The sequence below is a fragment of the Methanoregula sp. UBA64 genome, from assembly GCF_002502735.1.
Classification (GTDB): domain Archaea; phylum Halobacteriota; class Methanomicrobia; order Methanomicrobiales; family Methanospirillaceae; genus Methanoregula.
Map to the genome: position 1 here is coordinate 910528 of NZ_DAQC01000001.1, position 113006 is coordinate 1023533.

126 protein-coding genes and 5 tRNA genes (2 of these 131 only partly in view) are annotated in these 113006 nt (G+C 53.2%); 39 read left to right on the forward strand and 92 right to left on the reverse strand.

Annotation, left to right across the window (positions count from 1 at the left end; all coding sequences use genetic code 11):
• The 4 genes in view from BP758_RS04385 to BP758_RS04400 are tightly spaced (at most 40 nt apart) and all read right to left on the reverse strand, a layout consistent with a single transcriptional unit that may run on beyond the window.
• Nucleotides 1–759, reverse strand: partial view of an ABC transporter permease gene (locus BP758_RS04385; RefSeq protein WP_292369070.1) — the 5' portion only. The gene continues 435 nt to the left of window position 1, outside the view; only the first 759 of its 1194 coding nucleotides appear in the window; its start codon is at nt 757–759; the stop codon falls past the left edge of the window.
• Nucleotides 756–1664, reverse strand: a complete 909-nt coding sequence (locus tag BP758_RS04390; RefSeq protein WP_292369072.1) for an ABC transporter ATP-binding protein — start codon at nt 1662–1664, stop codon at nt 756–758. Before BP758_RS04390 ends, BP758_RS04385 begins: the two co-directional genes overlap by 4 nt.
• Nucleotides 1665–1704: 40 nt before the next feature.
• Nucleotides 1705–2568, reverse strand: coding sequence for a hypothetical protein (locus BP758_RS04395; RefSeq protein WP_292369074.1), 864 nt, complete (start codon nt 2566–2568; stop codon nt 1705–1707).
• 4 nt (nt 2569–2572) lie between these two features.
• Nucleotides 2573–3163 carry a pyruvate kinase alpha/beta domain-containing protein gene (locus BP758_RS04400; protein ID WP_292369076.1) on the reverse strand — a complete coding sequence of 197 codons (591 nt, stop codon included), beginning with the start codon at nt 3161–3163 and terminating at the stop codon, nt 2573–2575.
• Nucleotides 3164–3302: 139 nt separating this feature from the next.
• On the opposite strand from BP758_RS04400, the gene BP758_RS04405 reads away from it, so the two are divergent.
• Together BP758_RS04405 and BP758_RS04410 are read left to right on the forward strand one after the other, a co-directional pair.
• Nucleotides 3303–4472, forward strand: a complete 1170-nt coding sequence (locus tag BP758_RS04405) for a redox-regulated ATPase YchF (protein ID WP_292369078.1) — start codon at nt 3303–3305, stop codon at nt 4470–4472.
• Nucleotides 4473–4655: 183 nt separating this feature from the next.
• Nucleotides 4656–4976 carry a hypothetical protein gene (locus BP758_RS04410; RefSeq protein ID WP_292369080.1) on the forward strand — a complete coding sequence of 107 codons (321 nt, stop codon included), beginning with the start codon at nt 4656–4658 and terminating at the stop codon, nt 4974–4976.
• 155 nt (nt 4977–5131) lie between these two features.
• On the opposite strand, the gene BP758_RS04415 is transcribed toward BP758_RS04410, so the two are convergent.
• Nucleotides 5132–5605 carry a hypothetical protein gene (locus BP758_RS04415; RefSeq protein WP_292369082.1) on the reverse strand — a complete coding sequence of 158 codons (474 nt, stop codon included), beginning with the start codon at nt 5603–5605 and terminating at the stop codon, nt 5132–5134.
• Nucleotides 5606–5771: 166 nt separating this feature from the next.
• On the opposite strand from BP758_RS04415, the gene BP758_RS04420 reads away from it, so the two are divergent.
• A complete protein-coding gene (locus BP758_RS04420) occupies nt 5772–6569 on the forward strand; it encodes a metallophosphoesterase (RefSeq protein ID WP_292369084.1) in 798 nt (265 codons plus the stop codon).
• A 99-nt stretch (nt 6570–6668) separates the two neighbouring features.
• Nucleotides 6669–6866, forward strand: coding sequence for a hypothetical protein (locus tag BP758_RS04425; RefSeq protein WP_292369086.1), 198 nt, complete (start codon nt 6669–6671; stop codon nt 6864–6866).
• A 183-nt stretch (nt 6867–7049) separates the two neighbouring features.
• Here BP758_RS04425 and BP758_RS04430 read toward each other — a convergent pair whose 3' ends face one another.
• The 3 genes from BP758_RS04430 to larB all read right to left on the reverse strand — a co-directional run bounded on the left by BP758_RS04430 (nt 7050) and on the right by larB (nt 9701).
• Nucleotides 7050–8336 carry a hypothetical protein gene (locus BP758_RS04430; protein ID WP_292369088.1) on the reverse strand — a complete coding sequence of 429 codons (1287 nt, stop codon included), beginning with the start codon at nt 8334–8336 and terminating at the stop codon, nt 7050–7052.
• Between the two features lie 82 nt (nt 8337–8418).
• On the reverse strand, nt 8419–8928 hold the full coding sequence (locus BP758_RS04435; RefSeq protein WP_292369090.1) for a nicotinamide-nucleotide adenylyltransferase: 510 nt from the start codon (nt 8926–8928) through the stop codon (nt 8419–8421).
• Nucleotides 8925–9701 (reverse strand): nickel pincer cofactor biosynthesis protein LarB, encoded by a 777-nt coding sequence (gene larB, locus BP758_RS04440; RefSeq protein WP_292369092.1) that lies wholly within the window; start codon nt 9699–9701, stop codon nt 8925–8927. The genes BP758_RS04435 and larB overlap by 4 nt, the downstream gene beginning before the upstream one ends.
• 50 nt (nt 9702–9751) lie before the next feature.
• On the opposite strand from larB, the gene BP758_RS04445 reads away from it, so the two are divergent.
• From BP758_RS04445 to BP758_RS04460, 4 genes are read left to right on the forward strand one after another with little or no spacing between them, the layout of a single operon-like run.
• Complete coding sequence (locus BP758_RS04445) at nt 9752–10075, forward strand: ABC transporter permease (RefSeq protein WP_292369094.1); 324 nt, start codon at nt 9752–9754, stop codon at nt 10073–10075.
• Between the two features lie 40 nt (nt 10076–10115).
• Entirely contained in the window at nt 10116–11348 is a 1233-nt protein-coding gene (hisS, locus tag BP758_RS04450) for a histidine--tRNA ligase (RefSeq protein ID WP_292369096.1), read from the forward strand.
• Entirely contained in the window at nt 11335–13137 is a 1803-nt protein-coding gene (locus tag BP758_RS04455; protein ID WP_292369098.1) for a DNA topoisomerase VI subunit B, read from the forward strand. The genes hisS and BP758_RS04455 overlap by 14 nt, the downstream gene beginning before the upstream one ends.
• On the forward strand, nt 13130–14218 hold the full coding sequence (locus BP758_RS04460; protein WP_292369100.1) for a DNA topoisomerase IV subunit A: 1089 nt from the start codon (nt 13130–13132) through the stop codon (nt 14216–14218). The genes BP758_RS04455 and BP758_RS04460 overlap by 8 nt, the downstream gene beginning before the upstream one ends.
• Nucleotides 14219–14222: 4 nt before the next feature.
• Here the strand turns inward: BP758_RS04460 and BP758_RS04465 are convergent, their stop codons facing one another.
• The 10 genes from BP758_RS04465 to gmd all read right to left on the reverse strand — a co-directional run bounded on the left by BP758_RS04465 (nt 14223) and on the right by gmd (nt 23715).
• Nucleotides 14223–15146: an NAD-dependent epimerase/dehydratase family protein gene (locus tag BP758_RS04465; protein WP_292369119.1), complete on the reverse strand. Its 924-nt coding sequence runs from the start codon at nt 15144–15146 to the stop codon at nt 14223–14225.
• The gene (locus tag BP758_RS04470; protein ID WP_292369121.1) at nt 15143–15847 is read right to left on the reverse strand and encodes a sugar phosphate nucleotidyltransferase; all 705 of its coding nucleotides are present in this window, start codon (nt 15845–15847) and stop codon (nt 15143–15145) included. Before BP758_RS04470 ends, BP758_RS04465 begins: the two co-directional genes overlap by 4 nt.
• A gap of 8 nt (nt 15848–15855) precedes the next feature.
• On the reverse strand, nt 15856–16845 hold the full coding sequence (locus tag BP758_RS04475; protein WP_292369123.1) for an SDR family NAD(P)-dependent oxidoreductase: 990 nt from the start codon (nt 16843–16845) through the stop codon (nt 15856–15858).
• Entirely contained in the window at nt 16842–17936 is a 1095-nt protein-coding gene (locus tag BP758_RS04480) for a glycosyltransferase family 4 protein (protein WP_292369126.1), read from the reverse strand. Before BP758_RS04480 ends, BP758_RS04475 begins: the two co-directional genes overlap by 4 nt.
• 15 nt (nt 17937–17951) lie before the next feature.
• Entirely contained in the window at nt 17952–18968 is a 1017-nt protein-coding gene (locus tag BP758_RS04485) for a glycosyltransferase family 2 protein (RefSeq protein WP_349680497.1), read from the reverse strand.
• 61 nt (nt 18969–19029) lie between these two features.
• Nucleotides 19030–19983 (reverse strand): NAD-dependent epimerase/dehydratase family protein, encoded by a 954-nt coding sequence (locus BP758_RS04490; protein ID WP_292369128.1) that lies wholly within the window; start codon nt 19981–19983, stop codon nt 19030–19032.
• A 14-nt stretch (nt 19984–19997) separates the two neighbouring features.
• Nucleotides 19998–20447: a dTDP-4-dehydrorhamnose 3,5-epimerase family protein gene (locus BP758_RS04495; protein ID WP_292369130.1), complete on the reverse strand. Its 450-nt coding sequence runs from the start codon at nt 20445–20447 to the stop codon at nt 19998–20000.
• Nucleotides 20444–21511 carry a CDP-glucose 4,6-dehydratase gene (gene rfbG / locus BP758_RS04500; protein WP_292369131.1) on the reverse strand — a complete coding sequence of 356 codons (1068 nt, stop codon included), beginning with the start codon at nt 21509–21511 and terminating at the stop codon, nt 20444–20446. Before rfbG ends, BP758_RS04495 begins: the two co-directional genes overlap by 4 nt.
• A complete protein-coding gene (gene rfbF / locus BP758_RS04505) occupies nt 21508–22290 on the reverse strand; it encodes a glucose-1-phosphate cytidylyltransferase (RefSeq protein ID WP_292369133.1) in 783 nt (260 codons plus the stop codon). The genes rfbG and rfbF overlap by 4 nt, the downstream gene beginning before the upstream one ends.
• Before the next feature lie 375 nt (nt 22291–22665).
• On the reverse strand, nt 22666–23715 hold the full coding sequence (gene gmd, locus BP758_RS04510; RefSeq protein ID WP_292369135.1) for a GDP-mannose 4,6-dehydratase: 1050 nt from the start codon (nt 23713–23715) through the stop codon (nt 22666–22668).
• Between the two features lie 266 nt (nt 23716–23981).
• Here gmd and BP758_RS04515 point away from each other — a divergent pair, with 266 nt between their 5' ends.
• Nucleotides 23982–25235 carry a class I SAM-dependent methyltransferase gene (locus BP758_RS04515; RefSeq protein ID WP_292369138.1) on the forward strand — a complete coding sequence of 418 codons (1254 nt, stop codon included), beginning with the start codon at nt 23982–23984 and terminating at the stop codon, nt 25233–25235.
• A 31-nt stretch (nt 25236–25266) separates the two neighbouring features.
• Entirely contained in the window at nt 25267–26211 is a 945-nt protein-coding gene (locus BP758_RS04520; protein WP_292369140.1) for a GDP-mannose 4,6-dehydratase, read from the forward strand.
• Nucleotides 26212–26270: 59 nt separating this feature from the next.
• Here the strand turns inward: BP758_RS04520 and BP758_RS04525 are convergent, their stop codons facing one another.
• Entirely contained in the window at nt 26271–27419 is a 1149-nt protein-coding gene (locus BP758_RS04525) for a glycosyltransferase family 4 protein (protein WP_292369142.1), read from the reverse strand.
• 300 nt (nt 27420–27719) lie between these two features.
• Entirely contained in the window at nt 27720–28526 is an 807-nt protein-coding gene (locus BP758_RS04530; protein ID WP_292369144.1) for a methyltransferase domain-containing protein, read from the reverse strand.
• Between the two features lie 724 nt (nt 28527–29250).
• Between BP758_RS04530 and BP758_RS12345 the strand changes: the two genes are divergently transcribed.
• Nucleotides 29251–29520, forward strand: a complete 270-nt coding sequence (locus BP758_RS12345; protein ID WP_394339193.1) for a hypothetical protein — start codon at nt 29251–29253, stop codon at nt 29518–29520.
• Between the two features lie 15 nt (nt 29521–29535).
• Here BP758_RS12345 and BP758_RS04540 read toward each other — a convergent pair whose 3' ends face one another.
• From BP758_RS04540 to BP758_RS04675, 28 genes are all read right to left on the reverse strand, one after another.
• Entirely contained in the window at nt 29536–30747 is a 1212-nt protein-coding gene (locus tag BP758_RS04540) for a hypothetical protein (protein WP_292369148.1), read from the reverse strand.
• A 20-nt stretch (nt 30748–30767) separates the two neighbouring features.
• Entirely contained in the window at nt 30768–31799 is a 1032-nt protein-coding gene (locus BP758_RS04545; RefSeq protein WP_292369150.1) for a UDP-N-acetylglucosamine 4,6-dehydratase family protein, read from the reverse strand.
• Nucleotides 31800–32927 carry a DegT/DnrJ/EryC1/StrS family aminotransferase gene (locus tag BP758_RS04550; protein ID WP_292369152.1) on the reverse strand — a complete coding sequence of 376 codons (1128 nt, stop codon included), beginning with the start codon at nt 32925–32927 and terminating at the stop codon, nt 31800–31802.
• Nucleotides 32924–33379: an acyltransferase gene (locus BP758_RS04555; protein ID WP_292369154.1), complete on the reverse strand. Its 456-nt coding sequence runs from the start codon at nt 33377–33379 to the stop codon at nt 32924–32926. The genes BP758_RS04550 and BP758_RS04555 overlap by 4 nt, the downstream gene beginning before the upstream one ends.
• Nucleotides 33380–33455: 76 nt before the next feature.
• Nucleotides 33456–34595 (reverse strand): UDP-N-acetylglucosamine 2-epimerase, encoded by a 1140-nt coding sequence (gene neuC, locus BP758_RS04560; RefSeq protein WP_292369157.1) that lies wholly within the window; start codon nt 34593–34595, stop codon nt 33456–33458.
• A complete protein-coding gene (gene neuB, locus BP758_RS04565; protein WP_292369158.1) occupies nt 34592–35668 on the reverse strand; it encodes an N-acetylneuraminate synthase in 1077 nt (358 codons plus the stop codon). Before neuB ends, neuC begins: the two co-directional genes overlap by 4 nt.
• On the reverse strand, nt 35656–36435 hold the full coding sequence (locus BP758_RS04570; RefSeq protein WP_292369159.1) for an oxidoreductase: 780 nt from the start codon (nt 36433–36435) through the stop codon (nt 35656–35658). The genes neuB and BP758_RS04570 overlap by 13 nt, the downstream gene beginning before the upstream one ends.
• Before the next feature lie 14 nt (nt 36436–36449).
• Nucleotides 36450–37760 carry an aminotransferase class III-fold pyridoxal phosphate-dependent enzyme gene (locus BP758_RS04575; protein ID WP_292369162.1) on the reverse strand — a complete coding sequence of 437 codons (1311 nt, stop codon included), beginning with the start codon at nt 37758–37760 and terminating at the stop codon, nt 36450–36452.
• Entirely contained in the window at nt 37757–38737 is a 981-nt protein-coding gene (locus BP758_RS04580) for a Gfo/Idh/MocA family protein (RefSeq protein WP_292369164.1), read from the reverse strand. The genes BP758_RS04575 and BP758_RS04580 overlap by 4 nt, the downstream gene beginning before the upstream one ends.
• Nucleotides 38734–39450 (reverse strand): cytidylyltransferase domain-containing protein, encoded by a 717-nt coding sequence (locus BP758_RS04585; RefSeq protein WP_292369167.1) that lies wholly within the window; start codon nt 39448–39450, stop codon nt 38734–38736. Before BP758_RS04585 ends, BP758_RS04580 begins: the two co-directional genes overlap by 4 nt.
• Before the next feature lie 85 nt (nt 39451–39535).
• The gene (locus tag BP758_RS04590) at nt 39536–41362 is read right to left on the reverse strand and encodes an ABC transporter ATP-binding protein (RefSeq protein ID WP_292369169.1); all 1827 of its coding nucleotides are present in this window, start codon (nt 41360–41362) and stop codon (nt 39536–39538) included.
• Between the two features lie 140 nt (nt 41363–41502).
• Entirely contained in the window at nt 41503–42147 is a 645-nt protein-coding gene (fsa, locus tag BP758_RS04595) for a fructose-6-phosphate aldolase (protein ID WP_292369171.1), read from the reverse strand.
• Between the two features lie 37 nt (nt 42148–42184).
• Entirely contained in the window at nt 42185–42766 is a 582-nt protein-coding gene (gmhB, locus tag BP758_RS04600; RefSeq protein ID WP_292369173.1) for a D-glycero-beta-D-manno-heptose 1,7-bisphosphate 7-phosphatase, read from the reverse strand.
• 124 nt (nt 42767–42890) lie between these two features.
• Nucleotides 42891–44183, reverse strand: a complete 1293-nt coding sequence (locus tag BP758_RS04605) for a TIGR04372 family glycosyltransferase (RefSeq protein ID WP_292369176.1) — start codon at nt 44181–44183, stop codon at nt 42891–42893.
• Between the two features lie 157 nt (nt 44184–44340).
• Complete coding sequence (locus tag BP758_RS04610; protein ID WP_349680498.1) at nt 44341–45492, reverse strand: class I SAM-dependent methyltransferase; 1152 nt, start codon at nt 45490–45492, stop codon at nt 44341–44343.
• Nucleotides 45489–46397 carry a sugar nucleotide-binding protein gene (locus BP758_RS04615; RefSeq protein WP_292369181.1) on the reverse strand — a complete coding sequence of 303 codons (909 nt, stop codon included), beginning with the start codon at nt 46395–46397 and terminating at the stop codon, nt 45489–45491. The genes BP758_RS04610 and BP758_RS04615 overlap by 4 nt, the downstream gene beginning before the upstream one ends.
• Entirely contained in the window at nt 46376–47053 is a 678-nt protein-coding gene (locus BP758_RS04620) for a class I SAM-dependent methyltransferase (RefSeq protein WP_292369183.1), read from the reverse strand. The genes BP758_RS04615 and BP758_RS04620 overlap by 22 nt, the downstream gene beginning before the upstream one ends.
• Before the next feature lie 156 nt (nt 47054–47209).
• Nucleotides 47210–48274, reverse strand: a complete 1065-nt coding sequence (locus BP758_RS04625) for a zinc-binding dehydrogenase (RefSeq protein ID WP_292369185.1) — start codon at nt 48272–48274, stop codon at nt 47210–47212.
• The gene (locus tag BP758_RS04630; protein WP_292369187.1) at nt 48271–48936 is read right to left on the reverse strand and encodes a class I SAM-dependent methyltransferase; all 666 of its coding nucleotides are present in this window, start codon (nt 48934–48936) and stop codon (nt 48271–48273) included. Before BP758_RS04630 ends, BP758_RS04625 begins: the two co-directional genes overlap by 4 nt.
• Before the next feature lie 182 nt (nt 48937–49118).
• Nucleotides 49119–50174 (reverse strand): phosphotransferase, encoded by a 1056-nt coding sequence (locus tag BP758_RS04635; RefSeq protein WP_292369189.1) that lies wholly within the window; start codon nt 50172–50174, stop codon nt 49119–49121.
• On the reverse strand, nt 50146–50802 hold the full coding sequence (locus BP758_RS04640) for a hypothetical protein (RefSeq protein ID WP_292369191.1): 657 nt from the start codon (nt 50800–50802) through the stop codon (nt 50146–50148). Before BP758_RS04640 ends, BP758_RS04635 begins: the two co-directional genes overlap by 29 nt.
• A 29-nt stretch (nt 50803–50831) precedes the next feature.
• Nucleotides 50832–51776, reverse strand: a complete 945-nt coding sequence (locus BP758_RS04645; protein ID WP_292369192.1) for a transketolase family protein — start codon at nt 51774–51776, stop codon at nt 50832–50834.
• Nucleotides 51773–52612 carry a transketolase gene (locus BP758_RS04650; protein WP_292369194.1) on the reverse strand — a complete coding sequence of 280 codons (840 nt, stop codon included), beginning with the start codon at nt 52610–52612 and terminating at the stop codon, nt 51773–51775. Before BP758_RS04650 ends, BP758_RS04645 begins: the two co-directional genes overlap by 4 nt.
• Nucleotides 52613–52628: 16 nt before the next feature.
• Nucleotides 52629–53681, reverse strand: a complete 1053-nt coding sequence (locus BP758_RS04655; protein ID WP_292369196.1) for a radical SAM protein — start codon at nt 53679–53681, stop codon at nt 52629–52631.
• Between the two features lie 65 nt (nt 53682–53746).
• Complete coding sequence (locus tag BP758_RS04660; RefSeq protein WP_292369197.1) at nt 53747–54331, reverse strand: SIS domain-containing protein; 585 nt, start codon at nt 54329–54331, stop codon at nt 53747–53749.
• A gap of 8 nt (nt 54332–54339) precedes the next feature.
• A complete protein-coding gene (locus BP758_RS04665; RefSeq protein ID WP_292369199.1) occupies nt 54340–55878 on the reverse strand; it encodes a PfkB family carbohydrate kinase in 1539 nt (512 codons plus the stop codon).
• Nucleotides 55875–56876 (reverse strand): SDR family oxidoreductase, encoded by a 1002-nt coding sequence (locus tag BP758_RS04670; RefSeq protein ID WP_292369202.1) that lies wholly within the window; start codon nt 56874–56876, stop codon nt 55875–55877. Before BP758_RS04670 ends, BP758_RS04665 begins: the two co-directional genes overlap by 4 nt.
• Before the next feature lie 1588 nt (nt 56877–58464).
• Nucleotides 58465–58537: transfer RNA gene (locus BP758_RS04675), tRNA-Thr, on the reverse strand.
• 115 nt (nt 58538–58652) lie between these two features.
• Between BP758_RS04675 and mmp10 the strand changes: the two genes are divergently transcribed.
• Nucleotides 58653–59879, forward strand: a complete 1227-nt coding sequence (mmp10, locus tag BP758_RS04680) for a methyl coenzyme M reductase-arginine methyltransferase Mmp10 (protein ID WP_292369204.1) — start codon at nt 58653–58655, stop codon at nt 59877–59879.
• A gap of 198 nt (nt 59880–60077) precedes the next feature.
• On the opposite strand, the gene BP758_RS04685 is transcribed toward mmp10, so the two are convergent.
• The 15 genes from BP758_RS04685 to BP758_RS04755 form a co-directional block, all read right to left on the reverse strand.
• The gene (locus tag BP758_RS04685) at nt 60078–60581 is read right to left on the reverse strand and encodes a DUF350 domain-containing protein (RefSeq protein WP_292369206.1); all 504 of its coding nucleotides are present in this window, start codon (nt 60579–60581) and stop codon (nt 60078–60080) included.
• 165 nt (nt 60582–60746) lie between these two features.
• Nucleotides 60747–60870, reverse strand: a tRNA-Met gene (locus BP758_RS04690).
• An 81-nt stretch (nt 60871–60951) separates the two neighbouring features.
• The gene (locus tag BP758_RS04695; protein ID WP_292369208.1) at nt 60952–62430 is read right to left on the reverse strand and encodes an acetyl-CoA carboxylase biotin carboxylase subunit; all 1479 of its coding nucleotides are present in this window, start codon (nt 62428–62430) and stop codon (nt 60952–60954) included.
• Nucleotides 62427–64175: a sodium-extruding oxaloacetate decarboxylase subunit alpha gene (gene oadA / locus BP758_RS04700; protein ID WP_292369210.1), complete on the reverse strand. Its 1749-nt coding sequence runs from the start codon at nt 64173–64175 to the stop codon at nt 62427–62429. Before oadA ends, BP758_RS04695 begins: the two co-directional genes overlap by 4 nt.
• Before the next feature lie 46 nt (nt 64176–64221).
• The gene (locus BP758_RS04705; protein WP_292369212.1) at nt 64222–64875 is read right to left on the reverse strand and encodes a hypothetical protein; all 654 of its coding nucleotides are present in this window, start codon (nt 64873–64875) and stop codon (nt 64222–64224) included.
• Nucleotides 64857–65555 (reverse strand): ATP-binding cassette domain-containing protein, encoded by a 699-nt coding sequence (locus BP758_RS04710; protein ID WP_292369214.1) that lies wholly within the window; start codon nt 65553–65555, stop codon nt 64857–64859. Before BP758_RS04710 ends, BP758_RS04705 begins: the two co-directional genes overlap by 19 nt.
• Nucleotides 65552–66223, reverse strand: a complete 672-nt coding sequence (locus tag BP758_RS04715; RefSeq protein ID WP_292369217.1) for an energy-coupling factor ABC transporter ATP-binding protein — start codon at nt 66221–66223, stop codon at nt 65552–65554. Before BP758_RS04715 ends, BP758_RS04710 begins: the two co-directional genes overlap by 4 nt.
• The gene (locus tag BP758_RS04720) at nt 66220–66729 is read right to left on the reverse strand and encodes a biotin transporter BioY (protein ID WP_292369219.1); all 510 of its coding nucleotides are present in this window, start codon (nt 66727–66729) and stop codon (nt 66220–66222) included. The genes BP758_RS04715 and BP758_RS04720 overlap by 4 nt, the downstream gene beginning before the upstream one ends.
• 46 nt (nt 66730–66775) lie before the next feature.
• Entirely contained in the window at nt 66776–67774 is a 999-nt protein-coding gene (locus BP758_RS04725) for a biotin--[acetyl-CoA-carboxylase] ligase (protein WP_292369971.1), read from the reverse strand.
• Complete coding sequence (locus BP758_RS04730) at nt 67761–68183, reverse strand: DUF2111 domain-containing protein (RefSeq protein ID WP_292369221.1); 423 nt, start codon at nt 68181–68183, stop codon at nt 67761–67763. The genes BP758_RS04725 and BP758_RS04730 overlap by 14 nt, the downstream gene beginning before the upstream one ends.
• 36 nt (nt 68184–68219) lie before the next feature.
• Nucleotides 68220–68795, reverse strand: a complete 576-nt coding sequence (locus BP758_RS04735) for a hypothetical protein (protein ID WP_292369223.1) — start codon at nt 68793–68795, stop codon at nt 68220–68222.
• Nucleotides 68792–70225 (reverse strand): RtcB family protein, encoded by a 1434-nt coding sequence (locus BP758_RS04740; protein ID WP_292369225.1) that lies wholly within the window; start codon nt 70223–70225, stop codon nt 68792–68794. The genes BP758_RS04735 and BP758_RS04740 overlap by 4 nt, the downstream gene beginning before the upstream one ends.
• A gap of 12 nt (nt 70226–70237) precedes the next feature.
• Nucleotides 70238–70645, reverse strand: a complete 408-nt coding sequence (locus BP758_RS04745; protein ID WP_292369227.1) for an archease — start codon at nt 70643–70645, stop codon at nt 70238–70240.
• Nucleotides 70635–70943, reverse strand: coding sequence for a hypothetical protein (locus BP758_RS04750; RefSeq protein ID WP_292369228.1), 309 nt, complete (start codon nt 70941–70943; stop codon nt 70635–70637). The genes BP758_RS04745 and BP758_RS04750 overlap by 11 nt, the downstream gene beginning before the upstream one ends.
• A gap of 65 nt (nt 70944–71008) precedes the next feature.
• Complete coding sequence (locus BP758_RS04755) at nt 71009–71317, reverse strand: DUF2551 domain-containing protein (RefSeq protein WP_292369230.1); 309 nt, start codon at nt 71315–71317, stop codon at nt 71009–71011.
• A 208-nt stretch (nt 71318–71525) separates the two neighbouring features.
• On the opposite strand from BP758_RS04755, the gene BP758_RS04760 reads away from it, so the two are divergent.
• Genes BP758_RS04760 through BP758_RS04785 form a run of 6 tightly spaced genes read left to right on the forward strand, consistent with a single transcriptional unit; the run spans nt 71526 to nt 75965 of the window.
• The gene (locus BP758_RS04760; RefSeq protein WP_292369232.1) at nt 71526–72380 is read left to right on the forward strand and encodes a protein translocase subunit SecF; all 855 of its coding nucleotides are present in this window, start codon (nt 71526–71528) and stop codon (nt 72378–72380) included.
• On the forward strand, nt 72377–73831 hold the full coding sequence (locus tag BP758_RS04765; RefSeq protein WP_292369234.1) for a preprotein translocase subunit SecD: 1455 nt from the start codon (nt 72377–72379) through the stop codon (nt 73829–73831). The genes BP758_RS04760 and BP758_RS04765 overlap by 4 nt, the downstream gene beginning before the upstream one ends.
• 55 nt (nt 73832–73886) lie before the next feature.
• Nucleotides 73887–74159, forward strand: coding sequence for a thioredoxin (trxA, locus tag BP758_RS04770; RefSeq protein WP_292369236.1), 273 nt, complete (start codon nt 73887–73889; stop codon nt 74157–74159).
• Nucleotides 74160–74810: an NADPH-dependent F420 reductase gene (gene npdG, locus BP758_RS04775; RefSeq protein WP_292369238.1), complete on the forward strand. Its 651-nt coding sequence runs from the start codon at nt 74160–74162 to the stop codon at nt 74808–74810.
• The gene (locus BP758_RS04780) at nt 74788–75435 is read left to right on the forward strand and encodes an endonuclease III domain-containing protein (protein ID WP_292369240.1); all 648 of its coding nucleotides are present in this window, start codon (nt 74788–74790) and stop codon (nt 75433–75435) included. The genes npdG and BP758_RS04780 overlap by 23 nt, the downstream gene beginning before the upstream one ends.
• Nucleotides 75408–75965 (forward strand): aldolase, encoded by a 558-nt coding sequence (locus BP758_RS04785; RefSeq protein WP_292369242.1) that lies wholly within the window; start codon nt 75408–75410, stop codon nt 75963–75965. The genes BP758_RS04780 and BP758_RS04785 overlap by 28 nt, the downstream gene beginning before the upstream one ends.
• A gap of 39 nt (nt 75966–76004) precedes the next feature.
• Here BP758_RS04785 and aglJ read toward each other — a convergent pair whose 3' ends face one another.
• Complete coding sequence (gene aglJ / locus BP758_RS04790) at nt 76005–76925, reverse strand: S-layer glycoprotein N-glycosyltransferase AglJ (protein ID WP_292369244.1); 921 nt, start codon at nt 76923–76925, stop codon at nt 76005–76007.
• 38 nt (nt 76926–76963) lie between these two features.
• On the opposite strand from aglJ, the gene BP758_RS04795 reads away from it, so the two are divergent.
• Both BP758_RS04795 and BP758_RS04800 read left to right on the forward strand, forming a co-directional pair.
• Entirely contained in the window at nt 76964–77542 is a 579-nt protein-coding gene (locus BP758_RS04795; protein WP_292369246.1) for a DUF99 family protein, read from the forward strand.
• A gap of 63 nt (nt 77543–77605) precedes the next feature.
• Nucleotides 77606–77800, forward strand: coding sequence for a rubredoxin (locus tag BP758_RS04800; RefSeq protein WP_292369248.1), 195 nt, complete (start codon nt 77606–77608; stop codon nt 77798–77800).
• A gap of 19 nt (nt 77801–77819) precedes the next feature.
• Here BP758_RS04800 and BP758_RS04805 read toward each other — a convergent pair whose 3' ends face one another.
• A complete protein-coding gene (locus tag BP758_RS04805) occupies nt 77820–78332 on the reverse strand; it encodes a hypothetical protein (RefSeq protein ID WP_292369250.1) in 513 nt (170 codons plus the stop codon).
• Between the two features lie 133 nt (nt 78333–78465).
• Between BP758_RS04805 and BP758_RS04810 the strand changes: the two genes are divergently transcribed.
• Entirely contained in the window at nt 78466–78879 is a 414-nt protein-coding gene (locus BP758_RS04810) for a TerB family tellurite resistance protein (RefSeq protein WP_292369252.1), read from the forward strand.
• A gap of 19 nt (nt 78880–78898) precedes the next feature.
• On the opposite strand, the gene BP758_RS04815 is transcribed toward BP758_RS04810, so the two are convergent.
• Nucleotides 78899–80341, reverse strand: a complete 1443-nt coding sequence (locus BP758_RS04815; RefSeq protein WP_292369254.1) for an MFS transporter — start codon at nt 80339–80341, stop codon at nt 78899–78901.
• Nucleotides 80342–80493: 152 nt separating this feature from the next.
• Here BP758_RS04815 and BP758_RS04820 point away from each other — a divergent pair, with 152 nt between their 5' ends.
• On the forward strand, nt 80494–80718 hold the full coding sequence (locus BP758_RS04820) for a ferredoxin (RefSeq protein WP_292369256.1): 225 nt from the start codon (nt 80494–80496) through the stop codon (nt 80716–80718).
• A gap of 136 nt (nt 80719–80854) precedes the next feature.
• Here BP758_RS04820 and BP758_RS04825 read toward each other — a convergent pair whose 3' ends face one another.
• The 3 genes from BP758_RS04825 to BP758_RS04835 all read right to left on the reverse strand — a co-directional run bounded on the left by BP758_RS04825 (nt 80855) and on the right by BP758_RS04835 (nt 82335).
• Entirely contained in the window at nt 80855–81487 is a 633-nt protein-coding gene (locus tag BP758_RS04825) for a PH domain-containing protein (protein ID WP_292369257.1), read from the reverse strand.
• Nucleotides 81488–82140: 653 nt separating this feature from the next.
• A tRNA-Asp gene (locus BP758_RS04830) sits at nt 82141–82213 on the reverse strand.
• A 15-nt stretch (nt 82214–82228) separates the two neighbouring features.
• A tRNA-Tyr gene (locus BP758_RS04835) sits at nt 82229–82335 on the reverse strand.
• A gap of 155 nt (nt 82336–82490) precedes the next feature.
• Here BP758_RS04835 and BP758_RS04840 point away from each other — a divergent pair.
• A complete protein-coding gene (locus BP758_RS04840) occupies nt 82491–84008 on the forward strand; it encodes a 2-isopropylmalate synthase (RefSeq protein WP_292369259.1) in 1518 nt (505 codons plus the stop codon).
• A 106-nt stretch (nt 84009–84114) separates the two neighbouring features.
• On the opposite strand, the gene BP758_RS04845 is transcribed toward BP758_RS04840, so the two are convergent.
• From BP758_RS04845 to BP758_RS04900, 12 genes are all read right to left on the reverse strand, one after another.
• Nucleotides 84115–84477, reverse strand: a complete 363-nt coding sequence (locus BP758_RS04845) for a prefoldin subunit beta (RefSeq protein WP_292369261.1) — start codon at nt 84475–84477, stop codon at nt 84115–84117.
• A 98-nt stretch (nt 84478–84575) separates the two neighbouring features.
• Nucleotides 84576–84824, reverse strand: coding sequence for a KEOPS complex subunit Pcc1 (locus BP758_RS04850; RefSeq protein WP_292369264.1), 249 nt, complete (start codon nt 84822–84824; stop codon nt 84576–84578).
• Nucleotides 84825–84889: 65 nt separating this feature from the next.
• Entirely contained in the window at nt 84890–85024 is a 135-nt protein-coding gene (locus BP758_RS04855) for a DNA-directed RNA polymerase subunit P (RefSeq protein ID WP_012107386.1), read from the reverse strand.
• A gap of 21 nt (nt 85025–85045) precedes the next feature.
• Nucleotides 85046–85369 carry a 50S ribosomal protein L37ae gene (locus BP758_RS04860; RefSeq protein ID WP_292369266.1) on the reverse strand — a complete coding sequence of 108 codons (324 nt, stop codon included), beginning with the start codon at nt 85367–85369 and terminating at the stop codon, nt 85046–85048.
• 44 nt (nt 85370–85413) lie between these two features.
• Nucleotides 85414–86118: a ribosome assembly factor SBDS gene (locus BP758_RS04865; RefSeq protein ID WP_292369269.1), complete on the reverse strand. Its 705-nt coding sequence runs from the start codon at nt 86116–86118 to the stop codon at nt 85414–85416.
• Between the two features lie 6 nt (nt 86119–86124).
• Entirely contained in the window at nt 86125–86847 is a 723-nt protein-coding gene (gene psmA, locus BP758_RS04870) for an archaeal proteasome endopeptidase complex subunit alpha (RefSeq protein WP_292369271.1), read from the reverse strand.
• Nucleotides 86819–87400 (reverse strand): Rpp14/Pop5 family protein, encoded by a 582-nt coding sequence (locus BP758_RS04875; protein WP_292369273.1) that lies wholly within the window; start codon nt 87398–87400, stop codon nt 86819–86821. Before BP758_RS04875 ends, psmA begins: the two co-directional genes overlap by 29 nt.
• Nucleotides 87401–87402: 2 nt before the next feature.
• Nucleotides 87403–88044 carry an RNase P subunit p30 family protein gene (locus BP758_RS04880; protein WP_292369275.1) on the reverse strand — a complete coding sequence of 214 codons (642 nt, stop codon included), beginning with the start codon at nt 88042–88044 and terminating at the stop codon, nt 87403–87405.
• A gap of 31 nt (nt 88045–88075) precedes the next feature.
• Nucleotides 88076–88666: a 50S ribosomal protein L15e gene (locus BP758_RS04885; RefSeq protein ID WP_292369278.1), complete on the reverse strand. Its 591-nt coding sequence runs from the start codon at nt 88664–88666 to the stop codon at nt 88076–88078.
• A gap of 169 nt (nt 88667–88835) precedes the next feature.
• Nucleotides 88836–89297, reverse strand: a complete 462-nt coding sequence (locus BP758_RS04890) for a hypothetical protein (RefSeq protein WP_292369280.1) — start codon at nt 89295–89297, stop codon at nt 88836–88838.
• 420 nt (nt 89298–89717) lie between these two features.
• Nucleotides 89718–90185 carry a cyclic pyranopterin monophosphate synthase MoaC gene (gene moaC / locus BP758_RS04895; protein WP_292369281.1) on the reverse strand — a complete coding sequence of 156 codons (468 nt, stop codon included), beginning with the start codon at nt 90183–90185 and terminating at the stop codon, nt 89718–89720.
• Nucleotides 90185–91627, reverse strand: a complete 1443-nt coding sequence (locus tag BP758_RS04900) for an NAD(P)H-hydrate dehydratase (protein ID WP_292369283.1) — start codon at nt 91625–91627, stop codon at nt 90185–90187. The genes moaC and BP758_RS04900 overlap by 1 nt, the downstream gene beginning before the upstream one ends.
• A gap of 27 nt (nt 91628–91654) precedes the next feature.
• Here BP758_RS04900 and BP758_RS04905 point away from each other — a divergent pair, with 27 nt between their 5' ends.
• Genes BP758_RS04905 through BP758_RS04920 form a run of 4 tightly spaced genes read left to right on the forward strand, consistent with a single transcriptional unit; the run spans nt 91655 to nt 94541 of the window.
• Nucleotides 91655–93055 (forward strand): single-stranded-DNA-specific exonuclease RecJ, encoded by a 1401-nt coding sequence (locus BP758_RS04905; protein WP_292369285.1) that lies wholly within the window; start codon nt 91655–91657, stop codon nt 93053–93055.
• Complete coding sequence (locus BP758_RS04910; RefSeq protein WP_292369287.1) at nt 93000–93554, forward strand: PUA domain-containing protein; 555 nt, start codon at nt 93000–93002, stop codon at nt 93552–93554. The genes BP758_RS04905 and BP758_RS04910 overlap by 56 nt, the downstream gene beginning before the upstream one ends.
• Nucleotides 93478–93819 (forward strand): nascent polypeptide-associated complex protein, encoded by a 342-nt coding sequence (locus tag BP758_RS04915; protein ID WP_292369288.1) that lies wholly within the window; start codon nt 93478–93480, stop codon nt 93817–93819. The genes BP758_RS04910 and BP758_RS04915 overlap by 77 nt, the downstream gene beginning before the upstream one ends.
• On the forward strand, nt 93816–94541 hold the full coding sequence (locus tag BP758_RS04920; protein WP_292369290.1) for a protein-L-isoaspartate carboxylmethyltransferase: 726 nt from the start codon (nt 93816–93818) through the stop codon (nt 94539–94541). The genes BP758_RS04915 and BP758_RS04920 overlap by 4 nt, the downstream gene beginning before the upstream one ends.
• Before the next feature lie 107 nt (nt 94542–94648).
• Here the strand turns inward: BP758_RS04920 and BP758_RS04925 are convergent, their stop codons facing one another.
• From BP758_RS04925 to thsA, 3 genes are all read right to left on the reverse strand, one after another.
• A complete protein-coding gene (locus tag BP758_RS04925; RefSeq protein WP_292369292.1) occupies nt 94649–94999 on the reverse strand; it encodes a type II toxin-antitoxin system PemK/MazF family toxin in 351 nt (116 codons plus the stop codon).
• Nucleotides 94992–95207, reverse strand: a complete 216-nt coding sequence (locus tag BP758_RS04930; protein ID WP_292369294.1) for an AbrB/MazE/SpoVT family DNA-binding domain-containing protein — start codon at nt 95205–95207, stop codon at nt 94992–94994. The genes BP758_RS04925 and BP758_RS04930 overlap by 8 nt, the downstream gene beginning before the upstream one ends.
• A gap of 147 nt (nt 95208–95354) precedes the next feature.
• A complete protein-coding gene (gene thsA, locus BP758_RS04935; RefSeq protein ID WP_292369296.1) occupies nt 95355–96938 on the reverse strand; it encodes a thermosome subunit alpha in 1584 nt (527 codons plus the stop codon).
• Nucleotides 96939–97250: 312 nt separating this feature from the next.
• Here thsA and BP758_RS04940 point away from each other — a divergent pair, with 312 nt between their 5' ends.
• Nucleotides 97251–98090: a hypothetical protein gene (locus tag BP758_RS04940; RefSeq protein WP_292369298.1), complete on the forward strand. Its 840-nt coding sequence runs from the start codon at nt 97251–97253 to the stop codon at nt 98088–98090.
• Nucleotides 98091–98097: 7 nt separating this feature from the next.
• On the opposite strand, the gene BP758_RS04945 is transcribed toward BP758_RS04940, so the two are convergent.
• Nucleotides 98098–98445, reverse strand: coding sequence for a hypothetical protein (locus BP758_RS04945; RefSeq protein WP_292369300.1), 348 nt, complete (start codon nt 98443–98445; stop codon nt 98098–98100).
• On the opposite strand from BP758_RS04945, the gene BP758_RS04950 reads away from it, so the two are divergent.
• Nucleotides 98438–98581 (forward strand): hypothetical protein, encoded by a 144-nt coding sequence (locus tag BP758_RS04950; protein WP_292369302.1) that lies wholly within the window; start codon nt 98438–98440, stop codon nt 98579–98581. The genes BP758_RS04945 and BP758_RS04950 overlap by 8 nt on opposite strands.
• A 33-nt stretch (nt 98582–98614) precedes the next feature.
• On the opposite strand, the gene BP758_RS04955 is transcribed toward BP758_RS04950, so the two are convergent.
• Nucleotides 98615–100234: a hypothetical protein gene (locus tag BP758_RS04955; protein WP_292369304.1), complete on the reverse strand. Its 1620-nt coding sequence runs from the start codon at nt 100232–100234 to the stop codon at nt 98615–98617.
• Between the two features lie 184 nt (nt 100235–100418).
• Here BP758_RS04955 and BP758_RS04960 point away from each other — a divergent pair, with 184 nt between their 5' ends.
• The 3 genes from BP758_RS04960 (at nt 100419) to pyrI (ending at nt 102248) form a co-directional block, all read left to right on the forward strand.
• Nucleotides 100419–100574 carry a hypothetical protein gene (locus tag BP758_RS04960; RefSeq protein ID WP_292369306.1) on the forward strand — a complete coding sequence of 52 codons (156 nt, stop codon included), beginning with the start codon at nt 100419–100421 and terminating at the stop codon, nt 100572–100574.
• Between the two features lie 277 nt (nt 100575–100851).
• Nucleotides 100852–101754 (forward strand): aspartate carbamoyltransferase, encoded by a 903-nt coding sequence (pyrB, locus tag BP758_RS04965; RefSeq protein ID WP_292369307.1) that lies wholly within the window; start codon nt 100852–100854, stop codon nt 101752–101754.
• A complete protein-coding gene (pyrI, locus tag BP758_RS04970; RefSeq protein ID WP_292369309.1) occupies nt 101751–102248 on the forward strand; it encodes an aspartate carbamoyltransferase regulatory subunit in 498 nt (165 codons plus the stop codon). The genes pyrB and pyrI overlap by 4 nt, the downstream gene beginning before the upstream one ends.
• A gap of 48 nt (nt 102249–102296) precedes the next feature.
• Here pyrI and BP758_RS04975 read toward each other — a convergent pair whose 3' ends face one another.
• Nucleotides 102297–102788, reverse strand: coding sequence for a phosphopantetheine adenylyltransferase (locus tag BP758_RS04975; protein WP_292369311.1), 492 nt, complete (start codon nt 102786–102788; stop codon nt 102297–102299).
• Between the two features lie 36 nt (nt 102789–102824).
• Here BP758_RS04975 and BP758_RS04980 point away from each other — a divergent pair, with 36 nt between their 5' ends.
• Genes BP758_RS04980 through BP758_RS04995 form a run of 4 tightly spaced genes read left to right on the forward strand, consistent with a single transcriptional unit; the run spans nt 102825 to nt 106366 of the window.
• Nucleotides 102825–103313, forward strand: coding sequence for a gamma carbonic anhydrase family protein (locus BP758_RS04980; protein WP_292369312.1), 489 nt, complete (start codon nt 102825–102827; stop codon nt 103311–103313).
• The gene (locus BP758_RS04985; RefSeq protein ID WP_292369314.1) at nt 103306–104598 is read left to right on the forward strand and encodes a CoB--CoM heterodisulfide reductase iron-sulfur subunit A family protein; all 1293 of its coding nucleotides are present in this window, start codon (nt 103306–103308) and stop codon (nt 104596–104598) included. Before BP758_RS04980 ends, BP758_RS04985 begins: the two co-directional genes overlap by 8 nt.
• On the forward strand, nt 104595–105638 hold the full coding sequence (gene mtnA, locus BP758_RS04990; RefSeq protein WP_292369317.1) for an S-methyl-5-thioribose-1-phosphate isomerase: 1044 nt from the start codon (nt 104595–104597) through the stop codon (nt 105636–105638). The genes BP758_RS04985 and mtnA overlap by 4 nt, the downstream gene beginning before the upstream one ends.
• A 26-nt stretch (nt 105639–105664) precedes the next feature.
• On the forward strand, nt 105665–106366 hold the full coding sequence (locus BP758_RS04995) for a DUF116 domain-containing protein (protein ID WP_292369318.1): 702 nt from the start codon (nt 105665–105667) through the stop codon (nt 106364–106366).
• On the opposite strand, the gene BP758_RS05000 is transcribed toward BP758_RS04995, so the two are convergent.
• The 4 genes from BP758_RS05000 to BP758_RS05015 form a co-directional block, all read right to left on the reverse strand.
• Nucleotides 106331–106744 carry a polymer-forming cytoskeletal protein gene (locus BP758_RS05000; protein ID WP_292369320.1) on the reverse strand — a complete coding sequence of 138 codons (414 nt, stop codon included), beginning with the start codon at nt 106742–106744 and terminating at the stop codon, nt 106331–106333. The two genes, BP758_RS04995 and BP758_RS05000, sit on opposite strands and share 36 nt — an antisense overlap.
• A 64-nt stretch (nt 106745–106808) precedes the next feature.
• Nucleotides 106809–107648 (reverse strand): geranylgeranylglycerol-phosphate geranylgeranyltransferase, encoded by an 840-nt coding sequence (locus BP758_RS05005; RefSeq protein ID WP_292369321.1) that lies wholly within the window; start codon nt 107646–107648, stop codon nt 106809–106811.
• A gap of 105 nt (nt 107649–107753) precedes the next feature.
• Nucleotides 107754–108332 carry a hypothetical protein gene (locus tag BP758_RS05010; protein WP_292369322.1) on the reverse strand — a complete coding sequence of 193 codons (579 nt, stop codon included), beginning with the start codon at nt 108330–108332 and terminating at the stop codon, nt 107754–107756.
• A 136-nt stretch (nt 108333–108468) separates the two neighbouring features.
• Nucleotides 108469–108543: transfer RNA gene (locus BP758_RS05015), tRNA-Arg, on the reverse strand.
• 64 nt (nt 108544–108607) lie between these two features.
• On the opposite strand from BP758_RS05015, the gene BP758_RS05020 reads away from it, so the two are divergent.
• The 3 genes from BP758_RS05020 to BP758_RS05030 all read left to right on the forward strand — a co-directional run bounded on the left by BP758_RS05020 (nt 108608) and on the right by BP758_RS05030 (nt 112316).
• Entirely contained in the window at nt 108608–109723 is a 1116-nt protein-coding gene (locus BP758_RS05020) for a tRNA (guanine(26)-N(2))-dimethyltransferase (RefSeq protein WP_292369324.1), read from the forward strand.
• 245 nt (nt 109724–109968) lie between these two features.
• Nucleotides 109969–111042, forward strand: coding sequence for an FIST signal transduction protein (locus tag BP758_RS05025; RefSeq protein WP_292369973.1), 1074 nt, complete (start codon nt 109969–109971; stop codon nt 111040–111042).
• Nucleotides 111043–111050: 8 nt separating this feature from the next.
• The gene (locus BP758_RS05030; RefSeq protein WP_292369326.1) at nt 111051–112316 is read left to right on the forward strand and encodes a sensor histidine kinase; all 1266 of its coding nucleotides are present in this window, start codon (nt 111051–111053) and stop codon (nt 112314–112316) included.
• A 36-nt stretch (nt 112317–112352) separates the two neighbouring features.
• Here BP758_RS05030 and BP758_RS05035 read toward each other — a convergent pair whose 3' ends face one another.
• On the reverse strand, nt 112353–113006 hold the 3' portion of the coding sequence (locus tag BP758_RS05035) for an OBG GTPase family GTP-binding protein (protein WP_292369328.1). 462 nt of this gene lie beyond the right edge of the window; only the last 654 of its 1116 coding nucleotides appear in the window; the start codon falls outside the window, past its right edge — the gene reads right to left on this strand; it ends in the stop codon at nt 112353–112355.

Genomic DNA, 113006 nt, shown 5'->3' on the forward strand with positions numbered 1-113006 from the left:
GATCGTGGCAAGGGGCGTTGCCGCGACAATGAGGAGTGCGATTGCTATCCAGACCCCCATCTGGAGCAGGCTCACCGCCGCATACCCGAGGATCTTTCCTGCGAGCAGATCTTCGGCCGAGCAGTACGAGAGCAGGAACTCCCCGCGCCGGCTCTCCTTCTCTTCCCCGATTCCCTGCATCAGGTAGCCGGACGAGGTCAAAATCCCGAGCGCAAGAACCATGGTCATCGCAAACGGCAGGATGAAGCCGGCGAGTTCCTGGCTTCCTTTGGGATTGCCGGACTCATCGAGCACGATCACGGACGGGGTGGCTGGGGTGAGAACGGCCTGCGCAGCTTCCTCGGATACGTTCTCGTGCCGCAGGACATTCTTTGCCAGGAATTCCTGCACAGCAGTATTCGAACCGGCCGATCCCATCAGCGACGCGTCCATGGTGTAGACCGAGAGCGTCCCGTTGTGGAGGTAATCGGCCGGGATGACCACGAGCGTGTGGATCTGCCCGGCAACGAGCGCTGCCTTACCGGCCGCGAGATCCGCGTACGGGACATAGCCCGGCGAGGGCTCGACAAACCCAGTCCCGTCCACATAGCCGGTTGTCTGGTTTGCCATGGCCGACCCTATGCCGGCGCCCGTATAGAGCGAGAGCCCCATGATGACGAGGATCAGGAGCGGCAGCCCGAGCGTCCCGAGAATGAACCCCTTGCGCCGGACGGTTTTTACGAATTCGAACTTTGCAACCACGAGCGCTTTTTTGGTCATTTCCCTGCCACCTCTAAAAAGATCTCGTTCATCGAACGCTGTTTGATCTCGAACTTTTTGACGGTGACCTGCGCGGCAAGGGTCTTAAGGAGGGCCTGCGTGTCGGCGTCTTTTGCCACCACGATCTCCGCGGCATTGCCGGAGTCGCTGATGCTGGTGATGTTATCGAGCTGCGGGAGCGTTCCCTCGTACCGCAGTTCGATCGAGAGCCCGAACTCCTGCCGGATCTCGTCGAGTTTCCCGTAGAGAACGACTTTCCCGGCATTGAGCATGAGGATACGGTCGCACATCCGCTCGACTTCGTCCATCTGGTGCGTGCTCATGATGATGGTCGTGCCTTTCGCACGCAGGTCGAGCAGGATATCTTTTAAGACCTTCATGTTCAGGGGGTCGAGTCCCGAGAACGGTTCGTCGAGGATGAGCACGGCCGGCTCGTGGATGACCGCGAGGATGAACTGGAGCCGGCGGTGCATGCCCTTGCTTAAATCCTGGATCTTTTTGTCCTTGTAATCGGCAAGCGTCAGCCGGGCAAGCCATGCGTCCGCCTTCTTGTCGATCCCTTCGACATGCTTGAGGCTCGCGAAATACCGGATACACTCTAACACGCCGATCTCCTTATCGAGCGTCCCCTCTTCGGGCAGGTACCCGATGGCGTCCTTAATGTCGTCCGAAAAGGTCCGGCCAAAGAGCGCGATCGTGCCGGTGTCGGGCCGGAAGATATCGAGGATCGTCCGGATGAGCGTGGTCTTCCCGGCGCCGTTTGGGCCAAGGAGGCCAAAGACCTCCCCACGCTTGACATCGAACGTCACCGCGTCGAGCACGGTTTTTGTGTCGAAGACCTTGGTCACATGGTCGATCTGTAATATAGCGGCCCCGTTTTGTGGGCCCGGGGAAAGTTTTGTCATGCGTGCTCCGTTTTGTTTTATCTCCGTTGTCTTCATCGCATCAGTATTTGTACCAGCGGCCCTTGCTGTCGTACTCGCCGGTTGTCTGCTGGATCGCCACCGGGCTCCCGATGAGCTTCCGGTAGAAGCAGGCCTTGTAGGCCAGAAGGACCGGGACAAGGACTATCATACTCGCGAAGATAACCGCGGCCGTGATCCACATCCCGTCGGTGCCGATCATGGCAATAAGGTTGTGCGGCGTCATCATTCCGGCAAGCTGGGTCTCATTGTAGCCCGGGCTGCTGTAATAGGTGACAAGCGGCTGGAGCTTCTCCAACAGGAGACCTTCCCAGATGATGGCAAAGACGAACAGGTCGGCAAATGCAAAGATGCAGCAGACGATAAAAAAGCCGAGCACCTCCCACGAATGGCTGGCCGCCACCAGGATGCTGCGCCGGAGCGAGGCAAAGACTTTGGCGTCCTCGAAAACCGCTGCGGTGTCGCAGAAGAAGGTTAAAAACAGCGTCGGGATCATAACAAAGATTGCAAGCAGCCCGGCCGCTTCGTAATCCGTCCCGCTGCCGGTTGCTGCCACCGTTACGATCATGATCAGAATAAAGACGAGCAGCAGCGCAAAGCCCACGACAAGCCAGGGGAGCAGGATTTTGAAATAGTACTGGAGCCCGCCGCGGAGGAGCGTGCCGGCATCCCCCGCGTTCTTTTTTACCAGCGCAAACGTGCCGGCAACAAAGAGCAGCATAACGAGCGCGACGATAAGGACCAGACGCAGGGCAAAGAATGCGCCGGAGATATTATAGAGGATCCAGAGGAGGGCCGCGAGCAGTCCTGCCACAATGCCCGGGATCCAGAGGACCGGGGTACGGCCCACCAGAGTAAGGGCCTCTTTGAATTCTGCAAAAACCATGGTTTTACCGGTCCCTGGGCATGGCGACGATTTCGCGCACCTGGAGATCGAAGAAACTGGCGGTATAGGCCGGGCGGATTACGCAGACCGTGTCCGCGCCGGTTGCCGTCCCGCCGACCGCGATCACTTCCTCATCGATCCGGACCGCACCCTGGTCGGCGGCAATCAGCACGCACTCGACTGCGACCTTGAGGCCGACTGCGACCACCCGGCGCAGCGCTTCTGCAATCACCTCGGTCCGCGAAGAACCGCCCAGTTTTGGCGACCGGGAGATGGCGCGTTCGAGCCCCGAGAGCGCGTGGGTGCCGGTCACGATCACGACACCCTTTTTCTTAAGTTCCTCTGCGGTCCGGGCGTCGAACTCCCAGACGCCGGGTTTGGAAAAGCCCATCACGTGGGTGACCACGACAAGGGAGATGCCGCTTCCCTTCATGGTATCGAAAAAGACCTTTGCCGTCTCCCCGGAACTGCTCGCAACAACAATCTTTTTGATGTTGAGCTCCTTTGCCCGCTCCACGGCAAAGCGCGCCGCGTCCTTGGTATTCGCGGGGCCCGGCGTATCGAAATAATAGCAGGTTTTTGCAGTAAAAGTCATGGAGTACCTTTTAATAAACAGCCATGAAAAACTTTGTCAGATTTTAAAAAAGGGAAAGCCGACAGGCGTACGTGCGCCACCGGCACAACAAAATAAAAAATAAGCCCGCGTTTTGCGGGCTCCCATGTGAGGAAATACCATGATCACCCTTGCACTTGCAGGCAAACCAAACTGCGGAAAATCCACCTTTTTCAAGGCGGCAACCATGGCGAACGCTGAGATCGCCAACTACCCGTTCACGACCATCAACCCCAACTTCGGTGTTGCCTATGTGAGGACAACCTGCCCTTGTAAGGGCCTCGACCTTACCTGCACCCACTGCGTTGACGGGGTCCGCTTCGTTGCGGTCAACCTTATCGATGTGGCAGGGCTTGTTCCCGACGCGCACAAGGGCAAGGGTCTGGGGAACCAGTTCCTCGATAACCTCCGGCAGGCCGACGCGATCCTGCACGTGATCGATGCGAGCGGCGGGACCGACAGCGAGGGGAACCCGGTCGGCGCCGGCAATCACGACCCGGCAGAGGACGTGAAGTTCCTTACCTACGAGATGACGATGTGGGTGTACGGGATCCTCGACAAGCACTGGTCCCGGCTCTCGCGCCAGGCCTCGGTCAAGACGTTCTCGATCCACCAGGGCATTGCGGAAGTCTTAACGGGCCTCGGGATCACTTCGGATGAAGTGCGCGAGCTGGAACTTTTGCTCAAACTCGATCTTTCCCACGCGCAGATGGAAGAACTCGTGCCGTTCTGCGCGGAGATCGTAAAGATCTCAAAGCCGATGCTGGTGGTGGGAAACAAGATCGATGAGACGCCCGAAGCCCTGCGGGAGAAACTTGCCGTAGAGAAAGTAGCGTTTGCGAGCGCAGCATCGGAGCTTGCGCTCCGGAATGCCGCAGCGGCAAAAGTGATAAAATACCTGCCGGGCGACAAGCAGTTCTCGGTTGCCGAAGGCGTCACGCTCTCTGCTCCGCAGAAAGCAGGCCTGGTAAAGATCGCCGAGATCATGAAGAAGAATAACGGGACCGGCATCCAGGACGCCATCAACCGGGCGGTCTTCGAGCTGCTCGACCGGATTGTCGTATACCCGGTGGAAGACGAGAACAAATTCTGCAACAAGCAGGGCGACGTGCTGCCGGATGCTTTTTTGATGAAGCGCGGATCCACGCCCCACGATCTCGCATTCCAGGTACACACAGATATCGGCAAGGGGTTCCTGTATGCAATCGATGCCCGCACGAAAATGCGGATCAAGGAGACCCATGTCCTCAAGGACGGGGACATCATAAAAATCGTGAGTGCCGCGAAGTAGGCGGCGCCGGGCCCCGCTGTGTGACGCCTGTCATACCGTTGTCTGACATCCGCGCCGCTCCTGCGGGAAATTTACCCTTTTTTTCGTGATTTGAGGCAGGATTTCGCCCGGTTTGCCACAACCTTTATAACATGCCGCAGAGTATAGGGGAAATATCCAAGAGACAGGAGAGGAGGTGAATCCATGGGCGGAGAGATCTACCAGGCACAGGTGATCAGGAACTTCTTTGACACCATCACCGGCACAGACAGGAACCTGACACGCATCTACATGTGTGTCATGAGCCTTGCAAAGCTCCGCATGGAGTCCCCGGAAAAGATGGCCTCCCTGCTCGACCAGTTAAAGAAGAGCAAGATCAAAAAGGAGCTCTCGGTCGACCTGCTTGACTATGTCTGCGATGCGGCAAACGAACTCGAGCTTGCGAGCGTGCAGACAGCATTCGGTGTCAAGGATATCAAGGATATGGCGCAGGACTTCAATGCGGTCAGCCTTGACAGCCTGTAATCTTCTTTTTTTTTTTAATTTTTTGATGTGGTTCCGGATTACGGACGATCCGTGCCGGCCGTTTCCAGAAATTCCAGAGTTTTTTTCCGGAACGCGGGTACCAAAAAAGAGAGGCGGATGGTCAGGTGCTCCGATCCGCTGTAAAAAAAGATCCGTTACTGGATCCCGAGTGCTTTTTTGTAGATCTCCAGAATGGTGATGATGTACTTCCGGTGCTCTTCGAGTGCCTGTTCGTCATCGGGCGATGCGATGACGGCAATGGCATAGACAAGGATCAGCGCATTGTCGAGATCCAGGGTTTCGGGGTCCTGCGTGCTGTCATTGTACAGGTTTATGGCAAGGAACGGATAATCGGAGGGAGTAAACCGTTCGGGAGTTTCCGGTTTTACCTGCGAGTTTTCGAGCGCCTCTGCATAGGCGCTGATGATCCGGACCGCGGTTTTTACCGTTCCCATCCCTTCGCCATCGCTCATATTGCCAAGCGCAGTAGCACACTCCCGCCGGGCTTTGGGGTAGAGCTCGAACTTGTAGGCAAAAAATGCCGCTGCAATCGTATGTGCAGTCTTTTCCGGGAGCCGGCCAAAGACCGGCTGTATCCGCCCGATATAGTCATTCAGGTATTTTTCCATGGCGATCGTTTCCTCTCGGGTATTTTCCCGGCCGGCACCGGCCTTCGTATGTACTAGTCTTTTTGTGGAAATACTAAAATGAACGTATCCTTCCCGTACCTGCATCCCAAAAGGGGATAGATAGAACCCGGGCCATCACGGGTATATATGAACAGAAACGATCAATATGAATCCACTGGCTATGGGCACCGTAATCTTTTCTGACGTGCATGCCGATGCCGATGCAGTCGGGATGTTTGCAGCATATCTCCGGGCCCCGGCATTTGCCGGCCGGTTTGGGCCGGTCGATACGGTAGTCAACCTCGGGGATATCCTGCACCGGGGCAATAACCCGGAGCGTGCGCTTGCGATCATACGCAACCTCGGGAAGGATTTTTCCCTTGTCTCGGTGCTCGGCAATCACGACCATGCATTCTTAAACGATATCCCGGTCTCGGGAAGCGATGAGGAGAGCACGCGCAGGCATAACGAGCTGCACGGATCCCCGCTTCTCGATATTTTTTCCGGCATGCCGATGGACCGGGCCGAGAACGGGATCCTCTATGTCCACGGGGGTCCGCTCGATCTCGGCACCCAGACGCTCCGGCTCAAGTGCTGGCAGCGGCTCTCCCACGAGCCCGGCGATTCTTTTACCGGCTACCACTACACCCCACAGATGGCATTCGACGCGCTGGAGAAGCGCGGCCTTACCCATATGGTCTGCGGTCACCAGCATACCCATATCTGCTGCCAGAAGACACCCTCCGGGATCCGCGAGCACATTCTCCGGTTCGTGCGCGAAGACGACAAAAACAGTCCGGGCGGCTGGATCGAGACCGCAGAAGTACCGCTCGATACCCCGACACTCTTCCGGTTGGGCGGCTGCCACGGGGAACTGCCGGAGTTTGCGTACCTGTCCGGCACGGCATTCACGTATATCCGGATGCCGGTTGCCCCGGGATCCGATCGCGATCCCGGACAGTGAATTTTTCCGGAATGCTTTTTAAGAATGATCGGATCAATTTAAGAAGATCTTCCGGTTTTTAAAGAAATATTTATATAATGTTACCACACAGTGGTAATTATGCCTCGTGCAGGCGAGGGACGATCGGTTCGGATTGATCCCGAGGTGTATGAGGCTTTGCTCGTGCTCAAGCGCGGCAACCTGACCTTCAGCGATGTCATCGCACAAATGCTCCACGAATGCTATGGGTGGTCGGATGCCTTCCCGCCCACCCAGAGCGAACTCGCGGATTTCATGGGAACGGAGAAGAGACCATGAGTGTGTGGCGGAATTTCTAAAATAAAAAATTCCGGGTTCCTTCCCGACAGCCCACTGCGTTTTTTCCGGGACGCAGGCGACGGCATCCCCTAAAAAAGGTAAACAGTAGTATTGCACTGACAAAAGACTTGTTCACAAAAACATTGTTGCCGGAGAACGACCTAGGAAAAAAATGTCCTACCCTCAGACAGGGTCGGCCGGCACAAATTGCACCGTCTCCCCCGCCATCTCCTCCATCTTTTTTACGAGCATCTCCTCAAGTCGCGGGAGCGATGCGTCCAGATCCGATCTCCATGCACGGACCTCCGATACCTGCTGCTCCTCGCGGGTCCGCATTGCCTCGAGCTGTTCTTTTTCGCGCCCGAGCGCCTGGAGGCGTGAGAGCACCGGGTGGGAGAGGAGCCCTTCCTCTGCTACCCGGGAGTCCTTTTCGAGAGAATAGTACCGTGCACACAGCTGCGAGACCTCCCCGGCATACTTCGCCGGTTCGGCAAAGACCGTGCGCTCCTCCCGGTTTTTAAGGACAATCTCGCTGTCAGCTACCATCTTTTCGACCACGGGGCATGCAGCCGCAAGGGTTGCAGTGCAGGGTTCGGCCGCGGCAACCTCGTGATCGGAAAGAAGCTCCATCGCGTCGCGGATGACATGCACCTCTTTTGCAAGATGTTTCTTTGCCGCGATCTTCTCTGCTTTCCTGAAAACATGCGACATGGTCATGGTAAGCGAGGTGTACCGCCGCAGGCACTCTTCGCGCTCCCGGGCAAGGCCTGCCAGTTTCCCGCGCTCTTCATCGAGCGTTGCAAGCGACGGGTCGGCCTGGAGCCGGGCGGTTTCCTGTACAATCTCATCCAGCCGTGACGAGATTTCTGCGATACGGGCAAGGTACCGCTCCTCTTTTTCAAACGAATGGGCACGATCCTTTTTCGCATCCGCAAGTGCCGTATGGGCCGCACGCGCAGCTCCGATCCGATCGGCCTGCTTTTTGTACTTCCCGAGCGCTTTTGTCATCGCATTGATCTCGTGGCCCACGGCATCGATACCGGCCTTTGTCGCTTTCATCTCTTCCGGGAATGCGACCTGCAGGTATCTCCCCTGCCCGCGGACCGCATTTAAGCAGCCCTTGACATTCTCCACTGCTCCTGCATAGAATGCCTCGGGGTCGTTGTCCGGCAGCTCCTTTGCAAGGGACGTGTTCATGGCCTTAATGAAAAGCGGAAGGGAATTTTTGGTGATGCTTTTGATCCGCGGGTGCGTCTCCGGGTTCTGGTCTGCCCCGGAGATCGTATTGACCGTGAGCTGGAGACTTGCCGAGGCATTCTTTATCGAGCGCATGGGCTCCTCAACTTCACACGAGAGGATCTCCTTTACCTGCCGCTCCTTTTCATCGAGAAACGCGGGCACGTCCTCAAACGCGAGGCTCACTTTTTTTTCCGGCGCGGAGCCGATAAGGGTCTTTAAAAAGTCAAACATTGGTCACTCCGTGACATTTCCCCTGCAGGGAAGAGGATCTGGTGTACCACCTTTGTTGCTGAACGGTCAAATGGTTCGTGGTTCATGAATCATCGCGCGCGATCTGGCGGAGCCGCTCCACACCGTCGATCTCGCTGATCACGCTCGCCACGGCAGGGGGCACGAGATCCTCCCACGGTTCCCCCGCAAGCATCCGGCGCCGGATCTCGGTGCCGCTGTGCCGGTCGCGCTCGTACATGGCCGGCGACTGCACATCCACGTTCGCCTCGCGGAAGAGCCGGACCACGAGCGGATTCGAGGAATAGCAGGTATCAAACGGCGGCGTCATCGACCGGACGTGAGCTGCCCAGAGCGCGTTTCTCTGCACATCCTCGATCGGGATCACATAATACGGGCACCCGAGTGTCGTGAGCGCCCGCGTGATCATCAGCACCCGTTCACCTGAGGTAAACGGGTTTTCCAGCGTGTGGGAGAGCTGGGCGCTCCCGACACCGATGATGATCTCGTCGCATGTCCGGGCGAGTTCCGTAAGAACCGCCTGGTGCCCGTTATGGTAAGGCTGGAACCTGCCCACGTAAAACCCGCGCTTCATTTGTTCTTTCCCCCGTTTGCAATCCGCGCCGCAAACGCGCCCGCCGTAAACCCGGCATCGATGTTGACGACCGCAATGACCGAGCAGGACTGGAGCATGCTCGCAAGGGCCGCCCGCCCTTCTCCCATGTACCCGTATCCGGTGCTGACCGGGACACCGAGCACCGGTTTGTCCACGAGACCCGCAACCACTGCAGGAAGCGTTCCTTCTCTCCCGGCACAGACAACAAAAACATCTGCATCAAGGAGCGGCTTGAGCGCGGGAAAAAGCCGGTGGATGCCGGCCGCCCCGACATCGTACGCGATCCGGACCGTGCAGCCCATCTCTTCTGCAATGATCTTTGCTTCCTCCGCGACACGGATATCCGATGTCCCGGCCGTGATAACCGCCACGATCCCCCCGTTCTTTTCCGGTGCGGCACCGGTCGAGAGGAGGATGACCCGGGCAGGATCCCGGTACTCGACCGAGATTTTCGTTCCTTTGCACCGGGCCTGGACCGCGGATACCTGCTCAGGTGTTACGCGCGTGACCACGCAGCGGCCGGCCGCCTCTGCATGCCGGGCGGCAATCTCCGCAAGATGCGCCGGCTCCTTTCCTTCCGCAAGCACGACTTCGGGCATCCCGCAGCGGACGGCACGGCCGAGATCGAGACAGGCAAAGTCACCGACCCGCTCTAACCGGAGCCCTTCGATCTCCTGCGCTGCCTCATCGAGCGGGAGCTCGCCGTTTTTGTACCGTTCAAGGACGGCAGAAAGAACCGGGTTCGCGTGCATAATGTAATAATACAGATATGGGGACGCGTAGTATAAGTTAGTTCATTGCCATGTCGTACCTGCTCTATGTAGCATTTTTCGGTGCAGCGGTCGTGATCTTCCTCTGGCTGCGCGATGCGCGGATATTTTTCCGGACCGGCCTTGCCGGTTACCGGAAAGCGGCGTACTGGGGCGTCCTCTACGGAGCGCTCGGCACGTTCGGCGTCCTCTGTACGCTTGCCGGGGAAAGTATCGAGATCTTCGGCCTTGCCATCATCCTTGCAGCGCTCTACCTGCAGGGACGGATGGAACGGGAGAAGATCTTTACCGGAAAAGAACCGGCACTCGACCGGGCGCTCGGCAGTGCAAAGCGCTCTTTGCCGGATAAAAAATAATGGCACGGCAGGAAATACACACATAAAGGATTTACCAGGCATGATCCAGAAACCACGAGGCACACGGGATTTCCTTCCCGAAGAGATGGAAGCGCGGCGCAGCACCGAAGCAAAGATGCGGGAGGCGGTGCGCCGGTTCGGGTACCGGGAGGTCTGCACTCCCGAGTTCGAGGATCTCGAACTCTTCACACTCCGGTCCGGCGAGGGGATCATGCAGGAGATGTACGTCTTCGAAGACAAGGGTGGCAGGAAGCTTGCCCTGCGCCCGGAGATCACGGCCGCCGTGATCCGGATGTACATCAACGAGGCAAAAGTCGCGCCAAAACCGCTGCGCTGGTGTTATTTTGCCGACTGTTTCCGGTACGAGCGCCCGCAGAAAGGGCGGTACCGGCAGTTCTGGCAGTTCGGCGCCGAACTGATCGGGGCCGATACCGCGATGGCCGATGCGGAAGTGATCATGCTTGCCGCAGAAGCGCTCAACGCAACCGGGGTCACGTGGGACCTCAAGGTCGGCCACCTCGCGTTTATGAAAAATCTCTTAAAAGATCTCGAACCCACAGCCCAGCGCCGGGTGATGGCTCATCTCGACAAGAAGGATTTCGAGGGCCTTAAGGGAACGCTGGCAGCGATGGAGAAAGCCGATCTGGGCGAGTCACTGACCGCGCTCGTGGAGTGCCGTACGCTTGCCGAGGCTTTCGAGATTGCCGGGACTATCCCCGAGAAAGAGCGCGTGGAGCAGATGGCCGGGATCCTCGACGAGTCCGGGATCGCGTACTCGTTCAACTTCGGGATCGCCCGGGGGCTTGACTATTACACCGGCATGGTCTTTGAGGGGTTTGCCCACAACCTAGGCGCGGAGAACCAGATTGTTGGCGGCGGGGCATACCGGCTCGCGCACCTGTTCGGCGGGGACGATGTGGCCTCCTGCGGGTTTGCCATCGGGTTTGACCGGGTCATGGTCTCGCTTGGCGACGCCGCGCCGGCAAAGGACACCATTGCAGCAATTATCTGTACGGAGGAGGGCCGCAGCTTTGCGCTCGCGGTAGCCCGACAGTTCCGGGCAGCCGGGATCCGGGCGGAGATGGACCTGATGGGCCGGGGGCTTGGCGCACAGCTGGCCCATGCAGCAAAGTCCGCGGACTATGCAGTTGTTATCGGGAAACGGGAGGCCGAGGCCGGGCAGGTGACCCTAAAAGACCTCCACTCGGGAGAACAGAAGACCCTTGACCCGGCCGCGGCAGTAGCCGAGGTGAAGGCACATGGTGCTCGCTGAGGAACTCGCCAAACAGCAGCGCAGCATCAGCGTAGCGGAATTTTTCGAGAAGAACAAGCACCTGCTGGGCTTTGACTCGCCCACGCGTGGCGTTATTACCACGATCAAGGAAGCGGTGGATAACGCGCTCGATGCCTGCGAGGAAGCGCAGGTGCTGCCCGACATCTACATCAGCATCAAGAAGACCGGGCCGGAAGTATTCCGGATCATCGTCGAGGATAACGGTCCGGGCATTGTCCCCGCGCAGGTGCCGTTTGTCTTTGGGAAACTGCTGTACGGCTCACGGTTCCACCAGATCCGGCAGACCCGGGGCCAGCAGGGGATCGGGATCTCCGCCGCCGTGCTCTATGCGCAGCTGACAAGCGGCCTTCCTGCCGTTGTCATCTCCCGCACCGGGGCAAAGGAGCCGGCACACAGGTTCGAGATCCTCATAAAGATCGAGACCAACGAACCTGACATCATCTCGGAGCAGCCGTTCGAATGGGACCGGATCCACGGCACCCGGGTCCAGATCGAGTTCAAGAGCACGATGTCGGCGAAAAAGAAGCTGCTCGAATACCTCAGGTACACTTCGGTCGTGAACCCCCATGCACGGTTCCGGGTGGAGCTGGACGACGAGGCGTTCACTTTTGAGCGCGTGAGCCAGGAGGTGATCGCGTGCCCGGTGGCGATCCAGCCCCACCCGCACGGGATCGAGTTCGGGCAGCTCAAACGGATGGCCGCGGCAAGCGAGGAGAAACTTATAGATTTTCTCGTAAACGGTTTTTCCCGGGTGGGTAAAAAGACCGCGCAGGAGATGTGCGACAAGGCCGGCCTCAAGCCGGCGCTGAAAGTAAAGGGACTTGGCACGGAGGAGCTCAAAAACCTGCTCGCTGCCATGCAGTCCGTTGCCGTGCCCGCCCCGCCGACCACGCAGTGCCTCTCGCCCATTGGCGAGGATTTAATCCGGCGCGGTCTTGACAAGGAGTTCCAGATGGACTTTGTCGCGGCACGCACACGGCCGAGCTCGGTATACTCCGGCCACCCGTTCGTGGTCGAGGCAGCGATCGGGTACGGCGGGAAACTGCCGCCCGAGGGAAACGCAACGATCCTCCGGTTTGCCAACCGGGTCCCGCTCATGTACCAGCAGGGCGCCTGCGCTGTTACGGAATGTGTTTCAAACGTCAACTGGAAATCGTACAACATCTCCCAGCAGGGGCTTCCTCTGGGGCCGGTGCTGATCCTTGTCCACGTCGCGTCCACAAACGTACCCTTCACGAGCGAGAGCAAGGATGCGATTGCGAGCATCCCGGAGATCGAAAAGGAGATCGTGCTCGCGCTCCAGGACCTGGGCCGGGAGCTCAAGACCTTCCTCTCGCGCAGGGACCGGAACAAGCTTGCCGAGGACCGGGCACGCGCGGTCTGCGCGGTAATCCCCGAGATCGCGGCCAAAGTGAGCGAGATCGTGGAAAAGCCGCTCGTGGACACAACGCCCATCGAAGGCCGGCTCATGCACAAGCTGATCGCAAAGAAGTGGACAACCGCCGGGAGCGTGACCATCGAAGTGAACAACTACACGAGCAGCGATGTCGAGATCTCGGTGTATGATATCTCCACGGACAATGCGGCCGGCGCAGACATGCCGCCGGCATTTTCTACCGAAATGGACGGGCAGTTCACGAAGGTCTGGAAGATGGCAATACCGAAACACACGGTCTGGCGCGTCACGTATCCCGGGAAAGGCGGCGGGATGCTCGATATCCGCGGGATAGAGGACAACAAGAAGATGGTGGTGGATCTCGATGTCTAAAGAGGAACTCGATGCACGGTCGATGAAGGCGCTCATGACAATCGCCTCGGCCTGGTACGACCAGATGACGGCCGGGGAGATCCCGTCCATCTCGCTTCCCACCCGTACAAAATACAATATTGAGTACGACGATGCAAGCGAGGTCTGGAAGTACGGCGACAAGGAGAGCCTGCGGACGGCGGCAACCGCAAAGAGCGCGACGCATCTCTTAAAGATGGCCTATGTGATCGGTTTTGTCAAGCAGCAGCTCATCGAGAACCGGTCTTCGACCTTAAGAGAAATGTATTACATCTCGGAGGGCTGGAAGCGCGCGAAGTTTGGCGCGCAGGACGAGAGCAACTTCCTTGTGGAAGACCTCGAGATCATCTCCGATGTGCCGCGCGAAGGCTTCCACCTCCGGCCCGAAGAGAACGGGGCCTCCATCTACGGCCCGATGCGGATCCGGGAGCCGACCCGCAGGGGCCTCAAACTGATCCATTGCCAGGACGATGTGGGATCGGCCGGGTATTCCATCCCGAACAATGTGGAGAACCTTGAGCTGGTCGATCATGATGCGAAATTTGTCATTGCCATGGAAACCGGTGGTATGTACGACCGGCTGATCGAGAACGGGTTCGATGAGGAGCACAACGCGATCCTCCTCCACCTCAAGGGCCAGCCGGCCCGGTCAACGCGCAGGCTGCTCAACCGGATAAGCCAGACCTGGAACCTGCCAATCCTCGTTTTTACCGATGGAGACCCATGGTCGTACCGGATCTACGCATCAGTTGCGTACGGTGCCATCAAGAGCGCGCATATGTCCGAGATCCTCGCAACTCCGAAGGCACAGTTCCTGGGGTTGCAGCCCAGCGATATCCGGGACTACAACCTGCCATCGGACAAGTTGTCCGATAAGGATGTCGAGGCTTTGAATGCCGAACTTACCGACCCCCGGTTTGCAACGGAATACTGGAAGAAGCAGATCAATTTACAGTTAGAACTGGGACTCAAGTCAGAACAGCAGGCGTTTGCGGCCCGGGGGCTGGACTTTGTCACGAAGAAGTATTTGCCGGCGAGGTTGACGGAGATGGGAGTTATCTGATTTTTTATCTCTTTTTATTTCGTTCATAATCCAGCATATCCCGCAAGGTCTCTTTAAGGGAGATCTCAGGTTTCCAGCCGGTTAATGAAGTAATCCGGGAATTATCGCTCTGCTGGGTTGGGATCGTAACTTTTTGCTGATCATCAGATAACCGGATCGTATAATGTTCGCCGGTGATTTCCTCAACAATTTCAATTATTTCAGATATACGGTACGCTTTTCCCGATCCGAAATTGAAAGGTTTTCCCACACAATCACTGCGGAAACCCGGATGGGAGATCAGTGCCCAGTAGCCGCGGACCACATCGCGAACATCGATGAGATCCCGTTCTGTTGAAATTTCCAGAAGGTCAAGGGTGTTCTTTTCTTTTTGTTCAATCTCAACAACCTGTTTTATAATTCTGCCACAAAGGAAATTATCCGACTGGTCCGGCCCGGCAAGGTTGAAAGGACGGGCAACCGATATTGCTGCAAATCCTGATGAATTATACTGCAGGGAGAGTTCTTCCTGTGCCACCTTACTTTTCCCATAATCATTGACCGGTCGCAATAGAGTGGTTTCAGGGATAGGGGCATTCCCGGCGTTTCCGTAGACGGCTGATGAACTGACAACTAGGATCCTGCAGGCCGGGTTTACGGTTATGGCCGCGTCAAGCAGATTTTTTGTCCCGGTAACATTTGCTGCATATAATGCATCCGAAGACCCCCGGGTCAGGCCGGCCAAGTGAATTATTGCATCTGGACGATGTTCCTCAAATGCATCACGCAGGGATGGGGGATCGAGCAGATCACCTGTAACATAGGATCTTTTTCCCAGCCCGAAAGTCTGCCGCCGTATCATACCGGTTGGTTCAATACTATGCGCTCCAAGGAATTCCATCATCCGGGTGCCCGTGAACCCGGCAGCTCCGGTGACAAGAACTCTCATGGAAGGAACCGGTGACGGTACTTTTCGAACTCCTCAATTGACCGGGCATAATCATCCGGCCTGCCGATGTCCAGCCAGTAACCGGAATGGGGGAAACTGTACACTGCTTCCTTTTTTGCGGTAAGGGCATACATCAGCTGGTCAAAGCCAAATGGTTCTCCATCCGGTACATAATCGAGCACTTTCTTTGAGAAGATATAGACACCCATACTGACATCAAAATGGAATGTCGGTTTTTCCCGGAATGCAACGATCCTCTGGTCAGTGTCCCGTTCAAGCACGCCAAAATCAATGTGTACATCCCGCTGGTAAGTTGCAACGGTAGCAATCGCATTCTTCTGTTTATGACTGGCGATGAGGTCGCGGTAATTAATATCAGTCAGGATATCCCCGTTCATGACAAGGAAAGTATCGTCAAGATCCTCGATTAGCCGGAGCGGACCTATGGTACCAAGAGGCGTATCTTCGTGAACATACGCAATGTCAAGACCAAGAGATTTGTTGCTGTCGAGGTATGCGTGAATTAATTCATGCAGGTAACCGGTGCTTATGGTGACCTGGTCAAATCCACAGCGTTTGAGCTGCCGAAGAATCACTTCAAGGATGGGGTAATCCCCAATGGGCATAAGAGGCTTGGGAAGCACCGTGGTATATGGCATGAGCCGACGGCCTTTTCCTCCTGCTAAAATAATCGCCTGCATAGATTCACCTAAACTGTATATACCCCGGTTTTATACGAGGATATGTGTTCTTTCATCCAGCTGATTGTCAGGTCAAGACCCTCTTCAAGGGAATATGACGGGTTCCATCCTGCGAGTTCGTTTGCCAGATGGTTATCGCATAAAAGTTGCATCACCTCGCTCTTTTCTGGTCGGATCCGTTTCTCTTCGCAGATTATCTTTGCCTCCGGGTTTACTTTCCCGATAATAATATCTGCAAGTTCACCGATTGTTACGCCACGTCCGGATCCGGTATTTACCGTCCTGCCGAGAGTTTTTTGGCTCTCTGCAAGATTTATAAATCCCGAAACGGTATCCGCCACATAGGTCAAGTCTCGTACCGGGGTCAGTGAACCAAGCTTGATCCGGTTCGTGGTGAGGGCCTGGGTGATGATGGTAGGGATCACGGCCCGTGTTGACTGGCGGGGACCAAATGTATTAAACGGCCGTATGGTTGTTACCGGCAGTCCGAACGATAAATAAAAAGATTCGGCAATCTTGTCAGCACCGATCTTGCTCGCGGAATATGGTGACTGCCCCTGAAGGGGATGCTTCTCATCGATGGGGGTGTATTGTGCAGTCCCGTATACTTCGCTTGTAGATGTCGTAACAATACGGCGGGTCCCTTCATCCAAGCATGCCTGCATCACATTGAGTGTGCCTTTGATGTTCGTATTGACATACGACTCTGGTGCGACATATGAATAGGGGATGCCAATAAGCGCAGCGAGATGGAATACAAACTCTTTTCCCGCCACAGCCTTTTTTACGAATTGTGCATCGGTAATATCACCGGCAATGACGTTCAAATGAGGTGTTGAATCGGTATACCTCCCTTCCAGCATTCCCCAGTCGTTCCGGGCATTATAATGCACAAATGCCGTAACGTCCGCACCTCGACGCAGCAGTTCATCGACAAGGTGACTGCCGATAAAACCCCCGGCGCCGGTCACGAGCACCGGCCTGTCCTGCCATTTCATGATCTGTCCTGACTATATGTTTTAATGAGCGCCAGATAATCTTTCTCTGCCTGGGCCATCAGGGTCTTCCACTGGCCGTTTCTGATAACAGCGTCACGGGCCGCAGAACCCATGAGTGAACGGAGCACCGGATCGGTTGCAAACAAAAGGAGTGCTTCCGCCACCGCCTCCGGAGAACTAGGTGGGATCAGGAGCCCGGTCTTTCCGGTTTCCACCCATTCCGGTATCCCTCCCACCGATGTAGCTATGCAGGGAAGGCCGCTTGCCATGGCCTCAAGCAGGGAGACCGGGGTCCCGTCAGAAACGGAGGTAGTAATGAAGATGTCTGCCCGACGGTAATCATTCGGGACATCAAGATAATCGGTTTTTCCCATGAATGTCACGACCCCCGATAACCCAAGGGAGGTGACTTCTTCCCGAACGGATTGCTCAAGCGGACCGTCTCCCTTGAGTGTGAGCCGGAGAGCCGGATTTTTCTGGAATGCAAGGGCAAATCCCCGAACAAGGGTCGCATTGTCATATACCGGGAAATATCCCCGGTTAGAGAAGACCTCGATACGCCGGATCGCATCCGGTTTTGTATTTTGGGGCGGTGAGAAGATGCCTGTGTCAATGCCAAAGGGGAGGTACCGGACCTTTTGTCCCGGGATGGCAAAATCCTCTATGATATGTTCCCGGATATTCTTCGAGATTGCATACACAAGATCGGCATCCTCCATTACCCTCTTTGTATACCATGCAATCAGCCGGCTCTTCTTTGGCAGGATCAGGATGTCATCACCCCAGGCCGAAACAACCGATGGGCACCGCCCCAAGCCAGGCAGGTGGAAACCGTACTTGGCGATGAAATGGGCGTGGATAAGATCGGGATGGAGCTGCCGCACCAGCCGCTTGACCGCAAGGTGGCGCGGGATGAAGGAAAGGTAGAGATTGTCCCAGCGGGAGGTGAGAACATATTCCGTAACACCGGGGATCGTGCGGTTCATCGGATTGTAGGTGACGAGGTGAACACCATGCCCCCGCTCCGCGAAATACTCAGCCCAGCGCTGGGTATGGATGCTGCGGCCATCGGCAATGAGGAGGAGAATCATGGTATGCGGCTCCTTTCAGTATCCCATTCTCCGGGAAAAGAGAAGTCTCCTGACCAGCCAACGGGTAGGCGACCATGCCAGCAGAAGTCCTGCCGGCAGAATCACAGCGAGATCACGTCCTTTTCCGAACCACTGGCGGATCGAACCGGGCCGTTCCATAGTCCAGCATGCAATAGAGAATCCGGTGAAGATCGATGGCCGAAAGCCAGGCATGGCATCTCCTCGCGTGAAGCCGGCAAAGATGCAGTCATGGATAAAACGCCGCTGTGCTGCAAGAAGATCTCCGGCAAACAACTCTGACTCCTTCCCGAGGTCGATAGCAATCTGGACAAACAGCCTCAGCATGTCCATGTATCCCTGCGGCGATGAGAAAAGGAACCGAAATGTCTCGGAGTGTTCGCCCTGCCGGTAAAAAAGGCATGCCCCGCTCACGAACCCGATATCATGCATCCGTGCAATCTTCAGCCACTGGTAATAATCCGATGAATAGGGGTACTCCATGCTGAACGGCCCCACTTCTCGGTACACGTCACAGCGGACCATGACCGACGGGCACACAATGAACGAGCGTGCAGCAAGGAGGCGTCGGAATCCCTCCGGTGCGGGGTATACCCTGTCAGTCTCGCTGCCGGAAATCTCTTTCTCAAATGAATCGCCGATAATACGCGAACCTGTTGTTGTCAGGACTACCGTGGGATGTTCGGCAAAGAACGCAACACATCGCGCAGTGAATCCCGGATCGATGTAGTCATCTGAGTGCAGGATATGCAGGTAGGTGCCGGTGGCCAGCTCGATACAGCGGTTGCAGTTCCCGAACAGCCCCAGATTCCGCTCATTTTTTACATACCGAAGCCGTTCATCGGCAAAGGCTGCCACAACGGCAGGGGTATCATCACGGGAATCGTTGTCAACAACAATCACCTCGATGTTACGGTAGGTCTGAGAAAGGGCACTCTCTATTGCCTTTCCGATCATTCCGGCACGGTTATAGGTCGGGATACAGATAGAAACCAGAGGATTTTCAGGCATCATGCGGTTCCTGGAGTCAATGCTTTCCCGGTGCGATCCAATACGGATGTTTTATGTTCTTGCATCATCGTTGTTCGTTTTGGTAATGCTTCTTAAACCAGACAACGGTCCTTTGGAGCCCTTCGTCAAGTCCGGTTGCCGGAGCCCAGTGAAGCCCGGACCGTGCCTTTGCAATATCTGCGGAGTTGTACCAGACCTCGTTTGTCCGGTGGGCCACAGATCCCCAAGGAAGATCGACAGCGGAACCAATTTTCTCTTGGATCTTTTCCACCACGGAACGGATGGATGCAGGCTGACCGGTTCCGATATTGAAGATGGGATGCTTCTCCTTAAAGGGGCAGGATCTCAGGACGGCCACATAGGCGCTGATAATATCATCCACGAATACAAAATCCCATTCCTGTTTCCCGGAGGTCAGGTTAGGTGATGTGTTCTTCAAGAGGGATCCAATGACATACGGAATCAACCGGCGCTCGTGATCGCCGGGCCCGTAGGGAGGGAATACGCGGAGGGTCACGCTGGGGAGGCTGAAAGTATCTGCATAAAACCCGCACGCCTCTTCAGCTTGGACCTTGGTGAGGGCGTACAGATTCTGCGGTCTGATGAGATCGCTTTCCTTCAGACGCTGCTTCTTTTGTTCGTACACTGCACACGAGCTGGTGTTCACAAAGAGCTGAACACCTCCCGTCTCTTTTGCAGCCTCCAGGAGGTTGAGTGTCCCCTTCACGTTCGTATCCGCCATCACACCGACCTCATCGGCATGATGCATCACAGCATAATACGTGACCAAGTGGATAACGGCATCCGGCCTGAATGCCGCGATAGCGGTTCTGACTTCCCCATAATTCCGGATATCCCCCGGGAAATATGAGACCCCGTCTTGAGGTAGAGATCGTGAGGTTGGCGATGCCTGCCTCACCAGCGCCCCGACCACATACCCTTCCGACACCAGCCGGCGCACGAGGTGCCTCCCGATAAAGCCCGTTACCCCGGTAACAAAAACCTTCTGTATCGGCATGAAACAACCCCGGCTCACCCGTGGCGGATTTCCCAGTTGTAGGCAATCTTCTTGTCAAAGGGGCTCATCCGCTCAATCTCGTCGGGATCGTGGGGTATCGAGGAGCAGTTCGCTACGATCGACGGCGTTACTCCCACACCCTTAAACCCGTTCCACACTAGGGGAGGGATCCGGACAAGGCAGTAGTTATCGGGACCAATGAAAATCTCCTGGATCTCTCCTTTTGTCCGGCTTGATTCCCGGTCGTCATAGAGAACCAGCTTGATGGCGCCGAACGGCACCGCGTAATTCAGGGTCATCTTCCTGTGGAGGTGCCACCCCTTGATGACACCGGGATATATACACGAGAAATAGATCTCGCCAAATCCAATGAAATCCGGATCGTCATTACGCATCATGTGCATGATCTTGCCGCGCTCATCGGGGATTTGCCGAAGCGGTTTTACCAAAACACCTTCAATCATGGTGAACTCTCCATATACTCAATGATCTGCCGACGGGTGAGGGCCACCGCGTCCGTTCCCTCTTTCACCGACTTGTACCATTGTGCTGTCCGTTCGACGGTCTTTGCAAAATTCCATCGGGGATACCAGCCAAGGGCATGGTGCGCCTTGTCACAGTTCAGGTGCAGAAGGCCCGCTTCCGGCGGATCGCTCTCATTTCTGGCAATTTTAATCCCGCCGGATCCCCACACGCTGATCAGTGCCCGGGCAACCTCCTCCACAGTATGGATTTCCCTGCTGTCCGGCCCGAAATTATAAGAGCCACGAAACTGCGCCGGGTCTTCGTACAACCGCGATGCAAGGAGGAGATAACCGGAGAGCGGTTCCAGCACATGCTGCCACGGCCGGGTGGCTTGGGGATTCCTGAGCACGATCGGCTTTCCTGACTGAAGCGCCCGGATGCAATCCGGGACAATGCGATCTGTGGACCAGTCCCCGCCACCGATCACGTTCCCTGCCCTGACACTAGCCGCCCCAAACTGAGGCCGGCCGGCAAAGAATGAGTCCTGATATGCAGAGTACACGATCTCTGCCGCCGCTTTCGACGCACTATATGGATCTTTACCTCCCAATTCGTCACTCTCACGGTATCCCCAGCACCACTCCTTGTTCCGGTAACATTTGTCAGAAGTGATAGTGACAAGAACCTTTACCGAAGGGGTGAATCTCACCGCTTCCAGGACATTGACGGTTCCCCCTATATTGGTGTCCATGGTGAGTTTTGGTTCCCGGAAGGATTTCCGGACCAATGGCTGGGCAGCAAGGTGAAAGATAAATTCCGGCCGAGTCGTTTCCATGAATTCCCGAACTTGCGAGTAATCACGGATCTCCCCATCGGTGTGATGGATATGCCGTGCAAGGCCCAGAACATTGAAATGATCGCAGTCTCTCTCGGGGGGGTGGGAGAACCCATGCACATTCGCGCCGAGATAGTGTAGCCAGTATGCCAGCCAGGAACCCTTGAAACCGGTATCCCCGGTAACCAGCACGCGTTTGTTTCTGAAGATCCCAAGGGGGGGGGTCACCAGATCACCCAAGGAGCGTTCTTCTCTTCATAGACCTGGTTGAGGAGCTTGTACTCCCGCAAGGTATCCATCGGCTGCCAGAACCCGTCGTGCTTGAAGACCATCATCTCATTGTCGCGCACCAGATTCCGAAGCGGTTGCTGTTCGAAGACAGTATCTTCCCTGTCGTCAATATAGTCAAAGATCTCCTGGCGGCAGACAAAGAATCCTCCAGATATTCTTCCTCCGGTGGTTTGAGGTTTTTCATTGAATTCTGTCACAAGCCCCTTATCAGTACATTGGAGTTCTCCAAATCTTCCCGGAGGCCTCACACCCGTGACAGTCAGGATCTTTCCATGGGAATTATGGAATGCGATCAGTTTCCCAATATCGATGTCGCCGACTCCGTCCCCATAGGTCAGCATGAAATTCTCCTCATCCTGGAAGTATTTCTTTACCCGTTTGATCCGTGCACCGGTCATGGCATGCTGGCCGGTTTCCGCAAGCGTCACCGTCCAGGTCTCTGCTGCCTGATCGGTATGGTACTGGACGGGTGTTTTTCCACTCAAGTCAATAGTGAAATCAGTCGTATGCGCCCGGTAATTTGCAAAAAAATCCCGAATGGTGTCTCCCTTGTATCCCAGACAGAGCACGAACCGGTCATGGCCCCAGACTGCATAGTATTTCATAATATGCCAGAGAATGGGATATTCACCGATCGGGATCATCGGCTTTGGAATATTGTCCGCTACATCGCGAATCCGGGTTCCGTATCCGCCGCATAAGATGCCTACTTTCATGATGTAACCCCCGGGATTTTCGAGCCGGTTCTTATATACCGTTTATTTACGTTTTTAATTGTAAATAATTCTGCTTCTGAAGAAATGAGTTACATTGGGGGGAAAAAAACTTGTGCAGTAAGATCATTTATCGTTCATAATCATTACATTTCATCTATTGATATAATACCAGAGTTAAATAGGTTGGCGAAAGTGTATCTAATGCTGCCAGACGGTTAATAAATCAGATTTACCCTATCTGGAAGAGATATCTTATAAATCAGACTTCTTTTTTTAGGGCACTGTATGATCCAGATCCTGATGAGCGGGTCAGTTTTATTACGCAAACATTTCGGCATATGAGAATTTGTCGATAAAGTAAGAGGGGTGATCTGATCAATCTGCAGTCCAGAATTTGTTAGGATACTTTTTCTCGAGGATTTGATCACCATCTCCCAAAGGCTCCAGTCCTGCCGCTCGCATATCGGCATCCACCATTATTTTAACAAGATCATTGAATTTGATCTTCGGTTTCCAGTTGAGTCTCTTTTCAGATTTCCTTGGATCTGCTATGAGTACTTCCACTTCCGTTGGACGGAAATACGCCGGATCAATTTTAACATAGTGCTCAACATCCAGATCAACATAGGCGAACGCCCGTTCAAGGAATTCCCTCACGGAATGCGATTCTCCTGTTCCGATAACGAAATCATCTGCACTTTCTTGCTGGAGTATCCTCCACATCGCCTCGACATATTCAGGTGCATATCCCCAGTCCCTTTTTGCATCAAGATTTCCCAGATACAGGAACTGATCTTTTTTCATGATCAGCCTAACGATACTGTAGGTAATCTTTCTGGTAACAAATGTCTCCCCTCTCCGGGGCGATTCATGATTGAACAGGATCCCATTTGCGGCAAATAGATTATATCCCTCGCGATAATTTTTTACCATCCAGTATGCATAGAGCTTGGCACACGCGTAAGGGCTTCTTGGCGCGAATGCAGTACTCTCCTCTTGAGGAGGAGGCGAGGATCCAAACATTTCGCTGGATGAGGCCTGATAGATTTTTATTTTCTGGTTGCTTCTCCGTGCACTTTCCAGAAGACGAGTCACTCCCAACGCGGTGGTATTTGCTGTATATTCTGGCATATCGAAACTGACTCTGACATGACTTTGGGCTCCCAGATTGTACACTTCATCCGGCTTGATATTATACAAAATATAGGACATAGCTTCTGCATCGGAAAGATCCCCATAATGGAGGAAAAGGCGAGCTTGGGGGTCTCTGGGATCAACATATAAATGCTCAAGACGTTGTCGATTGAAGGACGATGATCTACGGATGATCCCATGCACTTCATAGCCTTTATCCAGCAGGAAATCGGCAAGATATGATCCATCCTGCCCGGTAATTCCGGTAATCAATGCTTTTTTTATTGACATTATATTTCACTTCTCTCATCGTGCATTAAAACGATCTCTTGTATACTGAAAAACAACAGACATCCTCACCCGGGAATTTCAACTCTTCAGAATTGATTTGTTTTTTAACTGATATAATTTTGGGAACTCGCCGGCGTATTATCTGGGGCATAGTGCATTAGTTGGAGGCATTTTCGATTATTGAGCAATGTCAGAAAATTTGGCTTTGATTTATTACATCTGGCATCGCATACTGTTAATCAAATGAGGAAAATTTTGGTGAGAGAATGGATATCCGCGAGATAAAAAAATGCCGCATCTGCGGAAATGATCAGATCGTTACGGTATTAGATTTAGGCAATCAAGCGTTATCCGGAAGATTTCCCGGAGAGGATGACCCGGATCCTCCCCGCGCACCACTGGTTCTGATCAGATGTGACAACTCGAAGAATCCGGGAGCATGCGGGCTTGTCCAGTTGAAGCACTCGGTTCCTCCCCTTGAGATGTATACCTGTGGGTACGGATATAGGTCCGGTATCAACAAGACCATGCGCGATCATCTCGCGGAACTTACCAGAAAATCGCAGACAATAACCCGCTTGGAAAAACAGGATATTGTTTTGGATATCGGTAGCAATGACGGGACGCTGCTGAAAAGTTATTCAATGGAAGATATTCGCCGGATCGGAATCGATCCCGGCGGAGAACAATACAAGAAATACTATCCTCAAGAAATACAGTTGATCTGCGATTTTTTCTCAGCGGCCAAATTTAACTCAGTATATCCCCACGAAAAGGCAAAGATCATTACATCTGTTGCAATGTTCTATGATCTTGAAAAGCCAATGGAATTTGTCGAAAATATCCAGCAAATCCTGCATAAAGACGGAATTTGGATTCTTGAACAGAGTTATCTACCCACCATGCTCAAGATGAATTCTTTCGATACCATCTGCCATGAACATCTGGAATATTACGCTTTCTACCAGATAGACTGGATGCTCCGTCGAAATAATCTCAAAGCGGTCGATATTGAATTCAATGCCATCAATGGAGGAAGTTTCAGGGTATATGTCACCCATGCAGACTCCAAAATCCCCCGAAATGAAGCGGCCCTAGATCGAGTCATAAAAATGGAGCGGGCACTAAAACTAAATTGTGAAATACCGTATCGGGATTTCTGTACTCGTGTCGAAAAGGTAAAGATGGATCTGAATACATTTCTGCGTACTGAAAAAACTAAAGGAAAAACGATCTTCGTCTACGGGGCATCAACAAAAGGAAATGTACTTCTTCAATATTTCAATCTTGATTCAAAAATTATCACAGCAGCTGCGGAACGCAATCCTGAAAAATGGGGTTGTCGAACACCCGGGACCGGAATCCCTATCATATCAGAAGCAGAGGCAAGAAAACAAAAACCGGATTATTTTTTACCACTCCCGTGGCATTTCAAAAAGGAATTTATCGAGAGAGAGGGCCAGTTTATAAAGGACGGAGGGAAATTCATATTTCCTCTGCCGGACGTAGAGATCGTCTGATATCCGGATTATCCATCGGAGGTACAGGCAGATGCCGCGAGCAATTATCGTAGGTGTAACCGGGCAGGATGGTACTTACCTTTTCCGTTATCTTAATGAACGACACTACGAAATTTTCGGGTTCGGTCGCACCAGGATAATGACAAACCGTGACGATTGGAAAAACCAAGCACATGATATCACAAGTTTTCAGGAGATCTCCAATCTTATCCAGAGAATACAGCCCGATGAGATATATCACTTGGCTGCTTTTCACCAGTCATCCGAAGACCCGGTTATTAACAACGAGACTCTCTTTCAGCATAGTTATGAGGTTAATGTCCTCTCCCTCTTTCATGTTCTTGAAGCACTCAGACTTTTTTCTCCCGATACGCATCTGTTTTATGCTGCGTCCTCTCATATCTTCGGAAGACCTGCCTCGGAACCACAGGACGAGACAACCCCCTTTAATCCCTTGGGGATTTACGCAGTAACGAAGGTTTCAGGATTACATTTATGCCGGATGTACCGGACACTGTATCATATTCATGCATCAACAGGTATTCTCTATAACCACGAATCTCCGATCAGAAGCGAGCAGTTCGTTTCCCAGAAAATTGCAAAGGCTGCAATATTATGCAAACATGATCCACACCACCGGCTTATTCTTGGAGATCTCTCCGTTGAAGTGGATTGGGGTTATGCACCGGATTATGTCGATGCGATGCACCGTATAACAACTCACCAGAAACCTGACGATTTTATTATAGCTACGGGAAAGAAGAGCCGTGTTGAAGACTTTGTAAAAATTGCATTTGAATATCTTGGACTGGACTGGCATGAATACGTTACAGAAAAGAGGGAGATCATCACAAAACCGGCAGTTGCGCTTGTCGGGAATCCGGAAAAACTGGAGCGGCTGACGGGGTGGAAGAGGACAGTGTCGTTCCCAGAAATGGTACGTCTCCTTGTCGAATCCGCACAGAACGATCTGTAAAAGCAGATCTGCGGCAGAGGGATCTGCCTGAAGGAGTCGGATTATATTTTTATATCCCTTCACTCGTTAAAACCATTATTCTGACGGATACCTAATCCAATCTCTCGGTGGAGTTTTCTTATCTGATCCACAGTTCTCCTGATATCGTACTCCTTTGCTCGTTCGGGGGCAGTCCTATGAATATGGTCACGTAAAGAGATATTCTTGAGTCCCTCAACAACCGCTGACGCCAGCTGGTCCGGATTTGCCGGTTCGACAAGAAGAACTGCGTCCCTGTCCCTGACGAACCGAGAGATGCCACCTACATCCGTACATACAATGATATTCCCCATGGCCAGATTCTCAAACACGGATAAACCGAACATTTCAGCCACCCAGGGAATAACCACAAGATCACATTCGGATTGACATTTAATCAGAGCTGGAAAATCGGCACCATCAAGGTATTGTATCCTATCCGAAACACCAAGTTCACCGGAACATTTCATCATAACTGACTTATATCCCTCCGCATCAGACCCTGAAAAAATGACCTCTGCATCAATTTCTGAAAGGATTTTTGGCAGGGCTTCAACCAGGTAAATCCATCCTTTCTCAGCGATCAGCCGGCCCGGACAGAATATCCGGAAGGGTTTGTGGGTTTCGATATTCGTACGAAGAGGAAAATCCTCAATATGAATCCCATTGAGAACGAGGGAGACCTGAGAATTCCTAATCGACCGGCAGATATCCGCAACTTCCGGAGTAACCGCAATGACGTGATCAGCTGACCGGATCGATTTTTTTTCAAGAAATTCCGCGGGCAGTACCATAAACAGGTACCTGGCAATACCTTTCAGTGTGAAATGAAGTTTACAATACTCTTTTCCACTATCGGTTATCATCAGGGTATGGCAGTGAACGATGACCGGGATATCCGGATACATTCGTTTCAGGAGGAACGGATACCATAATGACGGTTCCGTTTGCTGGACGTGGATGATGTCCACATTGCCACAGGGAATCGTTTTCAGAAATGAGACCGCCCTGAAAAAATTGAGAATATGTTTGATAACGGGAAGATTATTTCTTTCCACGTCCATGTTGGCAGGGTGATAAACCGTAACAACATCCCCCCGTTCCTGCAATCCGCGTGAGAGGGATTCGGTAAAGATCTCGATACCCCCCATATGCGGGGGATATACCGGAGTTACCATGGCGATTTTCATAGCATCTCATCCTCATGTCTGAGGTAAATCAACCGGCATTTGACTTTGTTTCATGCTTTTTCCATTAATTATCACAAGATGAGGGACCTTGGAGATAGAGATCGGCATGCATAAAATGCACTAGCAGATTTCTTGATATCAGAGGCACTGCATACCGGCCATTTCGTACGGGCCGAATGTATTCCGTTCGTTTTCGGAAGGTTTCACGTACTTTATTACCCCATGCATTTTCAATTGTCCCTGAACTCTATGTAATCGGCACACTAATCATTTTCATTTCAGCAACATGACATTGCCGATTTAATCATTCGGGACAATCGTATATTTTTCTCGTGGAGGTTCCGGTAATTCATCTCTTGAAATCCCGCAATACAACTCGCCCTCTTCATTGATCATGATCGGGAGGCCATCAATCACCGGATATTTCCGCCCACATCCAGGTTCACGGCAGATCAACCACTTGTTTTTATACAGATCCAATTTTCCCGGATCAGGACTGTTTTGCCGGAACTTTCCTGATACACAGTGTGGACATCGTATATGTGAAAATACCGTTTCGCCGGTTTCACACAGACATTTATTGGCTGGAATCAACGGCTTTATCACTCTTAATTCAAAATCCAACGATAACAGGACATTGCAAAGATAATAACTCATTGCTTTCATGATCCGTTTAGAATGAATAAACTTCTGTACCTGGGGGTTATATAGGCGGTCAACATGAACGACTTCAAATCGTGCTTTTGTATAGTAATTTCGTCCCGGGCGACTCCCATAAAAGTCAAAGCTCTCCTCGGTAAAAGCCTTGACATGCGTAGGATCCATCGCGGTATAGATACTATTCCAGTTCACAACCCGGATAAAAATTTTTGCATCTGGGCGGGCAATTCTATGGATCTCTTCCATAGTTTTTATTGTATTCGGAAGATGTTCGATGACATCGACAAGATGGATTTCGTCAAATGTATTATCTGCAAAAGGGTAAATCAGTTCAAAGAAATTCGCTACGACATCCACTCCTTTCATAGGAACGATATCAACACCCAATGCACCGTTTACTTTATTAGGGCCGCATCCAAGATCGAGTATTCTTTTTTCGGAATTCACGAATATCACCTTATCAAAAATACTCCTATGTATTGTTCAAGAATGGTCGGGATGATAACCCGCACATCATTTGTAGTAATTTTGCTGCCCCTCTTTTAATAGATATTTGTGCTCTGTAGAAACCCTATTTTCACAGAAGTAAAACAGTGACTAAACGATCTCAGGTTCATTTCCTCCTTATTTGGTTATGTTCAGTAACCGTAAGGTGGCAGAATAGTGTCGGCAAACCTGTATATCAAGTTTGTTGAAGTGTCCTCCGGATTGCTCCGTGATTCCCGCATTCCCCTTTTCTCATCGAAATTCTTGAAGAGGACATATCCCCAGCACCAGTCACTCATTCTTCTTCACCTAAAGGAGTACCTGTCAGAAGATTTCCGGGATACCGTAGAATTCACTGAAATCATGGACGTACTTCGTGAAAAGATCCATCTCGAGGAGGCCTCCCATTTCACGATAATCCACAAATTCTGTCAACGGATTCGATCATCGACATATACACGGTTTCTCAACCAACAGCTGAAAATGTTTTATGACGGAGGTGAGTGATACCCCCACTATCGAGTCATTCGGATTTACTTGCTCATACGCCAGTCACTATTATCCCTGGAGAACCGGTAAAATCAGGAAATGATTCCTGAAAATTTTAATCTCATTTGACACGGATTAACAGATCATAACCGGCCTGAAGATCTCCCAACATCCGGTCTATGATATCCCTCATGCCGTGAAATTCCTCAAACAATATCGCAGATATAGAAACTCTGATCTCTATATCATGGACAAAGGATATGACTCTGAAGAGAGCCATGAATTAATCCAGGATACGCTCAACTCCTGCTCACTCATCCCAGTCAGAAACAGAAAACGCAAACGAATCTCCGGTTACTATCGAAGACGGCTTGCTCTATTGTTCGCTGATGACAAATATCATCTTGTCTCTTTTGAGGAATTTTACAGTGCCAATAATTTACTCATTTTTTTAAATAGGAAATAATTTCTTATGAGAAAGTCATATCAATTTTTTTATATACAAAATAAATATTTCCCATACTGGAAGTTCTGGGGTTCCTTTCATTTTAATATAGTTTGATCGATATTTATCATAGGCAGTCAAATCGCTATTAAGAAGTGACTTCCTCGACAAATGTTCAATATGATCAAGATTAACTGGAGTGCAATGTAATTCCGAAGCGATCCCCCCGATATAAATACCCGGGATATATTTGCCTGCATCCATCTTCTGCAGTTTGTCCATAGTGACAAATATGATCGGTTTTTGGTAAAGGATTGCAAAGTTCAGCGCAGTACTCATATGTGTTATAACATATTGTGAATCTCTGACAAGTTGTACTGTATTTCCTTTAATTATGGGTCTCCCCTCAAAATAGTCCGGAAGTTCGTCGTAGTGTGATCGAGGGTGTGCCGCAATGGTGATTTTACAGTTCAATTCATGTTCAAGACGCGAAAAAAAAGCGCAGATTTTCGGGTAGTACTCTTCTGGTGTGATCGGATATTCTATGCCCATATAGTTAAAATCTGGATGAAACGGTAAATAATCATCAAGAAAAACACCCTTTAGGATATCATCGCGCAAATTTTGTTTATTTTCCATAAGAAAACGATCATAATCTAAAGCATGTGCCCACAGAAAGTGCGTATTTTTATCAACAGGGTACAATTTTACAGTTCGCGTTTTCTCTCCACCGGTTAAAATCACTACGTCAGCGGCATTGATCCCAAATAACGAGTAATGCTTAAGTAATATCTTTCTCCAAACGTGGTGGACAACATCCCTTGGATGAAGACAGAGGACTCTTTTAATCAATCTCTTGAGTGTGTGCGCTCCTGTCGTATCTTTTAATTTTAAGGGATTTGGAAACGATACTGTCTGCGAGACACAATATTTTATGTTTTTCCGAGATAATTCACGGTAAATAAAATAAGTATTGGTATCATAGGCTATCCAGCAAATCACCATAGTTGTGTTTTCGAGACCGGATATTGCTTTAATAACATCACTCCTATTGCAAAAGGACCGAATTTTAATAAGATTAAGTTCCTTCGGAAGTATCTCCTTTGCCCGAGCACTCGTATGTAGAATTTCTAATATATCCCATACTTCGACATCGAGTCGATTTTTTAAAAAAAACGCAATCCCAAGCCGGTCGTAATCCCATGAACTGAATGGATTTTCAGTTATAATGATTATTTTATGTATCATATTCTGTACGGATTCTTGGTTTATTCATCAAATGAAGTAATCAATCTCCGAATATCCCTCTTTGTAATCAGCTTCACATTCTCTGACGAGAACGAATCCACTACTGCGGATCTAAACCCATGGGGGACTTTTGTGGAGGGGGAATATTCAGAATAAACAACCTGCTTTGGCACGATAATATACATATCATCGTTTTCGAAGACGCTGGTTGTTTCATCTGCGGTCATCAGCACTTCATCAATCTTCTCTCCACATCGCATCCCCACAATTGAAATCGCAATATTCTTGGGATTCAGACCATATCGAGGCGCAAGTACATCCCTCATCACTTCCGCAAGATCCATGATGCGAAGAACGGGCATCTTCAGGATAAATATCTCATCACCCGTAGAACACATTCCTGCAGTGAGTATCAGGCGGGCTGCTGAGGGAATATCCATAAAAAATCGTCTCATATCTGGATGGGTGAGAGTAATCGGCCCTCCCTTTCGAATTTGCTTAATAAAAAGAGGAATTACGGATCCTCGGGAATTCAGGACGTTTCCAAACCGCACACATGAAAAGATTGTTTTCTTTTTACCTCGGTAACTGTTTGCAGAAATCGTCAGACGCTCAGCCAGCAATTTGGTTGCACCCATTACATTTGAGGGATTAACTGCTTTGTCTGTACTGATTGTGATTACCTTTTGGACGCATTGGGCAAGTGCTGCATCCAGAACATTCTGCGTTCCAATAATATTTGTTTTCACTGCATCAAATGGATTAAATTCACACAAGGGTACGTGTTTGAGCGCAGCTGCATGGAAAACGATGTCCACACCGTCCATTGCCATCATCAGCCGCTCCTTGTCCCTGATATCACCAATAAAGGATCGAATCTTTTCAGACGCCAGATCCTGTTCAAGATCGAAAAGACCGGTCTCATTGTTATCGAAAACTCTGATACTATGCACGTCATATTTGAGAAGTTCACGGACAAGGAAATTCCCGATAGATCCTGCACCACCCGTTACGAGGACGGTTTTTCCGTTGTAGTACTCCTTCAGGTCCATTCATGCAGCTCCATAAAACTCTGAAATCCCTTCAACGACTGTTGAAATATCTTCTTCCGGCATACCGGGATATATCGGTAAACTCAAAATCTCGTTTGCGACATTCTCCGTGACCGGTAAGATTGCGGTATAATTGAGGGCCTGACGATAATAACTTGTCTGGTGTACAGGTGAGAAATAAATTTTTGACATAATTCCTTTCTTTTTAAGAGATTCCATTAGTTCATTACGCTTGGGGACCCTGATCGAGAATAATTGAAACACATGCCGGTAATGTTCTGGAACGACCATCAGCCGGACCTCCTGGCACTTCTTCTGGAAAAGAGCAGTGTACAACTCTGCAATATGAATGCGCATCCGGATTATTTCTTCTGCTTTCCGCAGCTGGGCAAGCCCGAGAGAGGCCAGGATGTTGGATAGTCTGAAGTTGTAACCAAGGGTGATATAATCCATCGATTCTGATGAGGAGAAATAGTCTGCGGTATCCAAGCGTCCATGCGATCGGATCAGTTTAAGTCTCTCATAAATATCGCGCGAATCTGTAATCAGTGCACCACCCTCACCGGTTGTGATGATCTTGTTCTGGCAGAAACTGACCATAGCAGAATCCCCAAATGATCCCACCCGTTTTCCTCCGATCGATGCCCCAAATGCCTCAGCGGCATCTTCTATCAGGATAAGGTCATGATCATCTGCGATCTCCCTCAGCTCTCTGATCCTGCAAGGACAGCCTCCGTAATGGATGGGAAGAATCGCTTTGGTTTTCGGAGTGATGGCATTTACCACGCTCTCAGGATCCAGTCCGAGTGTGGTCTCTTCAATATCAGCAAATACCGGCCGGGCTCCGACAAATTTTGGCGCATTTGCCGTTGCGATAAACGTGAATGATGGGACGATCACCTCGTCTCCATTACCAATACCATGCGCGAGAAGGACTGCATGAAGCGCAGATGTTCCGGAGTTAAACGTCAGACAATATTGTGTCCCCAGATATTCCGCAAGTCCCTGCTCAAACTGAGTAACGTTTGGTCCCACCGCCCAGTTCATTCCGGAGCGTATTGCGGTCTCAACGGTCTTGGTATCATCCGTATCCCAGTACATTTTGAAAAGGGGTATCTTCCAGGTCATTCAGATGACTCCTTTTGTTGGATTTCAATAATTTCATCACCGCGTAATGTTCGCACAACTTTGGCAGGGACACCGTACGCGAGAACGCCATCCGGGATATTATGATTTACAAAACTGAAGGCTCCGATAATCGATCCTTCTCCCACAGTTACTCCCGGCATAATTACCGAATGCGTACCGATGCGGCACCCCTTCTTCAACCGGACTTCTCCTTTTTTATTATCAATTGTTGAAACAGAATAGACAGAACAATGTGATCCGATCTGGACAAAATCTTCAATTATGACACCCTGTTCCGCATTAACATATGAAAACGCTCCGATATCGGTTTTATAACCAAGATGAAAATTTTTCGTGTGTTTTACTATCCATTGGTATTTTGTTGGGTCTCCATCTTTGATCTCCGGGGGCTCCCAATTTTTAAACAGCATAATCAACAACACTCCTCCCATTGAGATTGATCATACCCGGAGAAATTTTTGTTTTTGTTATCATGTTCATTCTCCCTGTAGATTCACTTTTTCCGGGTTAGTTCGATTTGACCAAGAGCGCTTCATTAATATTTATTTCAGAAAGAATCTTGCTGATTCTTTTTGATGCATTTCCATCGCCATAGGGATTCTTGCAGGATTTGACTTTCTGCCTGAATGCAAAATCATGCAAGGCACTATCAATGCTCGCACATATGCTCTTTCGATCATTTCCGGCATCTATGACATTATCCGCCCGTTCCCGGCCTCTCTGGCGGGTACCGATATTTACCACAGGAACACCAAACGAAGGCGCCTCGATAATCGCACTGCTGGAATTGCCCACAAGAACACTCACCTGCTTGAGCAAACTGATATAATCCCTGTGAGGGAGGTTGGGGAATATGTGTATATGTGATAATTTATCATATTCTCCGATCACGTTAATCATTGCTCTCCCTCCGGCATCTGCATTGGGGTAAATTATAATCGTCTGATAGTGTAATGAAACAACAGCCTCTATTGTCTCCCTTATCTGGTCTGGAGCTTTGTCCGACTCAAGAGTGACCGGATGTTGAATAACAAGAATGACCGGTTCTGAAAAATCAATTTGGTATTTCTGTGCAAGCTCATCACAGTTCATGAGCGGTTCGTGTAAAATTTGATCCAAGCCTGGGGCACCAACTACAAAAATCCGAGATACATCCTCACCCATTCCAATTATCCGGTCCATGCTTTTCTCAGTAGCAACAAAGTGGATCTGTGCAAGTTTCGTTATCGCATGTCGGGCATAGTCATCGACAGTCGAGGTAACCTCCCCCCCATGGATATGGGCTACAGGAATGTTCAAATAAACACCGGCAATAGCTCCGGCAAGCATTTCTCCCCTGTCACCAAGTATCAGTATAATATCTGGTTGGAGACGATGGATCATCGGTACAAGATCCTGAAGGAATTCCCCAATAAAGAGAGCCATTGATTCTTTGGTATCGTTTCTGTAACGAATGTCAATGGGATGGTACCTGAATCCATCCTTTTCGATCTCCTCAACGGTATTACCGAATTCATCCATCATGTGCATACCTGTAACAACAATGTCCAAAGACAGCTTTGGATGGTTGTGAATGCTGCGGAGCACTGATCGCATTAATCCATAATCTGCACGAGTCCCACTTATATAGAGGATCTTCCGCTTCATTCTATCATGTCCCAGTTGATGACCTGGTCTTTTTGAATCGGTGACAGTGTTTTCCTTTGAAGGAGTGATTCCCAGTATTTGGGCTCTATTCCTGTACCAGGCCTCTTTATTATAAGATCACTTTCTTTGAGAAATGATCCCGAAGCGATATCCTGGCGGGCAACAATACTCCTTCGGGCAACTCTTCTTATTAATTCCTCTTCTTCATTTGGCTTTTTGTAACCATTGCCCAGAGCACTTTCTACTTCACATATCGTCTCTACCATTGCCCGTAATTCATCTGGTTCAAGCGAGGCTTTATGATCCGGCCCCGGCATGGATTTATCCAAAGTGAAATGTTTTTCCAAGACGCATGCCCCCATGGCAACTGCGGCGATGGGAATCACGATTCCCAAGGTGTGATCTGAATAGCCGACAGGCACCTGAAATGCACACTGCAACGTTTGGATTGCACGGAGGTTTACTGAAGGCAGTGCTGCAGGATAGCTGGTGGTACAATGTAGGAGAATAACATCGTGAACTCCCTGTTTTTTTAAGTAGTGAAATGCCGCCTCAACTTCACCAAGTGTAGCCATTCCCGTGGACAGAATAACCGGTTTCTTTTTTCCTGCAATTTTTTTTAACAACGGGAAATTGGTAATTTCACCGGAAGAAATCTTATACGCGGGTACCTCGGTTCGATCAAGGAGATCAACACTTTCCTCATCGAAAGGGGTTGATAAAAAAAGGATTTTTTGCTCTTTTGCATAAGCGGATAGTTCCTGAAAAACGTTGTCAGGGAGTTCGAATTTTTTCAACATCTCGTATTGCGATTCCTCTGAACCGGATGTATTTTTTTGATACCCGGCTTTTTCCGCAGTGCAGGTAACAAGGTTCTCTGCATGGTATGTCTGGAACTTTACCGCATCAGCACCTGCAGCCGCTGCCTTCTCAATGAGTTGTTTTGCGAGAGTTGGATCTCCGTTATGATTGACACCGGCCTCGGCAATAATAAATACCGGTTCCCCATCTCCGATAAACCGGTTGCCGATTTTGATTTTTTTGTTATTTGACTTGATACTTATGCCGTCCATCCCCCGTCAACAATGATATTTTGTCCGGTTATATATTTGGATTGGTCGCTCAACAAAAATAACAGAACACCGGTAATATCATCAGCTCGGGCCATGCGCCCGCCATAGAAAACATTTGATGAATATTTCTGTATAAACGATGAGGGCTGGCGATCTTCAATCCCGCCTGGAGAGATCGCGTTCACCCGGATATTGTACTTACCGAGATAGGAAGCAAGATATTTGGTTAGATTGATAATTCCCCCTTTAATCGCAGCATATTCTACCGGCATGGTCATTGATGTTCCATCATATACTTCGAACCGAGGCGCAGCAAGACCGTAAATAGATGCCATATTGATGATATTTCCTGATTTCTGGGCCATCATTTCCCGTGCAATCCATTTTGTTATATTGAAATAGCCACCCATGTGCATACACACATTCTCGCAAAAATCCTCATAGGTAACATCCTCAAAGACCCTGCCGTAGTTCTTGTTCCGGGGGTAAGCGTTATTGACCAGCGTGGAGATTGTGCCATATTCTTCCTTGCAATGCCCGATCAGATTTTGTACATCGGCACTATTCATAATATCGCAATGTTGGTAACTGACCCGGGCATTCCTTGTTGTTTTTATAATCTCATGTGCAGTTTGTGAACCTGCCTCATCATTAATGTCAGCTATGACAAGAGAGTACCCTGCTTCTGCACATACCTGGGAAAATGATTTTCCCAGAAGTCCCAAACCACCGGTAATTATTACAACATTTTCTTTTGAACGATCCATCTGAAACCACCTCCTTATGTCAGGCGCTTGAATCCTTCGTGTGCAACTGGGCCCGTGAGGAGGGAGGAGAGATTTCCTTTTTCGGTCCCATTACGAATTATCTCGAATACCTCACCTACGTTTGTAAGGTATTCCTCAACATGCCGTGAGGAATGACCATAGGACACATAGACCGCTTTTGAAGCAAGGAATCCCCGTTTTACCATCTCTTGCGTGAATAATGTATGCATCACCTGGCTGTTGTCAGCTTCAAAATGAAACGTAGTAAGCGGAGGAATTCCCATGACTTCAAGGGGGAGGGAATATTCGTGTGAAAGTGCTTCCCATCCACGACTGATTTCTTTTCCGACAGAGATGAGATGATCAGGGACTTTTTTATCCCTGCATTTATTGATGGTGGCAATGGATGCGGCAAGTCCGATGCCCTCCGTCCAGTAGGTACTGCTGATGAAGCTTTCCTGAGCACTCTCCATAACCTCTTTCTTTCCAACTACTGCCGCCATAGAATAGCCATTACTCATGGCTTTGCCGTAAACGGCAATATCCGGAGTTACCTTGTAGAGCGCATGGACTCCCCCGACGTTCATCCGCCAGCCGGAGGTAACCTCATCAAAAATTAACACAGCCCCGATCTCATCTGCGATTTTACGAACCCCGGCAAGAAATCCCGGTTCAGGTTCGTGATGACGGAGAGGTTCCATTACGATCACTCCGACATCGTGCTTCTCTACAATATTTTCGAGTTCGCCCAGCATATTATAATTAAAGGGCAGTGCGGTTCCTTTCAGGCCGCGTGGCACACCCGTGGGTTCCAGCCCTGGAAGCAGCTGTCCGTCAAGATTTTTATTATCCGCAAGGTTTGCCGCAAGATACCAGTCATGCCATCCATGATAGCCACAAAACGCGACAATATCTTTACCTGTGTGGGCACGGGCGATCCGGACCGCTACTGCCATTGCCTCCCCCCCGGTCTTGGTATATCGGACCATCCCCGCCCAAGGATGTAGTTTCAGGAGTAATTCAGCAAGATCCACTTCTTCAGGACAGTTCAGGGTCGATATCGACCCTTTGTCCACCGTGGCATGTACCGCGGCATTGACATCGTCATCCGCGTAACCAAGGATACAGGCACCCACACCCATGATGGACATATCGATATATTTTTTCCCGTCAAGATCCCAGACTTCAACACCTTTTGCTTTTGAATAATAGGACGGCCACAGATCGGGTAAAAACATCTCAGATCGTTTTGATAATAATTGCGTTCCTCCGGGAATAACCCTCTTGGCTTTATCCCATAACACTGCACCGCGATTTCTGATCATATTTTACCTTCGGCACGATTGAGAATTTTCAAAACGGCGATATCTTTGTCAAGCGAATTAGGGTAGGTCGTTTTATCCCGCACACGATTAATAAATGATTTCAGTTCTTCCACATACATATCATCAATGATATTTTTATTGTATCCCGCAATGGATATCCCTTCGGGATGCTGATAGGAGACCCATCGGAGATTGTTTGCGTCATAGATTTTAATCTGATGCTCGTTCCAGTTCCAGAGGATCTGGGCATTTTCGAGATTGAGTATAAGTGAGCGTGTTGCGAAACGTGCTACAACATCCACTGTCAGCGCTCCAAAAAAGGTGCCAAAATCCATGCCGATCACATACGTATCATCGATATCGGCACCGACATCCAGGGTCTTGCCAAAGAACCCACTGACTTTTTGGGGAAACCCCATCAGATCAACAATCCATGTCAGTTCAAAAGGAACGATCTCCCGACCGCCACCAGTCTCCCTGTTTGAAACATAATAATCGGTCACCCTTTCCCAAGGGTGCCAATCAGGAAGATACTGGCCGGAATGATAACTGAAATTGGTAATTTTGCCAAATTCTCCCGATTGAAGGATTCGTTTGATATCTTTTATTGCCGGGTGAAAGAGCATAGTGCAGGATGGCGCAATAAATACCCCTGCCTTTTTTGCCAGAACATTGAGTTCCTCAAGTCCTTCGATATTGACGCTTGCTTCTACAAACGCTGGTATCCCGCAGATTATCGCCAAGCGGATATATTCTGCATGTTTGTCCGGAGGAACAGAGATGATCAGGCAATCAAACCTCCCGAGACTTTTTTCTTCGAGATTCCCGATTACAGGTATATTATAGTGATCATGTGCCTCTTTCCGTCGGTCCTCCCGAATATCAAAACCCGTTATGTAATCCCCGAAACCAAGCGCTTTTAAGCAACGGATCCGCCGTTTTCCCATCGATCCAAGACCAATAATTAGAAAATTCACTTTCCTGCCTCCTTCACCGAATTTTTCATAATTGCCTCAACACAATAAAAATCATAAATGTCGTCAATCTCGTAATTCTGCCATCGCGCGATTTTATACGCAAGCGTCTTATTCTGATAGAATGTTTTCCATTGACGGTACGCCGGCACGGATGACATATAGATGACACCATAAGGGAAAAAAATCTCCGGTAATTGTTGTCGCTGGAAAAAAACTTGCTCACTTTTAAGGAGGGGAACAATACAGTTATTTTCGACAGTCTTCATGATATAGGGATTCTCGAGATGTACTTCCCCCACACTGACGAGGGATGAGATGTCTGGAGAATGCCGGAGAAATGACTCGATGGCATTGTCAATATCCCTATTTTCCCTTAAAGGGGAGGTTGGTTCTAGCAGGACAATAATATCAAAGGATTCCCCCGCCTTTTCAAAAACATCAAGCGCGTGGATAACTGCATCGCTCGTTGGGGAATTGTCTTGAGCAAACTCTTTCGGACGCAAGAACGGGATATCTGCACCAGCATCCCTGGCAACAGAGGCAATTTCAGGATCATCAGTACTGACAAAAACCCGGTCAATATATTCACTCAACAGTGCCTGCTCAATTGTCCAAACGATCAATGGTTTTCCAAGCAGTAATTTAATATTTTTTTGGGGGATTCCTTTACTGCCTCCCCGTGCAGGGATAATGGCTAGGATTTTGGATTTCATAACGGGTCACGGATATTTTTAGTTATAGCCGCGATCATTGGACGGCATACATCAGATTATCAATTAAGTATAATACATTCGGTTTTCACAGATATGAGGTTTCTGCCAAGGGATTGCCGGATTGTCTTTCCTGACCGAGATACAACTGGTAATACTCCATTTTCAGTTCCATCAGAAAGTCATGCGTCCCGCTTTCAACAATCCGGCCCCCCTTCATAACATGAATAATATCCGAATCTTTGATTGTGGATAGTCGGTGTGCAATAGTAATTACCGTCATATTTTCCGAGAGTTTCTGGACAGAATCAATAATCTTCTTTTCGGAGATATTATCTAGTGAGCTGGTTGCTTCGTCAAGGAGCAGGATGTCGGGATGACGAAGGATAATTCGGGCTATAGCAATCCTCTGTCTCTGCCCTCCCGAAAGTTTGATCCCCTGATCCCCGATGATCGTATCATAACCGTGATCAGTGTTCATGATGAACTCATGCGCATCGGCAAGTTTGGCCGCATCGATAATTTCCTGATCACTCCGTTCCAGCCCAAACCGAATGTTCTCTTTGATGGTATCATGATAAATGAATGTTTCCTGACCAATGTAGCCAAGACATTTCAGGTATTCAGAGCGATCGAACTCCATTATAGGAATCCCATCAACGAAAATCCCTCCCCGGTCTGGCGTGTATAGGAGTGCTAAAAGATTTGCGGTTGTTGTCTTCCCGGATCCCGAATTACCAACGATCGCCACTTTTTTGTTTTTTCCGATATCAAATGAGAGATCATGAATGACATCCCGGGTAGCTTTGGGATACCTGAATGAAACATTCCTGAATTCAATCGTATCCCTGAATGAAAAAGACCTTTTTTCCTCACACAAGTTCTCCGAAGCGGGTTTACCATTATCCGCCGTCAGTTCCGTATATACCAGCGCAAGTGCCGGCAGGGACTGGACAATCGATGATAAATTTGTCTGAGCCAGATTAAGGCTGGGAATTAAGCGGTAAAGGGCAAGCATAAGGGTCCCGAAAATTCCGATATATCCGATGAAATCGCCCGCAGTAACAAAATAGAGACCAATGGCACCAAGAGATATTATGGAAAACATTATGAAATCGTTGATTACCGGGGGAATTTTATTGAGGGTATCCACATTCGTATAGGTTTTTAGGAGTTTCTGCATAGCAGCATCATATTTTTTCTTGAACAATCCCATCGAATCTGTGATAAATATTGTTTTAATTCCGGTGATCAGCTCCTGATAAACAACAGATTTTTCCATAAACGTTTTTGTCAGCTCAGAACTATTCCTATAAACCCGTGTAAACAAAATTTTTCTCACTAATAAGGCATAGATCCCACCTGCAATTATCAATCCGATGGTAAGCCAGAATGAGAGATAAAAAATAAAGAGCAAGTATAAAAATGCCATCAATGAATTTTTCGCAAAATCGATCAATGCACCGATTGCATTATTTGCATCAGTCACGGCACCCTGACCAATATAAATTAAATCGCCCTGTTTTTTTCCGGCGAAATAGCTGTACGGATTATTTGTGATTTTTTCAAATATACGACGATCCAAGGAATCACGGACGGATGCAATGACATATGCCCCATGATAGGTTACGAGAGCATAAAACGCGGCAATGATAACGGATATTAGGATTAACAATATCGCGGCTGCGATAAAAGGGGTGAATGATGACGGCAACAGGGCTGCATAAAATGAATCCAGAAGTTTTGGAGTGTTCTGGACTCCAAGCCCATAGTTAATGATCGGGTAGACTAGAGAGACCCTGAATACTTCAAGCCCACTCAGCACGATCACTGCCAGAAGGTATACTGCAAGGGTCTTCTTGAATGGCCTGAAGAGGAACCATAAAATTTTCAAAGAGTCTCTGATGGTTGACAATACTATCCCCTTGTCTCACTTGATAATGGTAATGATTCTTTGTGGTAAAACACCGATTCTTCCTATAAGGCAGTCAAATACATGCCAAGGGGGTTATCCGGTCATTCTGGAAGGATGACTTATGACATAAATGCAATCCATTATGCCTTACATTTTTCCCAGTCCCGCAAAAACTGTTCGAGTCCTTTATCAGTCAGGTTATGCCGGGACATCATCTCGAGCACTGATGGAGGAATTGTCGCGATATGCGATCCTGCTTTTGCTGCGGACAGTACATGCATGGGATGACGGATGCTTGCAGTAATGATCTGTGTAGGGTAGTTGTGACGGTTCATGATCTCGACAGAATCCCGGACTACCTCCATGCCGTTATGACCAATATCATCGAGACGACCCACAAAAATGCTCACATAGGTTGCCCCGCAGTTTGCAGCCAGCAGTGCCTGGTTTGCTGAAAACACCAGCGTTACGTTTGTCTTGATACCAATTTGCTCCAAGCGTTTTGTTGCTTTCAGACCTTCCATGGTCATGGGGATCTTGATCACAACATTCGGGGAGATCACAGCGAGAGCCCGAGCTTCCTCCACCATCATATCGGCTTCAAGATTGATTACTTCAGCACTTATCGGGCCATTTACCAAGGTGGATATTTCCCGGATCAGTTCCTCAAACGAATAACCCGTTTTAGATTTTGCGATGAGGGATGGATTGGTTGTGACACCATCGACAAGAAAACTGAATTTTCGGATCATTTCAATTTCAGCAGTATCAAGAAATATCTTCATGAAAGCCCACATGTATTATCTGTAGTTTTGACCACTTCTATCTTTTCGTTTTAAGAATAAAATTTTCAACTGCATCGAGCAGATCGGTCGCGACATAATCAACCGTGTTGTCTTGGTTATTTACATATTCCTGGTACCCATGACCAGTCATGACCAAACTCGTCCGACAACCGACCTGGCGCCCGGCTTCAACGTCGCTCCACTTGTCACCAACAAGGAAAGATGCAGAAAAATCTATCCCGAATTTCATTCCCGCTTCAAGAAGCAGGCCAGGTTTTGGTTTTCGGCATTCACATTCAATGCGGTATTTCTGTACAACCGCATCAGGATGATGTGGGCAGTAATAGATTGCATCGATACGGGCATTGTCGTTCCCGAGCCTTCTCATCATCTCATTGTTGAAATTCCGGATATCGGCCTCTTCGTACATCCCTTTTGCCACACCGGACTGATTGGTGACCACGATTACCATGAACCCTGCATCGTTGAGCATCTTAATAGCAATTCCGCTGCCTTTGATCACTATGAGCTGGTCGATGCGATGGGCATAGTGGGGGGGATCCTGATTGATAACCCCGTCGCGATCAAGAAAGACGGCGGTATGTATTTCCCTGCTCATGAAGCTTCATTCAAGTACTTTACGATAGTTCCTAATGAATGCAACGTAGTGTCCAAGATTTCTAGAATAACCACCAATTGTAGATCCTGTTTTTAGAGAGAGACTAAAGAAGTGGAATTCAAGGTTATTTTAAGAAATCATCACCCTTTGACCGAAGCCAGACTGTTCCTACCCGGGATCTTGGCTCAGTCCATCCATGACATTTGGGGAAATCGGGATGTTCTTTGAGGATCTTCCAAAATCGATTATGCCGCCTTATATCATCACTAATATCTACCCAATCACCATGAAGGCGTTGCCACTGCTCTTGGACTGCTAACAATATCTCCTCTGCGGATAGATCGATAACCCGGATACCAATACACTCATAATATTCAGCATGATTGGAGGTCGTGAAGTACTCACTGCAAGTTAGGGGAATTCCGGTTGCCTTCCAGACTAATGTCTTGGGCAGGTGCATCGTCAGGGCCCACTGTGAAGATATCCACAGGGGAAGAAGATTCAGGAATAAAATGGGCCTACAATAAATATCGCTTACTGTATCTATTCCCGCACCTGTACTGACACAGAGATCACAATGGGCAAAAAGCCATATATCCAAAAAATCTGATTTTTCCGAGTGAAATGCATAATCGACAATGCGAGGATGTTTGCTGGGAATCGGTTTGCTCATCACTTTTCCCATCCGAAAGACCCATGCACCCTGATCCGCAAGCCACTCCGCAGCGGGAACATATGTAGCAATATCAGAATCTCGGTAATTAAGATGATTCCATCCGTATCCGGACAACGGATTATAGGCACCATTATTTCCTTGTGTAGGATCTGTATTCGGGTATGTGAAATCTAAATAACTATTGTCTCTAACGAGCAGGCAGATTATCGGCTCCCCTTCACGCCAACCTTGCCGGCTCAACCAAGCACGGGCCTGTGCATCTTCTCGGGGAAGAAAACCGAGTCTGGCACGGATTTTCTCCTGCCACCCCCGATCATCGGAAGTGGTGATCTGTGCCAGATCGGCAGGCTGAAGATAATGCCGATCTCCACCAGGCAGTAATCTGTTCCAAAAATCCAGAGGTCGAACCCATGCGGAAACAGAGAAGTTACGTGTGACAATCTGCGCCCAGAACACATTGCTTATCGGTTTATCAAACCAGTATAAATCCAAAGCTCCTTCAGATTGCCGCTGACATATTCCACCCACCTCTATGATGAAGGTACCTATGCGGCTAGCACTGATAGGTCCAAAACGGATCAGACGCCATGGACGAAGGCCGCGGACCAAAAGAACTGCGGGTATGGCCCAGAAGCCGCAAATAATAACTCCCCCATAGGTCAGCAGGGCATGGATTTTCGAAAACAATACCGGCCGACCCCCAGAGCGCATTTCAAAGATATGTCGATCCAGTGTTTTCATAAAAACCTCCGGGCGACTTTGAGCTCATCGCATTTCTGAACGAAAAACTGTGGCATCTTGCATTCACTGTTAATTCTATAGTGTATTTAGACATCTCTTCATGCTGAAATTCCTAAAGTTTCTTCAATAACCGGGATGTTTTCGCTAAACATTGAGTTCAATCACTAAATGAAAAAGCTAACTCCAGCGCCCCATTCTGTTTTTCCAAGCGTTCTTTTAGGTCACGAGCTTGGGGTGGACAAAACGGGAGGAATATCAGACTGTCTGAAGGTGCACTAGTGAGATCGTAAACCGGCCGACCAAGGTATATCTTTCCAATTCTGTTTACATCTTCATCGATAAAAAAGTGTACACTCTCCGGAAGCTCAGAGAACAGCCATGTTGCGGCAATCGAAGTCCCAAATATACCGAATTTTCGGGTCTCAGCGTAGACACGTGCATCGCGAATGTTGGACTCAAGAAAATCAATACACCTTGAAACGATCTCACTGGAATCTTGGACAATCGATATATGATATTTCTGTGTCAAGTGGCTCCCCTTTCTCGCAACTACCGTGATTTCCTTTGTTACGCATGTTGTAGAAGAAAAGATCACCTCGAAACCCGAACGGAGAAGTAAAGATTGTAACGCAGCGTTGCCGAAGTGAGTGCAATGATCCGCAATCAACAGATCATAAGGGTTTTTTTCAAAATTTGGTACTTCAATAATTAGGATACCGTCATGGGCAAGAAGAGTGAGGATCTTCTCGAGGTATTTTCCCGGATGGATAATATGTTCCAGAACATGAATCATCGTGATACAATTGAACGTCTCCTTAATGACATCCGGCTGGCTGTTTACATACATCGTCCGCACATGGGGAATCGTCTCAACCTCTCTCTGATATTTGTCGTTCAATTCGATCCCAAACAACATCCATTCCGGGTATTTTTCACCAAACCGGCGAAGCAGTGCGCCATTACCACAGCCGATATCTAGGAGCTTCCCAGTTGCCGGGATCTTCACGAACCGACTTACACACTCCAAAATACGGGAAGATCGAGAACTGGCGTTTCCTGACACCATATCAAAGACCTCCTGTTCAGTTCCAGCACCCTGGAAGTAAATGGAATATGCATTATATATCGATTCTATCTCCCCATGCCAAGCCAGATCGGTTAGTTTTTGGACACAACCACATGAATGACATAATATGAGGGAACCCCCCGGTGGCCAAGGCTTACTATCCGAAGTAACACGATGAAACCGGGTGTATTTCTCAAATAATTCGAGATGGGAATTCCCGCAGATATGACATGTATCAGTCATGGAAAAAACACTCTGTCAATAGAGGCTAATGCATTTGGTATCCGAATTGCCAGTTTTTTTTCAATGTCCGATGCATCAAGAGCGGTATACGCCGGATTGTGTTCGAGAAAAACACCAAAATCTTCGGTTTTTCTTGGCCTAACGAGATCTGACGTCGCATGCATACGATCGGCAATGTGATGGGCTGCATCCGCGTATGAAATGTCTAGGGGTGCAGATATATGATGTATACCCCTTATCCTTTTATCGGCAATCTTGTAGAGGCATTCCACCGCGAGAGGTGCAGGAACCGGTGCCATCCTGTAATCTGAAAACGGATGAATTACCTGATGCAACCCCAGTGCATCCATCCATTCCCGGATCAGGGGGAGACGCGGATATATAATCTTGGTGAATCGAACGATTGCAAGATCCCCCTCCAAAGCAAGTAGACTCTTCTCCGCTTCTGCTTTCTGCCTGCCATATTCCGTTTTCGGGGATACTGGGTCTCCCGGCCTCCGTAGCGGAATCGAACCGTCAAAAACCTGATTGGTTGATGGGAAAATAACAAAGATCCCATTTTGCATACAAAGACTTGCAATTTTTACCGTATTTTGCACATTCACGAGTGCACTTTGAATCGGATTTATACGACATTGTTCTAGTGATGTCACTGCTGCACATATGTAAGCTACGGATACACTGGCCGGGGGGGTCCAGGAATCATCAATATCTTCGGATAAATCAAGGAATATCTTGTCAGTGTTACAGGCCTCTTTCTTTCGGGTACTCCCAATAACAGGTTCCTTGTGTAAATTGAGATATGCCGTTACTAATTTACCTAATGCACTATCTGCACCAATAATGAGAGCGGAACCGGTCGGTGTCATTTCAGGAATTCTGTTCACACTTTTTTCCCACAGCATATCGCCAAAAGATAATGAGCCATCGGATAAAAACCGGTATGTACTACTTCATCGTTCATGGAAAATAGGAACACATTATGGAAATATCCTGACAACAGCTTCCTCAATTCCTTGTGATCTTTGCAATTGACATGACCTTCTCGGCTGGGAGGTGATGCATATTTCTGCGATTCGAGTGAAGGAGTCCCGATAATGAGAATACCATTACTAGAAATGGCCGAGATAATATGCTGTAAAAAGAGATGTTCCTTCTCTTTTGGGATATGTTCTAGAACATCCAGCGAGTAAGCGGCATCGTAGTTTCCCGGGGGGGTATCTTCCGTGGGATCAAGAACCATACAAGCATATTTCCACCGGGGATCCATGTTCTCCTGAGCATCGCTGATAAAAACTGGATCAAAATCGATCAGAGTTAATTTGCCCACCTCTTGGGCAATAAGCCGGCTTCCGAATCCGTCAGCACATCCAATCTCAAGGACATTCTGTTTACCAGAGAGCATCTTTGCCACGAATTTATAACGTGATAATAAAAAAACGAGCCGTTTGGGATCATCATGCCAGACCTGATTACTCATAAGACCAAACCGTGAGAACCCAAATGTATTTTTTAGATCGAAACAGACCTGGTATTGTGACTCTTTTGGTTTCTTTTCCATGATGACCAACCTATTGAAGATTTACCTCTTCGGACCGTTTTTTGTTTTTATATAATGCTATCTGCTGAAATAATGCTCGTTATTACGATCCGTATATAGTGCTTCATGAGGATATACGGAATTTCTTAGTGAGGTTCCTAATCCATGATGATCCGATCACTCCATCGAGATCAAAATCCGCCCTGAAGTACCGCTTCGCATCAACTGAATTGCGTCATTGATCTTATCCAATGTAAATTCATGGGTGATTAGCCCATCCAGATTCAGGATTCCCGCATCGACTAGACGGACATATCGTGGGATATCAATATGAGGGATACAGCTGCCGCCGTAACTACCTTTCAGAACCTTGTTGAAGTGGATCGGGAGCGTGTATATTGATACGTTGTCACCCTTCCGCGGAACTCCCACGAGGATTGTCCTGCCATCCGGGTGCGTCAGATCATATGCTTGCTCGATCACCCTTGAATTCCCTGTAGTATCTATAACTACATCTGGCCCGTTAGAACCAGTAACCGTTTTAATTTGATCAATGAGTGCTGGCGTTTTTGTTGAGTTGAAACAATAATCGGCTCCCTTCTGTCGTGCCATTTCTAGTTTGTGGTCGATAAGATCTATACCAATGATAGGATGTGCCGAGACCATTTTAGCGGCTTGAATAATGTTCAGACCTACGCCACCAACACCATAAACCACGACAGACTGCCCGATCTTGACTTGAGCATCGTTATTGATCACACCGAGAGCTGTTGTTACAGCACAGCCAAAGAGGGGGGCCAGTCTCATGTCAAAATCATCAGGGATTTGTGTAATTCGGTTTTCCGACACTACCGCATATTCATTAAATGTCGTAACCCATCCGGCATTCAACGGTTTCCCGTTCCAAAGGTATTTTGGCGTTGCTGATTCGATCCCATTGCTCTTCCTCCAGTGAAGCACCACGTGATCTCCCGATTTAACCGTAGTTACACCGGGTCCTGTTTCAAGAACAATTCCCGAACCTTCATGTCCCAGAAGGTGGGGAAGAAATTTGTCTTGACCTTTTGCGGCAGTAATTTCGTTGATCTGGGCTCCGCAGATCCCACTATAGACAATTTTCACCAGAACCTGCCCACAGATAAGTGCTTCTGGTAGCTGCACTTCATCAACAATCAAGGGTTTGTTGGTCTCAGCCAGTATAGCCGCTTTCATCCGTGAAATTTGCATGATCTTACCTTTCATTCGAAATAGATAAACTCATAATCGCCTGTATACCCGAACTCTTTGTAGATCCAGATCCATTCCTCCAGATCGAAGAGGGACTCGGCGGTCAATGCCCAACACTCAAGATTAAACATCTCGAGTTCATTCCGATAACTTTCCACCATAATATACTTATTCTTTCCCACCCGTTCGATCTCGCATAGTGCAGTTTTAAGTTCAAAAATATTGAGGTTATGGAGGCAGGCAAGCGAGATCACGAGATCGAACTCTTTATCCTTGAAGGGATATGGATCCTGTGCCCGGTGTTTGAAGAGACCACCTTTAAAATCCTGATGGCAGTGCTCCATCCCGTACTCAGATATATCGAATCCTTGGATTTTTAAACCGGGAATCAGGAGTTGCAGTTCATACAGAAGGAAGCTTTTTCCACACCCCACATCGAGAATCTTATCCCCCTCCCGAAGATGATATCGCTTGATCAACTGTTCCGCAACCGGCCTCCAGTATCCCGGGCGATATGTGTAACCTCCATAGCCAAAGCGCCGGTCCCCATCCCAATATTCATAGCCATACTCTTTTGCCTTTTGCATGCAGCGAACTTTATCATCCACCATGCGGGCCAGATAGTCCCGTTTTGTTTTTTTATGCAACGGGGTAACGAAATTTAATAATTCTCCCATATTAGTCACTTTTCACTTGCTTCAGTATTATTTTGCCTTATTAGTGAATAAGATAACCGAGAGATAACTCGCGGGATATATTTCAATCCAATGAGGATCTAGGTATATCCTCGGGCAAGAAACGAGTGATTTCTCACAATAAACCCGCCTAACGACAACGAGATTATCCATCCACCACAATCCTAGTCAATTGTGGATAATAATCCCCTCGCTTTATTAAGTTGTTTTTCTTTTATTGCATCGATATCCGGATCGTTTTTCGCAAACATCCTCCGGGCCCTCCCTAGGGGGAGGAACTCATTAAGGATTATACAGCACCATTTGAGAATATAAGCCGGCATAAGTATCCTTATCCTATGGCGGTGATATTCTGGATTGTCCATCCGCCTTAGCACACGATCTGAAAAAGAGGGGAGATAGGAATGAGGGATAGGTACCTCTGGCTGACAAAAAAAATCACAGATCATCTTTACCGGGTCATCAAGACCCGCATATTCAAAATCAATGAAAAAAACTGTGCCGGATTCAGAGAGGATTGCATTATGAAACCCGAAATCCGATGGGGAAATAATAATATCTCGGTCCGATAAGCGTTCTTTTGATCCATGCGACCTCAATATTTCCTGTTCGTGAATATGTGTTTGGATGTATTTCCACCGTGGAGAAATTTCCTGCCTGACAAAGTCTATAGCTTCCCGATCCACCGATGATTCAGCATCTATCTGCAACAGACTCATGATCCTCCTATTCACGCACTCTAAGTGATCCTGCAGGCAGAAACAAGCTTCTGCGGCAGGTTGGAGATATTTCCCTTTGCCAGTATTATCTCTCCTATTAATCGCTTCGAAGAAAGATAATGCTTGATCGATATAATCCGGATGAAGTCCATTTGTAAGAATCCTACTACCAGAGATATACTGATAAATGGCGATTCCTTGATCATGATCGCAAATGACCGGCTTAGGCACACAGGATATACCGACTTTTGCAGCATACTCAAGAAATGTCCATTCTGCCCGACATCGGTCTCGGGGATCGGCAGCATGTTGGAAATACTGCTTCATGATATATTCCGGTGTCCCCTCCCGTTCCAAGATGAATACCTTGTTGTTGCCCCCCCCACTCTGCGGGCGAACCACAAAATAATCCGGGTCACTTATGATGCCGGATAACAGTTTCTGCGTAACTGATCCTATACAGTCTTTCGGATTATTCATAATGCCTCTCAATAATTCCATGTACCTGATCCCAGGTTCTTGATGTAACATAGCGAGGGTCTAGTTCACTCGTTCTGTCTGGATCGTAAAGGATTCTAAAAATCTCGCTGGATAAATCTGGGTGAAGGAGTACATCAGGAAGATCATCAATCATTATATCACAACCCAGCTGGTTTATACGACATACCTTTCTGAGTCGCGTCTCTTCAAAGAACACGCCTTTTACCACCCCCTGTATATCTGGGCCATAGATACCCTTCTTTTCAAGCCAGTTCGATGCAGCGGTATGAAGATTGAATCTCTCACCGGTAATCGAGTTATAGGTTTTGTGGCTGATGATAAAAACATCCCAACCTTTTTCATGGCATGTGTGAATAAACGGGAAAAAACCCTCCATTACTTTTGCTTTCTGGATATACTCCCCGTACACAAGCCCCTGAATCCGAGTCCAGTAATCTTCCTTCCCAAGTCCAATGAGATACTCTCGGACTTTTTTTTTACTGCAACTCGAATTTCCCGATATCACCCCAAGCGACACCCCCGCTTCAAAAAATAGGTTACCATACTGAATGATGGTGTTGTCAAAGTCAATGCCAATGACGAGACCAGCATCTGCTGTTTTCGGAGATAATTTCATCGATTCATCCATGAATAGGGCGACTGCACGGCAATCATAATTCAATGCATTTTCTCGATGATTTGACGATAGTGTGCGGAGACGGTTTTAGCAATCTTTTCTGGAGAAAGTCCATATACATCCCGTGCAGTTTTCTGGTGGATTGCATGATACAGGAATTCATCCGGTGTCCCTATCCTCAAAAGATGGCATTTTGATGGAGATGACTGATCACTGATCCATTCGGCCACAGCGGCTCCCAATCCCCCGATGAGACTGTGCTCTTCGACAGTTACAACAAGTGAATAGTCAGAGAATATCTCCTCAAGAAGTTCGGTATCCAGCGGCTTGATCGTATGGAAACTGACAACACGGGGGTTAAAACCGGCTTCACTGAGCTGCTTGGCAGCAATAATCACATCAGGCATGATAGTACCGGTTCCGAGAATGCAGATCTCCGTCCCGTCTTTAACGGTAATTCCTTTACCAATAACAAAATTCGGGACACACTCATGAATTACCGGTTCGTTCTTCTTGCCGATGCGAATATAAACAGGACCATTGTGCTGAAGGGAGACCCGAATCGCGGCCCGTGTCTCAACAGCATCTGCAGGACAGATGACCGTCATGTTGGGGAGGGAGCGTGTGATCGATAGATCTTCGCAGATATAGTGGGTTGGACCGAGAGGTGAATAAGTTAGGCCTCCCCCAAGACCTATGATTACGACCGGAAGATTCTGGAATGCTAAATCAACACGAATCTGTTCAAAAGGACGCCCCACATCGAATGCAGAAAAGGTATAGACCACAGGCCGCAGACCACTCATCGCAAGTCCTGCAGCCACACTAATCATATTGGATTCGGCAATTCCGCAGTTGAAAAAACGCTCTGGGTATAGTTCTTTGAATCGATCAAACAAATGATTGCCGATATCAGCCATCAAAAGGACAATACGGGGATCCGCACCGGCGAGGGCAGTAACTTCAGAAGAAAAGTTATCCCTCATAATACATCCAGCTCCCGATGTGCCGCCATGACTTCCTCTGCGGTGGGGATACGATAATGCCAGTTGTTGTCATCTTCCATGAAAGATACACCCTTCCCCTTGATGGTGTGGGCGATAATCACCACGGGACGCTGATCAGGGGAATCAAGAATAGAGCGGAAGAGTGACAACATTGCACCGATATTGTGCCCATCAACTTCATAGGCTGCCCACCCAAAGGTGGAAAACTTTAGGCTAAGCGGGGAGAGGTTCATGATTTCGTTGCTACGACCACAAGCCTGCCATTTGTTATAATCGATTATGGCAATTAACTTTCCCAAGGGATGTACCGGCGCAAACAACGCCGCTTCCCATACAGATCCCTCTTCACATTCCCCATCGCTCATAAGAATAAAGGTTCTATAAGATTTATCGTTAATTCGTGCAGCAAGTGCCATGCCACAGGCAATTCCCAGCCCATGCCCAAGCGATCCTGTGGTTGCATCAATGCCAGGAAGATTCTTCCAAATCGGGTGTTCGGTGAAACGGCTTTGATCTTTATTAAAGGTGTCTATTTGCTCGCGAGGATAGTATCCTCGGTGCGCAAGAACCGTATATAGTGCAAGAGCTGCATGTCCTTTGCTTAGGATAAAACGATCCCTCTCTAGCCAATCGGGATCATCTGGGCGGATCGACATGACCCCGAAATATAATGACACCAAGATATCAACGCATGAAAGGCATCCTCCCAAGTGCATGGCTTCGGATTTATGGGATGTCTCTATAATCTCTGCACGTATTATTCTCGATACTTGGGCTAGCGCCTCTCGATCCGGAATCACCACTATATTGGTCATAGCGTAACTATACAGGTTAGATAAAGTTCACATGTGGATGTGGATTCTTCAACTGCCAGAGGTATCGGTTTATTGCATCGAGCCTACAACCGTCACGGCAATGTTCTATTCTATTTTTTGTCAGTTTCTGTAAAATATGTTTCCTCCGTTTCCCCTTCCAGATATCAATAAATGATTCGGTATTCAGGTTTCCGTACCGGAATTCCGGATTGCTATGGAACAGATTGCAGGGAATGACTGAACCATCTGCCTCAATCAGTGTGTAAAACGGCAAGCCGTAGCACTCATGATACATACGTTTCATCATCAACCTCTGGGTAGTTTCAGAACGGAATATTACCTGGAAGTCACTATTTTCATATGGTCGAACTATATCCTCGATGCTCTGGTAACGGTCATACTCTATAGAGTAGCGGTTCTTACTCAACGGATGTTGGGAATATGGCTTAATCTGGACGTTGTCAACACCTATTTCCCTGAATACTTCGATAAATGGCACAAGGTCATCAAAATTATCCGGGATCATCAGAAACTGCACGCCGATGACAACGGATAAATTATTCTTCTTTTTAATTGCCACGGCATCGCGAATATTTGTCAGGATCTTCGCAAAATCGTTCGATCCACCACGATGAATTTTTTTATGGGTGGCTGAAGTACCTGCATCAACACTGAATCGTACCCATGAAAGTGAAGCCAGCGATTTTTCCAGTTTTTCCTTGTCGAACAAAACCCCATTCGTAGCAAGGGCAACATCGAGCCCCTGGAGTTTTGCATACGTCATGAGGTCACAGATATCTCGGTGCAGCGTCGGTTCACCATCACCCGCAAACATCACCGATTTTATCCCGCACTTTGCCATTTCCTGAAGGGCACGTCTCATCACACCGGTATCAATGTCCTGATGATGCTTTTCAAACCAATCAAGTGCACAAAAGACGCACCTGTGATTACACCGGTTCGTAACACCAATCTCTATGTAAATAGGGAAACAATCACCTGTTCTCAGCCACTCAGCAACTCTTTCAGGGTGATATATTAATTTATGACTGTCGACTTCGACTTTCATTATATCTCCGCAAAGAAAATTTTCCCGACATTAAACGGCTTGGACATGATTTCCAAATTCAAATATTATTCGCTCTTCGACATTTGATCCGAGATATAATGGGCAAGGACGGAATGCGCCAGTTCCACATACCCGTATTCTGTAGAAGGAACGTACATGTTGAGATCACCCAAACTGCGGAGCGGGTTATCCATAAGAAATCCCGAAATGGTGACGATTGGATTACATCCTTTTTCCCGTGCGGTTGCTACCGCACTGATAATATTCTGTGATCGGCCCGAACTGCTGATGGCTATGAGCATATCCCCTTTATCTCCCCACAGATCAACAAGTTCCCGGTATGCCGCCGCATAACAGATGTCATTCGAGAGTGCAGTCAGGAGGGGAGGGTCTGTGAATACCATGGCACGGATCTTCGTTGCTTTGCAGAGATCATTCTGAAGATGACTAGCTATAGCAGCGCTCCCGCCATTGCCGATGATCATTGCCTTCTTTTTTTCCGCTTTCATTTTCTGCAAGTGGGCAACAACTACAGACAAACCTTCATCGGTGTTCAGAACCTGACCTCCACAATCCGTTATGATAACACGGTTTAAGAATCTCTGTAACTCGTCCGTATAGTGAGGGAAGGGAATCATCGTTTTAGTCAACGGCTGTTCTATTTGAGCAGTGTCGATAAATATTTTTTGAAGGCGACATTATCAATAGAACTGCGATGCCCAACGGTCGAGACTGCAATCGAAGCTGACGCGTTGCCGATAAATCCGGTAATCTCCGTAGGAGCATTCTGAACAGCACACAACGAGGATATGGCTATCAAGGCATCCCCAGAACCGATACGATCAACGACTTTCATTGCAAATGCCGGGACACTAATAATTTTTGGATTATTGTTTCCTCCATGAAAACAAAGACAACCTTGTTTGCCTTGGGTAACAATTATAAGGGTACATGATAGTTTACCCGCGACATTTTTTATCATATCAATTATCGTCCCCGGATTGTTTCGTTCTTCTAACCGGATCTCAAGATCATTGAGGCAGACAAAGTCAGCTGATGGATATTTCGAGATCACATTGAATCCGCGGTTGCCAGAATTGGCCTGGGTGTTCACTGCAAGGTACTTTGCCTTGTCAGCGATCAGACGGGCTGTAGATTGCGAGATAAAACCATGCCCGAAATCGACGACAAGCACGAGATCGTAGCTACCGATACGGGATAGGATGAGGTCATTGAGGGATGACTGTTGAGCAGTACTCATATCCAGTTGGTTGATCCGGTGAACTTCGAACAGTTTTTGAATGGTCGCAGATTCCAAGACAAAACGCTGCTTGACGATTGTGGGCGAATTTTCCTTGTAAAAAAAGACGGGGTTCACGTTAGCGGCAAGATGCTCACGGATGAATGTTTCTTCAGTCTCGAACTGCCCGACCATGGAGATAAGATCAACACTGTCGCAGAAGTTTGCAAGATTATTTGCAACAGCCAGAATGCCACCGGCAAACCGTTCCCGGGAAAGGTAGCGCACACCAATTGCAGGATCTTTTGTCGCCACCCCAATCATGTCACAATAATTGTATTCATCGAGAATGGCCTCTCCAATGACCAGTACTTTGAGTTTCCTCGCCTTTTCAAGATAGGATATTATCCTACCTTCCCCATACTGCTGCGCCAGAATTCGGAAAAACTTCTGGGTTTCCTCCGGGAAATCGGAAGCGAACTGATTGATAAGTTTAGAGGAGCTAAATACAATATCCTCCGTAAATAGTATGGATCCCCCGACTTCATGGACAGCTTGCTCCTCATCCATGATTTTGCCGGTAAGATCGTTTATTGCTGTTTTGTATTCGGATCCCTTGGCATAAATATCTGGTTTCAGCAGCCGGATGGTTTCGACAGCCGTGGGCCATTCATTCAGTGCAACAAAATCAACAACACCGAGGGCAGCGATCGCCTCGCAACGTAACTGCTCACCGAATGCCGGACGGTTCGGTCCCTTATTGACAAACCGGTCGGGGGTAACAGTAACCACGAGAATATCACCGGCAGCTTTCGCACTCTTGAAATACTTAATATGCCCGATATGGAGGAGATCGAATACACCATGGCACAGGACAACTTTCCGGTCCTTCCGCAGGGAATCAATGTGCCGGGCCAGATCCCGAACGGAAAAAATTTTAGAGTCTCCTGCATTCATTGAATATTACCCCGGCCAAGATGGGCAAACCAATCTTTCGTTGCAACGGCAATAGTCTTCTCTTCCCAGACTGGTGCATCGCGCCACATTTCGATGTTTTTCAGCATCTCTTGAACACCATGATCAAATGGGACTTCGGGGGACCACGCAAGAGCTTGCCGGATCTTCGTAATATCAGCGTAAGTACAGTCAGGTTCTCCAGGACGTTTGGGAATATGCACAACCTCCCCGCCAAGAAGTCCTACAAGACACTTCACAGAATATGTTCCACCGGATCCGACATTATAGATCTCTCCTTGTTTATCCGACTCCGCTGCCCGGATGAACGCATCGACAACATCTGTCACATAGGTAAAGTCCCGCGTTTGCGTACCATCCCCTACAACAGTGAATGGTTTCCCAGCGAGTTTCTGAGCCAAGAAGACTCCGAATACTGCGCCATATGCACCGGTAGTCCGCGATCGGGGGCCATAAACGTTAGAGAGGCGGAGGGAGATACAGGGAAGACCGTAGATCTTATTCCAATGCAACACATACTGCTCACCCAGATTTTTTGTCAGGGCATAAGGATACATTGGGCTGATTGGAGCAGTTTCCGGTGTGGGAAATACTGTCGGCAGACCATAACATGAATAAGATGCCGCATAAACAAACTTCTTGACGCCGGCCTTCCGCGCGGCTTCGAGTACTGTTATTGTGCCGTTCACATTAGCATTATGGTACCGGAGTGGCTCTTGAATCGAGGGGACGATATCGGCAAGGGCTGCGAGATGGAAGACAAATGTCGAACCTTTAACTGCCTTTTCTACGGAGAGTACGTCAGTCACATCGATCTTTTCAAAAGTTAGATGAGAGGATTGTTCAAAATCTCTTATGTTGACCATACGCCCAGTTGCAAGGTTATCGATAATGAGGACCTCATACCCCTTATTGAGCAATCTTTCTGCAAGATGACTTCCAATAAAACCGGCTCCACCAGTAACAACAACTTTTTTCATGATTGTCTTTCCGCACCCATAATAAAGAGGCATATACCTGATCCTATCCTCTGATTCTGATTATTCCGGCCCGGTTGTCCGGTGTACTATATCTCCATGACGGTAGATGAATGATCAATGGCTCTAGCAAACTGTTGACGATATTTTGATTTTGTTCCATTAATCTTTTTTGCAGGAATGTTATTCTGCATTGTCAGACTATTCCTCAAATGTTTCGGATTAATTATAAGCCGGTATGTTAACGGCTCTTTCAATTTATTTCAATGTTCGGGAAATTTTTCTAAATAGTTCCACAACAGCCAAAGATTGGCTATCGTTTTAACATTTTTATATACTCTTAAAAATCAGAGGCGTCTCATTTTTGGTTCTTTTCGGCGTTTGGACCATGATTGCCCGCAGTTCTTGTCGAGTGAATAATCAGGTGACGAGCGACATGCCATGTGGCAAGGTGGTATGTAGGGAAAGTGCAACTAGATTGAAAGACAGAAAAAATTACACGGTTGATTATTATCAACGATCCTGAAATAAGTGCTCTGTAGAAAACCTTCACGACAACAAATTGAAGAATCTGTGGAAGTTGCAGACAATCAATTTGCCGGCGATTTCTTTTCTCTAAATCCGGAATATTCTGGCTTTGAGATCGCTTCCAACTTTCTTTTCAAGATAGAGAACTTTGTTTTGACCATTTATCGTTTACTGTATTTGTGATTGTGAGATTTGAGAACCATTATTTTTCGATAGATGCCATCAACGATCTCGGTGTTCCAGACCGTAGAGGAATAATCGAATCGGGACATAGGTCTTCCATAATAAGCCGGTGAAGATCATTGGAGTCATAACATCGGCCAATTGCATAGCATTAAGATGGCTTGATGTTATGACACTGTTTGAGAAGTATCATGGCATAATAGTATCATGAATTCGGCATGTCGATGCCATAAATCCAATAATGACCTGAAAGTCTGTATCTACGGTGATCGATATTTTAGGAACTGTTTTCGGAGTTCCTAGCACTTTCAGAAAAATAATGACGATAATACTCTCTAGTGAACCCTGACGCATTAATGGCAGTTATGGAAATATTCTCGTCTGCGGTATAGAACCGGTTCACCGTTTTTCTGAAAGTGAACCTAAGATATATGGATTGAATCCGACAGAGAAAATTTTGTAATGTAGTAAAATAGGGAACATTTGTAAGACCCAGATACACACGGATCTTTTCCCTAGCCCCTACAACCTCGACAAATTCACGGTAATGCTGGTTGCGTTAATCCTTGAATAAGAACAGAACGAGAATCTGGCTATTAGAATAGATCATCTTCGAATATTTGCAGGAATACGGCAATGTTCTCTTTGAATACAATACCGACTGCGCTATTTGGATAAACCTGATATTCCGGCTCCTCCTCTTCTTATGTGTCTCCTTCTATTTAACCTCACATCAATGGAAGAAGATACTGGTCCTTAGATCTTTCGGTCACCGGGTATAGCCGTTTGGTGGGGGATTTCTACAGAGCAGAAATACGTGAATACTTGCAGGGAATAATTTTAGGAGAAAATTAGAATAATCTAATGCGAAAAAACGAGAAGCCCCAGCCGTGATTTGAACACGGGACCTGCTGATTACAAGTCAGCCGCTCTGCCAGCTAAGCCACTGAGGCGCCATATACAATACGCATTTACGGATAAAAAAGATGGTGCTGGGACTCCCCGACGGCATCCGATCATATCCAAACACATTATACCCGCGTGGACAAAAGTACCTTTGAACTACCAATGGCGCAGCTGACCGTAGATATCGGCGGGAGGGCAGGCGCAGACTGCCGGGGCTTCTGCGAATACTGCTACTTCAAGCATGTGAAATCCACCCGCGCATTCGGCTGCCGTTATTGCCTTCCCTTCAAAGTCGGTTGCGATTACTGTACCCGGGGTGTTCGGGAAGAATATTCCGGCTTTAAGGAGCTCAGGACCATCGCTGACGAAACACTCGCTGCCCTCAATGCAAAGATGGGCGACCTCGACCGGATCACAATCAGCGGCGGCGGCGACCCCAGCTGCTACCCTCAGTTTGCCGATCTTATCGAGCTGCTCGGTTCAACAGAGGTCCCGCTCCATATCGGGTACACCAGCGGTAAAGGCTGGGACGATCCAAAGATTGGCGATCTTCTCATTGACAACGGCCTTTCCGAATGCTCATTTACCGTCTTTGCATCCGATCCGGCACTGCGCAAAAAATGGATGCACGACCCGACACCGGAGGCATCGCTTGCAGTGCTCGAACGGCTCTGCGGCGGAGCCGATCTCTATGCAGCCGCGGTCATCGTTCCCGGGATAAACGATGGGGAAGTCCTCGAAGACACCTGCACATGGCTCGAAGAGCGCGGTGCAAAGGGCCTTATCCTCATGAGGTTTGCAAATGCCACCGATCAGGGCCTTATCCTTGAAAATGGACCGATTAAAAAGGGCCAGACGGTTCAGACTGTTGAATCCTTCCGGGACATGGTGACCGATCTTTCCCATCGGTTCAAGATGAAGATCTCCGGCACCCCCCTCTGGGACCCGGAGATTGGATCGCCGTTTGCCATCCTGCACGAGCCGGCACTCCTCAAAAAACTCCCCCGGGTCCAGCACCGCGCATCGGTTATCACGGGATCGGTTGCCGCGCCCTTCATCGATGAGATCCTTAGGGCACGCGGTGCCAGGGTCCCGGTTGTCCCGGTAAAAAAGGAGATTGCGTGTCTCATCACGATGGACGATCTGGAGAGGCTGGATCCGTCATCCCTCGAAAAAACGGTCGTTATTCCGGGACGGGCATTTGTCCACGAGGTAAAATCACAGGAATTTCTCTCCCGGGACGGGACTGTGAGGGAAGTTGTCCGCGGACCGGACCAGCTTACCGCAGATGCCGAAACCAGCATGGGAATGACCAGAAACGAAGTCCTGGAAATGGAGATGGACGGATTTTCTGCGTTAATCCAGCAAATCAATCTGTACGGGAAATAATTTTAACCGGTATCCGATCGGATGCAGGTTACCGGACAATTCCTGTTTTTCATTACGATGACCTGTCTGTAAGAGCACACGCACCATTATCGGGGCAGCTGCCCGGCCATACAGATACAAACTCCCTCTTTACCAGATGAACCCGGTATGGGAAATTGTCGTTAAAAAAAAGAAAAATGGATAGATAGGTTTAACGATTCAGGCCAGTGCTGTCGTGATACCGACAATACCGGACTGGATGATCAGGGCAACTGCGATGATAACGCCGGCCATTTCGAGCGCGACGGCAACGTTACCCTTCTTGAGTTCCTCAAATTCCTCAACGCCCTTTGTGAGCTTGTCGAGGATGTTTAATGCAAGGTAGATTGCACCGATGGCAAGGAGGACACCGAGAACGAGCTGGATAATTGCAACGGTAATTGCAATCAGGCCGTCAACGGACGTTAACCCGAGTGCTGATGCCTTGCCGATCCCGACAGAGATCCCGGCAACACCGGACTGGACGACAACAGCGATCGCGATAAAGATCGCAGCAACGATAATACCGAACGCTACATTGCCCTTTGCAAGTTCCTTCTGCTCATCAACATCTTTGGTGATCTTCCCAAAGACCGAGAATCCGATATACAGTGCGACCACTGCAAGGATTACTGCAATGATCAACTGGATAATGCCAACAGCTGCATTTACAAGAATCATCATGTCACCTCATGTTTTAGTATCCTTGTGCGTTGAACGAACACATAAAGATATCCCCGTGTGCCGGTCAATCGCCCGATAAATCGGCGATTAAACCGTATTCCGGGTAAGCATTCTCTTTTAACCAGACAATTGTCAGATTAAAAAGCAAAAAAACTACGATCGATATGCTGCGAGTGGGTTACGATCCCACGATCTCCAGATATCCCAAGGTTCTTTGGCACAAGGCAAATCCCTTTTACCCAATCAAACCCTATGAGTCTGGCGCCCTAACCAGCTAGGCCACCGCAGCACAAAAGTGCATAATTACAACGCCGTAAAAACTTTTAAAGGTTCTGATAGAGGGGATTTTTGTTCTTTTCCCCATTCCCCATCAACATTTTTTCTGCTGGAGATAAATGTTGACTGCGGCAGTAATCGCAGCGACTTTGTTTCCATTGGGAGTGAATGAACCGGCAAGTGTCTGCATCCGCGCTTCTTCATCGAGTTTATACTGTTCAAGGGTCTTTACGATGTGCTCTTCCTGCAGGAAGTGCGTATGCGTATTGCCTTCGATGAACTGCTGATTGTTCATGATTGCATAATGGAGCGGGAGCGTTGTCTTGATCCCGAGGATGATATACTCCGAGATCGCGCGGCGCATTCTCATAATCGCTTCGCGCCGGGTGCTGTCCCATGCGCAGAGTTTTGCGATCATCGAATCGTAATTGGGCGGGATCGTGTACCCCATATGGATGCCGCTGTCAACACGGATCCCGGGCCCACCCGGTGAGCGGTACCGAAGGATACGACCCGGGTCCGCGGCGAAATTATTCAGGGGGTCCTCGGCATTGATCCGGCATTCGATCGCGTGACCCCGGATCGAAACATCTTCCTGGTCAAAGGGCAGCGACTCGCCGGCAGCAATTGCGATCTGCTGTTTGACCAGGTCGATACCGGTGATGAACTCGGTGATGGTGTGCTCGACCTGGAGCCGAGTGTTCATCTCCATAAAATAGAAGTTCCCGTGGCTGTACAGGAACTCTACCGATCCGGCGTTTGTGTAATCGGAAGCTTCCGCAACCTTAAGCGCCGCCGCAGACATCCGTGCCCGCAGCTCATCGGTCATGATTGCCGAGGGGGCTTCCTCGACCAGTTTCTGGTGACGGCGCTGGATGGAGCACTCCCGGTCGTAGAGGTGGACTGCATGACCATGCTCATCGGCAAGCACCTGGAATTCGATATGCCGGGGCTTGACCAGGTACTTCTCGATAAAGACGGTCGGGTCTCCGAACGCAGACTGGGCGATCCGCATACTGCCCGTGATCGCCTCTTCAAGGGCTGCCTCGTCCTCGACGATCTGCATCCCGATACCGCCGCCACCGGCGCTTGCCTTGACAATAACGGGATAGCCAATCTTGGCAGCTATTTTTTTTGCAGTGTCGATATCGCGGATACCATCGTCGGTCCCGGGCAGCACCGGCACACCGGCCTTTTTCATCATCTGCTTGCTGCCGATCTTGGAACCCATGGCCTGGATGGTCTTTGACTTCGGGCCGATGAACGTCACGCCCTCGTCAGCGCAGAGCTTGGCAAACTTGTAGTTCTCGGCTAAAAACCCGTATCCCGGGTGGATCGCCTCGGCTCCGCTCTTTTTTGCGATGTCAACGATCCGCTCCATGTTGAGGTAGCTTTTGGACGGGTGCGCCTCGCCGACTGCAAACGCCTCGTCGGCGTACTTCACATGGAGGGAGTTCTTGTCCACTTCGGAGTAGATCGCAACGGTATCGATGCCAAGCTCCCGACACGCCCGCATGACACGGATCGCGATCTCGCCGCGGTTAGCGATCAGGATCTTCTCAAAAAATTTCATTGGACCACCAGCAGGACATCGCCGTTCTGGACGACATCGCCGGTGTCAACAAAGATCTCGGTGACCTTGCCGTCCACCGGGCTGTGGATGGGGTTCTCCATCTTCATCGCTTCCAACACGATGAGGGTGTCGCCCTTCTTTACCGTGGCTCCACGCCGGACCATGACCTGAAGCACCATGCCCTGCATGTTGCTCCGTATCCCGCCGGCAACATCGCCGCGCGGAGCTTTCTCGGGGGTGACGTTTGCCACCTGCACCTGGTTCCCGCCAACGGAGACGATACGGACCGAGAATACCTCCCCGTCCACCTCAACTTCCATCTGATCAGGCAGGCCGCCCGGGGCAGCTGCCTGCGGGGCAGAAGCCTGCTTTTTGGGGAGGACCTCGACCTGGCGCTCGCCCTTTAAAAACGACGGGGCAATCGCAGGGTACATGATATAGGTGAGGACATCCTCCTCTTTTTTTACGAGTCCTGCCTTTGTGGCTTCCGCCTTCATACGGTCGTAGGATGGTTCAAGCATATCCGCAGGGCGGCAATCGATCGGTTTTTCGTCGCCGATGATCAGCTTACGGATCTCATCGCTCACCGGGGCCGGCGACCTGCCATACAGCCCGCGCACATAGTCCTTGACTTCTTTCGTAACGTTCGTGTACCGCGGCCCGTTCACGAGAACGTTCAAAACCGCCTGCGTGCCCACGATCTGGCTGGTCGGGGTCACGAGCGGGGGATACCCGAGATCCTTTCGCACGCGCGGAACCTCAGCAAATACTTCATCGAGCCGGTTGAGGGCGTCCTGCTCCATGAGCTGCGAGACAAGGTTTGAGATCATCCCGCCGGGCAGCTGGTACAGGAGCACGTTGCTGTCCACGCGCTCGGAGATCGGGTTTACCAGTCCCGCATACTTCTCACGGATCTGCACGCAGGTATTCCTGACCGTCCGCAGTTTTAAGAGATCGATTCCGGAGTCCCGGGGAGTTCCGACAAGGGATGCGACAACGCTCTCTGTTGGCGGCTGGGAGGTGCCCATGGAAAACGGCGACATTGCCGTATCGAGAATGTCCACACCAGCCTCGATTGCTGCCTGGTAACTCATCGGCGCGATCCCGCTTGTCGAGTGGCTGTGGAGACAGACCGGGATATCGACCGCTTTTTTGATCCCGCTGATGAGATCGCGGGCCGCCTCGGGCATGATGAGACCTGCCATATCTTTGATGCAGAGGGAGTCGCAGTCCTGGGCCGCAAGCTCCTTTGCCATATCAATAAACATCGCGGTGCTGTGGACCGGGCTCGTTGTGTACGAGATCGTGCCCTGGAGATGGGCACCGGCTTTCCTGACCTGGTCCATGGAGCGCTTCATATTCCGGATATCGTTGAGCGCATCGAAGACCCGGAAGATATCCACCCCGTTCTTGTGGGATGCCGCGACAAACTTATCGACAACATCATCGGAATAATGGCGGTACCCTACCAGGTTCTGGCCCCGCAGGAGCATCTGGATGGGAGTGTGTCTGAGCTCCGCTTTTAACGCACGGAGCCGGTCCCACGGGTCGTCGTTTAAGAACCGTATACAGGCATCAAATGTTGCCCCACCCCATGCTTCGGCGGAAAAAAAGCCACATGCATCTATCTCACGTGCGAGCGGGATCATATCCTCGGTGCGGAGGCGCGTTGCAATGAGAGACTGGTGCGCATCACGAAGGGTTGTATCAGTGATAAGCACTTTTCCGGTTACGGCTGCACACATATAAATCCTCGAGGGCCTCCGGTTTGACAATTAGCCTCTCAAAACTTCACCGGTAAAGTATAAAAAATTCACTTACGGGGATAACTGCGACGAGAATTACCGCCCCGGCACATACCCCGGCAGCAATATCCCAGACAGGAGTACGGAACCGGGGACAGCAGGTCCCCCCCCTGCGGTAACCCCGCACGGCAAGAAGTTCGGCCATTTCATCAGCACGCACGAGCGCGTCGCAAACCAGGACCCGACCAACAGAGATTGCAGATCGTATGCCCCACGGTACCTGTTTCTGGGCAGAGGCGAGCCGGACCCGGGCAAAATCGTCACCAAGCCCGTCTGCTGACTGCATAGCCATACCTGCCGTCATCCCCAGTTCAAAACCGGTCTTTGGGCCAAGGAGCCAGGTGCCAAGTACGGGAAAATCCCCCTGAACGGAATCAGCATACAGCCACGTCCCGATAAGCAGGATTGCCGTCATCCTTACCAGGTACGAGATCCCGTCACCTCCCGACAGATAGATCACAAGAGAGACCACGCAGAACAATGCCCATGCTGCAAAGACTGCCATACGGTGCCGGATGCAGCGGAGCCGGGGGGTAAAGAGCAGCCACCAGGCAACGGCGGCCACTGCACCGATCAGGCTGATGAAGGCCGCTGCCGAAAGAAGGCACGCAGCAAGAATCCTTATTCTCGGGTCCTGCATGCTGCCTCCATAATTGCATCCTGTGTCAGGTCATCCGGGACCGTTCCATCCATAACAAGGCGCCGGATCAGTGCCGGTGCATGCTCCCAGGCATGGAGCGCCCCGGGCATTCCACCGCAATCTACGAGGGCCCCCTCTTGGATCTCCCAGATATGGTCGGTATGAGGAAAGATGCATTGCTCGTGCGTGAAGACAACTGTAATCCCCCGCGATCTTTTGCCGATCTCCCGCGCGGCCCACTCCTTTCCCGGGCAGTCAAGCGATGAGAACGGCTCGTCGAGCAGCAATAGATCGTATTCACGCGAGAGGAGACAGGCCAGGTGGAGGCGCTTGAGCTCGCCCCGGCTTAACGAAAGGGCGGGGCGATCCATAGAGAGATCGAGGCCTGCCGATACCAGCACGGGTCCCGGTTCAAGCCCCCACGACCGGCACTCATCTGCCACAGAGAGGCCGGTCACATGGAACTCGGGGAACTGGAACGAAAGCATCGCCGGCCCGATCCCCTCGCGAATCACCGCACCGCGCCTTGGGGCAGCAAGCCCGGCCATCAGGAGTGCAAGTGTGGACTTCCCGCTTCCCACGTCCCCGCTCACCAGATGGATGCCGGGAGTAAACGTGCCGTCCGCGGCAAGGGACCAGTCCGGCCGGCTCATCACCGAATTTTCGAGAACGAGCCTCACGATCGGCACCTCCATGAGAGGGGATAGAACGAGGTGCCGGCGAGCCGGGAAAAGACCGCGGCCGGTTCACCAGAGTAGAGTATCCTGCCCTTTTCAAGGAAAAGGAGCAGGTCGCTTTCTGCCGCCGTCTCCATCTGCTGGGTGCAGCGGATAATATATCCTACACCGGAGGATCGAAGCACTGATTCTGCCGCGGCGCACCGGCCTGCATCGAGATGAGAATCGTACTCGTCAAGGACAAGCACCCGGGGCCGGGTAATGCAGGCCGTGGCAAGCGCAACGAGGCACTTCTCGCCCCCGCTCAGGCGCTTTACCTCACGGTCGAGCAGCCCGGCGATTCCCCACGTTTCCGCACAGGCCCGGACCTCCCGGTCTGTCTCCGTGCAGGGCATATGGCGGAACCGCAGCGGCGATGCGAGTTCATCCATTACCGTAGAAAAAAGGAGGTTCCGATCCGGGAACTCGTTGACATACCCGATCTCCGTATTCCGCGGATTTTGCCCGTCAACGCTGATTGTTCCCGGTTCCGGCTCCCTGATCCCGGCGCAGAGTTTTAAAAACGTGCTCTTCCCGGCACCGTTTGGCCCGATGATTGTCGTTACCCCGGGGGGCAGTGCGAGCGAGGGGACACACAGCGCCCGGAACCGGACGTTCTCAAACGCGATCATGGCAGGTGCTGGGCGACCAGGTAGGCTGCACCGGCTTTCACCAGATCCCCGGGGAGGAAGATCAGCATCCCAAGCACAATTGCCGCTACCGGTGCCATCCCGGTGGAGACGATCAGCCATGCAACACCGCAGGCAAGGATCAGGACAGCGCCGGTAGCGAGCCCTGCGATCCGGATGGCCGGCCGGGACGATTCGTATGCAAGACCGGCAACAAGAGCCGCTGCGATAAACCCGGCAAAGTACCCCCCGGTCGGCCCGAGCAGGATCCCGATTCCTGCCGTGCCATTGTGGAAGACCGGCAGCCCTGCAGCGCCGAGCAGGACATAGAGTGCCACGGGAATAACCGCCCGGCGTTTCATGACCGCACTGGCGAGAAGGACAAAGAATGTCTGGAGAGTGAAAGGCGACGGTACGAACGGGACAGAGATCCACCCGCCGATGGCAATCAGACCGATAAAGACGGCAGTATAGGCAATACTCCTCGAACGTGCTAAGTCGCCAAACATCGTCAACCACAAAAAATTAGTTGGTTGACGATAAAAGCGTACCGCCCTAACGGTGAATACAATCGCCGGCGATCACGCGCTCAAGCTTCCCGTTGTCCTTTCGTATGATAAGCGCGCCGAATTCATCAATATCGACTGCTTCACCGGAGAAGCTGTTTTTAAGGGTCCGTATATCTACCCGGTGTTCGAGCGTGCAGGAGAGACTCTTCCATTCCCGAATGATGGTATCGTACTCGCCGCTCTCGACAAGGTGGTAGTGGTTCTCGAACTCTTTTAAGATCCGGGCGAGGAACGAGGCCCGGTCCACCTCGTGGCCGAGCTCGGCGGAGATCGAAGTGATAGTGTCCTGCAGCGCCGGGGAGAACTGGCTGATCGCAACATTCGCATCGATCCCCATGCCGAGCAGGCAGTAGTGGACGGTGTCAGCCTCCGCAGAGAGTTCGAGCAGGAGCCCTGCGACCTTCTTGTTCCCGATGAAGATGTCGTTTGGCCACTTGATGAGCGCGCCGATCCCGAACTCTTTTCGTATCGCCCGGGCCACCGCTACCGAACCCGCCATCGTGATCATGAAAATCCGGTCGACCGGGATGGTGGGTTTTAGGACGATCGTGATCCAGATCCCCCCGCTCGGGGAAACCCAGGCACGTCCCATCCGCCCGATGCCACCGGTCTGCTCTTCGGCAATGATCACCATGCCGTGCATCTTCCCAACGTCTCCCTCGGCACAGAGTTGTTTTCCTGCCCAGATGGTGGAGGGCGTATTCTCCAGGTACCGCATCTTCTTGCCGATACATTTTGTATGGAGCTTGCGGTGGACCTCGTAGGGAAGGAGCTTGTTGCTCATCCGGGTAAGCCGGTATCCCTCCTTCTGCGACGACGAGATATCGTATCCCATCATGCGGAGTTCGTTGATATGCTTCCAGACCGCAGACCGGGTTATCCCCAGTTCGTTGCTGATCGTCTCTCCCGAGACCGGCCCTTCCGTCCTTTCGAGGACTTCAAGAACCTTGAATGCTGAGTCCGGCGTGTTTTCACCTCTTCGAATCCACGGATTCCCCGGGCAGCGGGCAGGGGTCCTTGCCACAGACCTGTTTGAGGATGGCAGACTGGTGTTCCATCAGGGTGGCGAGATCGAATATCCCCGTGACATCCACAACACCGATTGCGCCGATCACATGCCCGTCATGGTCATGGATGGGAGCAACCGTGACCGGCACACCCTTATAGACGCCGTTCTCAGGAGTTGTCTTTACGATACTGTCAGAGGCAATAGCCTGTTCGAGCACCGGGCCGGTGTAGTTCCGGTCGACGACACGCCCGTCCTCGATCCGTATGCCGGGTTTATAGAGAGACTTTGCCGTGACCGGAAGACGGTGAACGATCTCATGGATGGCAAGAACCACCGGTTCGAGATCGCCCGCTTCGGCCGTTTCACAGAACGTGTAGCGGTGCATCGACACTAACCTCACTAACAAAGAGGTATTTTTCTTTTAAAATAAGGTTTGTGTGCCGGACCCGCAGAATTTTTGGATAAATCCGCGGGACGGGTATTCGTGGACGCTTGTCACGAGCACGGTCCCGGCCCCGACCTTTTTCTCAATAACGATCGCCGACCCGCCATCAGTGCCCGTGGCCTCCCCCTCGTGCGGGGAAAACGTCCCGTCGCACTCGATACAGGTGGGATCGTAATCATGGACAAGGTCGCCTGCAAGCCCCGTTCCGCTGCATGAGACATTCCGGGGGGAGAATGCATGCCGGTAAGTGACGGAGAACGGCAGCCAGTCGTAAACGCCCTCCTTGTCGATCATGGCCCCGAAAACAAGGAGGTTGCCGCCGTTCTCCACGTACCGGCGGATACGATCTGCCGAGGCGCGGAGCGCCGGCAGCAGGCGGCAGTAGGCCGGGTTGCCAAAGCCGGTGGGGATAATCAGGCAGGTAAACGATCCCCGGTAAAAAGGAGCCGCAAGTACATAGGGGGTGACAAGCTCGCAGGGGATCCCGCAGTCCTCGATATACCGGACAAAGGGCTGGGGGGTCTCCCACACAAACCCTGCCCGGCAGCTCATCCCTTGATCACTCCAATGGGAGTGAGCCGGGCCACGAGTGCGGAAATGCCGGCGCGGGCCACAACCTCCACGACCTCGCTGCTGGGCTTGTATACCTCCGGGGCCTCGTCGGCAATTGCCGCCTCGTTTGGCGCCCGGACAATGATCCCCTGTTCGAGCAGGTGATCGGCAACCTCTTTGCCGGTCTGCTTCTTTTTTGCCTGCGACCGGCTCATGACCCGCCCCGAGCCGTGGCAGGTACTCCCGAAGGTGCGCTCCATTGCCGCCGTCGTCCCTTTGAGGACATAGGAGGAGGTGCCCATGCTGCCCGGGATGATCACCGGCTGGCCGATCCCTGTAAGATCGGGAGGGAGGTCCGGCGCACCGGGCCCAAACGACCTCGTCGCCCCTTTCCGGTGAACGCAGAGCGGGACCCGGTGCCCGTCCACGGCATACTCCTCGATCTTTGCCACATTATGCGTTACATCGTAGACAAGCGGCATGTCCTCATAGGCAAGGGAGAACATGCGCATGAACTGCCGGCGGGCTGCATCCATGATCAGCTGCCGGTTCGCCCACGCATAGTTGGCCGAGGCTGCCATGGCACCGAAGTATGCTTTCCCTTCAGGCGACTGGAGCGGTGCGCAGGCAAGCTGCCGGTCGGGAAGCGCGATCTGGTACTTCTTTGTCGCAGTCTCAAGATCCTTGAGATGGTCCGTGCAGACCTGGTGGCCGAGGCCCCGCGATCCGCAGTGAATCATGCAGCAGACCTGGCCTTTTACCAGACCAAAGGCCTGTGCCGCCGCTTCGTCGTAGATCTCGCTGACCTCCTGCACTTCGAGGAAGTGGTTGCCCGACCCGAGCGTACCTCCCTGCGGAATGCCGCGGGCCCGGGCCTTGGGCGAGACCGCACGGATATCTGCCTGCTTCATGCAGCCCCGATCCTCGCACCGGTCAAGATCTCGTTCCACCCCAAAACCGGCTTCAACGGCAAACCGGGCGCCCTTCTCCATCATCGCTGTCAGGTCGGCTGGCGAGATCTTCTGTGTGCTCTTTGCCCCGACCCCGGTCGGCACGGCCTTGTACAGTGACTCGACCAGCTCCCGGGGCTTTTTGATATCGGCTTTTGCGAGGGGTGTCGTAAAAAGCCGCACACCGCAGTTGATATCAAACCCCACGCCGCCCGGGGAGATTACCCCCTCGTCGAGCGTGAACGCGGCTACCCCTCCGATGGGAAAACCATAGCCCCAGTGGATATCCGGCATCCCGTACGCGGACCGCACGATGCCGGGCATGGTGGCGACATTGGCCAGCTGCTGGACGGCTCCCGGTTCAAGGAGTGCCGCAAGCGAATCGGAAAGGAAGAACCGACCTGGCACCCGCATCCCGGGTACAAACCCTTTCGGGATCTCCCATTCATCGCCTGCGAGCCGAATTACACCGTCGATCATTGCCGCTCCCTCTTATACATCAAATACGATCTCCAGCATATATCCCTTGGCATCGTGGCTGATTTTTAGGCCGGAGTAGGAGATGCCCTTTACCCCGGTCCCCTTGTTGTGCCGGGCAGGGTCGAAGGGCTCCCCGTCAAGCACTGCGTAAAGGTTCAGGCCGTCGAGCTTTACATCGGCACAGGAAAAGACCAGCCCGTCGACTTCGGACAGGTAGAGGACTTCTGACAGGAAATCGCAGAGGAGCGATTCCTGATCCTCCCCGGTAAGATTGCACTCCCGCTTTGTCCCGCCGCGCCGGTCGTCGCCGTACATTACCTGCATCAGCGCCGCACAGGCCTCCCCAAAAAGGGCACCGGGGGTAGGTGCCAGGGCCTGGATCTTGACATCTGCGGTATGGGGGATCTCTTTAAAACTCATCGGCGCATGAACCATCCGGCTCTTCGTAAAACGGGATCATCTCGGCCCGGATTTCATCGAGATACCGCACCTGGTGGATAGAGATATAGACGGTGTGGCCGGCGACCGTGATGAGGACATCGCTCTTCTTGGGCGGTTTTATCCTTATCGGGAGGAGAACAGGCCCGCCGCAGGAGGTGCAGATACGGAAATCGCAGTTCCTCTTTTCGATATAGTTTTTTACTTCCGGTGAAACAGCAATCGCAGGGACATCGGCGGTACGGGCAGTACCGGAAGCATCGGAACTCTGGCCGGGCATTATGCCCGTACTATTATCCGGGCACCTTAAAAAACGGGTATGGTGTTTGTTTGGCAAGGGCAGCTTTACGCCCCGACCAGCCGGACCACCATCGACGAGTATTTCTCTTTTAGCTCGTACGTGGTGATGCCCCCCACACTGCGGCTTACCCGGAGGATGCCGATGCGGGACGCGATAATACCGACCATCGACGCGATTGCATGGAACGAGACCGAGAACTGGTTTTTGAGTCCCTCCATGATAGCGGTGATCGTCACCTGCCGGATACGCAGGAAAAGCCTGAGTACCTCGCGGCGGAGACCGGTCTTATCCCGGTTGAGGTAGGCCATGAGCCTTCCCTCAATCATCCGTTCGATCTCGAACTGAGATCTCATGGTTTAATGATCGCGGCCGGCTACATATATATTTTTGTATTTATCCGGTTTTACAAACCCAGATTGAAAATCCGTCCGTTTTGGCAGGGAACAAAAATATTCTGCGAAATCCGGCATCACAGGCCGTAAGGGGGCCCGATCCGGTTCCTGTACAGCCGGCCCGGCTATCTGGTAATTATTTAATCGTTCATGAACAGATGAGTATGATATGGGATTATTCAGTTATAACATCGAGAAATATTCACCAAAACAACTGGTGATAATCCCGTTGGTGCTGCTTGCCATTGCGCTTGTGGTGCTTGCGTATGTTACGGTAACGGTCGGCATGCCGGTCAAGCCGGGAATCGACTTTTCCGGTGGTACTGCCATCACCGTGATCACTCCTGATTCTTCCGACCAGCTCCGGGCAGTCTTTGCCGATTACCCGCTCGTGAGCATCAGCGAAGGCGTAAACAACGGGAAATTCCTGACCTTCTCCGCCATGGACGATACGAAATACCAGGGCCTGACAAAACTGGTTTCCGAGAAATACCCGGATGCACGCATCGACCAGATCGGCGAAGCGTTCGGTAAGACACTCCAGGACCAGGCACTCCTTGCCATGATCCTTGCTTTTATCGGCATGGCAATCGTGGTCTTCATCTCCTTTAGGACCTTTGTTCCCTCCGTTGCAGTCGTCCTCTCGGCATTTGCCGACATGGTAATGACCGCGGCGATGATGAACGTTGTAGGTATCCCCTTAACGCTCGGGACAACCGCAGCGCTCCTCATGCTCATCGGGTATTCTGTGGACAGTGATATCTTACTCACGACACGGGTCTTGAAACGGCAGGGAAAACTCAACGAAAAACTCTCAGGGGCTTTCCATACCGGTATCATCATGACCTCTACAACGCTTGCAGCTGTTGTCGTCCTCCTCATCGTTTCATGGATCGGGCAGGTGCAGGTTGTTGAAGAGATCTCGGCCGTGCTCCTCATCGGGCTTATCTTCGATATCATGAACACATGGCTCACAAACGTCGGCATACTGAAATGGTATGTCACAAAGGGAGGCGGGAAATGAAGCATGACAAGGTCAAGGCACTCGCCACGGACTGGCGGGTTCTCACGCTTGCGATCCTCCTTATCCTGTCGGTCGTGGCAATCTATCCCCACTTCGACGATAACGGGAACCTGACCACCAACCTCCAGTACGGCCTCGACCTCCAGCAGGGGGCCTGGCTCCAGCTCGAATTCCAGTCGGAAGTCGTGGGCTACTCTACCACACAGCCGGTCGACACGTTTGTAACAAACCTCTCCAAAAGCCTCGATGCCGATGTGGAAGTAGTCGATGCAAACCATCTTGAAATCCGTAAATATTACACCCAGGCCCAGCTCGAACCGTATTTCGCGGCGAGCGGCGGGAAGATCGTCTCGTACCAACAGGGAGTCTCCAAGGATACTGCTGCCGATGTAAAGACCATCTTAGAGAACAAGATCAACTCGATGGGCACCAAGGACGCGAAAGTGAACGTCCTTACCGGTGTTAACGGCGTTGCCCGGTACGTCCGGGTGGAGATGGCCGGCGTCGACATGAACGAAGCCCAGCAGATTGTGGGCAAACAGGGTAAGTTCGAGATCCGGATCCAGACGGCGGGCAACCAGACCGAGCACGTGCTCTATGGCGACTCCATCACGAGCGTCCAGACCCCGAACAAGGATACCCGGGGCGACTGGGGCGTCAGTTTCACGCTGAGCCCGGCAGGAGCAGAAACATTCCGGCAGGCCGCCATCAAGTACGGCGCAACAACCGACCCGAACAACCACCAGCTGGCGATGATCCTCGATAACAAGACGGTGTACTCCGCGCCGCTCTCCACGGATCTCGCCTCGTCGCTCCAGAGTACAGCGACCCACTCGATGACTGCCTCGACCGGCACCGGCACCTACGGCATGCAGCAGGCAACCGACCTCGAGATCCACCTCCGGGCAGGAGCGCTCCCGGTTGACGTGAAGATCGCAGGTTCCGGTTCGACCTCGGCATCGCTCGGGGCCCACTACATGACCATGTGCATGATCGCGTTCATCCTCGCGCTCATCACGGTCGGATTTGTGATCTACTACCGGTACCGCGAGCCGCGGATCGTCCTCCCGATGGTGCTCATCAATGCCTCGGAGATCGTGATCCTTCTCGGGTTCATCAGCGCGATCAAGTTCCAGATGGACCTGCCAACGATAGCGGGACTGATAGCCGTCGTAGGTACGGGTATCGATCAGCTGGTCGTCATCACCGATGAAATCCTGCACGAGGGCATTGTGCCGTCCCCCAACGTCTACTTAAAGAGGCTCGGGCGGGCGCTCACGATCATCATGATCGCAGCAGCAACGGTCATCATCGCAATGCTCCCGCTTGCCCTCATGGATCTCTCGACCCTCAAGGGCTTTGCGATCATCACCATCATGGGTGTGATCGTAGGTGTCGTGGTGACCCGGCCGGCCTACGGCAAGATCATCATGGACATCCTCTCCGAGTAACAAATACCATAGGTTTATCTTTTTTTTTACCGAGTACTCTACCGGGTATGATTTCATGACAAAACCGGTTCTGTACGACTTCTTTGCCACGTGGTGCGGCCCCTGCCAGATGCAGACGCCGATCATCGAAGCCCTGGCAGCCAAACTGGGCGATGCTGTTGAGATTAAAAAGGTTGATGTAGACGAGAACATGGCCCTTGCGGAGAAGTACGGGATCCAGGTTGTCCCGACGCTCATTATCGAAAAAGACGGCAGGGTTGTCCAGAGGATGGAAGGCGTTACCGACGCGGCAACGCTCGAAAAACTGCTCCAGCCGCTGGTGGGATAAGTGAAGATCGGTATCGTCGGCGGCACCGGGGATATCGGCGAGGGCATGACCATGCGCCTCTCCCCCATCTTTGACGTAGTGGTAGGTTCCCGCGAACAGGAGAAGGCAGAGGCCACCTGCACGATGACCCGGGAGACCTTACAGAACCGGGGACAGGCGTGCTCGCTTGCCGGCGCCACCAACCAGGATGCCGTGGACAAGGGCGACATCGTGATCCTCGCGATCCCCTTCAAACACGTTGTCCCGACCCTTTCCGGTCTCCACGGCTTTGAAGACAAGATCGTGATAAGCCCGGTCAACCCGATGGAAAAGATGGACCATTTCGTCTTTGTCCCGCCGGCCGAGGGCTCTGCGGCGCTCATGATAAAAAAGCTCCTCCCCAAAGAGGCGCGGCTCTGCTGTGCGTTCAACACGATCGCGGCAAACCGCTGGAAAGCGATTGACGAGGAACTCTCCTACTCGGTGCCGGTCTGCGGCGATGACGACGATGCAAAGCACCGGGTAATGGATCTCGTCAACAAAATCTCGCACCTCCAGGCGTTTAACGCCGGGCCGCTCTCGGTCTCGACCATGATCGAACCGCTCACCCCGCTGGTGCTCAATATCGCCCGGTACAACAAGATGCACGATGTCGGGATCCAGTTCCGCTGAAGATAAACGTAAGGCGGAACGGATCCTTTCCGTTCTCGAAGAGAAGTACGGCGGGATCTCCTGGTGGCCGGGAGATACCGGCGAGGTGATGATCGGCGCCATCCTCACCCAGCAGACACGTTGGGAGAATGTGAAAAAAGCGCTCGCTCTTTTAAAAGACAAAAACCTCTGCTCGATTGCCGCGCTCCATACGGCTGCACCCGCGGATGTCGAGCAGGCGATCCGGTGCACCGGGTTTTACCGGATGAAAGCGCGCCGGCTTTTCGGCCTTGCAAACTACGTGATGGAAAGCTGCGGGGGGATCGGGCGTATGGAGGGGATGCCGACAGACGAACTCCGCGCCGGCCTCCTCTCGGTAAACGGTGTTGGCGAGGAGACCGCGGACAGTATCCTCTGCTATGGCTTTTTGCGCCCGAGTTTTGTGATCGATGCCTATACAGTGAGGATAGCTGCGTGTGCCGGGATCAAAACGCCGCGCCCGGGCCTGAAAAGCCTCTTCGAGAGCGTGCTTCCCCCGGATACTTCCGCATACAGCCAGGCCCATGCCCGTATTGTTGAATACGCAAAAGAGCGATGTACAACAAAGAGGTGCGAAGGATGCAGGATCCTGGCTTTGAACGGATAGGCAAACGCCTGTTTGCCGAACATCTTGTCGGGGGGAACTTCGGCAACATGAGCGTGCGGAACGATACCGGCTTTTCTATCAAGAGGACCGGGGCCTATCTCGACGACCCGGGCGAACCGGTCTTTGTGCCTTTCAAGGGACCGGTTCCCAAAGAGGCGTCGAGCGAGTACCGCGTCCACCTTGCGGTCTATACTTCGATGCCGTATAAGGCGATCGTACACGCCCATCCCCCGTACGCCATTGCCGCATCCCTCGGCGCCGACGAGATCGTGCCGCTGGACAGCGAAGGGGAGATGTTCTGCCGGACGATCCCGGTGGTTGCAGGAGCACCGGGCACGCAGGGGCTTGCCGATGCCGTTGCCCGTGCGATGACCGAGCACAAGCTGGTCGTAGCCCGGGGGCACGGGACGTTTGCTGCGGGCGCAACGCTCGACGAAGCATTCCAGCTCACCTCGCTTGCCGAGCATTCCAGCCGGATCATTGCATATAAACGGATGTTCTTCCCGGATCCCGTACAGGACCGGTTCTGATTTTTTACTGTTTTCCCGGCAGGGGCCGGATAAAAAAAGTTATTTTTGCCGGGGCGGCTGGTTTAACTGGATCTCCCGGATGATCTCGCGGTGGAAGACGAGGAGCATATCCGAGATCACCCCGAACATGAAGATCTCGATCCCGACCACGATCAAAAGCACCGTAAGGATCGTGAGTGGGATGTGATCGATATGGTGGAGCCATTCGAGGAGGACATATACCCCGGTGAGCAGGCCAAGGAGCGCGCAGAACGCACCCATAATCCCGAAATAGAACATCGGGTTGTTGACCCGGGCCAGGCGGTAGATCGTGGAGACGATCCGGATCCCGTCATGGAACGGGGAGAGCTTCGTGGGCGTGCCCGGGCGGCGGGAGTACCGGATGGGGACGACCATGATCCGCTGGCCGTTCCTGACCGCCTCGACTGACATCTCGGTCTCGATCTCAAAGCCGGTCTCTTTTAAGTTCATCTGCTGGATGGCGAGTTTCGTGAAGGACCGGTAGCCCGAAAGGATATCGTGGAGATCGCGGCTGTGGGCGAGCTTGAAGAACAGGTTGAGCATATGGTTGCCAAAGAGGTTGACCCGGGAGAACGAGCCCTCCTCGGCATTGATCAGCCGGTCGCCGATCACCTGGTCGAACCCCAGAAAGAGCGGGGTGAGCATCTTATCCGCATCCTTGGCCGAGTACGTACCGTCGCCGTCGAGCATCAGGATGTAGGGCTGCTCTATTACCTCGAAAGCCTCGATGATGGCATTGCCCTTTCCCTTGCCGGTCTGGGTCCTGACAACCGCACCGGCGTCACGGGCATTTTTTACGGTATTGTCCGTACTCTTGCCGTCAACGACAAGGATATGGGAATACCCGAGGTCCCTGAACTCCTTTACCACCGGCCCGATGGTCAGGCTCTCGTTTAAGGTCGGGATCAGGATACAGACCTCGTCTTTGTTGAACTTCATCGGTATAGTATTTTTAATCCGGTGTCATAAGTGCTTCTATGCACATCCCGAAAAAGGGCCTCCGGGTGCTCGGGATCGCCGAAAGTTATTCCGGGAGATCGCAGTCCACCCTCGCCGGGATCGTGATGCGCAGGGATCTTGTTATCGACGGGACTGTTTTTTCCCGGGTCACGGTCGGGGGCATGGATGCAACGGAAGCGGTTCTTTCCATGGTCCGGTCGCTTGGCCGCCGGGACATCGGCGCGATCCTGCTCTCGGGATGCGTGATCGCGTTTTTCAATATCATCGACCCGGAAAAAGTCTGTACTGAAACCGGGCTTCCGGTAGTCTGCGTGACCTACGAGAACTCCGAAGGACTCGAAGGGGATATCCGGCACCATTTTCCCGGCGACGAAACCCGCCTTGCCGCGTACCTGCGGCTCGGGGAGCGGACGGCCTTTGAGCTGCCCGGCGGGACGGTCTTTCTCCGGAGCTGGGGGATCGAAACCGGGGATGCCGGCCGGCTGGTTGCGGCATTTACCTCCGAAGGGAAGATCCCGGAGCCGCTCCGGGTCGCCCGGATCTGTGCACGGGCAGCCCATACCTGTTTTGCCGGAAAGCAACCGTCGCTGCCCTGACAGGAGCATTCTTATTTTTTTACTGCGATGATTTAGACTGGAATATATCGACGAGGTAACCAGATGACGCAACAGACGGTAAAACTCGCCCGCTGGGTATGTCTTGAATGCCATTATATCTACGATCCGGCCAAAGGGGACAAAACGCAGAACATTCCCCCGGGAGTCGCTTTTGAGGACCTGCCGGATACCTGGGTCTGCCCGATCTGCAAGATCTTCAAGACAAAAAAAGGCGTATTCAAGCGCCTCGACGACTAATCTCCTTTTTTCCTGATTTTTACGCGGTAACCGTATGCCTTGAAATGATCTGCCCGGTCACGGCATCGTATACCTCAAAGGTTACCACATCGCCGGGATGGAAGGTCCGGTCTGCATAATCGATACTGACCATCTCGCCGGGATCCCAGGTAGCGCCGCACGATCCCTGGCCGCCCATATTCTGGATATGGTAATGGTGGGTGGAGATGTAATTATGGCCGTTCATCGTCTTGATGGAACTGGGAAGAAGATCGCCGTTCCGGTATGTCTGCGCATAGATGTTGGCATTTGAATACCCGGTGGTTCCCGTGTTTTTGAGAACCATGTAACTGTCATATTTTAAAGCTCCATTTTCATTGACATGCCGGATCTTGGTGATCTTGATTGGCGAGGGGACCGAGCCATCATAGAACCCGGGTATCCCCGGAAAGAGAAGGAAAACAAGTGCAGCTACTACAAAGACGATGACAAGTATCAGGATCGAACCGAGAGCATGTGCGGATGCCGTACTGTTCCGGGTATACGGGGACAAGAAAAATTAGTCTCTGCTTATACTAATTAAATATATACTATACGCGACATCGGTTTTCCCGGTGGCTTTACAGAAACGGTCAATTAGCATCACGCGCAAAATACTAGAGAACTTTTAATGGAGTTGTAAAAATATGGGACTTTTTGACAGACTTGCCGGGAAGCCGGCTGAACTGACACCGAAATCCGCGCTCGTGCTCTCGGCAATCACGATCATCGCTGCCGACGGCGTAATCGAGGAATCCGAGATCAACGACCTTGCAAAGATCGTCCGCGGCGACAGGAAATCCATCGACGTTGCAATGCAGGTCTTAAAGGCAAACCAGTTCCCTGCCGTTATCGACCTTGTTGCCCAGAAGCTCGACGAGAAACAGAAGATCGCAACCCTTGCAATCCTTTCCGACATTGCCATGGCAGACGGCGTCCTTGCCGGCGAGGAGAAGGCCGTTCTCCAGATGTACATGGACAAGTTCAAGATCTCCGAAGAGACCATGAAGCCGATCATCGAGGCCATCGCCATCAAGAACGACTTCTCGGTCTTTAACTAACCTTTCCCCTTCTTTTTCATTACCGGTTTTTTTCATCTGATTCCCCGGCGGGAGCTTTCTTGTCCCTGACTGCAAGGGAGAGGAGAAGCGGGACAACCAAGAGGAGGAGCCCGGCCCAGATGGTGAGATGGAATCCTTCGAGAAAGACTGCCGGATCGAGCTCGGCAAAGGGCACAACGCCACCCTGTGAAGTAGAGAGGGTGAGCAGCATCGCATACAGCGCGGTCCCGACAACGCCCCCGAAGTAGATGACGGTGATCATCAGGGACGAGCCCGTGCCCTCTTCGCCTTTCGGGGCATTCTCGATGATCCGGCTTGCGGCCGGCCCGGCGGCTATCCCGATGGCAAGGCCCATGAGGACGAGACCGAGCAGGAGCGGGAGCATGCCTGCCGACGGGACAAGAGCGGCAAAGATCCCGTCAAAGACGATGAATACCACACACGAGGCAACGGCAAACCAGCGGCAGCCGTACCGGTCGGACCACTGCCCGAAGGGGATGCTCACGATGCAGGTGACGACCGGGGGGATTAAGAGGAAGAGCCCGCTCACCGCGAGGCTGTAGTGCATCCCTGCCGCAAGGTAGAACGGCAGGAGATAGAGGACGCCGGCATAGACGATGTTGATGAGGAAGAATGCGGCAAGGACTGCGGAGAACTGCCATTTTCCAAAGAGGGAAAGCCGTATGAGGGGATGAGCGGTCGTTCTCTCCCTCACTACAAAGAGGAGCGCGCAGGCCGCGCTTATGCCAAAGGCTGCGGCGACCGCCGGGGCGATCCCGCCGAGCGCGGCGGTCTCTTCGAGCGCGAACGTGCCCGCGGCCATGGCACCGAAGAGGAGACCCGCGCCGGGGATGTCAACCGGTGCGGTGCCGGCCCCCGGCTCCGGTATGTCGGCAGGGATGACCCGCGCTGCAAGGATTATGCCGCAGATCCCGATCGGGATGTTGATCAAAAAGATCCAGTGCCAGGAGAGGAAATGCGTGATCATCCCGCCGAGCGCCGGGCCCGCTGCAAAACCGATCGAGCTCGATGCGCCAAGGACGCCCATAGCCGCGCCGAGCATGGTCGGCGGGAGGTAGCGGACGCAGAGGAGCGGGGCGACCGCGGCGATCATCGCGGCACCAATGCCCTGGAGGACCCGGGCGGCAAGGAGCACCGAAAGGGTCGGGGAGAAGCCGCACGCGGCAGAGCCGATCGTAAAGAGCGCGAGGCCAAGAATGAAGATCTTTTGCATGGCCCCCCGGTCGGCGATACTTCCCATCACAAGGACAAGACCGGCCATCATCAGGAGATAGGTGATGATGACCCACGCGATCGTGCCCGTATCGGTGGTAAAGGCGGAGGCGATCGTGGGGAGCGCAACGTTTACGATCGAGCCGTCGAGGCCGTCCATCAGGATCCCGAGGGCCGCAGCTCCGAGAAGGAGACGCTGGTGCCGGGGATCCGTGATGAGGGCAGGCATGTGTTCTTACCGGGTGTTTCACCATCGGTCATTAACCTGACGGGAGTCCGTGCATGGCCGGGTCCCGTTGGCAACAGGGCCGGTGCGGCTCTTTGCCACCTCCGCAACCATTATTGTGCTCCTGTCCCCACATGCGCATAGAGAGGTATGCCATGAAAGTAACGATCGACCGGATGCAGTGCGTGAGTTGTGGTTCCTGCTGGGATACGTGCCCGGCGCTCTTTATGCAGAACGAAGAAGATTCGTTCTCCCAGATCGTGCCGGAGTACCGGGAGAATAACGATCTTTCGGCAAGTATCGTGCTGCCCGATACCATCGGCTGTGCCCGCGATGCCGCCGATCTCTGCCCGGCGGCCATCATCGCTATCGAAGAATAATCACCGTTGGCGTTCACCGGTGCGGGCGTGCCGGATGAAAGGGATACGGTAAAAACGGGTATATGCGGCCCGGACCGCCTCCCGCAGTCAGGCCGGGGGTTATAAGGGCTGCCGGCGGTACCGCCGGATCCCGCCCTTACTTTTTCTGTTGTTCGAGGAGCTGGCGGATCCTGCGGAGCTCGTCGAGCATCAGGATGCTCGTGGTCATAGGTGCTATCGGCTGTTCGGCAGCGGCGGGGGCTTCCTGCCGGCCGGTCCCGGTTGCATCGCCGGATCCACTGTTGCAGGCATGGACTGCCTTTCGTAACAGTTCGCGGAGTTCCTCGGCGTGCTCGATCGCCTCGATGCGGATCTCCGGCGTTCCCTGCCCGGAATACCCGGCGGTCTGGACAGCGATGCTCGATATATTGAGCCGGCGCATGACCGGGCCCTGCCGGAGATCGAGGTTGGTGATCCGGTTGTACGGGACAATGCCGGTGGTCCTGAACCAGACCCCGCGGCGCCAGCGGAGCTCGTCGGCATGGAGCTCGTAGAACATGGACTCATAGTACAGCCTGGTCCACGTGAAAAACAGCCCGGTCGCAAGAACGAGCAGGCCGAAGATCGCGATGGCGACATACCCGTCCACGGCCCCGGCAGAGGCCATGGGCAGGATACAGACTACCACGATGAAGGCGAGGAGGAGGAGGAAGTCGGCGATAAACCAGGTGACCAGCGCTTCGGAGGGCTTAAACGGCACATTGCGGGGAAAAAGTTCTGCTTCTGCCATGATTGTCTGAATCAATATGCTGGAGACTGCTATGAAAACATATCGGGCATTTACCCGGTCACAACAACCGGTACCGGCAGACTTCCGGTTCCGGTAAAAACCGGATAAAAGGGGGGTAGTCCCCCCTCCGGTTCCGGAAGGTGGGGGGGAGGGGGGCCGGCCTAAAAAAAACCGGGCAGGGGGGTGGGGGGCATCCGGAAATTTTTTTACTGAGGGGGTACCCCCACCCCTTCCATGCGACACGCCACCCCCCTCCCTTCCCAACGGAGGGAAGGGGTCCCCTCCCCTGCTCGCCGGAGACTCCACGCGAAATGCAGGTTTTGAGACTGGAACAGGGGAGGGGTAGTCCCCAGGATTGTACAACACAGGGGGGGCACCCCCCCTACCCAAAAATATTTTGGCCGGGGGGAGGGGGGTGTCCGGTTTTTTTGGAGGTGGGGGGTAGGCCGGGTAACACAACGGGGGGCCGGCCTTGTGCTGATGGAGGGATACCCCCGGGACCCGATCTGGTATTCTCCGGGGTAAACTGAAGTGAGGGGCGCTCCCGCGAGGGGCCGTCATGGCGGGGAGCCATCGTTACGCACAAGGGTAAAAATCAGAACATCGAACGATAATGTTCCCATTTTCAGGAAAAAATCCCTAAAACAAAGCGACGCCCAGGTCGGAATTCGAATCCGAGTCGATTGCGTGACAGGCAATCATGATAGGCCGCTACACTACCTGGGCATTGGGTACAGTTTATCCCGCCTCCCGGATTCGGACCGGGGACATCGCGGTAGCCGCGCAGTTGCCGTTCATCGGCAAACCATACTACAGCCGCGCACTCTACCAGGCTGAGTTAAGGCGGGGCACTCTGCCTAATAATGTAGGGGTAGTTTCCTATTAAACATATCGTAAGATGGGCGGATTCCAAGGCGTGAAAAGTACGGGAAACGAATCTGGTGCAGCGACTGTTTATATAATGTGCCTGCTCATAAGGATGGTATGACTACTCGCAAGGATTTTGCGGGGGATCGTTTTCTTCACCGATAGCCGTGCGAAGAACGACGTGACCGTTTTTGATACGACACTCCGTGACGGGGAGCAAACCCCGGGGATTGCCTTCACATTCGAACAAAAGATCGAGATTGCCCGTCAGCTTTCCGACATCGGAGTGCACACTATCGAGGCAGGGTTCCCTGCATCGTCCGCACCCGAGAAGGAGACCGTTGCCGCGATCAAACGCCTGGGACTCGACGCAAACATCTGCGGTCTGGCCCGCTCGGTCAAGGCCGACGTCGATGCCTGCATCGACTGCGACGTGGACATGATCCACGTGTTCATCCCGACCTCGGACATCCAGCGGGAGAACACCATCAACAAGACCCGCGAACAGGTGCTCGATATTACCGGCGAGATCATCCGCCATGTCCGCGCCCACGTGGACAAGTGCATGTTCTCGCCGATGGACGCGACCCGGACGGACCACGATTATCTCGTTAAGGTCTGCCAGACAGCAGCGGAAGCCGGCGCCACGATCATCAACATTCCGGACACGGTCGGGGTCATCTCGCCCTCGGGGATGAAGACGCTCATGGGCCGGCTCGCCCGCGAGGTAAAATGCCCGCTCGACGTCCACTGCCACAATGACTTCGGCCTCGCGGTCGCAAACACGATCGCCGCAGTCGAAGCCGGTGCCTCGCAGGTGCAGGTGACCGTAAACGGTCTCGGGGAACGGGCCGGTAATGCCGATCTCGCCCAGACCGTGATGATCATGGAGTCGATCTACGGGATCCACACCGGGATCAAAAAAGAGCGGCTCGTGGAGACCTCGCGCCTCATCTCCCGGTTCTCGGGGCTTGCCATCCCGCCCATCCAGCCGGTGGTCGGAGAGAACGTCTTCTCGCACGAGAGCGGCATCCACACGCAGGGTGTCTTAAAGTGCTCCGAGACGTTCGAGCCGGGCATCATGACCCCGGAGATGGTGGGCCACCGCCGCAGGCTGACGCTGGGAAAGCACGTCGGCCGGCACGCGGTCCGGCAGATGCTCACCGACGCCCACATCCAGCCCGACGACACCCAGCTCGACATCATTGTCGAGAAGGTCAAGGCGATCGCAAGCAAGGGCAAGCGCGTCACCGAGGCCGACCTGTACGAGATTGCCGAGAGCGTCATGGGTATCCCGGCCGGCAAAAAGATGCTTCAGCTCGAAGACATTGCGATCATGACCGGCAACCATGCCATCCCGACCGCAAGCGTCCGGGCACAGGTGAATGGCGCTGAGCACGTCTATTCGAGCGTGGGAAACGGCCCGGTCGATGCCGCCTTAAAGGCAATCGTCGGGATCATCCCGTCCCGGATCCAGCTCACCGAGTTCAACATCGAGGCGATCAGCGGCGGCTCGGATGCCATGTGCCACGTCACCATCGCCGTCGAGGACGAACACGGCCACGTGTACGATGCGAGCGGGAGCGGGGACGACATTGTCCTTGCCTCGGTCGATGCACTCGTGAACGCGATCAACCTCACGAGCAGGGATTAATCTCTCCCTTTTTTACCGGATCTGATGAAGTAACCAGCGGGAGCTCTGGGGGATAGACGTGAAAGGGGACTGCCGGCGTGCCGGATTCGGGAAGATATAAAAAAAGTTATGCGGCATTCGGGGCGCTCTTGCCCTCGAGTGCGGATTTGATCTGGGTCTGGAGTTGCTCGAACTTCCCCTGCAGCATCTTTTCCTGTTTCTCTAAGGACTTGACCCGGAGTTCAAGGGTCTCGACCTTCTCGGTGAGTTTCGCGTTCACGTAGTCCTTCTTTTTCTGGACCATGATCGTCCCGATGCTCATGTACATGGGCGTGTCTTCGGTTGCGTCCGCGATCTCTTCCTGGGCACGCTTGGCCTCGCGCACGGCCATCTCGTACTGGGTCTTCTGCTGGAGGATCGTCTGGAGCTGCTGCTGGACCTGCTGGAGCATGGCAAACTGGTTCTGGACTTTCGGGGAAATGTTCTGCATGATCTCGTCTTCCGTATCTGGATTCGCCTGCTATCGATAAAAATGATTCCGAATGCGTTCCTGCCCGCTCAAACCTGCGGGAAAACTGCCCCTATCGATCAGGCAATATCCTGCATCTCGTCAGCCACGTTTACGAGGCGGAGGAACATGTTGAGCGCCGCACGCAGCGCCGCGAGATCCTCAGCTTCCACGGTAAGGACCAGCGTCTCCCCGTCGATCCGGCAGCGGGTTGCCGTACGGGGACTGACCTCTTCGGCAAGCTCGGGAAGGAGCGAGCGGTAGATCTGCCCGGCATGGGGCGTGGTGAACCGGAACTCGGCGGTATGGTGAAACACAGGAACGGTCACTTCGTTACACTACGTAGGAAAACAGGGATATAAAAATGAACGGCCGGGAATCTCCCCGGCAACAATTACCTGGCCTTGAGCTCTTTTATCGCTGCGCCGCGTTCCTTAAAGAGGATGCGGTGGCCACAGTAGGGGCAGCGGACGTTGACGTCGATCTCCACCTTCTGTTTACACCGGGCGCACTTGTAGGTACTTGCCATAGACGATAAACCCAATCGCGCTTACTGCGCCCTCTTCTGTGCGGCAGCTGCCGACTCAACTACCGCAGTGTTGGTGCGGTCGATGGCACGGAGCGCAACACGGAGGGTCGGGGTCTCGGGCTGGTAGGCGCCTCCGGCGAACTTGTAGCCGCACTTCCGGCACTCCCAGATCCCGGTTCCCTTGCGCTGGACCGAGATGTTGTCGCACTTCGGGCAGCGGTGGGATGCACGCGAGATCTTCTCCATCTCTGCGACTCTTTTCCGAACAAAGCGTCCGTACCTGCAGCCGAAACGACCGGCACTTCCGGTGACTTTTCCCTTTGCTGATTTTTCAGAGCTTGCCATGATGAACTATCCACCAAATTGTCTTGCTATATTTGTCGTCGCAACTAATATACTTGATTGAGGATCTTGACCTGGCCCTCGCCTTTGGAGAGCTTGTTGACCAGATCGTAGAACTCGCCCTGGATGCCGGCCGGGATCCGGACCACGCAGACCCAGGACCCGTCCTTCTGCCACTCGTCTTTTTCCATCGTGCTTGCCGATGCAATGTCCCCATAGGCCCGCGCAGCAAAGTCGGGAGGGATCCGGATAGCGAGCCGGAGTTCCTCGAAGCGTATCGGGAGGATGGGGCGCAGCGCCTTGACGGTCTCTTTTACCTGCTCGTCAACGTGCTTAAAGGGGTCGATGTTGACCCTTGCTTCCTCCATGGCCAGTTCGATCCGCTGCGGCGGGTGCGGGTGGCCGGTCTGGGGGTTGATCGAGTTCCGTGCGATAAAGGTGATGACCTGCCGGCGCTTCTCCTCGGTCATCTGTTTGCGCTGGTCGGCAGTGAGATGAATCTCCCCTTTCTCGATGATCTTCTTTGCTACCGTGGTAAAATCGGTGGTGTGGAAGACCTTGATGAGAGACTCTTCCGAAGCGCGGGTGCCGCGCGACGAGTTCCCGAAGATATCGAGGGCCGCGACTACGTCCTCGATGTTGAGGGCCTCGCCCTGCCGTACCCGGGCTGCAAGGTGGGGATCCACGAGGATCTCGAACTTCTCCCCGTAACTTTCAAGCCTTGCCACCACGGCGTTCTCTAAGGAGATCATACCCGGTCACTGCTTGAATTTCTCAACGTACGATGCAACCTCTTCCTTTGGCATCTTCCTGAATGTCGCATCGCCTTTTCCGACGATACCTATCTCGACGGTCGTGGCGTCGAACTTGCCCTCGGTTGCAGAGTGCAGGGCCTTGAGGCCAAGGGAGATCGCATCGCTGATGGTAAGGTCAGGATTGTATTCTTCCTCGAAGACCTTCATCGCCGCCGGCCTGCCGATCCCGATACCGGTTGCCTTGTACTCAAGGAGCGTGCCGGAGGGGTCGGTCTCGAAGAGCCTGCACTCGCCATCGCTGACACCCGCAATCAGAAGCGCCGTACCGTACGGGCGGATCCCGCCGTACTGGGTGAGCGTCTGCATGTGATCGCAGAGTTTCTTTGCGAGCGCCTCGACCTCGATCTGCTCGTCGTAGGAGACCCGGTTGATCTGGCATTCGACCCGTGCACGGTCGACAAGGGCACGTGCATCGCCCACCAGTCCCGAGGAAGCGACGCCGATATGATCGTCGATCTTGAAGATCTTCTCGATCGAGGACGCTTCGAGCAGTTTTGAGCTGACGCGCTTGTCAACGATGAGGACGATCCCGTCCTGTGCCTTGATACCTACCGCGGTAGTACCGCGTTTTACTGCTTCGCGGGCGTATTCCACCTGGTACAGCCTGCCGTCCGGTGAAAAAACAGTGATTGCCCGGTCATATCCCATCTGGTATTGTGGTTGCATGCAAAATCTCCAGATCTTCTGTTGCCAGATACAATCGGCGTGTATTTTTAAATCCCTTTTCTATTACATCAACCTTATGACCGCGGCCTGCCACGATTTCGACCGGGGTGGTCCCGAACCGGTACTCCGTGACAGGAAGGGGAGGCTCCTCCGCAGGGGAACCGGCCTGCCCCGCGGATTCCCCGGCAGCCGGGGCCTGCTTCACATCCCTCTTTTCCTGAAATGCTGCGATCCGGTCCCGGAGGGACTCTAATGTCCCCGATACCGCAAGGATCCTGAGGGCAACAGGCGCTTCGCGGCAGGCAACGAGGGTCGAGAGCGCGATCATCAGTTCCCGCTCGGACCCCCGCCGGCAGCGCAGGAGGGCGCATCCGCTCTCGATCGCAATGACCGAGGGCTGCATTGCCGCGGCAACAAGATCGCCAAAGAGCGAGACGACCGCCTCGTATACTGCATAGTAGAGGTCTTTTGGATCCACAGGGGTTCCTTCGGGATCGATCCGGGCAAGCACATACCGGCGTTTCTCCCGGAGCGTGGGCGGTCGGACTGCCATGGTCAGATCACCGTTACCGCACCTACTTCGGGTGCCATCACCCGGGCGACACCGGCAAGCGCGGCCTGGACGCCGGTCTCGTCCATACCAAAGAGAGAACAGAGGCCGGCTACCTCACGGACCGCACGCATCCCGAGCACGGAACGGGCGGACGAGGAGATCGTGAGCGGGAACTCGAACCGGCGTTCGAGCACCATCACGTCAAGGTACCGGTGGATTGCTTTCTGCCGCTGGTGCCCGCGGCCGAAGATGACCGGTGCAAGATCGATGTCGACGGCCGTGTTGTTGTCGGCCGCGATCTTTGCTGCCACGTGGTCGAACGCATGCTTGTCAGCGGCATAGATGCCCCGCAGGACATGGACGCCCCGGGTATTTGCAACAGTCCGGATAAACCCGTTGTCCCCGGCCTGCACGGAGAGCATTGCCCCGGTGCCACGGCAGCGCTTTGCCTTGTTCTGGACGTCTTTTGCGGGAAGGCCGGAAAGGTAAACCCCGGGGATCACGTCAACGCCGCAGATCGTCTGGGCTGGTGCGTCAGGGACAACGATGCTGTCAAAGCCAAGCGAGCGCGCCTCGAGTGCCATCCGGCGGACCGATGAGTCACCAAGCGGATATGGAACAACACAGGCATCGGTGATCTTCATGGAGATACCATTGCCATAAAAAAAGATAAGATTATTTGCCCTGGTTGGCGTTGGAGCGGATGCTCGGGCGGGTCTTCTCGGTACCCTTACCCTTGGTCCTCATGCCACGGCCCTTCCTGCCAGCGGAGGTCTTGCCGCGCTCGGCACGGCCGCGGTGGGTCGGGTTTGCCATCCATGCGAGGTTCTTGTCGCTCTGGATCGAGGGGTGGTGGCCGTCAACGAGGATAACTTCGTAGTATTTCAGCTTGCCATCCTGGCCGACCCAGTAGGAGTTCAGGACTTCCATGTTCGGGTACCGGCGGGATGCGCGTTCCTCGGCAATCCGCTGGATGCTCTTACCTGGGGTGCTCTTGTTCTTGCCCATGCGTGCGGACCGGCGTGCCCGGACATACCGGGATACCCGGCGCCCGCCGCGGCGGACCTGGACACGGACAACCGCAATACCCTGCTTTGCCTTGTAGCCAAGCGAGCGGGCGCGGTCGATACGGGTCGGGTGCTCAAGACGGGTAACGCTGCCTTCGCGGCGCCACTCCTGCATCCGGTCCCAGAGCATTGCTTTTACTTCGGACTTGTCAGGTCTCGCCCATGCGTCCCTGACATACGCATACATCGATTTTACCATGTGTTATAACACCTCAAGGTTCGGCCTGTAACAGGCTACATTCCTTTTAACGGGACGAATCCCGCGGTTCTATAGAATTGGATGGAGGAGGTAATAAAGGGAGGGGACGGATTCATTCCATTCATGGACACTTATAACCGGCAATAATGACCCATTAACCACGTCACCATTACGACAGGGTTACGGTTCCGCCTTTCCCGTGGGGGACATTATTAAGAATAAATTCCCGGGATGCATTCAGGCAATCGGACTGGATCCGGTATCTTCCCGGGACCCATTCCGTGGTGATTAGATGAAATACCGGGGTTCTTTGGCCGGCCCCCATATAGGAGGGTTCCCGATTTGAGACGCTGCAGAGCTGTGTAGGTTGTGGTGGGGAATACGCATTAACAGGCCGGGGCAGTTCTTCCCAATAACTCTCGTTCATCCAGAGAAAGATCCGGCATTCCGTGAAATCGCCAATGCACGAAACGGTATCCTTGCCGTCGTTTACCAGGTAGAACTCGATGATCTCTCCCTGATTATATACATCGGAATCCATCATGATTCGTTCCGGGTGACTGCTGTTCTGTTGCGCAATCGTTGTCGTGTACAATACCTTTGACTGGGGCGTCAGAGTAACAACTGACAAGGAGGTATTAATTGGGACCGTGGTAGTCACCGTCATGTTTTCCGGAACAGGATCCGTTGTACATCCCGCAACAAGCACGCTTCCGGCAAGAATTATCAAGAGGGATACTATAGCAGTTACCGACGCATTTTTTCGGAAAGGACAAACTGGATCCGCCATACTGACAAGGGATAATCTGATTGGATCAGCAAATAGTTTTTGAAAGTATAGTGGGGGGGGATATCCCAAAGTTATCCCTGAAAAAAAGATACCTGCCGTCGCACCCGGCAGGAAGCCCCCGCGGCGGCTCAATTACCTGCACCGCTCAACATGAGGTAACGTATAGCGCAAAACCCGGCGAGGCGTTTTGCGCGTAAAGAATCGTCATGGGGGTGCCAAGCGGAGGGGCGAAGCCCCGGGAGCGTCCCCATTCTCTGAAAATCACTCCCCCTTCTTTTTCTCCACGACGTGGATCCCTTCGATCCGGGTGACCGGGTACTGGCCGTGTTCGTCCTTTTCCGCGGACTTGACCATGTCCCATACCGTGAGGAGCGCCACCGAGACGCCGGTCAGGGCCTCCATCTCCACCCCGGTCTTCCCGGTCGATTTGGTGGTAACGGTCGCCTCGATATACCCGTCGCCTTCCGCGAAATCCACGGTGATTGCCCCGAGCAGGATCGTGTGGCACATCGGGATGAGCCGGGGGGTGTCCTTGACCGCCAGCGTGGCGGCAACCCGTGCCGTGGCAAGCACGTTCCCCTTTACCACCGTTCCCTCGCGGATGGCCGCAAGGGTTGCGGGGCGCAGGTAGATCCTCCCCGTTGCCACCGCCTCGCGCACCACGTCTTTTTTCGCGCTGATATCCACCATCTGTGCTTTGCCATCGGAAATATGGGTAAACTCCACCATCAGGGATCTCTCCTGTACAATTCTTCGGGAATGCGATGCACGAGATCGGAGGCAAGCATCCCCGCGCCTTTCTCTTGTGCCACGCGCTCCCCGGCCCTGCCGGTGACATACGCGGCAATGCACGCCGCCTCGAATGCCGGCAGGTGGCAGAGGAGGGCCCCGGTCACCCCGGCGAGCACGTCCCCGGTTCCGCCAACGCTCATGGCCGGGTCGCCGGTCCGGTTGAACCTGACCCGGGCACCGTCCGTTATCACGTCCACCGGCCCCTTGAGGAGGATGGTCGCGCCCGCTTCCCCTGCTGCCGCCCGTGCCGCTTTTGCCCTGCCGCAGGCATCGGCTGCATCCGCGGGAAGCGGGTTACCGGGAGCGATCCGGGCAAACTCGCCCGCGTGCGGCGTATACACGGTCTCTTTTGCGGCCCTTACGAGCGGGAACCGGAGGGCATCGGCATCGAAGACCGCCTTCCTGCAGTGCGGGGCTACGGCACCAGTGACTGCGTGGCTCTCCGCCCCGAGGCCGTTCCCGCAGATAACCGCATCTGCCGTTTCTGCAAGGGCAATGAGCCGTTCCGTATGCTCTTCTGTAATCCGGTCGCCGGGGAGCCGTTCGTAGATGAGGTCAGGCACCGGTTCGAAAACCGGCGATGCTATCCGGACGATATCCGCCCCTGCCCGGAGCGCCCCGAGGCCGGCAAGGTACGGTGCGCCCTGGTACGGCCCGCCGCCGATGACCAGCACCGAACCGCCGTCGCCCTTGTGCCGGGTGTGCTTCCGTGCGGGGATGAGGGTGAGGTCACCGGGCCCGGTGCAGATCTCCGCTTCGAGAGGAATACCGATGTCGATAACCTCCGAACCCTGAACTTTGGGCCGGTGGAAGGCACAGATCCGGTCGGCCCGCATCCCGGGAGAGGGGAGGTCTGCCGCCACGATTGTTGCCGGCGAGCCGTTTGCCATCGCAATGCAGGTCGCAAGGGGTTCCCGGAGCGCCCCCGCCGTGCCGGTCCCGAGCAGGGCATCGACAATCACATCCGCCTTCCCGAAATAAGGGGCAAGGGTGCGCAGGTCGTCGGTAGAGACAAACGGCCGGAGCGTGACCCGGGCACCCTTCAGGGCAGCGAGCTCTCGGGCACAGGACGGGCTGCGCTCACCGCGATCGAGATAGCAGACCGTGGTGTCCACCCCCCGCTGGAGGTACCGGGCCGCTGCCATCCCGTCGCCGCCATTGTTCCCTCTCCCGCACAGGACAAGCACGGTTTTGGGGTTGTACGAGAGCACGGTCCCGGCAAGCGCCCGGCCTGCGCTCTCCATGAGCTGGAGCCCGGATACGCCGAGTGCCTGCGCATTGGCATCGACTGCCCGCATCCGTTCCGGGGTAACGATGCCGGTCTCTGCATATGCAAGGGCACAGGGTAACAGGTCGGGCTCCATGGTACTACACTTCATCAATTAAGAACTCCATAAATATAGACAATGGGTTTTACTGATGATGTGAAGGCAGCAGCCGAAAAGATCACGGCTGCGCACGAGATAACCATCATCTCACATATCGATGCAGACGGTATCTCCTGCGAAGCGATCCTCTCGCAGGCAGTCGCCCGGCAGGGTATCCCAGTCAGGTCCGTTTTTGTCCGCCAGCTCGAACCGCTCACCATGCCGCAGGTGCCGGACGACGCCTCGTTCAAGATTTTTTCCGATCTCGGCGCCGGCCAGCAGAATCTCCTTGCGGCAAAGGGACTGACGGAAAAGGACGTCCTGATCGTCGACCACCACGTCAGCCAGCCCGGCGAGATTACCTACCCGCAGGTGAACTGCCTGCCCTATGGCTACGAGAAGATGAGCGCTGCCGGGGTCTCGTACCTCATCGCAAAGGAGCTCGATTCGGCAAACATCGACCTTGCCAAGATCGCGGTGATCGGGAACGTCGGGGACATGATGGCCCGGGAGACCTGCGGGCTTGTGGGCCCGGCCCGGGAACTGATTGTCGAGGACGGGGTAAAGCACAAGTCGGTGAAGGTCTGTAAAAAGGACCTCAACTGCTACGGCACCGCAACCCGCCCGGTCTACCTCTCGCTTGCGTATAACGACGACCCGTTCGTGAAGGGGATCAGCAACAACCCCGAAGGGGCCAAGCAGTTCTTAAAGAAACTCGGGATCCGCCAGCAGACCCCGGACGGGCGCTGGTATGTCTGGGAGGAGCTCTCCGACGACGACCGGCGCACGATCATCTCGGCGCTTGCCGAGCAGCTGATTGCAAACGGGGAGAGCGTGGACCGGCTCCTTGCGGAGACTTACCGGTTCCCGGACGAGATCCCGCGGACCCCGCTCAGGAATGCGCAGGAGTATGCAACGGTCCTCAATGCCTGCGGCCGGTGGACAAAGCCCGCGGTCGGGAGCGCGATCCTCAAAGGCGACCGGGGGCAGGCCTACCGGGATGCGGAACACATGCTCGGGAACCACCGGGCAATTATCCGCAACCTCCTCGAATATATTATCGAGACCGGTGTTCGTGAGCTCGAAAACGTCCAGTATATCGATGTCGGGGGAAAATACCCGGATACGATCGTCGGGATCGGGGCGGGGATGGCCCTCTCCAAGCTCAATGCGGAGAAGCCCATCCTCATTCTCTGCGAGGTGCCCGAGGACAAGAACCTCTTAAAAGTCTCGATGAGGACGACCGAGCGCGTGATCGCCCGCGGGGTCGACCTCCAGCAGGCAGTCAGCGAAGCCTCGGCAGAGTACGGCGGCAGCGGCGGGGGCCACAAGATTGCAGCCGGAGCATTTATCCCGAAAACCGCAGAACAGGAGTTTGTCAACCGTGTCAACAGGATACTCGGAGAACAGTTCAACGGCAAGGGTGCAGGCGATCGCTGATTACCAGTTCGGGAGCGGGTGCGGCACTGCGCTCTTTCCCGACGGCTGCGAATTCGTGCTTTCAACGACCGGGAGGATCCGGCAGATCCTCTATAACAGCGTCCGGCTCGCAACGGTCCGCGCCTCGGACGGCCGGCTTACGGTCGGGATCGAGGGTGCAAAGAGGCTTCTTGCCGCCATCCCCGCCCCGGGCTGCCGGGTCGTGATCCGCGAGGACGTGGCGGAGTTCGTGGCGCAGGGCAAGAATGCGTTTGCAAAACACGTGGTCGCTGCCGACCCGCAGATCCGCGCGGGGGACGAGGTTCTCGTGGTCGCGGAGGGAGACCGGCTCATTGCCTGCGGGATTGCACTCCTTTCGGGCACGGAAATGCTCGCATTTAATTACGGTGGAGCCGTAAGAGTACGGCAGGGGAGTGCGAAAAATGCTTCCGGGAAATATCAATCCGCGCCAGATGAAGGCGATGATGAAGAAGCTCGGCATGCAGGTCGAGCCGATTGAAGACGTCCAGAGTATCGTGATAAAGACCCCGAAGGGGAACTGGATCTTCGATGCTGCCGAAGTGACGGCGATGACCATGCAGGGGACGACCACCTACCAGGTCACGGGTAATCCCCGCTTCGAGGAAGCGGCGGTTGAGATCCCCGACGAGGACGTTGCCATGGTCGCCGAACAGGCGCAGGTCTCAAGAGAGAAGGCAAAGGAAGCGCTTGTTGCTACCAAGGGCGACATTGCCGAAGCGATCGTGAAACTCTCTTCCCCATGATCGAGACCGGGGACCGGGTCCTTTTGGTTGGCGCAGGCCGGGAATTTTTTGTCCGCGCCGGCCCGGGAAAGCTTTCGACCGACAAAGGCCAGCTCGACCTTGAACCCCTGGTCGGGGCAGCGCCGGGCGATGTTTTTACCACCCATATGGGCCAGGAGTTCGTGCTCCGTATCCCGCGACCTACCGACTTTTTCGTGCACGGCAAGCGCTCGGGAGCCCCGATGCTCCCCAAGGATATCGGCCTTGTAATCGCGTTCACCGGTATGAACAAGAACGACGAGGTGCTCGACGCAGGGACGGGAAGCGGCGTTGCGGCGATCTACTTTGGCGGGATCGCGGCGCACGTGAAGACATACGAGGTCAGGCCTGAGTTCTCGGCGCTCGCCGCAAAGAACATCAAAGAGGCAAAGCTCGACAACGTGGAAGCCGTTGCCGCCGATGTACTTGCCGCGGAAGGCATCTATGACGTGATCCACCTTGATTTGCAGATCGAGACGGCACATGTGGCCTTCGCATACGACCACCTCCGGGCCGGGGGATACATGGCCTGCTACACGCCGTTTCTGGAACAGATGGCGATCGTGGTCGATGCAGCGCAGGCACGCTTCCCCGAGGTCCACACCCACGAGCTCATCGAACGGGAGATGACCCGGTCAAAGCGGGGGACCCGGCCGTCGACAAGCGTGAGCCACTCGGGGTATATCACGATAGCAAGGAAGTAAGTTCATCCTTTTTTTTAAGATGGTGTGATGCCGGCCGCCGCCCAAAAGGGTGCCCTGAGGAGGGGAGCCCTCACAATGTTAGCAATTTCAAAATAGCCCATGAAATTTCACTCATCATCCGGACCAACCAGTTCGCAGATCAGCCCCCGGATCTCCCTCATCTTTTCCGGCCTGACGATACTGATGGTATCGCAGATCAGTTCTTTCTCCAAGGCATAGATCCCGTCAGCCTGCACAAAACTGGGATGATCCAGTGCTCCTTCCCTGAGATCCTCGTTAGTCAGGCTGGCCGCCATCATCTTTGGTTTCTTCGTGGTGATTTTTACGACAATCACATCGCGGGAGATCCGGTTGTACCGGGAATTGCTCACCACAAGCGCCGGGCGTACCTTGGACTGGATCTGGTTGGAATAGGAAAAATCCACAAGGACAACGGCACCCTGTGCCGGATCAGTCATGCGCCAACCTGTTCTTCGCGTAATCCTTCCATGCATCGTCAGGGTTCTCGTAATCGACCTCGATCTTTGCTTTCCGGAAGATGATCCTGTCCTTATCTGAGGAAATGGTCAGGTAATCCCCGTCATGGATATCAAGATCCGTCCGGATCTTCTTGGGGAGGGTGACGAGTCCCTTTGATGAGACCTTGACAAGAGTCGTGTCAGACATATGCACTCACAACTTAGAATATAAGATTCTCAGATAATCAGTGTTGCGAAAGCGGAACTATCATGATCGGAAGGATTCCCGGAAAAAGAGATCATGAAAAAATACGGGATAAAATGATACCTGAATTATCCCCTGCCCGGGATCTCTTCAGGCTTTAGACTGCGTGATCATCATGTCATCGATACGGGTGAGCATGATCGCGGTCTCGGAAGCACTCTTGATGGACTGGCGTTTTGACCGGAGCGGTTCGAGGACGCCTTCGGCCTTCATATCGATAACCTCGCCGGTGTAGACATTGAGGCCGGCGGTCTTTTGTCCCTTCGCATGGGCGTTCTTGAGGGCGACAAGCTTGTCGATGGAGTTGTACCCCGAGTTTTCCGCAAGCGTCCGGGGGATGATCTCAAAGGCCGTGGCATACCCCTCGATTGCCAGCTGGACCCTTCCTCCGACGGTAGCAGCGTAATCGCGGATCTTCATCAAAAGCTCGGTCTCCACTGCACCGCCGCCGACCACATACGTACCGTCCTCGATTGCATCCATAACCACGCGGGTGCCATCGACAACCGCACGTTCCAGCTCGTCGAGAAGGTAGTCGCTCGTGCCCCGGATGAGAATACTGACGGTTTTGGGATTCTTGCACCCGGATATCCGGGTGATCGCCATGTCATTGTCCTCTTCCACGGTCGCGGCGTTCCCCAGATCCTTTGCCGTCAGATCTTCTGCCTTGTTCACGATGTTTCCCGAGAGCGCGCGTGCCGCGTACTTGAGATCCTTTTCCGGGACATCCTCGATCGCAAACACGCCGTGCTTTGCCAGGTAGAACTGAACCGCATCGGCAATCCCCTTCTGGCAGAGCACCACATTTGCGCCGGCGCTGATGATGGCATCGGCCAGTTTCTTAAACGTCTCCTGCTCCTGTTTTGAGAACGCGGAGATCTGATCGGCGCTCGTGATCTTGATCTTGGCCTTCGACTGGGTTTTTGTGATCTCCATCGCGGACGCAACAAGAGCAACCTTTGCCCCGGCAACCTTCTTTGGCATGGCGTCGTTTACCCGCGTCTTGTCAAGGACAATCCCGCGGATGAGCTCGGAATCGTCCATGGACTTTCCCTTCTGCTTCTTGATCATTACGTCGTCTTCATCGGCCACGTATTTCCCGTCGGTCTTTTTTGCAATGATCATGACCGCGTCCACGATGATCCCGTCGAGTTTGGTCTTGACCGATTCGATCGATTTTCCCGTGATTGCGGTGTCGGCGATCTTAAGGAGCGTCTTCCGGTCGGTCGGGTCGACCTTAAAGGAAAGGGCGTCCGTGATCTGGAGGGCCTTGTCCATACCAAGACGGTAGCCCTGGGAGATAACGGTCGGGTGGATCCCCGTTTCGAGCAGTTTTTCTGCCTGTTCCATTAAGGCGCCGGCAATGACAACGGCAGTCGTGGTCCCGTCCCCGACCTCGTCGTCCTGCGTGTTTGCGATTTCGACGATCATCTTTCCGCCGGGGTGCTTTACCGAGATCTCACTTAAGATGGTGGCACCGTCGTTGGTGATGACAATATCCCCGGTCGAACCGACAAGCATCTTGTCCATGCCCCGGGGGCCAAGGGTGGTCCGGACCGCGTTTGCTATCGCCTTTGCGGCCATGATATTCGAGTGCTGGGCTTCCTCGCCGCGATTCCGTGTTGTTCCTTCTTTGAGAATAATAATGGGCTGTCCGCCAAGCTGTTGTGACATTTCCTAAAACCTCTGGTTTTCCTTGTGTTTTCGTTTCGTATTCCGGCAAAGCCGTTCGTAGTCCCGGCAGGTACTCCCGGGTGTTGTGTACCGTGTAACCGGGGATGACTATCACGCCGCATCACGGGTTATTTTGTAGGGAGGATTCTGGCCCCGGGCAGTTACCGGAAAAACCGGTTCTTTCTTTCGTCCCTGTGACGGTCAAACCTTGTCTCGTGACCACATATGTCTATCTGTGAACCGGGTTGCCTTTACGGTGACTCTTTTTTTCAGACAAACAACCATTTAACCCCCGCCTTCATACCCCAACACATGCCATATCAGGGGCACATCCACATCATTGCCGCCGGTGAAAATCTCCCTTCCGTATTCACCGCATCGTTTCGGGACTATCCCGGGATCACCAGGGCGTACGTTTTTACCGATACCGCCGTCTTTTACAAGCATGCGGATCCCGTGATCGAAAAGGGGAGACTGGCGGAGAGGAACGCGATCTCTGCATCAAAGAACACGTCAACTGCCCTTGGCATCCCGTTTCACGATGAGGTGATCTCCCCTCCTGCCTACCCTTCAGCCCGGGACGTGCTCACCCGGATCCGCCGGGAGTATCCTCTGGCGCGCTACACCTTCGATTGTGCTGGCGGGTCGCCGGCGCTTGGCATGGCGCTCCTCGCCCTTGCCCCGTGGGTAAACGGCACGGTACGGGCAGTGTTTGACGAGAAGGTCATGCGCCCGGTCCCGCTCCCGGACCTGTCACCCGTCGCCCTCCTTTCAAACCCCAACTACCAGACGATCCTCGCGCTGCTCATCAGGCACGGCAAAAACGAGAAGAAGGCCACCGCGTTTGTCCATGTCCAGCGGCAGTATCTCTACGATCAGCTCTGGCCGCTCTACGTGATGGGGCGGGCCAAAAAAGATCCCCCGGCCGCGAGCTACAAGAAAGGGAGGAAGGCGGCGGACGAGCTGAGCCAGCAGATGTTTTCCGATTTTATGGCCGGACTCGTGAAAAACGGCCTTGCGGAGATGGATGTCCCGGGCACGAACCGTAAGGAGAAGTTCTACCGGATCACGGAAAAGGGGGAGATGACATTCCGGTTTGGATCCCATCCGGCTACAAACGCGCTGGTCAAAACCGTACTGGAAGCGCTCTAGATCAGGTTCACGGCCGGGCAATGATCCGGTAATTTTCTTTTTCGCGCGAAAAAGAGGAGTAAGTTAGCAAGCCGATTATCGGATAGTTATCCGATAATCGGATGTACATCTGACTGGCCAAATTTTTCTTCGGCGTGGAATTTTTGGGGATCCGGATTTTTTGGAAAAATATCCGGATCGTCCGGGCCGGTAAAATTTTTCGCGGCCAAAAAAATTCCGGTTTTTTCTTTTCGCGGCAGGAAAAATATCCGGGCCCGGGAAAATTCCCGTCCCTTTTTTTCCAACTTCTTTGCGCTTTATACCGCATCCGGATCCAGCATTGATCAATCCTCCAAACAGGTGCACGCATGACCATGACCGCAACAACGACCGCAACCAGGAATGTGACGCAGGCAATGCAGAAGATCCCCCTCTCCATCCATATCGCAGGTATCCTCCTCCTTGTTGCGGTCACGGTCTGGTGCGGCCCTGTCGCCCCGGCCTTCCTGTAAGGGAACGGCAAAAGAAAAGAAGATGGGTTTTTCTTACAGGAACGTGAGCGGGTTGAGTTCCGCTGCGGGACTGGTGTGCCCCTTGATCCTCTTTATCAGCGCAAGTTCGGCAGTAAGGCCGAGCTCTTTTGCATAGGTCTCTGCAAGGGCCAGCTTGTCTGAGGTATCCGCATACTTGTCCGGGTAGAGATCGGCCATGGCAAGGTAGAGCAGCGATTCCGAGATAAAGCACTGCGCCATCCCCCATTTGGAGCCGATCTGGCAGTAGATCGAGAATGCACTGCTGTACTTTGCATCGATATCCTTTGGCAGCGGCCGGCCAAACTTCTGGCAGGCGATCCGGGCAAGCTCGCACTCCCCGACAAGCGTATGGGCAAACCAGCTGATGCTCCGGATACGCTGCGCCGCGGCCTTTGCCTCCTCGTACAGGCCGGATGCCCGGGCAAGGTACGGGTCGGCAGCCGCAGCATCGGGAGCGGCAAATGCGTACGCCCGCATCAGTTCCGCAAGCTCCGGGAGCAGGCGCACCCGGCCCCAGAACATCCCGTCCTCGTAGATTGCTTCTGCTGCCTGGTAGCTCTCGCGGGCCCGGTCAAGTTCGCCGGTGAGCCGAAAGACCGTCCCGGTCCTCCGCCAGATATCCGCCCGGACCTCCTCACAATCCGGGTCGCGGTGCCCAGGATCGGCCTCGGCAGCCATTTTTGCGGCAAGCGTAAGCCGGGCCGGGGCAAGCCCGGGGGCAACAGCTCCGCAGATCAGCTCCACTTCCGCAGCGCCGAGCAGGTTTCGTGCCTGCGTAAACGCCGGGGCGCCGGCCCTCCGTGCGTCAAGAAGATACGCCTCCTTTGCACCGGTAAGATCGTTCTTATGGAGGAGTACGCTTCCTTTCGAGATCCGGGCCGCGGCAAGGATCGTGGCAAGATCGAGGTTCTGCCTGCGGGCAAGGCCGATCCCGTGCTCAAAGGTCGCCTCCGCTGCATCGTACAGGTCGAGTACCTGGAAGAACTGCGCGTACCAGAAGAAGAACCGGGCCTCGTGCTCTTCAGGGGGCGCGGTTGCCACGAACCGGAGGAAGTCCCGGGCAAGCGACCCATCGATATCGCTTGCCGGCACCTTCCCGGTAAAGATATCGTCGTAGATCCCTTCCAGGTAGTCGCCAATAGCCCCCGGGTTCCCGAGCAGGGCGGAAAACGTACTGTAGGCCTTCTCGACCTCATGGCCCCGCTCCGTGCGTTCGCCGATAGCCGAGATCACCCGGGGCTGGACGCCCTCGGGTTTTCCTTCCCCGCCCGTGCGCGAGATCTCGCCAAGGAGGATCTTGAGGTCAAGGAGCCCGCCGGCCGGGTTTCCCCGGCACCGGACCAGGACGTAGCGGTTGAAGAGCCATGACCGGCGGATGAAATAGTAGGGGTTGGTGCGCTCGTTTCCCGCCCGGGCAACGATCCCCATACCAATCAGGACTTCGAGGCGCTTGCGCAATGCCGACTCCGAGATGGCGTGCTCCTTTTGCCCGGCGGCATTGACCCGCACGAGGATCTGGGGGATCTTGAGCGGGCCGTCATACAGGGCAAGCAGCGTCCCGCGACCTGCGGCGGACAGGCCGGGCTCATCAGCCACAATCCGCCCAAAGGTCTCCCGGTCAGGGTACATCATTGCCGGTAGGGTGGTACTACCGGAAGAAAAAGATTCGGATATGTTCATGAGGCTGAAATGAGGGGGGCGGCACCCGGGACGGGTAAGACACCTGTCGGGGGGGAATCGCCCGGAATGGAAAAAACCGCCGGGTTTTTTTCCATCTTCGGGCCCCTTATATCACCCCCCTCCCAACATCATGATCATGCCAGGAGAGATCCTGGACACGCACGAGCAGCAGGGGACGACAAGGTCCTCACAGGAATCCATCGGGAATACCCCTTTTAGGGAGTTTGTAGGGGCCTTCCTGATCGTTACCACAAAAAATCGCCAGAAAGAACCGGGCCTCGTGTTTCCCTGAACCGGCCGGTTCTTTCTGGCAGATCCAGTCACCTCACACGACAGCGGCCCCTCGCAGGCAGAAGGGGCCAGGCGTAACGGAACGGGGAGCAAGGGAAGGATGATACCACCCTCTCATATTACCATCAGGCCTCCTCCAATTCACCCCATACCCCAGGATAAGACCTCCCCGTTCCCGCTACCAGCGCCCTGCTTTTATCCGGATTACCACCCGAAGAGAAGGATAGGTACATTAGGTTTTGCGGCATACCTCTCATCCAGCGCACGCGCCGGAGGGGTTGTATACGCACCATATCATTTCCATCGGGGATTTTGACCGCAGCGCGATCGATCGGCTGCTGGATCATGCGGTACAGATCGGGAAGAACAAGTACGACAAAAACGCCCTTGACGGCAAAATCCTTGCCGTCCTCTTTTTTGAACCAAGCACCCGGACACGGATGTCCTTTGAATCCGCCATGGCACGCCTCGGCGGATCGTCCATCTCGGTGAGCAGTGTCGAGGCCTGCTCAATGGCAAAGGGCGAGACGCTCGCCGACACGGTCCGGGTGGTGAGCGGGTACGCGGACGCGATCGTGATCCGGCACCCGAAAGAGGGCGCAGCCCGGCTCGCGGCTGAGTTTGCCACGGTGCCGGTGATTAACGCCGGGGACGGTGCCGGCCAGCACCCATCCCAGACGCTCCTCGACCTGTACACGATCCGCCAGTCGATGAAGATCGACGGGATCGATGTGGCGCTTGTCGGCGACCTGCGGTACGGGCGGACCGCCCACTCGCTTGCCTCTGCGCTCTCCCTGTATGGAGTCCGGCTCCACACGGTCTCTCCCCCGGGTCTCGAACTCCCGCCGGGCCTTGTAAACAACCTGACCGAACAGGGGATGGAGATTGTTGTGCACGAGACCCTGGAAGAGGTGGTAAACGACCTCGATGTCCTGTACGTGACCCGGGTCCAGCGCGAACGGTTCCCCGACCCGGCCTCGTACTTCAACGTGGCCTCCAGCTACCGGATCACTCCCGAACTGCTCGCGAGGGCAAAGAAGCACTTAATTGTCCTGCACCCGCTCCCGCGGGTGGACGAGATCGACCCGCGGCTTGATGCAACCCCCCATGCAAAATACTTCGAGCAGTCCAAGAACGGGGTGCCGGTCAGAATGGCAATGCTCCTGGACGTGATGAAATGAAGCACATCGCAGCACCCGCCGATACCGGGGAGGAGATAGGAGAAGGCCTCTTAATCCGGAGGATCAAGAACGGCACCGTGATCGACCACATCGACGCCGGGGAGGCACTAAACGTGGTAAAGATCCTCGGGATCGCGGGAACGACCCTTGAATCCCTCTCGATTGCCACGAATGTCCCGAGCAAGAACAAGGGGAAAAAGGATATCGTGAAGATCTCCAACCGGGAACTCTTAAAGGAAGAGGTAGACCGGATCGCGCTCATCTCCCCGAACGCAACGATCAACATCATCCGGAACTTCAAGGTCTGCGAGAAAGAGGGGGTTGAGGTCCCGACCATGATTGTCGGGAGCGTGCGGTGCCCGAACCCCGGCTGTATCACCCGGACAAACGAGCCGATCAAGAGCCGGTTTGCCGTGCTCCCGGGCGGCAAGGGCCTGCGCTGCCTGTACTGCGACTCGGTGATCTCAAAAGACATCACCAGTTATATCATATAACCGGCGTTTTTTCTTTTTTCCTGACGTTTACCGCTGCAGTGTGCTTGTTTAGTCCTGCGTACGGATCAAATGTCCGTGGGTATCGATCTCCCCGCGCCAGATACGGGTTGAAGAGATCCAGCGGCCGTCCTCGGCAAGCACGCAGGTGATCTGGTGGATATCCACCTTGCGCAGGTTCTTTGCCCGCCGCATCTTGTTGATCTCGACAGCAACGGGAAGCGTCTCCTCGGAGACGACGATGGCATCGAAGTCCGCATCGAGCGCCGAACCGAACCGGTCGCTTAAGGGTTCGACCTCCCACCGGGTTGCATACTTTTTTTCCGCAGCAGCGGCCGTAATGGTGCCGGTAATGTACTGCTCAAGATCGGATTTGCGCTCGGCAAACGGGTGGATGGGATGGGTCTTATGGCTCGCAAAGGCATCGTTAGTGAGCCCGATCACGACCTCGCCGTCAGGGCCTGCAAGCGCAAACGAGCGCGAGAGCAGGCGCTTGTGGCCGTCGTGCAGCGGGTCAAATGTGCCCCCTACCATAACCTTCATACTGTCTGTACCTTAAGTTCCTATGGTATTATGGGTATGGATGGGAAGATTGCAGGGACCCCGCTCTGGTGCGCCCCCAATGCGACCATGGTGGGGAAGGTCACGGTGGGATCTGATGTCGGGATCTGGTTTGGGGCAGTCATCCGGGCCGACAAGGACCGGATCATAATCGGCGACCGCTCGAATATCCAGGACAACTGCGTAGTCCACACGAGCGCCGGGTTCCCGACCACGCTCGGGTGCGATGTCTCCGTAGGCCACGGGGCGATCCTCCACGGGTGCACGATCAAGGACCGGGTGCTCGTCGGTATGGGCGCGATTGTCCTCAACGGTGCCGTTGTGGGTGAAGATTCCCTGATCGGCGCCGGGGCGGTTGTCACCGAGGGCATGCAGATCCCGCCCGGCTCGGTCGTGCTCGGCGTCCCGGGCAAAGCGATCAAGCAGACAACGCCGGCCCAGCGCCAGCATATCCTGGAAAACGCAGCATCCTATGTGAAGCTTGCCGGGGAATACACCCATGCGTGAGGTTGTTGTCATCGGCGCCGGTGTTGCCGGGATCCAGGCAGCGCTTGACCTTGCAAACCACGGGGTGACCGTTCACCTCGTGGAAAAGGAGCCGACGATCGGCGGCCACATGGCCCAGCTCGACAAGACATTTCCCACAAACGACTGCTCGATGTGCATCCTCTCCCCGAAGATGGTGGAGATCCAGAGGCACCCCTTTATCCGCATCCATACCCTTTCCGAAGTAAAGGCAGTCACGGGAAAACCCGGGCACTTTACCGTCACCATCCTCGCGCACCCCCGCTATATCGATATGGAGACCTGCACCGGCTGCGGTGACTGCGTGCAGATCTGTCCCGTGGAAGTCTACAACCGGTTCGATGCCGGGGTCGGGGTCAGGAAGGCCATCTACAAGCCCCACCCGCAGGTAGTCCCCGACCGGGTGGTAAAGGATGCGGAGCACTGCATCGAGTGCGGGCTCTGCTACGATGCCTGCGGCCCGCAGGCGATCCTCCACGAGGATGCCGGGCGCGAGATGACCGTCAGCGCTGCGGCAATCATTGTGGCGACCGGCTACGAGGTCTTCGATGCAAAGAAGAAGCCGGTCTTTGGCTACCTCAAAAACCCGGACGTTATTACGAGCATGGAACTCGAACGGATGATCAATGCGAGCGGCCCGACCGGGGGACAGCTCCGGCGCCTGAGCAACGGAAAGGAGCCCAAGAGCATTGTCTTTATCCAGTGCGTAGGCTCCCGGGACATGCCCCAGAACCGGCCTTACTGCTCCTGCGTCTGCTGTATGCAGGCGATGAAGAACGCGATGCTCATCCGGGAGAAACACCCGGAGATCGAGGTCACCATCTTCTACATGGACGTCCGCGCCTACGGAAAGGGCTACGAGGAGTATTACGAGCGGGCAAAGTCCGTGGGCGTGAAGTTCCTGCGGGGTATGCCCCCCGAGGTCCAGGCAGACGGGAAGGGCATGAGATTTGTCGTGGAGAACACCGAGACCGGCGAGGTACAGGCCCTCCGCCCGGAGCTCGTGGTCCTCTCGGTGGGCATCGAGCCCTCGCCGGCAACGGCCGGTCTTGCCGAAAATCTCGGCATCCCGCTTGAGAACACCGGCTTTATCCGCTCGGCCCACGATGCCCTGGACACCACGGGCACGGTGCGGCCCGGGATCTACATCGCCGGTACCGCGGTTGCGCCAAAGGATATTCCCGACAGCGTTGCCTCGGGAGAGTCCGCTGCAATGCGGGCATTTGTGGATACCAAAAAAACAGCGGTACGGGCGCGGTCCGTATGAAGGAGATCGCAACCCTCTGGTGGGACGACGAGCTCGGCGGTGTCCGGTTCATCGACGAGACCCTGCTCCCGGAGAAGTACGCAATCGTCCGCTGTACAAGCGTGGACCGGCTCGTTACCGCGGTAAAGCGGCTCGAAGTCCGGGGAGCGCCGGCGCTCGGCGTTGCCGGGGGGTACGGCGTTGCCCTTGCTGCGGCAAACTGCCCGGAGTCCTCCTATCCCGCGTTTGTAAAGAAGGTCACCAAAGATGCCCTCAGGATCCGCGAGAGCCGGCCTACCGCGGTGAACCTGAGCTGGGGCGTTGACCGGGTGCTTGCCCGGGTGCAGGCCGCTTCGGGCGTTTCGGAGGCAAAAGCCGCAGCCCTTGCCGAAGCAAAGGCAATCGCAGCTGACGATACCCGCTGCTGCCACGCGATCGGCGGCTTCGGGGCCGGCCTCCTGCCGGACGAGTGTACCGTACTCACCCACTGCAATGCGGGAGCGCTCGCCTGCTCGACCTGGGGAACGGCGCTCGGCGTGATCCGCTCGGCCGTTGCCGAGGGGAAAAAGGTAAAAGTGATCGCCTGCGAGACCCGGCCGCTCCTCCAGGGCGCCCGGCTCACCGCATGGGAGCTTGCCCGGGACGGGATCGACGTTACGGTCGTCACCGACTCGATGGCGGCCCACATCATGCGTACCGGCACCATCGATGCAGTGATCGTCGGGGCAGACCGGATCACCAAGGACGCGGTATTCAACAAGATCGGCACGTATATGCACGCTGTCTGCGCACACTATCACGGCATTCCCTTCTTTGTCGCAGCCCCGATCTCGACCTTCGATGCAACACGGCTGGAAAAGGACGTAGTCATCGAAGAGCGGGGCCGCGAGGAGATAGCGGTTGTCGGGAACCGCACCCTGCTTCCCGACGGCGTCCCGGTCAGGAACTATGCCTTCGATGCAACCCCCATGAACCTCGTGCGGGCGATCATCACCGAACAGGGCGTGGTCATCCCGCCCTTTGACATAAACGAACTTATCGCCAGAAACACGAGACCCTGAAATTTACCTGCGGACCGGTAGTACCCATGGAACTTGACCTGACACCCTGGCACAGCCTTGTCTATATCATCGGAGAAGCGGCAATCCTTATCTTTCTCGGGGCGCTGCTCGTCTCCTTTATCCTCGTCGTTATCTCGCTTTATTCCATAAAGAAAGGCAAGCTCTACTTCCCCCGCCTGATCCGGGCCGGCATGGTGCTGCTCGAAGGTAACATGAAGGCATTCTTCCGGCTCCTCGGGCTCGAGGACCGGGACATGCTCACGTTCATCATCAAGATCCATAACACGATGAACGCCGCTGCATTCTCCGACATCCCCCTTTCCGAACGGGCGGTCTTCTTCCCCCAGTGCCTGCGCTCGGCAAAGTGCCCGGCCCACCTCACGCCCGAAGGCCTCAAATGCGTGAACTGCGGGCAGTGCACGGTCGGGGAAGCAACGGTCCTCCTGGAGAAGATGGGCTACCGGGTCTTTGTCATCCCCGGCTCCTCGTTTATCAAGCGCATGGTGAAAAAATACCACCCCAAAGCCATCATCGGCGTCGGCTGCCTGACCGAGGTAAAAGAGGGCATCGACATGGCCGACAAGATCGGGCTTGTCGCCATGGGCGTGGTGACCATAAAAGAGGGATGCGTGGAAACGCTCGTGAACTGGCAGGATGTGTACGAGGTCGCAGTGCTCGGCCTCGACCCGGCATCAGTTCCCGAGAACCTTCATACTCTTGCCGGTTAATTTCCCGCTTTTTATCCTGCCGTGGACCGTGATGGTCTGTTCGCTGGTCACGTCCCCGACATGGACATCGGGCCGGATCATGACGTTTCCCCCGGCCTTTACCTCGTAGACCACGCAGTGGTCGAGGAGGGTAACATCGCCTGCCGCAACAAGCGGCCCCTTAATCCGGGCATGGCTCCCGACGATCGCGCTGCCACATTCAACATCCAGGGCAACACTCGATTTCATGCCCAGTTCAAGACGGCCGGTGACCACAAGCCGTCCCCAGAAATGGGTCCGGGGAGGCACGATAAAATCGCCGTCGATCCTGACATTGCCTTCGTAATACGCTCCTTTCGGGGCATAATACGTGCTGCCGTTTTGGATGACGCCTGCCATAATTCCCAAAATAGATGAGACATGGCTATGGCGATAAACTTTCTTGTTACCGATCTTTTTTTACTTACAGGAAAAGGGCTGACAGGGTAAAGATGACCAGCGAGGCAAACATCCCGTACTTGAGGAGGCCGGTCGATCCCGTTGCCTTTAAGGCAGCAGGGTCACTGCACGGGAGCGCCCGGGCCGCTGCCGCAAGGATGACGAGGTCGACGATGGCGATCCCGAGAAGGTACCCGGGGCCCCACCAGGCATACGGGACAGCGCTCGCCGCAACCGCTGCAATGGCAAAGACAAACGCGAGGAGGGCGGACTTTTTTACCCCTATCCGGAGCGGCAGGGTATCGGCCCCGCCGGCCCGGTCCCCTTCCATGTCCTCGGCATCCTTTAAGATCTCCCTAGAGAGCATGGCAAGGAAGGTGATGGCGGCAACCGGGAGCATGTGAAGAAAACCGGTCCACCCGGCAAACGCCCCGCCGAAGAGGAAGATACTCGCCGAGAGGTACGATACCGCGGCGTTCCCGAAAAACGGGGTGCTCTTGAGCCAGGCCGCATAGAGGACGAGGAGAAGTGAGTTGACGAGGGCGAGCGCAAAGCAGATCTCCGAAGTAAAACCGGCAAGGAAGACACCGGCGCAGAACAGGATACCGGCATAGATAAGGGCAGCATTCCGGCTGACTGCTCCCGAAGGGATGGGGCGTTCGGGGCGGTTGATCCGGTCGATCTCTGCATCGTAATAATCATTGATCACGTTTCCTGCCGCGGTGATCAGGGTGACGACGAGAAGGAGCAGGAGGACGCCGGGCACGAGCGTGCCGGTGGCAATAAGATACGCGACAATGGCGGCAAGGCCGGCAACAACCGCATTTGCCGGGCGGATGATCGAGAGAAAACCTGCGGGCCGCATGAACTAACGTACCTATCTCGCCGGGCTCTTATTAACCTCGCGGCAGCCCGGCCCGGGCCAACGGGATACCGGCTCGTGGATACTTCGGGATGGCTAAAAAAGAGTTCAGGTGAAGATTGCCGGTGAGAGCGACCAGGCAGCGGTGAAACTTACCGGGCTCTCGGATTTCAGGGGTTCGGTCGTCATAAAGACTTCAAGTACTGCTCCCTGGGAGAGGGCGGCGTATTCCTTGTCCGAATCGATCACTACATAATCACGGACCGTGTTTGCCTGCCCGGGCCCAAGAGGAGCCGATTCAGCCCCCGAACCGTCATGCGAAACACCGACTCCCCCGAAGGACACACCGTCGGCACCGGTAATCCTGCTGTACCAGTGGAGCTGGACCGGATCCTTCCCGGCGTTCCGGGCATTGACGTAGATATTGATCTTGTGGGCGCCGGAATCGGATTTGTCAACGGCGATATCTTCTATGGAAGCATTGACCGCACAGGTTCCGTTCTTCAGTGCCAGTACTTCTCTCTGGCCGGGAAGATTTCCCCCAAACGTGGACGCGGGCGAAGTCATTGCGGAGACCACCGGGGTCCCGGTACCGGTCGTACCTGCCGGGGCGTTCGATGTACAGCCTGCGATAAGGATCAGGGAGAGTGCAAGGACTGCAAGGGTAAGGGCAATACTGCGTTTCATGATTCTTCTCTGCTCCTGTCAAGTGAATTTGCAGATCAGTTTTTGTACGGCAGATCTAAAAAAAGTACAGGTAACCATACATTTTTCCCGGGCAAAACGTGCAGGAAACGGCAGGAAAAACAAAAGGGGAACACGACGGGCGAGGGGGGATTTGAACCCCCGACCATTAGCTTAGGAGGCTAACGCTCTATCCGGACTAAGCCACTCGCCCGCTCTCTTACCAATTGCAGGGGAATATGTATAAGTTTTGCGCGCTCGAATCTCTGTAGTTCGCAATGGATCTCACCGAGGCAACGGAAGGAAAGACAACCATGCTTGTGCCGGTCCAGGATACCGGCGGGCAATTCCCACCGGGGACCGCACCGGTCTTTTTCAACCGCCGTATGGAGATCAACCGGGACGCGACCATCCTCCTCCTCTCGGTCCTCAAACCCTCCGATTACGTGGATGCCATGGGGGCGACCGGTGTCCGGGGCCTCCGGGTGGCAAACGAGACCGGGGTCCCGACGACCATCAACGACAAGGACCCCGAAGCAATCCCGGTCATACAGGAGAACGTAAAACGCCTCGGCCTTCCCGTGACGGTCACCTGCCGGGATGCCTGTTCGCTCCTCTTCGAGCAGTCGTTTGACGCAGTCGACCTCGACCCGTACGGTTCGCCGGCGCCGTTTACCGATGCCGGGATCCGTGGCTGCCGGCGCTTCCTTATGGTCACCGCAACCGACACCGCACCGCTCTGCGGGGCACACCTCCATGCCGGCATCCGCCGGTACTATGCCCGGCCGGCAAACACGATGTACCATGCGGAAGTCGGTCTCCGGATCCTCATGGCATTTATCGCACGGGAGACGGTGAAGTACGACAGGGGGGTCGAACCCCTCTTCTGCTTTGCCCGCGAGCACTTTGTCCGGCTCCACCTCCGGCTCACCCGGGGACCGCAGGCAGCCGACCGGACGCTCGCCCGCCTCGGGTTTGTGCTCCAGTGCCCCTCCTGTGCCTACCGCGAGGAGCACCCGGGTATGTTTCCCCCGTCCGGCACCTGCCCGCACTGCAATAAACCGCTCTTCCCGGTCGGGCCGCTCTTCCTCGGGAATACCTTCAGCGACGAGATCCTTTCACAGATGCAGGAGCTGCTCCCCTCGCTCGAACTCGGGACGAAAAAGGAACTGGGCAAAATCCTTGAAACCTGCCGGGAGGAACTGCCCACCGCCACCTTCTACGATTACCACATGCTCGCCCAGAAACTTGCCACATCGCCGCCACGGATAGAGACGGTTCTCGAACGGCTCCGTTCTGCCGGGTATAACGCGAGCAGGACGCACCTCTCGGGAACAGGGCTCAAAACCGATGCACCGCTGCCGGTCATCAACGAAGCACTTACCGGCAAATAACAGGGATCCCGTACAGTGGCTGCTTTTTTTAATTGCGTGCCACTATGTCTGACCTGCACTCAATTCGCCGGTCAGAATTCTGACAGGATATACTACGGCATTACTCACCATATCCGGATGATAAAAAATAATCTCCAAATCTAAATCGAGTACTATAATGACTATCCCATACAACAATTTTTTGATAAGCCATGATCCAGACCGCCTGTTTTATTGCACATTCACCTGATGAACTCATGGAGGGAATGACACAAAAAAAGCCATTTGCTCCCACACTTGCTTTTGTCTTTGGTGCGGTAAAACTCGGACTCCCCGATATTGCACGGCGTCTTGGCACTCTGAATATTCCGGTTTTTGGTTCATCGTCGGGAGGGGAGATAATCGCACGGCCCGGGAATTCCCCGGTCAGTGAACAATCCGCAGTATGCTGCCTCCTGGACATCCCACCGGCGTATTTTTCCGTGGAACTCTTTGATCGGAACAACGGTGATGCAGCGGAATTCGGAAAACAGATCGGGAAATGGGGTGCAGAACGGTTCTCCCATCCGGCATTTATTCTCCTGATTGCAAATCTCGATAACAATGGGGAGGAGATTATCAGAGGAATAGAAAGTGTTTGTCCGACGGATACACCCATTTTCGGAGGATTTGCCGGGGATACTTCCATCCCAAAAAAGCCGGTTGTCTTTACAAACGACAGGCATGTCACTGACGGGCTTGTCGCGCTTGTCGTGGATCACGATAAAGTATCGGTTCGCGGGGTTACGACCAGCGGATGGACCGGCATTGGTGTCGATCTCGTGATCACATCTTCAAAGGAACGTACGGTATACACTATCAATGATCGCCCTGCTCTCGATGTCATAGAGGAATACCTGAATGTGACCGATGCCGATATATTACCGGTAGCGATAAATTTCCCGTTGCTCGTAAAACGGCCTGACGGGATCCAGATCCTCCGCACGATCTTTGCTGCCGATTTTCCCGCACGATCTATCAGGTTTGCCGGCAATGTCCCGCAGGGATCGAAGGTGATGTTCTCAAGTTCGTTCGGGCGCAATACAACCGTTACAGCACTCCATGATATGGAAACCTATCACACCCACCATAAAAAAGCGGATCTTCTCCTCATGTTCAGCTGCCTTGCACGCCTGAAATCCTCCGGACCCCGGGTGAACGATGAGATCACTGCTGCGTATAACTTCTGGAAATGCCCTCTCGTGGGATTATTCTGCTGCGGGGAGATCGGTCCGGCCGGGACAGGTACCTGCGAACTCTATAACGAGAGTATCTCGCTTGTTCTTTTCCAGATCAAATAAGGGACATTATGAGAGAGCTGGACAACCTGGGAAATATCTGGCGGGATATACAGGAACGCCTTTCTCCAGAAGAGAGACGGGATCTGGAACGGACACTTACAGCAGCAACGGATGCTGTGGCATTCCTGGAAACAAAATACATCGATGCACTTCGGGACCGGGAGGTCGTGCATTCGCTCTTAGAAAAGACTTCAGCCGATCTTGTCCGGAGATACCAGACAACGTTTGAGTATTCCGGTACTGCAATGATGGTACTCGAACGTGATGGGAGGATATCCCTTGCCAACTCGCATGCCAAACGTATGCTAGGGTATTCCGCCGAGGAAATTGGGAGTTCCCCCCGGATTTTTCAGTTTACCGATGCATCACTTGAGGAAAAGATCCGCCTTTTTTTACAGAAAACAAACCCTGCCGGGGATTCCCCGTCACTGCAATTGGAGGGACAGGTAACCCGCAGTAACGGAGAAATGGTATCTGTTACCGGGACCCTTGGGAGATTTCCCGAAACCGGACAATGCATTCTCTCCCTTCTCGATATTTCAGAACGCAGGTATGCAGAGGAAGCCCTTGCGCTGGCAAATAAAAAACTCAATCTTTTAAACAGCGTGACCAGGCACGACGTAAATAATAAACTCCTTACCCTTGAAGGGTATCTTCAGCTGGCATCCGGCAATCCTGATACCCCTCCGGCAGTCCGGACGTTTCTTAAAAAAAGTCTCGATTCCACATCACATATCGAGGAACTTATTGCATTTACCCGGTACTATCAGGACCTGGGTATGCGTCATCCCGACTGGCACAATGCCACTGAAGAGATCCTTGGCGCAGCAGCTCATATTTCTCATGAAGGAGTTGTTGTGAGGGCAGATCTGGGCGGACTCCTGATATATACGGATCCTCTCATTCAAAAGGTCTTTTACAACCTCATCGACAATGCGCTCCGTCATGGAGAACACGTTACCGAGATCTCGTTTACCCTCATACATGAACAAAACGGTTTCGTGATTATCTGCACGGATAATGGAACCGGCATTCCGGCTGACGAGAAAGAGAGGGTTTTCGAACGAGGCGTTGGGAAAAATACCGGTCTTGGCCTTTTTTTGATCCGGGAGATCCTTTCGATTACCGGGATTACCATCCGGGAGACGGGCACATTCGGGAAGGGGTGCAGGTTTGAGATTCAGATCCCGCAGAAGGTAGGAAGGATTGCGGAAAAGGACTCTGGAGAGGGTTCCTCATTACAGGGTTCCCCGCATACCACGGGTAAGAAATAACCCGTTTTTTGTTTTCCAAAAAAAACGACGATCGTATCAATGCTCAATGATGATCGAGAGGATATCGCCATCGACAAGCGAGTGGGAGATGCCGACCCGCTGGCCGCCGTGCTTGACAGAATCGCCCCAGACCCGGGCATAGCGGAACCGGCGCACGAAGTCCCGGTGGAGCTTGTTGCAGACATCCTCGACCGTGCTCCCGGTCCTGACGATGAGCGGCACATCGAGGTCGGCTTCCTCGTTCTGGGGTTTTAAGTACACCCGCATGAACCCGAGGCAGTCGTAGATGGCGTCTTTGAGCTCCTCCATGTGGTATCCCACGTGGGCGGAGATCATAAGCGGTGCAATACCGAACCGCTCTTTTATGGTGCGCTCGATCTCGTCAGACTGGGCTTTGGTAACGAGATCCACTTTGTTGACGGCGATAAATGCCGGGACATAGACCCGGTTACCCTGCACCGCGTCGATGAAGTCTTCCTGGGTTGCGTTCCCGCGGATGAGCACGTCGGCATTCATCATCTTGCTCTCGGAGAGGATAGTCCGGACTTCCTCGATATCGAGGTCGAGGGTGCCAACCGCCGAGAGCCGGATACCGCCGACCGAGGACTTCTTGATGGTAATATCGGGTTTGGGGACGTTGATACGGATCCCGGCATTGTAGAGTTCCCGCAGGAGCACGTTGACGTGCTG

Coding starts and splice junctions, on each gene's coding strand:
- hisS (WP_292369096.1), top strand. CDS start 10,116: ATGATCCAGAAACCACGAGGCACACGGGATTTCCTTCCCGAAGAGATG.
- BP758_RS04570 (WP_292369159.1), bottom strand. CDS start 36,435: ATGGATCGTTCAAAAGAAAATGTTGTAATAATTACCGGTGGTTTGGGA.
- rfbF (WP_292369133.1), bottom strand. CDS start 22,290: ATGAAAGTAGGCATCTTATGCGGCGGATACGGAACCCGGATTCGCGAT.
- BP758_RS04745 (WP_292369227.1), bottom strand. CDS start 70,645: ATGAGTTTTAAAGAGATCCCCCATACCGCAGATGTCAAGATCCAGGCC.
- BP758_RS04815 (WP_292369254.1), bottom strand. CDS start 80,341: ATGCCTGCCCTCATCACGGATCCCCGGCACCAGCGTCTCCTTCTCGGA.
- BP758_RS04415 (WP_292369082.1), bottom strand. CDS start 5,605: ATGGAAAAATACCTGAATGACTATATCGGGCGGATACAGCCGGTCTTT.
- BP758_RS04610 (WP_349680498.1), bottom strand. CDS start 45,492: ATGACTGATACATGTCATATCTGCGGGAATTCCCATCTCGAATTATTT.
- BP758_RS04655 (WP_292369196.1), bottom strand. CDS start 53,681: ATGAAAGTCGAAGTCGACAGTCATAAATTAATATATCACCCTGAAAGA.
- trxA (WP_292369236.1), top strand. CDS start 73,887: ATGACAAAACCGGTTCTGTACGACTTCTTTGCCACGTGGTGCGGCCCC.
- BP758_RS04860 (WP_292369266.1), bottom strand. CDS start 85,369: ATGGCAAGCTCTGAAAAATCAGCAAAGGGAAAAGTCACCGGAAGTGCC.
- BP758_RS04685 (WP_292369206.1), bottom strand. CDS start 60,581: ATGATGATTCTTGTAAATGCAGCTGTTGGCATTATCCAGTTGATCATT.
- BP758_RS04625 (WP_292369185.1), bottom strand. CDS start 48,274: ATGAAAGGTAAGATCATGCAAATTTCACGGATGAAAGCGGCTATACTG.
- BP758_RS04855 (WP_012107386.1), bottom strand. CDS start 85,024: ATGGCAAGTACCTACAAGTGCGCCCGGTGTAAACAGAAGGTGGAGATC.
- larB (WP_292369092.1), bottom strand. CDS start 9,701: ATGCACGCGAACCCGGTTCTTTCTGCCGTCCTTGAACGGTACAAAAAC.
- BP758_RS04515 (WP_292369138.1), top strand. CDS start 23,982: ATGGATATCCGCGAGATAAAAAAATGCCGCATCTGCGGAAATGATCAG.
- BP758_RS04455 (WP_292369098.1), top strand. CDS start 11,335: ATGGTGCTCGCTGAGGAACTCGCCAAACAGCAGCGCAGCATCAGCGTA.
- BP758_RS04540 (WP_292369148.1), bottom strand. CDS start 30,747: ATGATACATAAAATAATCATTATAACTGAAAATCCATTCAGTTCATGG.
- moaC (WP_292369281.1), bottom strand. CDS start 90,185: ATGGTGGAGTTTACCCATATTTCCGATGGCAAAGCACAGATGGTGGAT.
- BP758_RS04620 (WP_292369183.1), bottom strand. CDS start 47,053: ATGGAAAAGAAACCAAAAGAGTCACAATACCAGGTCTGTTTCGATCTA.
- BP758_RS04630 (WP_292369187.1), bottom strand. CDS start 48,936: ATGGGAGAATTATTAAATTTCGTTACCCCGTTGCATAAAAAAACAAAA.
- mmp10 (WP_292369204.1), top strand. CDS start 58,653: ATGGCGCAGCTGACCGTAGATATCGGCGGGAGGGCAGGCGCAGACTGC.
- BP758_RS04400 (WP_292369076.1), bottom strand. CDS start 3,163: ATGACTTTTACTGCAAAAACCTGCTATTATTTCGATACGCCGGGCCCC.
- BP758_RS04780 (WP_292369240.1), top strand. CDS start 74,788: ATGTCGGGATCCAGTTCCGCTGAAGATAAACGTAAGGCGGAACGGATC.
- BP758_RS04820 (WP_292369256.1), top strand. CDS start 80,494: ATGAAAGTAACGATCGACCGGATGCAGTGCGTGAGTTGTGGTTCCTGC.
- BP758_RS04445 (WP_292369094.1), top strand. CDS start 9,752: ATGTCGTACCTGCTCTATGTAGCATTTTTCGGTGCAGCGGTCGTGATC.
- BP758_RS04545 (WP_292369150.1), bottom strand. CDS start 31,799: ATGGACCTGAAGGAGTACTACAACGGAAAAACCGTCCTCGTAACGGGT.
- BP758_RS04665 (WP_292369199.1), bottom strand. CDS start 55,878: ATGAATGCAGGAGACTCTAAAATTTTTTCCGTTCGGGATCTGGCCCGG.
- BP758_RS04755 (WP_292369230.1), bottom strand. CDS start 71,317: ATGAGATCTCAGTTCGAGATCGAACGGATGATTGAGGGAAGGCTCATG.
- BP758_RS04585 (WP_292369167.1), bottom strand. CDS start 39,450: ATGAAATCCAAAATCCTAGCCATTATCCCTGCACGGGGAGGCAGTAAA.
- BP758_RS04425 (WP_292369086.1), top strand. CDS start 6,669: ATGCCTCGTGCAGGCGAGGGACGATCGGTTCGGATTGATCCCGAGGTG.
- BP758_RS04800 (WP_292369248.1), top strand. CDS start 77,606: ATGACGCAACAGACGGTAAAACTCGCCCGCTGGGTATGTCTTGAATGC.
- BP758_RS04550 (WP_292369152.1), bottom strand. CDS start 32,927: ATGACCTGGAAGATACCCCTTTTCAAAATGTACTGGGATACGGATGAT.
- BP758_RS04730 (WP_292369221.1), bottom strand. CDS start 68,183: ATGCACCGCTACACGTTCTGTGAAACGGCCGAAGCGGGCGATCTCGAA.
- mtnA (WP_292369317.1), top strand. CDS start 104,595: ATGAAGGAGATCGCAACCCTCTGGTGGGACGACGAGCTCGGCGGTGTC.
- BP758_RS04420 (WP_292369084.1), top strand. CDS start 5,772: ATGAATCCACTGGCTATGGGCACCGTAATCTTTTCTGACGTGCATGCC.
- BP758_RS04875 (WP_292369273.1), bottom strand. CDS start 87,400: ATGGCAGTCCGACCGCCCACGCTCCGGGAGAAACGCCGGTATGTGCTT.
- BP758_RS04465 (WP_292369119.1), bottom strand. CDS start 15,146: ATGAGAGTTCTTGTCACCGGAGCTGCCGGGTTCACGGGCACCCGGATG.
- BP758_RS04475 (WP_292369123.1), bottom strand. CDS start 16,845: ATGAAATGGCAGGACAGGCCGGTGCTCGTGACCGGCGCCGGGGGTTTT.
- BP758_RS04900 (WP_292369283.1), bottom strand. CDS start 91,627: ATGAAGTGTAGTACCATGGAGCCCGACCTGTTACCCTGTGCCCTTGCA.
- BP758_RS04740 (WP_292369225.1), bottom strand. CDS start 70,225: ATGATCGACGGTGTAATTCGGCTCGCAGGCGATGAATGGGAGATCCCG.
- BP758_RS04640 (WP_292369191.1), bottom strand. CDS start 50,802: ATGGATGAATCGATGAAATTATCTCCGAAAACAGCAGATGCTGGTCTC.
- BP758_RS04720 (WP_292369219.1), bottom strand. CDS start 66,729: ATGTTTGGCGACTTAGCACGTTCGAGGAGTATTGCCTATACTGCCGTC.
- BP758_RS04435 (WP_292369090.1), bottom strand. CDS start 8,928: ATGAAGCGCGGGTTTTACGTGGGCAGGTTCCAGCCTTACCATAACGGG.
- gmhB (WP_292369173.1), bottom strand. CDS start 42,766: ATGAGCAGGGAAATACATACCGCCGTCTTTCTTGATCGCGACGGGGTT.
- BP758_RS04885 (WP_292369278.1), bottom strand. CDS start 88,666: ATGGTAAAATCGATGTATGCGTATGTCAGGGACGCATGGGCGAGACCT.
- BP758_RS04760 (WP_292369232.1), top strand. CDS start 71,526: ATGGGATTATTCAGTTATAACATCGAGAAATATTCACCAAAACAACTG.
- BP758_RS04905 (WP_292369285.1), top strand. CDS start 91,655: ATGGGTTTTACTGATGATGTGAAGGCAGCAGCCGAAAAGATCACGGCT.
- aglJ (WP_292369244.1), bottom strand. CDS start 76,925: ATGAAGTTCAACAAAGACGAGGTCTGTATCCTGATCCCGACCTTAAAC.
- BP758_RS04555 (WP_292369154.1), bottom strand. CDS start 33,379: ATGGGAGGAGTGTTGTTGATTATGCTGTTTAAAAATTGGGAGCCCCCG.
- BP758_RS04470 (WP_292369121.1), bottom strand. CDS start 15,847: ATGCAGGCGATTATTTTAGCAGGAGGAAAAGGCCGTCGGCTCATGCCA.
- BP758_RS04980 (WP_292369312.1), top strand. CDS start 102,825: ATGGATGGGAAGATTGCAGGGACCCCGCTCTGGTGCGCCCCCAATGCG.
- BP758_RS04940 (WP_292369298.1), top strand. CDS start 97,251: ATGCCATATCAGGGGCACATCCACATCATTGCCGCCGGTGAAAATCTC.
- BP758_RS04705 (WP_292369212.1), bottom strand. CDS start 64,875: ATGCAGGACCCGAGAATAAGGATTCTTGCTGCGTGCCTTCTTTCGGCA.
- BP758_RS04865 (WP_292369269.1), bottom strand. CDS start 86,118: ATGATCTCCTTAGAGAACGCCGTGGTGGCAAGGCTTGAAAGTTACGGG.
- fsa (WP_292369171.1), bottom strand. CDS start 42,147: ATGAAGATATTTCTTGATACTGCTGAAATTGAAATGATCCGAAAATTC.
- BP758_RS05010 (WP_292369322.1), bottom strand. CDS start 108,332: ATGAAACGCAGTATTGCCCTTACCCTTGCAGTCCTTGCACTCTCCCTG.
- oadA (WP_292369210.1), bottom strand. CDS start 64,175: ATGTGTGCAGCCGTAACCGGAAAAGTGCTTATCACTGATACAACCCTT.
- BP758_RS04960 (WP_292369306.1), top strand. CDS start 100,419: ATGCCAGGAGAGATCCTGGACACGCACGAGCAGCAGGGGACGACAAGG.
- BP758_RS04845 (WP_292369261.1), bottom strand. CDS start 84,477: ATGCAGAACATTTCCCCGAAAGTCCAGAACCAGTTTGCCATGCTCCAG.
- BP758_RS04995 (WP_292369318.1), top strand. CDS start 105,665: ATGGAACTTGACCTGACACCCTGGCACAGCCTTGTCTATATCATCGGA.
- BP758_RS04485 (WP_349680497.1), bottom strand. CDS start 18,968: ATGATGCCTGAAAATCCTCTGGTTTCTATCTGTATCCCGACCTATAAC.
- BP758_RS04950 (WP_292369302.1), top strand. CDS start 98,438: ATGACCATGACCGCAACAACGACCGCAACCAGGAATGTGACGCAGGCA.
- BP758_RS04930 (WP_292369294.1), bottom strand. CDS start 95,207: ATGTCTGACACGACTCTTGTCAAGGTCTCATCAAAGGGACTCGTCACC.
- BP758_RS04405 (WP_292369078.1), top strand. CDS start 3,303: ATGATCACCCTTGCACTTGCAGGCAAACCAAACTGCGGAAAATCCACC.
- BP758_RS04670 (WP_292369202.1), bottom strand. CDS start 56,876: ATGAAAAAAGTTGTTGTTACTGGTGGAGCCGGTTTTATTGGAAGTCAT.
- BP758_RS04650 (WP_292369194.1), bottom strand. CDS start 52,612: ATGACCAATATAGTGGTGATTCCGGATCGAGAGGCGCTAGCCCAAGTA.
- BP758_RS04825 (WP_292369257.1), bottom strand. CDS start 81,487: ATGGCAGAAGCAGAACTTTTTCCCCGCAATGTGCCGTTTAAGCCCTCC.
- BP758_RS04480 (WP_292369126.1), bottom strand. CDS start 17,936: ATGATTCTCCTCCTCATTGCCGATGGCCGCAGCATCCATACCCAGCGC.
- neuB (WP_292369158.1), bottom strand. CDS start 35,668: ATGGACGGCATAAGTATCAAGTCAAATAACAAAAAAATCAAAATCGGC.
- BP758_RS04925 (WP_292369292.1), bottom strand. CDS start 94,999: ATGACTGATCCGGCACAGGGTGCCGTTGTCCTTGTGGATTTTTCCTAT.
- BP758_RS04605 (WP_292369176.1), bottom strand. CDS start 44,183: ATGAAAACACTGGATCGACATATCTTTGAAATGCGCTCTGGGGGTCGG.
- BP758_RS04915 (WP_292369288.1), top strand. CDS start 93,478: ATGCTTCCGGGAAATATCAATCCGCGCCAGATGAAGGCGATGATGAAG.
- neuC (WP_292369157.1), bottom strand. CDS start 34,595: ATGAAGCGGAAGATCCTCTATATAAGTGGGACTCGTGCAGATTATGGA.
- BP758_RS04785 (WP_292369242.1), top strand. CDS start 75,408: ATGCAGGATCCTGGCTTTGAACGGATAGGCAAACGCCTGTTTGCCGAA.
- BP758_RS04615 (WP_292369181.1), bottom strand. CDS start 46,397: ATGCTGTGGGAAAAAAGTGTGAACAGAATTCCTGAAATGACACCGACC.
- BP758_RS04410 (WP_292369080.1), top strand. CDS start 4,656: ATGGGCGGAGAGATCTACCAGGCACAGGTGATCAGGAACTTCTTTGAC.
- BP758_RS05030 (WP_292369326.1), top strand. CDS start 111,051: ATGAGAGAGCTGGACAACCTGGGAAATATCTGGCGGGATATACAGGAA.
- BP758_RS05020 (WP_292369324.1), top strand. CDS start 108,608: ATGGATCTCACCGAGGCAACGGAAGGAAAGACAACCATGCTTGTGCCG.
- gmd (WP_292369135.1), bottom strand. CDS start 23,715: ATGTCAATAAAAAAAGCATTGATTACCGGAATTACCGGGCAGGATGGA.
- BP758_RS04525 (WP_292369142.1), bottom strand. CDS start 27,419: ATGAAAATCGCCATGGTAACTCCGGTATATCCCCCGCATATGGGGGGT.
- BP758_RS04795 (WP_292369246.1), top strand. CDS start 76,964: ATGCACATCCCGAAAAAGGGCCTCCGGGTGCTCGGGATCGCCGAAAGT.
- BP758_RS04575 (WP_292369162.1), bottom strand. CDS start 37,760: ATGATCAGAAATCGCGGTGCAGTGTTATGGGATAAAGCCAAGAGGGTT.
- BP758_RS05025 (WP_292369973.1), top strand. CDS start 109,969: ATGACACAAAAAAAGCCATTTGCTCCCACACTTGCTTTTGTCTTTGGT.
- BP758_RS04810 (WP_292369252.1), top strand. CDS start 78,466: ATGGGACTTTTTGACAGACTTGCCGGGAAGCCGGCTGAACTGACACCG.
- BP758_RS04880 (WP_292369275.1), bottom strand. CDS start 88,044: ATGAAGATCACCGATGCCTGTGTTGTTCCATATCCGCTTGGTGACTCA.
- BP758_RS04495 (WP_292369130.1), bottom strand. CDS start 20,447: ATGATTGAAGGTGTTTTGGTAAAACCGCTTCGGCAAATCCCCGATGAG.
- BP758_RS04635 (WP_292369189.1), bottom strand. CDS start 50,174: ATGGAATTATTGAGAGGCATTATGAATAATCCGAAAGACTGTATAGGA.
- BP758_RS04750 (WP_292369228.1), bottom strand. CDS start 70,943: ATGCCCGGCCAGAGTTCCGATGCTTCCGGTACTGCCCGTACCGCCGAT.
- BP758_RS04645 (WP_292369192.1), bottom strand. CDS start 51,776: ATGAGGGATAACTTTTCTTCTGAAGTTACTGCCCTCGCCGGTGCGGAT.
- BP758_RS05000 (WP_292369320.1), bottom strand. CDS start 106,744: ATGGCAGGCGTCATCCAAAACGGCAGCACGTATTATGCCCCGAAAGGA.
- BP758_RS04520 (WP_292369140.1), top strand. CDS start 25,267: ATGCCGCGAGCAATTATCGTAGGTGTAACCGGGCAGGATGGTACTTAC.
- BP758_RS04390 (WP_292369072.1), bottom strand. CDS start 1,664: ATGACAAAACTTTCCCCGGGCCCACAAAACGGGGCCGCTATATTACAG.
- psmA (WP_292369271.1), bottom strand. CDS start 86,847: ATGCAACCACAATACCAGATGGGATATGACCGGGCAATCACTGTTTTT.
- BP758_RS04430 (WP_292369088.1), bottom strand. CDS start 8,336: ATGTTTGACTTTTTAAAGACCCTTATCGGCTCCGCGCCGGAAAAAAAA.
- BP758_RS04460 (WP_292369100.1), top strand. CDS start 13,130: ATGTCTAAAGAGGAACTCGATGCACGGTCGATGAAGGCGCTCATGACA.
- BP758_RS05005 (WP_292369321.1), bottom strand. CDS start 107,648: ATGCGGCCCGCAGGTTTTCTCTCGATCATCCGCCCGGCAAATGCGGTT.
- BP758_RS04695 (WP_292369208.1), bottom strand. CDS start 62,430: ATGAAATTTTTTGAGAAGATCCTGATCGCTAACCGCGGCGAGATCGCG.
- thsA (WP_292369296.1), bottom strand. CDS start 96,938: ATGTCACAACAGCTTGGCGGACAGCCCATTATTATTCTCAAAGAAGGA.
- BP758_RS04715 (WP_292369217.1), bottom strand. CDS start 66,223: ATGATCGCGTTTGAGAACGTCCGGTTCCGGGCGCTGTGTGTCCCCTCG.
- BP758_RS04985 (WP_292369314.1), top strand. CDS start 103,306: ATGCGTGAGGTTGTTGTCATCGGCGCCGGTGTTGCCGGGATCCAGGCA.
- BP758_RS04490 (WP_292369128.1), bottom strand. CDS start 19,983: ATGCCGATACAGAAGGTTTTTGTTACCGGGGTAACGGGCTTTATCGGG.
- BP758_RS04945 (WP_292369300.1), bottom strand. CDS start 98,445: ATGGTCATGCGTGCACCTGTTTGGAGGATTGATCAATGCTGGATCCGG.
- BP758_RS04395 (WP_292369074.1), bottom strand. CDS start 2,568: ATGGTTTTTGCAGAATTCAAAGAGGCCCTTACTCTGGTGGGCCGTACC.
- BP758_RS04735 (WP_292369223.1), bottom strand. CDS start 68,795: ATGAGCTGCCGGGCAGGGTTTGTGTGGGAGACCCCCCAGCCCTTTGTC.
- BP758_RS04920 (WP_292369290.1), top strand. CDS start 93,816: ATGATCGAGACCGGGGACCGGGTCCTTTTGGTTGGCGCAGGCCGGGAA.
- BP758_RS04955 (WP_292369304.1), bottom strand. CDS start 100,234: ATGATGTACCCTGACCGGGAGACCTTTGGGCGGATTGTGGCTGATGAG.
- pyrI (WP_292369309.1), top strand. CDS start 101,751: ATGAAGCACATCGCAGCACCCGCCGATACCGGGGAGGAGATAGGAGAA.
- BP758_RS04975 (WP_292369311.1), bottom strand. CDS start 102,788: ATGAAGGTTATGGTAGGGGGCACATTTGACCCGCTGCACGACGGCCAC.
- BP758_RS04765 (WP_292369234.1), top strand. CDS start 72,377: ATGAAGCATGACAAGGTCAAGGCACTCGCCACGGACTGGCGGGTTCTC.